Genomic DNA, 113598 nt, shown 5'->3' with positions numbered 1-113598 from the left:
GTTTGCCGTGGGCTTCGCGGGCATCTGGGCGCTGCGCGACCTCAAATCGGCCATGAGCCTCATGGCCTCGGAAAGTTTCACGCTCGCCTCCTCGGCCGAGCTGGTGGTGGTGCCGCTCTTCATCCTGATGGGCAACGTCGCCTCGGTGACGGGGATGAGTGCGCGGCTCTATGATGCCGCCTATGCGATCATCGGACGGTTCCGGGGCGGGCTGGCCTCGGCCACGGTGCTGGGTTGCGCGGGCTTTGCCGCGCTCTCGGGCTCCTCGGTGGCCTCGGCGCTGACCATGGGCAAGGTCTCCATGGCCGAGATGGACCGCTTCAACTACGACAACCGCCTCTCCACCGGGGTGGTGGCCGCGGGCGGCACGCTGGGCATCCTGATCCCGCCCTCCACCGGCTTCGTGATCTACGCGATCCTGACGCAGCAGAGCATCGGGCGGCTGTTCCTTGCGGGCGTCCTGCCGGGGCTTCTGCTGCTGGCGATGTTCATCGCCACCATCGCGGTGCTGTGCTGGCTGCGCCCGGGCTTCGGCCCCGCCGGTCCGCGCACCACGATGAGCGAGAAGAGCCGCAAGCTGGTGGGCGCGCTCCCCGTGCTGGGGGTGGTGATCCTGACCATCGGCGGCATCTACACCGGCATCTTCTCGCCCGTGGAGGCCTCCGCCGTGGGGGCCGGGCTGATCATCGTGATCGGCGCGCTGATGGGCAAGCTGACGTTCGCGAGCTTCTGGGCCGCGGCCAAGGACTCGGTCGTCACCACGGCGACGGTGATGCTGATCCTCATCTCGGCGCATATGCTGAACCCTTTCCTCGCACTGACCCATATCCCCTCGCTGGTGGGTGAATTCCTTGCCGGGCTGGACGTGGGGCCGATGGCGATCCTCGGGCTGATCCTGCTGACCTACCTGATCCTCGGCTGTTTCCTCGAAGGGTTCGCGATGCTGGTCCTGACCATGCCGATCTACTTCCCGGTGATCACCCAGCTGGGCCTCGATCCGATCTGGTTCGGCGTGCTGGTGGTGCTGACGCTGGAAATGGGGCTGATCTCACCGCCGGTGGGGGTGAACGTCTTCATCGTGAAATCGGTGGCCAAGGACGTGCCTCTGGGTCGGATCTTTGCAGGCGTCACGCCCTTCTGGTTCGCGATGCTGGTGACGCTGGTCATCCTCGTGGCCTTCCCGCAGATCTCCCTGCTTTTGCCCAACACCATGATGAACTGAGGAGGCGCATGTCATGACCGATCCCTGTTACGACGTCGCGCATCTCGGCCATGTCGAGATGTACACCAACCGGTTCGAGGAGAGCCTCGACTTCTTCACCCGGGTCTACGGGCTCAAACTCAGCGGGCAGGACGAGACCTCGGCCTACCTGCGGGCCTGGGAGGATTACGAGTTCCACACGCTCAAGCTGACCCGGCACGAGACCACGGGCGTGGGGCACATCGGCTACCGCGTTTCCTCACCTGAGGCGCTGGAGCGCCGGGTCGCCGCGATCGAGGCCAGCGAGTATACCTCGCTGGGTTGGGTTGAGGGCGACATGGGCCACGGGCGGGCCTATCGCTTCGAGGATCCCTTCGGCCACGTGTTCGAGCTTTACTGGGACACCCACCGCTATGTGCCTGACGACGCGGATAAACCCGCGCTCAAGAACATGGCGAGCCGCTACACCGGGCAAGGTGCCGCGCCCCGGCGGCTGGATCACCTGAACCTGCTGTCCTCGGATGTGACCGCCTTCCGCGACTTCATGGTGACCTGCCTCGGCTCCCGCGTGACAGAGCAGATCCTGCTGGACAACGGGCGGCTGGGGGGCTGCTGGTTCACGGTCAACAACAAGACCTACGATCTGGCCTGCACCGAGGAACACGGCGGCGGCGACGCCCGCCTGCACCATGTCACCTATGCCACCGATCAGCGCGAGGACATCCTGCGCGCGGCGGACATCTTCCTTGAGAACGGGGTGCATATCGAGACCGGGCCGCACAAGCACGCCATCCAGGGCACCTTCTTCCTCTATGTCTGGGAGCCTGCGGGCAACCGGGTGGAGCTGGCCAATGCCGGGGCGCGGCTGATCCTCGCCCCCGACTGGGAAACCGTCACCTGGACCGAGGCCGAGCGCAAGCGCGGCCAGGCCTGGGGCCTGAAGACAATCGAGACATTCCATACCCACGGCACGCCGCCCGTTCAGGCGGCCGAGTAATCGCGGGCGGGCCTGCGTGCCTGCCGAAACAAGGAGAGACCTATGTCCAAGACGGCACTGGTGATCAGCGCCCATTCGGCGGATTTCGTCTGGCGCTGCGGCGGCGCGATCGCGCTGCACGAGGAGAAGGGCTATGACGTCACCGTCGTCTGCCTGTCCTATGGCGAGCGGGGCGAGAGCGCCAAGCTCTGGAAGCAGGAGGGCATGACCCTTGATGGCGTGAAGACCGCCCGCCGCAAGGAGGCCGAGAATGCCGCCGCTGCCCTGGGTGTCAGCGACATCCAGTTCCTCGACCTGGGCGATTATCCCCTGATGCTGGAGCGCGAGGACAAGTACAGGCTGGTCGACATCATCCGCAAGGTGCAGCCCAGCTTCATGCTGAGCCATTCGCACTACGACCCCTACAACACCGACCACATGTATGCGACCTCGGTCGCGCTGGAGACGCGGATGATCGCGCAGGCCTGGGGCCACAACCCCGGTGAAAAGGTGCTGGGGGCGCCGCAGCTCTACCTCTTCGAGCCGCACCAGACCGAGCAGATGGGCTGGAAGCCCGACATCTTCCTCGACATCACCCCGGTCTGGGAGAAGAAGCGCGCTGCCATCGAATGCATGGAGGGGCAGCAGCACCTCTGGCACTATTACACCAACGTGGCCGAGAACCGCGGCAACCACTTCCGCCGCAATTCCGGCGGCCAGTCCGGCGGGCGCGACGCGAAATACGCGGAAGGCTTCCAGTCGGTCTTCCCGCGCACGGTGGATGAACTCTGATGGGCGGCGTGGTTGTACAGAACATCGAGCGCGCCGATCCCGAGGTGGTGCGCAAACTGGGCGAAGCGGGCGTGGCCACGGTGCACGAGGCGCAGGGCCGCAAGGGCCTGCTGGCGCCCTACATGACCCCGATCTACGCGGGCGCGATGGTCGGCGCCTCGGCGGTCACGATCTCGGCCCCGCCGGGCGACAACTGGATGGTCCACGTGGCGATCGAGCAGTTGCAGGCGGGCGACATCCTGCTGCTGGCGCCCACGTCGCCCTGCGATGACGGCTATTTCGGCGACCTGCTGGCGACCTCTGCCATGGCGCGGGGCTGCAAGGGGCTGATCATCGACGCGGGCGTGCGCGACGTGCGCGACCTCACGGCGATGGGCTTCCCGGTCTGGTCCAAGGCGGTCCATGCGCAGGGCACGGTCAAGGAGACCGTCGGCTCGGTCAACGTGCCGGTGGCCTGCGCGGGCGCCTACGTCCGGCCCGGCGACGTGATCGTGGCCGATGACGACGGCGTCTGCGTCGTGGCCCGCGAAGAGGCCGAGGCTGTGCTGGCGAAGGCCGAGGCGCGCCTCGCCGCCGAGGAGGACAAGCGCCGGCGGCTGGCTGCGGGCGAGGCGGGCCTCGACATCTACGATATGCGCGGGCGGCTCGAGGCCAAGGGCCTCAAGTACATCTGACGCGGCCCCGGCGGGCGGGGTGTCCGTGCGCCGGGATATCTGAACAGCGCGCGCCCCAAACGGCGCCACCCCCGCGGGCACGCGGGGCACCGGGCGTACTTGCGCCCGGGTGGGAGAGGCTTTGCCAAGGAGGACGACAATGGACGGGATCGACTGTGTCTGGATGCGGGGCGGCACCTCCAAGGGGGGCTATTTCCTCGCCTCCGACCTGCCTGCGGACGCGGCGGCGCGCGATGCCCTGCTGCTTGGCGTCATGGGCTCGCCCGATCCGCGCCAGATCGACGGCATGGGCGGCGCGGACCCGCTGACCTCCAAGGTGGCGGTGGTGCGCCGGTCCGACCGTGCGGAGGCGGATGTGGAGTATCTCTTCCTGCAGGTCTTCGTGGACCGGGCCATCGTCACCGATGCGCAGAACTGCGGCAATATCCTCGCAGGGATCGGCCCCTTTGCCATCGAGCGCGGTCTGGTCCCGGCGCAGGACGGCGAAACGCCCGTACGGATCTGGATGGAAAACACCGGCCAACTGGCCGTGGCGCGGGTCAAGACGCCCGGCGGCCGGGTGACCTATGCGGGCGAGGCGAAGATCGACGGTGTGCCGGGCACCGCGGCGCCGGTGCCGATTGCCTTCCGCGACACGGCGGGCTCCTCCTGCGGGGCGCTCCTGCCGACGGGGCGTGCGGTGGATGTGATCGACGGCTTGGCCTGCACGCTGATCGACAACGGGATGCCCTGTGTCGTCATGCGCGCCGATGCCTTCGGGCTGACCGGGACGGAAAGCCCCGAGGCGCTGGAGGCCAACGCGGGGTTTCGGGCCCGGCTGGAAGCGATCCGCGTCAAGGCCGGGCCGATGATGACCCTCGGCGATGTGAGCGACAAGTCGGTGCCCAAGATGACGCTGGTCAGCGCGCCGGGGCAGGGCGGCGCGATCGCGACCCGCACCTTCATCCCGCACCGCTGCCACAAGGCCATCGGCGTGCTCGGCGCCGTGTCTGTCGCCACCGCCTGCCTGCTGCCGGAGGGCCCGGGCGCAGAGCTTGCCGTGATCCCGGAGGGCGAGGAAAAGCCGCTCTCGGTCGAACATCCGACCGGCGAGATGACGGTGATCGCCACCGTGAAGGACGGCGAGGTGCGTGAGGCCGCGATCCTGCGCACCGCGCGCAAGCTGATGGAGGGCCGGGTGTTTCCCGCGCCCGCCCACGGACCCGGAGGAGACCCGACATGACATCCTATGTGCTGACCCTGCAATGCGCCAACCGCCCCGGCATCGTGGCCGCCGTGGCCAATGTTCTGGCCGCGGCCGAGGGCAATATCACCGAGGCCCGGCAGTTCGACGACAGCACCAGCGGCACCTTCTTCATGCGCGTCGCGGTGGACTACCCCGGCCGTGAGGCCGATCTGCGCCAGCAGATGGAAAGCCTCGCCACCGGCTACGGCATGACGTGGGAGCTGTGGCACACCGGCGCGCGGCCCAAGGTGCTGCTCATGGTGTCGAAGTTCGATCATTGCCTTGGCGATCTGCTCTATCGCAACCGCATCGGCGAACTGACCATGGAGGTGGTCGGCATCGCCTCGAACCACCCGAAGGAGGCGCTGAACCTCTCGCTTCTGGGCGATATTCCCTATCACCACCTGCCGATCACCAAGGAGACGAAGCCGCAGCAGGAGCAGCAGATCAAGGACCTCGTGACCGCCTCGGGGGCCGAACTGGTGGTGCTGGCACGCTACATGCAGATCCTCTCGGACGATCTTTCGGCCTTCCTGTCCGGGCGCTGCATCAATATCCACCATTCCTTCCTGCCCGGGTTCAAGGGGGCCAAACCCTATCATCAGGCCTATGAGCGGGGCGTGAAGATGATCGGGGCCACCTCGCACTACGTGACCGAGGACCTCGACGAGGGCCCGATCATCGCGCAGGACGTGGAGGCGGTGAGCCATGCGGACACGCCCGAGGACCTCGTGCGCAAGGGCCGCGACATCGAGCGCCGCGTTCTGGCCCGCGCGGTGACGCTGCATCTGGAGCGGCGCGTGCTGATGAATGGCGCCAAGACGGTCGTCTTCGAGAAATAGGGCGGATGCGCGGGTGAGGTTGAATACATTTGCGATCTGAAATCGACGGCTATCCCCTGAAATTCTTGCCTGAAGGGCCTTTCATGTATACATTCAATCCAAGTCGTCTTTGGAGGAGGATGCACGACATGATCAGTTTCATTGGCAAGCGCGACAACGGCGGCGCCCCCACCGGGGCCGGTCTGCAGGAGATCGTGCAGGGCTTCTCGATCGAGGTCATGCCGCGCACGGCGGCCAAGGTGGAGGACTTCCGAGCGCTTCTGCCCGAGGGCACCCGGGTCTACATCGCCCATATCGAGGGCACGCCCATCGAGGAGATGGTGGCCACCGCGAAACGGCTGGCAGAGGACGGCTTCCCGGTCATGCCTCACTTCCCGGCCCGGATCATCAAGGACAAGGCGACGCTCGAAGAATGGATCAAGCGCTATCAGGGCGAGGCCGGTGTCGATCAGGCGCTGCTGCTCGCCGGTGGCGTGGCGCAGCCCCATGGCGACTACCACTCCTCCATGCAGCTGATGGAAAGCGGGCTCTTCGACGCCCACGGCTTCAAGCGCCTCCATGTCGCCGGGCATCCGGAGGGCAACCGGGACATCGACGCCGATGGCTCCACCAAGCTGGTGGACGAGGCGATCCGCTGGAAACAGGCCTTCTCGGAGCGGACCGACGCGCAGATGGCCATCGCCACGCAATTCGCTTTCGAGGCAGAGCCCGTGCTGGAGTGGATCGCGGGCCTGCGCGAGGCGGGTGTCGACCTGCCGGTGCACGTGGGCATCGCCGGTCCGGCCAAGCTGCAGACGCTGATCAAGTTCGCCATCGCCTGCGGTGTCGGCCCCTCGCTGAAGGTGCTGCAGAAACGCGCCCTCGACGTGACCAAGCTGATGCTGCCCTACGAGCCGACGGATGTGCTGGCCGATTTCGCCGAGGCGCAGGCCATCGGCACCCGTCCCGGCGTAGCGCAGGTGCATTTCTTCCCCCTCGGCGGGATCACGGCCTGCGCGGAATGGGCCCGGAAACACGGCGCCCAGCCGATGAAGGCCGCGGGCTGACCGCGGAGCGTCGCGAAAGGCAGTTGCCCCGGGGCGCAGGGGTTTGATACCCCGCCCTGAACCAAGGGTGACCCTGCACGCATGACCGCGCCGCCGCTTCCGAACCTCCGGCACCTCGCCGGGATCGTCGCCATCGCCGAGGGCGGCACCATGTCCGCGGCGGCGGAGCGGCTGAACCTGTCGCAGCCTGCGCTCGCGCAGGGGCTAGCGAAGGCCGAGAGTTCGCTGGGGGCCGCGCTTTTCTTGCGCAATGCCAAGGGGATGCAGCCGACCGAGGCGGGGCAGATCTTTGCCGCGCGCCTGCTGCGCGGCTTTGCCTTCCTGCGCATGGCAGGCCCCCTTGCGCAGCGCGATCACCTCGACCGGCTGGTGACGCTGAACCAGATGCAATCGCTCATCGCTGCGGTGGATCACGGGGGGATGCGCGCGGCGGCGGTGCGCATGGGGCGGGCGGCGTCGTCCGTCAGCCGCGCCTGCCGCGAGCTGGAGGCGCAGACCGGCGCGCTCTTCGATCACGGCCGCCCGACCCGGCAGGCCGAGGAGCTGGCGCGGGTCTTCAAACTGGCGCTGAACGAGTTCCGGCAGGGGCAGGAGGACGTGCTGGGCCTGCAAGGCGTGGCCGGTGGCCGGCTGGCCATCGGCTGCCTGCCGCTGGTGCAGGCGATGATCCTGCCCGAGGCGCTGAACCGTTTCGCGCCCGAGTTTCCCGCCGTCGCCCCGCAGGTGGTGGACGGCGATTACGACAGCCTCGTGCGCGGACTCTGGCGTGGCGATCTGGACATGCTCGTGGGGGCGCTGCGGCCCGAGGGGCTGCCCGATCAGCTGGTGCAGATGCGGCTCTTTTCGGATGAACTGCTCGTCGTCGCGCGGCCCGGTCATCCGCTGGCGGGGCTGGCCTCGGTCCGGCTGGTCGATCTGGCGCGCTATCCCTGGATCGCGCCCCGGGTCGGCGCCCCGGCGCGGGGCTATTTCGAGGCGATGCAATCGGTGCTGAAACCGGCGCCCGAGCTGCCCCTGCCGATCGAGACCGGGGCCCATTCGGTGATGCGGGGGCTGCTCATGGGCTCTGACCGGCTGACCGTGACCTCGCGGCTTCAGGTGCAGCGCGACATCGCGCAGGGCCTGATGGTGCCGATCCATTATGCGCTGTCGGGCAGCGGCCGCGACATCGGCGTGACCCATGTGGAGGGCTGGCTGCCCTCGGTCCCGCAGGCGCGGTTTCTCGAGATCCTGCGGCAGGTTGTGGGAGAGCTGACATGACGGCGGATGTGTTGGGCTGCGGGCCTGCGGTGCTCTTCGACCGGGGGCCGTCGGGCGGGGTCGATCTCTTCCGCGCCCCGCGCGAGGTGCTGCGGGCCCAGGTGCTGGACGAGGTGCTGCCCGTGCTCCGTCGGGCCGAGGCGCTGCGCCGCGAGGGCTTCTGGATCGCGGGGCTGGCGGCCTACGAGGCGGGTTTCGCCCTCGACCCCGCGCTGCGGGCCGTAGGGACGGCACTGCCGGAGGGGCCGTTGCTGGAATTTGGCGTCTTCGAGGGCGTCGAGGATGGCCAGCCTCTGCAGGATCGCGCCTGCGCCCTGGCCGAAACGCCCGCGCTTTCCGCCCCCCGGCCGCTCTGGTCGCGGGAGGCCTATCTGGCCGCTTTCGACGCGGTGAAAGCGGGCATCCGCAAGGGCGAATGGTATCAGGCCAACCTCACCATGCCGCTGGAGATGGAGAGCCGCCTGCCGCTGCTGGCGCTCTGGGGCGCATTGGTGCAGGCGCAGCCGGTGCAGCACGGTGCCTTCGTGGCGCTCGGGGACCGCCCGGTGCTGTCACGCTCGCCCGAGAGTTTCTTCCGCATCCATGGCGACGGGCAGATCGTGCTCACGCCCATGAAGGGCACCATGCCGCGCGATCCCGACCCGGAGGCCGACGAGGCCGCCCGGCGCTTCCTCATGGAGGACGAGAAGAACCGCGCCGAGAACGTCATGATCGTGGACCTGATCCGCAACGACGTCAGCCGGATTTCCCGCACGGGTTCGGTGCATGTGCCCGATCTCTGCGTGGTCGAAAGCTTCGCCACCGTGCACCAGATGGTGTCGCGCGTGACGGCGGAGCTGCTGCCCGGCGTGGGCCTGCCCGAGATCTTCGAGGCGCTCTTCCCCTGCGGCTCGATCACCGGCGCGCCCAAGATCGCGGCGATGAAGGCGCTGCGGGCGCTGGAGCATGGGCCGCGCGGGCCCTACTGCGGGGCGATCGGCTGGATGGCGCCGGACGGGCAGGCGGCCTTCAACGTGGCGATCCGCACGCTGGTGGCGCAGCCGGGCGGCGGGCTGCGGCTGGATGTGGGCGGCGGGATCGTGCAGGATTCCCGCGGCGATGACGAATACGAGGAGGCGCTGTGGAAGGCACGTTTCGCGACCTTGCTGAGCCGGGATTGAAGGTGATCGAAACCCTCCGCTGGGAGGGCGAGTTGGTCCGGGTGGAGCGTCACATGGCCCGCGCCGCGCGCACCTGCGCGGGTCTGGGTTATCCCTTCGATGCCACGGCGGCCCGGGCGGCGCTGGAGGCCGCGGTCTGCGCCCCGGTGGCGCGGATGCGCCTGACGATGGACGCGGCGGGCGGCCTGGAGGTGGCCTGCGTGCCCATGGAGGGGCCTGCGCCAGAGGCGATGCGCGTGGCGTTGCACCCGGTGCGGCTGGAGGCCTCCGATCCCTATCTGGCGATCAAGACGACCCACCGGGCGCTCTATGATCAGGCGCTGAGGGCCCGGCCCGAGGGCGTGGACGAATGGCTCTTCGCGAATACGCAGGGCGTGCTCTGCGAGGGGTCTTTCATGAATGTTTTCTGTCGCTTGCGGGTCGAAGGTGATGTTTTGACGTCACCGGTTTCGGCGGGGCTCCTGCCGGGCATCCTGCGTGAGGAGATGCTGGAAATAGGTCGCTGCCGCGAGGCGGAGATCCGTCTCGACGATCTTGCGGGGGCCGAGCTCTGGGTCGGGAATTCCCTGCGCGGGCTGATCCGGGCAGAGCTGATCGAGGCCGCGCCGCTGGTGGTTTGAGCCTGGGGGATTGTCCGCATAGCGCCACGACACGCATGGAACCGAGAGCCTCCAAGACGCGCGTGGAGACAGGAAACGCCGAGACGCGCATGGATGCAGGGAAGGCCGCGCCGCGCAGGGATACGGGCGCGCGGCTTCAAACCATGCCCAAGAGTGCTGTTCTCTCCACCCATGCCCCGCCCGGCCTCGGGCCGGGCTGCGCCTGCCTGCCCCCCGGCAGGCGCATTCGCGCCTCCCCAGACAGGCGCTGCCCTTCGTGGGGGATGGCTGCGGGTGCTGGCCGCTAAGCGCAAGACGTAGCGAGAGTGGATGCAGGCGGGCGACACCGCGTCGCCTGCTGTCAGCGGGGATCATAAGGCGCCACCGGATGCCGTGCGGCTCCGGCAGCGCCGCGACCGATCAGGCCGCGCTCACCGCGTAGCCTTCGCTTTCGATCGCGCCCTTCAGGGCGGCGGCGTCCTGTGCGCTCTCCACGCTGACGATCTTGCTTTCCAGATCGCAGGTCACCTGCGCCGCCGGGTCCAGTTCGGTGATCGCCTTGGTGATTGCCTTGCTGCAATGGCCGCAGCTCATGTCGGGCACCTGAAACTTGGTCATCTCTGCCTCCTGTTTGCGAGGATGTGAGAGGGAGATGCGACCTTCCAGCGGGGCAAGGTCAAGAGGGAGGAAAGAAATTTCCGCAAGCTCTTGACCTTCCAGCGGCTGGAAGCCTCATCTCCTGCACAGACCGTCGTCAAAGGAGGCCCGAGATGAGCATGCAGCACCTGACTATCGCCGTGGAGGGGATGTCCTGCGCGTCCTGCGTGGGGCGCGTGCAACGGGCGCTGGAGGGGATCGAAGGCGCCTCCAACGTCTCGGTCAACCTCGCCAGCGAAAGCGCGGCCCTCGACATCGAGGGCGACGCGTCGCGGGTCTTCGACACGCTGGAGGCGGCGGGCTACCCGGCGCGGGCCCATGAGGTCACGCTGAATGTCGCGGAGATGACCTGCGCCTCATGTGTGGGCCGCGTGGACCGGGCGCTGAAGAAGCAGCCGGGCGTGCTGGACGTGAACGTGAACCTCGCCTCGGAGACGGCGACGGTGCGCTACATGGAGGGCGCGGTGACGCCCTCCGACCTGATGCGCGCCTCAGAGGAGGCGGGCTATCCGGCGGAGATCGCGCAGGCCGATGCCGCCCAGACCCAGGGCGAGCGCAAGGCCGAGGAGGCGCGCCACCTGGCCCGGCGCACCCTGCTGGCGGGCGCATTGGCCCTGCCGGTCTTCGTGCTGGAGATGGGCGGCCATGTGATACCGGGGTTCCATCACTGGATCGGGCAGACCATCGGGCATCAGACCTCGTGGCTGATCCAGTTCGTGCTGACGACGCTGGTGCTGATCGGACCGGGGCGGATGTTCTATGCCAAGGGGATCCCCGCGCTGCTGAAGGGTGCGCCGGACATGAACTCCCTCGTCGCCGTGGGGACGCTGGCGGCGTGGTCCTTCTCCGTCGTGGCGACCTTCCTGCCGGGTCTGCTGCCCGAGACGGCGCGCGCGGTCTACTTCGAGGCCGCCGCAGTGATCGTCGTGCTGATCCTGCTGGGCCGCTTCATGGAGGCCCGCGCCAAGGGCCGCACCGGGGCCGCGATCCAGAAACTGCTGGGGCTTCAGGTGCGCACCGCGCGGGTCGAGCGGGACGGCGCGGCGCAGGATGTGTCCATCGAGCAGATCCGCGCGGGCGACGTGCTGATCGTGCGCCCCGGCGAGCGGATCGCCGTGGATGGCGAGGTGATCTCGGGCGAGAGCCACGTGGACGAGAGCATGATCACCGGCGAGCCGCTGCCCGTGACCAAGGTCGAGGGCGATGCGGTGACCGGCGGCACGGTGAACGGCGCGGGCGGTTTCCGCTTCCGCGCGACGCGGGTGGGCGGCGATACGACGCTGGCCCAGATCATCCGCATGGTGGAACAGGCGCAGGGCGCCAAGCTGCCGATTCAGGGCCTTGTCGACCGGATCACGCTCTACTTCGTGCCTGCGGTCATGGGCGTGGCGCTTCTGACGCTGCTGGTCTGGCTGGTCTTCGGCCCCGCGCCGGTGTTGAGCCATGCGCTCGTCGCCGCCGTATCGGTGCTGATCATCGCCTGTCCCTGCGCCATGGGGCTGGCGACGCCGACCTCGATCATGGTGGGCACCGGGCGGGCGGCCGATCTGGGCGTGCTCTTCCGCAAGGGCGATGCGCTTCAGGCGCTTGCGGATGTGGAAGTCGTGGCGCTGGACAAGACCGGCACGGTGACCGAAGGCCGCCCCGAGCTGACCGAGGTGGAGTTGGCAGACGGGTTCGAGCGGGACGAGGTGCTGGCGCTCGTGGCGGCGGTCGAGGCCGGATCGGAACACCCGGTGGCACAGGCGATCCTGCGCGGCGCCTCGGCGCTGGAGGTGCCTGCGGCCGAGGGCTTCACCTCGATCACCGGCTACGGCGTGCGGGCAGTGGTCGCGGGCCGCGACGTGCTGGTGGGCGCGGACCGGTTGATGGCGCGCGAAGGCGTCGACATGGGGGCTTTGGCCGAGGTCGAGGCCCGTCTGGCGGGCCGGGGGCGCACGGCGCTCTTTGCGGCGGTGGACGGGCAGGTGGCGGCGGTGATCGCGGTGTCCGACCCGGTGAAACGCGCCTCGGCCGAGGCCATCGCGGCGCTGCGCGCGCGCGGGCTGGAGGTGGCGATGATCACCGGCGACAAGCAGGCCACGGCGGAGGCGATCGCGGCCGAGACCGGCATCGACCGGGTGATCGCGGGCGTGCTGCCTGACGGCAAGGTGGCTGCGCTGGAGAGCCTCGCGGAGGGCGGCCGCAAGGTGGCTTTCGTGGGCGACGGCATCAACGACGCACCGGCGCTCGCCCATGCGGATGTGGGCATCGCCATCGGCACCGGCACGGACGTGGCGATCGAGAGCGCGGACGTTGTGCTGATGTCGGGCGATCTGCGCGGCGTCGTGAACGCGGTCGAGGTCTCGTCGCGGACCATGGCGAACATCCGGCAGAACCTGTTCTGGGCCTTCGGCTACAACACGGTGCTGATCCCGGTGGCGGCGGGCGTGTTCTTCCCGGCCTTCGGCTGGCTGCTGTCACCGATGCTGGCGGCGGGGGCGATGGCGCTGTCCTCGGTCTTCGTGCTGTCGAATGCACTGCGGCTGCGGCGGGTGGAACCGGCGCTGCGGGAAGAGCAGGGCGCGCAGGTCGGGGGAGCGGTCGCGGCGGAGTGAGGGGGCGTGTCTTGAGGCCAATTGCGCCCGCCGCGTTGCCGGTCAGCGGCACCATGCCTTACGAGGGTACCCCCGGCCGCTAGGCCGGGCAGCGCCTGCCTGCCCCCCGGCAGGCGCTTGGATACGGCACCTCTCCGGCGTGCGGGTGCGTTTCATCAGCGTCACCTGACCGGCAGCCGAGTGGCACGGCGCCTCCCCAGGCAGGCGCTGCCCTGCGTGGCAGATGGTTGGGATGCACGCCGGGGGCGGCGCAGAGGCGCGGTCTCGCGCTGCGCGTCTGGGGCCGTCGTGAAACCGGGTTCAGCGGAACGGCTCCGGCAAGCGGCAGGCCGTTCGCTTCTCTTCGAAACGCAAAACGCCGCCCCGTGGGGCGGCGTCTTTCCTTCGCAGAGCCTCGTTCAGCACTCAATACGCAAGCGCATAGCCATCGCGGCGCGGATCGGCGCCCGCCATGCGCAGCCCGTTCTCCAGCACCCGGATACAGCCCACGGAACAGGGGCCTTCCAGCGGCGGGCAGGTCGTCATCGGATGGCCGAGCGCGCCGAGCGCCTCGATCACCGCGGGGCCGAAGTCCTCTTCCAGCTTCAGCGAGGAGCCCGCCACATGCGGGTACTTGCTGGTCTGGCGCGGCTGCGACGAGGACCAGCGCGGCGCTTCCACCGCGCTCTGCGGGTCGAGGCCGAAGTCCACCAGCGCCACCATGACCTGCATGTTCACCTGCACCTGATCGTCGGCTCCCGGCGTCCCCAGCACGGCCCAGGGCTTGCCGTTCCGGAACATCATCGGCGCGTTCATTGTGTGGCGCACCCGGCGCCCGGGCACGAGGCGGTTGGCGTGGCCTTCCTCAAGATGCCAGCCGGTCATCCGGTTGTTCAGCAGGATACCCGTGTCGCCCGCCACGATGCCCGATCCATAGGGCGCATAGAGCGACTGGATGCAGGAGACCGCGTTGCCCGCGTCATCCACGACGGCGAAATAGGTCGTGTTGCCCGACCCCTGCGGCAGGGGGATCGGCACCTCCTGCGCGGCGTCGCGCCGGATGCGCTTGGCGATCTCGGCGGTATAGGCCTCCGACAGGATCTCGGGGTCGAAATCGACGAAGTCGGGATCGCCGGAATAGATCTCGCGGTCGAGGAAGGCCTGTTTCTTGGCCTCCACCATCAGGTGGATCAGCTCGGGCGAGCGCGGGCCGTAGTCCGAGAGGTCGAAATGCTCGAGGATCTTCATCTGCTGGAGCAGCGCGAAGCCCATGGAGTTGGTCGGCGTCTGGCGGATTTCATAGCCGCGGTAGGTCGCGGTGATCGGCGCCTGCGCCTGCGGCCGGAAGGCGGCCATGTCGGCCTCGGTCACCAGCACGCCGGCCTCTGCCATGGCCGCGACGAAGCGCTTGGCAAGCGCGCCGCGATAGAAGGTCTCGGCCCCGTCGGTGGCGATTTCCTCCAGCGTGGCGGCCAGTTGTGGCTGCTTCAGCAGGTGGCCAAGCGCGGGCAGGGCACCGCCGTCCAGATAGCTGGCCGAGGCATAGGCATTGCCCGTCAGGCTACCCATGAACTGGTCAGTGAAACGGCGGTAGGTGTGGCTGATCGGCAGGCCGTCGCGGGCCAACGCAATGGCGGGCTGCACCACGGCAGCCCAGTCGAGCCGCCCATGCGCCGCCTGAAGCGCCGCCACGCCGCCCAGCGCACCGGGGGTCGAAACGGCCAGCGGGCCGAGGTCGGGAATGCCCTCGGCATAGGTGCCCTCGGGGATCTCCAGCGGGGCCGCGCCGGTGCCGTTGAAGATCGTGCTCTCGCCCGTCGCTGCATCGTAGAAGTGGTAGAACCCGTCGCCGCCGAGGCCGGACATGAAGGGCTCTGCCACGCCCAGCGCGAGCGAGATCGCGGCAGCGGCATCGGCGGCGGAGCCGCCCGCGCGCAGGATGTCGAACCCGGCCTGCGTGGCGGCAGGGTGGTTCGAGACCACGGCAGCGGTCTGCCCCATGGCGAGGGGACGGTGGGTGCGGGGCAGGCTCATGCGGAGGCCTCCGGTGTCTTGGTGGTGAAGGTGCCGAGGTCCCAGAAGAGCCCGGTCATGAGCGCCACGCCGCTTTCGGCGATCGAGGCGGGCAGGTGTTCGTCGGGCCCGTGCTGGCGGCAACCGGGATAGGAATGCGGCACCCAGATCGTCGGCAGGCCGAGGCCCTCGGTGAAGGCGTCGTTGGGGATCGTGCCACCGATGTTGGGCAGGATCGCGGGGGGCTCTCCCAGCGTTTCGGTGATCGAGCCCTTGGCCCAGACCACCCAGGGGTCGGCGGGATCAAGGCGGGTGGCATTGGTCAGCTTCCGCTGGGTCGCGGTGATCTTGACCTTCTGCCAGCCGTGGGCGTCGAGGTGGCGGCGTAGCCCGTCGAGCGCCTTCTCGGGATCGACACCGGCCACGAAGCGCAGCTGGCAGCGCGCGCGAGCCGAGCCGGGGATCGCGTTTACCGGGGCCTCGGGCTGGCCGGCGATCATGGCGAGGATCGAGAAGGAGGACCAGCCGTAGACCCGTTCGACCGGCGTCAGCGCGGGCTCGCCCCAGTCCGGGTCGATCTCCGGGTCGCCGGGGGCGTTGTCGAGGGTGCAGTCGGCCAGCGCGTCACGGACGGAGTTCGGCAGGCTGTCGGGCATCCATTCCGGCACCCGGATCGCGCCGCGTTCGCTGGTCAGCGTGGACAGAGCCTGCACCAGCTCGATGGCCGGATCGTTCAGCAGGCCGCCCCAGTTGCCGGAGTGATAGCCCTGCGGACGGCTCTCGACCGAGAGGTCGAAGGCCAGCACCTGACGCGAGCCGAGGTAGATCGTGGGCCGGTCCTTCGAGAGGCGCGGCCCGTCGGAGGCGATCAGCACGTCGGCCTTCAGCGCCTCGGCATAATCGGTGCAGATCTCGCGCAGGCCGGGGGAGCCCACTTCCTCGCCCATCTCGACGAGGTACTTGCAGTTGAAGCCCAGCGATCCGCGCGCGGCCAGCACCTGCTCCAGCGCCGAGATGTTCGTCAGCATCTGGCCCTTGTTGTCGGCCGAGCCGCGCCCGTACCATGCGCCGTCCCGCTTGGTCAGGGACCAGGGATCGAGGCCCTCAGCCCATTGCGCGGCCTGTCCGTGGGTCACGTCGCCATGGCCGTAGCAGAGCATCGTGGGCTTCGCCGGATCCTCGATCCGCTCGGCCAGCAGGAAGGGCGTCGCGGCGGCCTCATGCTCCAGCAGGCGGCAGGTGAAGCCCATCTCCTCGAAGGTGGGGATCATCACGTCGGAGAGGAACTGCGCCAGCAGCGGGGCCTTCTCGGGGACCTGGCTTTCGGTGGTCCAGCCGACCCAGTCGGCGAGGCGGTTGAAGAAAGGCCCTTCGGTCACGAGGTCCCGGGCGGCAGCGATGGCCGTAGCGCGCGTCATTCATATCTCCTTTGCCGGCGGTGAGGGGCCGCCGCTCTTGGGGCATCGCGGTCAGAGGGGCGGTCTGCCGGGGGCGCCGGATGCCGGTCGTCAGGCCCTGCCTCGCAAGCTGTCCTATACGGTGCACTTGAGCCGCGGCGGACCTTACGCCGATCCGGGGGGATTGGAAGAGCCGGGAGCGGAATGCGCGGGCATTTTCCGAGGCGCTGCCGGATGTGCAGGCAGGTGGGCGCGGTGTGTCGCCAGGCCCGTCTTGCGGGCAGGGTGAGGCGATGCGTCAGCAATGGGGCGTAATACGCTGATATCACACGATAACCTATGGCTCCGTGTCTGGCGTACCGATCAGATGTCAGGGAAATCTGGAGCGGGTAGCGGGAATCGAACCCGCGCGTTCAGCTTGGGAAGCTGACAGGCTACCATTACATCATACCCGCCGCGTGGCCGATCAGATAGCGCGGGACGGGGACGAGCGCAAGGGGAAGCTGCCGCGCTGCCGCAGGGATTTTCTTGGCCTCTTTGGGTGGTCGTCGCGCAGGGACTTGCCCTGGGCCCCATGCGCGCGAAACTATCCGCTGAGCGGGTCCGCTGTGCCGGGACAACGGGTGGCGGCGGGGCCGGTCGTGGCCTCAGGCGCCGGGCATCGGCCCCCGGTAGCCACGGGTCTGGGAGATGGCCTGACCCAACGTGGTGATCGCGCGGATGTGGTCCTCCGACGGCGGCGTGGTGAGGTACTGGATCGAGCCCACCATGGCCACGGTCGCAATCAGCCGGCCCGCGTGATCGAAGACTGGTGCTGCGATGACGTTGACGCCCAGAAGGGTCTCCTCGGGGGCGAGGCCATAGCCCCGGGCGCGGGTTTCCTCGATCCGGGCGCGGAGCGCCGCCGGATCGGTGATCGTGTGCGGCGTCAGCGCCTTCATCTCGCCCGCGCAGATGTCTTCGAGCAGGGTGGGCTCGCTCCACGCCAGCATGACTTGCCCTTGGGCCGAGGAATGCAGCGAGAGTTGGCTGCCCTGCCGCACGCCTATCTCGATCGCATGGGTGCCGTGGAGCGCCGCGATCACGTTGAGCATCCGCTTGTTCACCGTGCTCATGGTCACGGCGAGGCCGGTCTCACTGCGGGTGTTGCGCATCAGGCTGTCGGCGGAGGCGGCGAGGTCGGCGATATGCGTCGCCCTCTGTCCCACCAGCCACGCCTTGGGGCCCAGCCCGTAGCGCCCGCTGATCGGATCGCGCGCGACCCAGCCGCTTTCCTCCAGCGTGAAGAGGTGCTTGTGCGCCGCGCTCTTCACGATCCCCATCGCCTCGGCGATCTGGGTCTGGCTCATCGGATCCTCGGAAAAGGCGATCGTCTCCAGAATGTGGAGCGCCATGTCCGATGTCTTCACCCGTGCCTTCTGCATATCGCCCCCTTCCGGCGACCGGCCCCCGGTCGCACTCGCGTTCATTTCTCTGTCCTGATCCCGTTCTTGACAAGATCAGAACAATCTGCAAGCCTCAATGCGAGAACAATGGTTCTTATATTGAGAACTCGGAGGAGGTTCAAATGAAATTTCACACCGGTTTTGCCGGGGTGCTGGCTGGCACCCTGATGACCTTGGCCCCGGCGGCCATGGCGCAGGATCTGACGCTGACGCTGGGCCACGCGGTCTTCGAATCCCACCCGCTGCATGATGCGGCGGTCCGCTTTGCGAAGGAAGTGGATGAACGCTCGGACGGGTCGATCAAGATCGACATCTTCCCGGCGCGCCAGATGGGCGACGTGAAGGAGCTGATGGAGGGGGTCCAGCTGGGCACGGTGGACATGACCGTGAACTCCTCCTCGGCGCTTGCCACGCTGACGCCGGCGGTGGATGCCTTCCAGCTGCCCTATGTCATGCGCGGCTACGAGGAGTTCGCCAAGATGGCTGTCTCGCCCGAGGCGGAGGCGATCATGGATGCGCTCGGCGATCACGGGATGATCGGGCTTGGCCTCTACGAGGGCGGGCAGCGGCACTTCCTGTCGACCGGCGACGCGGTCACGTCGATGGAGGGCTTCAAGGGGCTCAAGACCCGCGTGGCGCCCACCAAGCTCTTCCTTGCGGTCTGGAACGCCGTCGGCGTGAACCCGACGCCCATGGCCTACGGGGAGATCTACTCGGGCCTTGAGACCGGCGCCATCGACGCGGTGGAGATCAACCTGACCTCGATCGAGTCCGAGGGGCTCTACGAGGCGGCGCATAACGTCACGCTGACCGGGCATTACTTCTGGCCGGGGATCATGCTGATCAACAAGGACCTTTTCGAGGGACTGACCGAGGAGCAGCAGACCATCCTGCGCGAAAGCGCCCGTGCCTCGGTCGAGCCGCAGGTGATGGCCGTGGCCGCCTATGACGAGGAACTGAAGACGTCGCTGGCCGCCAAGGGCGTGACGATCACCGAAGCCTCTGACGACTTCAAGGCCCAGCTGGAGGAGGCCTGGGCGCCGGTCGTGAAAAGCTATGCCGACAGCGATCCGCTGATCGCCGCCTTCGTGGAGAAGGCGCAGTCTCTGCAGGACTGAGGCATGGCGGGCAGGCGGGCCGGCGCTGACCGGGCCCGCCTGTCGATCGGTGCCGACGGAAGGAACGAAGGGAGGGGACATGCAGGCGCATGACTTGCCGCCGCCGCTGATGCGTTTCGTGCGCGGATACGTGGCGATACTGGAAACTCTGTTGATCTCGGGCGTGGCCGCGGTGGTGGTGATCGCCACGCTGCAGGTCTTCTTCCGCTACGTGGTGGGCGCCTCGCTCTCCTGGTCGGAGGAGGCGCTGCGCTACATCATGATCTGGATCACCTCGCTGGGCCTCGGACTGGCCTATTCGCGCGGCGAGATGATCGGGATGGAGCTGCTGGTGCAGCTGCTGCCGCCCCGTGCCGCCCTCGTGGTGACGCAGGCCGGGCGGCTTCTGGTGCTGGCGATGATGCTGACCATCGCCTGGTACGGCTGGAAGTTCGCCTGGAAGACCCGCGGCGGCACCGCCACGGCGATCCCGGTCTCCATGTTCCTCATTCACATCTCGGTGGCGGTGGGCAGCCTGCTGGTGGCGCTGCACGTGGCGGCGACGCTGGTGCTGACCTTCTGCCGGGGGGCAGAGCCCCGCAGCACCGAGATCCATATCCCGGAGATCGCGGAATGATCTGGCTCGGCTCCATCTTCTTCCTCACCCTCGCCATGGGCGTGCCGATCGCCTTCGTGCTCGGCCTCTCGGCGATGGGATATTTCGTCTTCACCGACAACCTGCGCTTCCTCGTGGCCATTCCGCAGCGGATGTTCGCGGGGCAGGACAGTTTCGTCCTGCTGGCGATCCCGCTCTTCATCCTCGCCGGCAACCTGATGGACGTGGGCGGGCTGACCCAGCGGCTGGTGGGTTTTGCCAATTCGCTCGTCGGCCGGTTCCGGGGCGGGCTGTCCCTGACGGCGGTCTGGGGCTCCTTCCTCTTCGGCGGCGTCAGCGGCTCGGCTGCGGCGGATGCGGCGGCGCTTGGCACCGTGCTGACGCCGGACCTCAAGCGGCAGGGCTACCACGAGGATTACGCCGCAGCCCTGATCGGCGTCTCCTCGATCATGGCGCCGCTGGTGCCGCCCTCCATCGCGATGATCCTCTACGGCGCGCTCTCGGGCACGTCGATCTCCAAGCTCTTCGTGGCGGGGATCGTGCCCGGCGCGCTGCTGGCGGTGATCCTTTCGGCCTATGCGGTCTGGATCGCGGGGCGGCGCGGCTATCCCAAGCTGCCGCCGATGGGCCTGTCCGAGATCGTCCGCGCCGCGGCAAACTGCGCCCCCGTCTTGCTGTTGCCGGTGATCATCATCGGTGGCATCCGCGGCGGCGTCGTGACGCCGACCGAGGCGGCGGCGGTGGCCGTGGTCTATGCGCTGATCGTGGCGGGGTTCTGGTACCGGGCGCTGTCGCTGCCGCGGCTGCGGCGGGTGTTCCTCTCCACCGCGATGATGAGCGCGACGATCTACCTGCTGATCGGCTTCGCCCATGTGCTCTCGCTCATCTTCGCCATGGAGCGGCTGCCCCAGACCGTGGTCACGGCGCTGAACTCAGTCTCCGAGAACAAGTGGGTCATCCTGCTGATGGTGAACCTGATCCTGCTGGTGCTGGGGATGTTCCTCGACACCGTGGGGATCCTGATCCTGACCGTGCCCGCGCTGATGGCGATCGGCCAGCAGCTGGGGATGGACCCGGTGCATCTGGGCGTGATCGTGGTCTTCAACTGCCTGATCGGCTTTGCCACGCCGCCCGTGGGGCTGTGCCTCTACGTGATGTCCGGGGTGACCAAGCGCCCGATCGAGAAGATCTCGCTTCACGCGCTGCCCATGGTGGGGCTGGCACTGGTGGTGCTGGCGGTGATCACCGTCTTCCCGCAGGTGGTGCTCTTCCTGCCGAACCTGCTGGTGCATTGATGGCGGATCTTTCGGTGCAACTGGGCCGTCTGCGGCTCAAGAACCCCGTCATTGCCGCGCCCGCGGAACACCTGATCGCGGAGGGCGGCCTTGCTGCCGCGATCCGGGCCGGGGCCGGGGCGGTGGTGGTGAAATCCACCAACGAAAGCGCGGCGGCCAAGGCGCAGCTGCGGGCGGCGGAATACGTGGCCCTCAACGACCGCTGGGAGGCCGTGGACTGGGGCCCCGAGGCCGATCCCGCCACGATGATCCTCTCGCGCTCAGGCCTGCACCCGCTGGGGTTCGAGGCCTGGCTCGACCAGTGCCGCGCGGCGGACCGGCTGGCGCACGAGGCCGACTGCCTGCTGGTGCCCAGCCTGATCAACGCCGACATCGCCCGCGCCGTCGAGATGGCGCAGGCGGTGGAGCAGGCTGGCTTCCGGGCGCTGGAGTTCAACATCGGCACGCCCTATGCCCGCGAGGCCGCCGCCGGGGCCGTCTCGACCGAAACCGCTGCCGACCGGGTCGGCCTGCTGGCCCGCGCGGTCTGCGAGGCGGTGGACATCCCGGTCTGGATCAAGCTGACGGGCCAATCCTCGGACGTGCCGGATCTCGCGGTTGCGGCCCATGAGGCGGGGGCGGAGAGCGTCATCGTCGCGGGTCGTCTGCTGGGGATGCTGCCCGACCTCGACACGCAGGCGCCGCTGATCGGCACCTCGGGCGGCTACGGCGGGTTCTGGAACCTGCCGCTGACCTGCCACTGGCTGACGCTCTGCCGGGCGGCCTTGGGGCCGGAGAGGGCGCTGATCGGGATCAACGGGGTGACCGGGGGCCTCGACGTGGCGCGCGCGATGCTGGCCGGGGCCTCGGCCGTTGGCATGGCCTCGGCGGTGATGCTGCGCGGTTTCGGCGTGATCGAGGAGAGCCTCGCGGCGCTACGGGCCTACCTCGACGGCAAGGGGCAGGCCGCCTCCGAGATCATCGGGCTGGCCGCCGACCGGCGGAAGACCTTCGCCGAGATGCCCGAGCTTCAGGACCACTGGAAAGACTTCCTGCCGCCCGAAAGCCGCTGACCAACAGGCAAAGCGCCCGGGAGCCGGGCGCTCACGGCTTCGTGCGTCGGAAAAATGAGAATGGTTCTCATTTTCTTTGACTCCTGAGAATGGTTCGCATCTAAACGGGGCAACCGGACTGGGAGTATGCGGTGATGAAGACCTTTCTGACATCGGCCATCGGCGGAACGGCCTTGGCGCTGATCCTCGCGCAGGGTGCTGTCGCGGCCGAGAAGATGAAGGTCGTGACCACCTTCACCGTGCTGGCCGACATGGCCAGCCATGTGGCGGGCGACGCGGCCGAAGTCGTCTCGATCACCAAGCCGGGGGCCGAGATCCACGGCTACCAGCCGACGCCGCGCGACATCGTGCGGGCGCAGGGGGCCGACCTGATCCTCTGGAACGGCATGAACCTTGAGCTTTGGTTCGAGCAGTTTCTGCGGCATCTGAAGGATGTGCCCTCCGCGACGCTGACCGAGGGCATCGACCCGATCCCGATCGCGGCGGGCGCCTACGAGGGCAAGCCCAACCCGCACGCCTGGATGGGGCTGGAGAATGCCCTGATCTACATCGACAACATCGAGGCGGCCCTTGCCGCGCAGGACCCGGAAAACGCCGCGACCTATGCTGCCAACGCGCAGGCCTACAAGGACGAGCTACGCGCCACGCTGGAGCCGCTCCGGGCGCAGGTCGCCGAGATCCCCGAGGCGCAGCGCTGGCTGGTGACCTGCGAAGGCGCCTTCAGCTACCTCGCGCGGGATTTCGGGATGCAGGAGCTCTACCTCTGGCCGATGAACGCCGACCAGATGGGCACGCCGCAACAGGTCCGCAAGGTGATCGACGGGGTGAAGGAGAACACCATCCCCGTCGTCTTCTGCGAGAGCACGGTGAACACTGCCCCGGCAGAGCAGGTCGCCCGCGAGACCGGGGCGGCCTATGGCGGCGTCCTCTACGTCGACAGCCTGTCGGCGGAGGGCGGCCCGGTGCCCAGCTACCTCGACCTGCTGCGGGTGACGGCGCAGACCGTGGTGGACGGGTTGCACGCCGGGACAAAGTGAGCCCGCGCCATCCGCACGACGGCGGCCCGGGACAGGAGAGAGTGGACGATGACACAGACGAGCAGCCAGACCCGTGACACGGGCGATGCGGGGCCCGGCAGCGGCATCACCGCTCGCGATGTCACCGTGACCTACCGCAACGGCCATACCGCGCTGCGCCACGCCAGTTTCCAGATCCCGCGCGGGACGGTGACTGCTCTGGTCGGCGTGAACGGCGCGGGAAAATCCACGCTTTTCAAGGCGATCATGGGCTTTGTTCAGGTGGCGGGTGGAGAGATCACCCTGCTGGGCCTGCCCGTGGCGCAGGCGCTGAAACAGAACCTCGTCGCCTATGTGCCCCAGTCAGAGGAGGTCGATTGGACCTTCCCGGTGCTGGTGGAGGACGTGGTGATGATGGGCCGCTATGGCCACATGGGCTTCTTCCGGCGGCCGTCGAAGGCGGATCACGCGGCGGTGGAGGCTGCGCTTTCGCGGGTGAACATGCTGGACTTCCGGCACCGGCAGATCGGCGAGCTGTCGGGCGGGCAGAAGAAGCGCGTCTTCCTGGCCCGGGCGCTTGCGCAGGACGGGCAGGTGATCCTGCTGGACGAACCCTTCACCGGCGTCGACGTGAAGACCGAGGAGCAGATCATCGCCCTGCTGCGGGAGCTGCGCGACGAGGGCCGCGTGATGCTGGTCTCGACCCACAACCTCGGCACCGTGCCTGAGTTCTGCGACCGCACCGTCCTGGTCAAGGGCACCGTGTTGGCCCATGGCCCGACAGAGGAGATCTTCACCCGTGCCAACCTCGAGAAGGCCTTCGGCGGCGTGCTGCGCCAGTTCACCCTCGGCGGCAGCGCGCTGCACGAGGATGACGACGGGCGCGAGGTTTCGATCCTGACCGACGACGAACGCCCCTTCGTGCAGTACCGCGAACCGGGGACGCGGCGATGAGCCTGCTGCTGGAGCCCTTCACCTACGGCTACATGACGAACGCCATGTGGGTGTCCGCCCTCGTGGGCGGGGTCTGTGCCTTCCTCTCGGCCTACCTGATGCTGAAGGGCTGGTCGCTGATCGGCGACGCGCTGTCCCATGCCGTGGTGCCCGGCGTGGCCGGGGCCTATATGCTGGGTCTGCCCTTCGCGCTTGGCGCCTTCCTGTCGGGCGGGCTGGCGGCGGCGGCGATGCTCTTCCTCTCGGACCGGTCCGGGCTGAAGGTGGACGTGGTCATCGGGCTGATCTTCACGGCGTTCTTCGGCCTCGGGCTCTTCATGGTCTCGCTGAACCCGATGGCGATCTCGCTCGATACGATCACCATGGGCAATATCCTCGCCATCACGCCGGGCGACACGCTGCAACTGGCGATCATCGGCTTCGTCTCGCTGGCGGTGCTGCTGGCGAAGTGGAAGGACCTCATGGTCGTCTTCTTCGATGAAAGCCACGCGCGCTCCATCGGGCTCAGGCCGGGGCTGCTGAAGGCGGTGTTCTTCGTGCTGCTCTCGGCCTGTGTCGTGGCGGCGATGCAGACGGTGGGGGCCTTCCTCGTCATCGCCATGGTGGTGACACCGGGGGCCACCGCCTATCTGCTCTGCGACCGCTTCCCGCGGCTGATCGTGACCGCCGTGGCCATCGGCGCGCTGACCAGCTTCCTGGGCGCCTACATCTCCTACTTCCTCGACGGGGCGACGGGGGGCGTGATCGTGGTGCTGCAGACGCTGATCTTCCTGACGGCCTTCACCTTTGCGCCCAAACACGGCTACCGCGCCGCACGGGCCCGCGCCCGCGCCGCGCTGGAGGAGGAGGCATGAGCGAGACCCTCCTGATGCCGTTCCAGTTCGGCTTCATGCAGACGGCCTTCCTGATCTGCCTGATCGTGGCGGTGCCCACGGCGCTTCTGTCCTGCTTCCTCGTGCTCAAGGGCTGGGCCCTGATGGGCGACGCGATTTCCCACGCGATCCTGCCGGGGGTGGTGCTGGCCTATATCCTCGGGCTGCCGCTGCTGCTGGGGGCCTTCGCGGCGGGGATGGTGACGGCGCTCTCCACCGGGTTCCTCGCCTCCAACAGCCGGGTGCGGCAGGACACGGTGATGGGCGTGGTCTTCTCGGGCATGTTCGGGCTGGGGATCGTGCTCTACACCTCGATCCACACCAATGTGCACCTCGACCATATCCTCTATGGCAACATGCTGGGCGTCGGGCCCGAGGACCTCTGGACCGCGGGCAGTATCGCGCTGATCGTGCTGGTGGTGCTGGGGGCGAAATGGAAGGACTTTGTCCTCCACGCCTTCGACCCGGCGCAGGCGCGGGCCTCGGGGCTGGCGGTGGGCTGGCTGCACTACGGGCTGCTGACGCTGCTCTCCATGACCATCGTCGCCACGCTTTCGGCCACGGGGCTGATCCTTGCCGTGGCGCTGCTGATCGCGCCGGGGGCGGTGGCCTTCCTGCTGGTGCGCCGGTTCGGGACGATGCTCTGGGTGGCGGTGCTGGTCTGTGCCACGGGGATGATCGGGGGCACCTACCTCAGCTTCTTCCTCGACAGCGCGCCGGCGCCCACCATCGTGCTGATCCTGACGGCGATGTTCCTGCTGGCCTTCGTACGGCGGCTGTGGCTGTCGCGGGCCGCGAGCCGGGCGGCCTAGAAGGGCAGCGGCGCGTTCTCCTTCACCTCCTTCATGACGAAGAAGGTGCGGGTCTGGCGCACGCCGGGCAGGGCGATCAGCGTCGTGCCATGGAAGGCGTTGAAATCCGTCATGTCGCGGACCCGGATCTTCAGCAGGTAGTCGAAGTCCCCGGCGACGAGGTTGCAATCCAGCACCTCCTTCATGCCAAGGACCGCGCCTTCGAAGGCGGCGAAGCTTTCGGGGGTGGAGCGGTCCAGCACGACGCCCACCATGACGAGCGCGCCCAGTCCCACCGCCTCGGGCGCGATATGGGCGCGCAGCGTGGTGATATGCCCCTCGTCAAAGAGCCGTTGCGTGCGCCTGTGACAGGTGGCCGGGCTGACGTTCACCATCCGCGCGATTTCGGCATTGGTGAGGCGGCCATCCTTCTGAAGGGCGCGGAGAATGGCCCGGTCGATTCTGTCGATTTCACTCATGGAAGGCTCTTCCACTTTTCTCGGTAATATTTCACCAAAGCGGTATCCCACGGCGAAATCGGGAGATCTAGACCGAAAAATCGCGGTCAAGTTCGAGAGCACCTTTCATATCGGATGCGCTAGTCTCTTGCCCAATCCAACAGAAGGACCTCTCCCATGTCTCTCCTCGACAAATTCGAACGCTACCCGCTGACCTATGGCAAGACGCCGATCGAGCATCTGCCGCGCCTGACCGAAGCCCTCGGCGGCAAGGTCGAAATCTATGCCAAGCGCGATGACTGCAACTCGGGCCTCGCCATGGGCGGCAACAAGCTGCGCAAGCTGGAATACATCGTCCCCGACGCGATCGCCTCGGGCGCGGACACGCTGGTTTCCATCGGCGGCGTGCAGTCGAACCACACTCGCATGGTCGCCGCCACCGCGGCCAAGATCGGCATGAAATGCGTCGTGATCCAGGAGAAGTGGGTGCCGCATTACGACGCCGTCTATGACCGCGTCGGCAACATCCTGATGACCCGCCTGATGGGCGCGGACAGCCGTCTCGTCGAGGACGGCTTCGACATCGGCATCCGCGAGAGCTGGGAAAACGCGATCAAGTCGGTCGAAGACGCGGGCGGCAAGCCCTACGCGATCCCGGCCGGTGCCTCGGTGCACAAATACGGCGGCCTCGGCTACATCGGCTTTGCCGAGGAAGTGGCCGAGCAGGAGAAGGAACTGGGCTTCAAGTTCGATTATATCGTCGTCTGCGTCGTCACCGGCTCGACCCAGGCGGGCATGATCGTGGGCTTTGCCGCGCAGGACCGCGCCGACCGCGTGATCGGCATCGACGCCTCGGGCACCGTGGAGCAGACCCGCGCTCAGGTGCGCCAGATCGTCGATGACACCGCCAAGCTGGTGGAACTGGGCCGCGAGATCCGCGACGACGAGATCGTCATCAACGAAGACTACGCATACCCCGCCTACGGCGTGCCCTCGGAAGAGACCAACGAGGCGATCCGTCTGGCCGCCCGGACCGAGGCCATGATGACGGACCCGGTCTATGAGGGCAAATCCATGCAGGGCCTGATCGACCTGACCAAGAAGGGCTTCTTCCCCGAAGGCTCCAAGGTGCTCTACGCCCACCTCGGCGGTGCGCCCGCGCTGAACGGCTACAGCTACTACTACCGCGAGGGCTGATCGCCCGACGTCTGCGGACGGCTGAAAACGGAACCGCCCGATCGCAAGGCCGGGCGGTTTCGCGTTTGGGGGGCTGAGGTCCGCCGGGGACTGTCCGGGGCGCGTCCGCGAAGGGCTCAGCCCTTGGCGTCCTCGGGCGCGGTCCGCAGGTCGGGATCGTTGTAGTCGGAGGGATCGAAATCCTCGGGGTCGAAGGCCTCTTCCTCCTCCGAGATGCCGGTGACATGGGTCGTGCCGGTCTCTTCGTTGTAGGCCAGCCCGTAGGTGGCGCTGCCCTGCGACTTGAAGCGCAGGTATTCGTGGATCGCCGCGTAGAGGAAAGCCAGCGTGAAGGGCAGCAGGATCAGGAACGCAATCAGGCGCGCGTCCATGGTGAAGCTCCTTTCGGTCTGAACGGCGGGCGGGGCCGGGGCCGCGCCCTGCGGCATCCTGCGCGGCGGATCTGCCTGCGGATGCCGACCGTCTGTCGAACTTGTGGGGCTCTACCGAAAAACCGGCAGTGAGTCCACGGCGCGGCCGGACACCCGGCGGCCGGAATGCGACAGCCGGGGCGAAAGACGGGCCTACTCGGCCGCGCCCGCCAGATAGCGCGGCAGCAGGCGTTCCAGCGTGCGCTCCATCACGTCGACGGTCACCATGGTCTGGTGATCGACCTCGATGTTCACCCGGTCGCCGGGCTGGTAGCGCGGGAAGGTCGTCTGGCGCAGGGTCTCGGGGATCAGGTAGATGGTGAAGACGTCGCCTTCCTGTTCCGCCACGGTCAGCGAGCAGCCGTTCACCGCAAGGAACCCGCGCACGAAGATGTACTTGGCCCACTCCGGCGGCACGCGGAAGGAGATATGGGCGCGGGGCTCTTCGGTTACCATCTCCACCACTTCCGCCGCGCAGGAGACATGGCCCGCCACCACGTGGCCGCCGTTCTCGTCCGTCATCTTGGCAGAGCGTTCGAGGTTGACCATGCCGCCTTCTTCCAGCGCGCCGAGGTTGGTGCGCTCCAGCGTGGCGAGCATGGCGTCGAAGGTCACCTTGCTGCCGCTGATCGAGGTGGCCGACAGGCAGACGCCCTCCACCGCGACCGAGCCGCCGATCTTCAGCTCGTCGGTCAGCCCGGCGGGGAAGTCGATCTCGAAGGTGGTATGGGCGCCCGTGCGGGTCAGCCCGGTGATCGGCGCGGTGGCCTGTACGATGCCGGTGTACATCAGGCCCCTCCGCCGAAGGAATAATTGCAGGTCATGTCGGCACGCTCCCTTGTCCGTTTCGCACATATCCGTGCTACAAGCGCGCTCCAGAGCCACGGGCAGGGCAAAGCCCTGATCCCGCGTCTTCTTGCATCCGGACTGTGACCGTCGGTTCCGGCATCTGACCGGATCTGCTGACCCCGCAACGGCGGGCGCTCGCGGACTTGCATGGGCGGGCCATGCCTACCGCCGGTGGGGAGTTTCACCCCGCCCCGAAGACGGTTCGAAAATAGGGTCTGTGGCCGGAAAGACAATGGCGAAGTGGGCCGCGTGCCCGCAGGGGCTGCCCTGCGCGGGCGCACCCACTCACCAGCGGACGATCAGCTTTTCCAGCAGGACCACCAGCCCGACAAGCGCCAGCGTGGTCAGCGCCGAGACGAAGATCGCGACCCACATCTGCGACAGGTTCAGATAGGTCGTCGCCATCACGATCGCCGCCCCGATCCCGCGCGATGTGCCGGTGAATTCCGAGACGATGGCCCCGACCATGGCCGCGGTGATGCCCAGCTTGGCCCCGGCAAAGACCTGTGGCAGCGCGCCGGGCAGCCGCAGGTGGAGGAAGACCTCCACCGGGCTGGCCGACATGGCGTGGAACACGTCGAGCGCCTCGCGGTCCACCTGGCGCAGGCCGGACATGGCGTTGATCAGCATGGGGAAAAAGGCGGCGAGGGCGGCCACGATGATATGGGGCACGGCGTTGAAGCCGAAGGCCACGATCAGCGCGGGCGAGATCGCCACGATCGGCGTGACGTTCAGCAGCAGGGCCACCGGCAGGATGGCCGCGCGCAGGGAGGCGAAGTAGACCGCCAGAACCGCAAGCAGGATCGCCACCGCGCTGCCGATGGCAAAGCCCGTCAGGGCCGCATGGAGCGTGGCCAGCAGGTTGGTGCCGTAGAACCCGGGGCGGGACAGGAAATCGCCGGTCACATCGCCGAAGGGCGGCAGGATCGAGCGGTAGTTGAAGGCGATCGCCTGCCAGCCGAGGTAGAGCAGCGCGAAGACCGCCAGCGGCGCCAGCCATTGCAGGACGAGACCGGGACGCTTCATTCCTCGCCCTCCCAGCCCGAGCGGAGCACTTGGCGCACCTCGCGCAGCTTGGCGTCGAAGGCGGGGCTTTCCAGCACCTCTTGCGTGCGCGGGCGGGGCAGGTCGATCTGTACCTCGCGATGCACGCGCCCCGGGCGCGGCGTCATCACCAGCACCCGGTCCGACAGCATGACCGCCTCGGCGGCAGAGTGGGTCACGAAGATCACGGTCTTGCGGTGTTTTTCCCAGACCTGCAGCAGGCGCATCCGCACCGCATCGCGGGTCAGCTCGTCTAGGGCCGAGAAAGGCTCGTCCATCAGCATCAGCTCCGCGCCCTGCACGAAGGCACGCGCCATGGCGGCCCGCTGGCGCATCCCGCCCGACAGCTGCGCAGGCCGCGCCCCGGCAAAGTCCGCGAGGCCAAGGTCGCGTAGCACGGCGTCGGCGTCCTCCGGCTGCCGGTGGCTGCCGGGGCGCCGGTCCGCCCGGCGGTTCAGCCGTTCCGATAGCAGCACGTTGTTGCGCAGGCTCAGCCAGGGCAGCAACGCCGGGCTCTGCGGCACCCAGGCGATGTTCTTGAGCTGCGAGGCCGTGGCGGGGGATTGACCGAAGAGGCTGACCTCCCCGCTGCTCTGCGCCTCCAGTCCCGCGATGATCCGCAGGAGAGAGGTCTTGCCGCAGCCGGAGGGGCCGAAGAGGGTGATGAACTCGCCACGCTGGAACGCGGCGTTCACGCCCGTGAGGGCCTGCACCTGCCGACCATCGCGCGTGAAGACCTTGGACAGGTCTTGCAGCAGGATACGGTCGGTGGACATCGCGGGGGCCTCTGGGTTGGTGCGCACAGCCATGGCAGCACATTTCGCAAGATGCCGGGGATGTCCAGACCGGGGAAGGCTCCGGGCCGCCGATGGGGCGGCGCGGAAAGGTCCGGCCCCGAACCGATCCCGATCCCGATCCTAACCCCTCAGGGCCAGATCAGCGCGCCATCGTCGCCTCGGATCGCATCGACGAAGGCGGGCGTCATGGCAGAGGCGATGTCCGGCGTCTCCGTCACGAGGCCGAAACGCTGCAGCATCTCCGCCTCGGGCGTCCATTGCGCAACGCTCTGCCAGCCGATCCCGGTGCCCTCGGGCTGGCTTTCGGTGATCAGCGCCATTTCCTTGCGGAAGCGGCGCTTGCTGCGGGGGATGTCATAGCCTGCGGGCGACAGCGCCGCCGCCCAGTCGAGCGCGGTGTCGAGGTTGGCATCCTCCGCCTCGATCCAGTCGAGCGCATGGAAGGAGGCGCGCAGGAAATCCTCCACCGCCGTCGGGTGATCCGCCGCGAACTGCGCATTGGCGACCTGCGTGTTGAAGGTCGTGTGGATGCCGAAGGCGTCCGGGTCCCATTCCCGGATCGTGTGGCCCTGTTCCTCCAGAACCCGCGGCTCGTTCGACTTGTAGGCGCCCAGCCCCTGCACCTGGCCGCCCGGCAGGATCGAGGGATCATAGCCGACCGACACCCATTCGATCCCCGTGGGTTCGACACCGTTATCAAGGAACATGGCCGAGAACTGCGGCGCGACGGCGCCCTTGTAGCCGACGATCTTGCCGGTGAAATCCGCCAGCGTCTCGATCCCGCTGTCGGCCATGGTGATGATCTCGATGGCGCCCACGTTGCCGTAGGTCGCGATCCCGATGATCTCGGCGCCGTTGTCGCGTGCCACCAGCGTGTCGGAGGCGCCGCCGATCCCGGCGATCTGCGCCCGCCCGGCCGAGACGAGCTGCGTGTTCGTGCTGCCCGGCTGCATCTCCACGTCGAGGCAGAGCGCCTCGAAATAGCCAAGCTCCCGCGCGGCCACCACGTCGAGGATCCCGGGCGAGGCGGCGTAGCCGAAGGAGGTCAGGAAGGTGATCGTGCCCGCGGCCTTGTTCGCGGCGCAGCGCGCCTCGTCGATCTCCTGCGCGACGGCCGGGGAGGCGCTCAGGGCAAGCAGGGCAATCGCGGTGGCCGCGCGGAGCGGCGGAACGGGCAGGGCGGCGGGCATGGGGTACTCCTGTGGCGGGCCGGAGGCGGCCGGCCCCACGGATTTGGCAAACGCTACCGTCACGGTCGCAGATCCGCAATCCGTGCGGGTGTCGGGCGCGATCGGGCGTCTTTCGGCGGTTTGAAGGTGGTTTGCGATCCGATCTAAAGCACACATTGTGCGAATGTATGATTTAGGTGGTTCTGGCGATGCGAAGTACGATACCTGCGGCCTTCAGTGCGCGGACCAGCGGATCGGCAGGCGCGGCATCGGTGATGAGGACGTGGATCTCGGACAGGGGGCAAAGCCGGATCAGCGAGGTCTGGTCGAGCGCATCGGCCGGGCAAAGGAGGATACGCCGCCGCGCCCGGGAGAGATAAAGCTGCTTAAGGGCGCAGTCCTCAAAGCTGGCGTCAAATGCGCCCTCGGCCGTGAGGCCCGCAATTTCGAGCAGGGCGACATCCAGATGCAGGTCCGCGAACTGGGATGCCGCGGCCGGGCCGGAGACAGAGGCGCTCTGCCCGTCGATGCGCCCACCGGGGAGGTAGACCTCGGCCCCGGCGCGGGCAAGTGCATCGGCCGTGCGCAGGGAAGACGTGAAAAAACGGGCCCTTGTGCCGGCGGCGAGCAAGGCGGCCCGACGCGCCAGCAGGCTTCCGTCGAGGGCGACGCTGCGGGCACTGGCCAGTTCTGTCGCCGCCGCGCGGGCCATTTCGGTGGCAGGATCCGTCGCCGGTGCGGCACCTTCGGCAGGTTTGGCCGGGACGGGCACAGCCCCACCATGGACCCGCTTGAGCACGCCCTCCTGTTCCAGCCCGATGAGATCCCGGCGCACGGTCATATCGGACACCCCGAAGGTCTGGGCGATCCACCTGAGGCTGACCGAGCCCTCGCTTTCGAGCCGCGCAACGATGGCGGCCAGCCGCGCCTGCGCGGGATGGTCCCGCTGCCCGGGGCGTGTTGTGCGCGATTTGCTGGCCATGTGCGCTGTCCATTCCTGTCGCTCTGAGAGGGGTCTGGTGATGACTATGTGCGAAATCGGCTGTCGGGTCCATGCTGAATATGTTTGCTTTGGTCGACAATATTCGCCGAAGAGTGTGTTGGGTGTGTGTTTGATTGCTCGGCCTGTGTCGTGGGCGCTTAGCTATTAAGAGCGCTAATATTGAGGTATTTAACGCTTCTTTGTAAATAGGAGAGGGCGCGCGTGGGCGCGACATGTGTTCGCTTTGTAATGTGCGGAATTCCAGTGCCGCTCACTCCCTGCGCCGCGAAGGATGTGCGTTTCGGTCGCGTCCGGTCTCGCGGGCTGAAGCACGCCAGTCGCTCCCGTATGTGGTGGCACCAGCGCTCCTCCCATTTCCTCCACGACACCCTCTTGCAAAGCCCCGAACCCTGTGATCTGAAATGGCGCATCCACAGGGGTGTCCCGTACTGCCGGGGCTGAGATGCGGGTGGCAAGCCCACGGACCCTCAAAGCTGATCTGGATCATGCCAGCGGAGCAAGGAGGACCCATGTTTATTGGCGCCCAAGTCTCATTGTACCCCATGACCGGCGACTTCGTCCCGGTCATCATGGACGCGCTCACCGCGTTCGACCCCTATCGCGAGAAGCTGAGGATCGAGACCGACGACATCTCGACCCTGATCGTCGGCGCACCCGAGGTGGTGTTCCCGGCGCTGCGCGATTTCTATGTCGCGGCGGCGGCCACCCGGCATCACGTCGTCCTGCGGGTGACGCTGTCGCGCGGATGCCCCGGAGAACCGGACGATCCGATGTGCGCGACCGGGGCGCTTGCCAACCCGGACACGCCCGTTGCGCAACGCATCGAGGAGGCCCGCGCGGCCGTTCGGGATGCAGCGCAGACCGGCGAGGAAGCGGCGGCGCAATTCTCGCTCTACGTCATGGGTGAGGGGCAGCACATGGACGAGATCTATGGCTGCATCGACTTCCTGAAGGGCAGCGGCACCTTCGACCGGTCCAAGAACTTCTGCACAAGGATCACCGGGGACGCGGGGCCGGTCTTTGCCACGCTGCGCGAAGGCTTCTGCCGCTTCGGCGCGCCGGAGGGCCATGTGACCATGGACCTGACCGTTTCGGCGAATTCCCCCAGCACGTGCAAAGCCGCCGCCTGATCCGATGGACATCGCGAATGTGACCCGCGCGGCGGCGCGCGGGCTGCGACGGGCTGCGCCTGCGCTCGTCTCGGTCGTCCTGATCCTGCTGGGCTGGGAGGTCTATGTCGACCTCTCGGGCATCTCGGCCACGGCGCTGCCCGCCCCCTCGCGGGTGGCGGCGCAGGGCTGGCAGGCCCGTGCCGTTCTGGCAGAGAACGCGCTTGCCACGCTCACCGCGACGCTCTCGGGCTTCGCGGTCTCGCTGGCCTGTGCCTTCGTCCTCTCGGTGGCGATCGACTTCGTCCCGCTGCTGCGCCGGGCGCTGTTCCCGGTCTTCGTGATCAGCCAGACCCTGCCGCTGGTGGCCATCGCCCCGCTGGTGGTGCTCTGGTTCGGCTTCGGCCTGTTGCCGAAAATCCTGCTGGTGGCGCTGGTGACCTTCTTCCCGATGCTGGTGGCACTGGTGGACGGCTTTGAGGCGACAGACCGCGACATCACCCGGCTGTTGCGCAGCATGGGCGCAGGACGCGGTCAGCTGTTCTGGCGCGCGCGGCTGCCCTCGGCGCTGCCCTTCTTCTTCGCGGGGCTGCGGATCTCGATCACCTATGCCGTGGTGGCGGCGATCTTTGCGGAATACGCGGGCGCGGCGCGGGGCTTGGGGATCTTCATCCTGAACGCCAAGAACAACTTCCGCCCCGACCTCGTGCTGGCGGCGGTCTTCGTCAGCTCGGCCCTGACGCTGGCACTCTTTGCGCTTGCGGTAATGGCGCAGCATTTCGCCCAGCCGTGGAGGCGCGCATGACCCTGCGGCTGGACGACCTGCGCCTGACCCGTGGCGCAACCCATGTGCTGGACGGTGTGACGCTGGAGGCGCGGGAGGGCGAATTCATCTCGATCCTCGGGCCCTCGGGCGCGGGCAAGTCGACGCTGTTCGAACTGCTGCTTGGCAGTCTCGCGGCGGAGGGCGGGCAGATCACCCACAACGGTCAGCCGGTGCAGGGGCGTGATCTCTTTGCCTTCATGCCGCAGCGCGACGCGCTGATGCCGTGGCGGCGGGTGATCGACAATATCGCCCTCGGGCTGGAGGTGCAGGGCCTGCCGCGCCGCGCCGCGCGGGACCGAGTGCGCCCGCTGCTGCCGCGCTTCGGGCTGGACGGGTTCGAGCGCCACTGGCCGCATCAGCTCTCCGGCGGGATGCGGCAGCGCGCGGCGCTCGCCCGGACGCTGGTGCAGGACCGGCCGCTGCTGCTGCTCGACGAACCCTTCGGTGCGCTGGACGCGCTGACCCGCACGCGGATGCAGCGCTGGCTGGAGGCCCGCCTGCAGGAGACCCGCGTGACCACGCTGCTCGTCACCCATGACGTGCGCGAGGCGGTGGCGCTCTCTGACCGCATCTATCTTCTGTCCCCCCGTCCGGCCCGCGTGGTGGAGGTCTTTGACGTCCCCCAGCCGCGGCCCCGGATGGAGACCGGCCCCGGCGAGGAGGCGCTGGCGCTGGAAACACGCATCCTCCGAACACTCCTTGAAGGAGAGAGAGAATGATCCGCCTGACCCTGACCACCCTTGCGGCGAGCCTGCTGGCCGCGCCGCTGATGGCCCAGACCGAGCTGCGCGTCGCGCTCGACTGGACGCCCAACACCAACCACGTCGGCCTCTACGTGGCCGCGGCCGAGGGCTTCTATGACGAGGCTGGCCTCGACGTGGAGATCCTGCCTTATACCGATACCTCCGCCGGCACGCTGATCGCCAATGGCGTGGCGCAGTTCGGTATCCTCTCCAGCCTCAGCCTCTTCACGCAGGGCACTGCGGGCGCAGACCTGAAGGCGACCTATGCCGTGGTCCAGCATGAGACCGGGCGGCTGGTCTTCGACGGGCGGCGCGAGGATATCCAGACGCCCGCCGACCTCGATGGCAAGATCTATGCGGGCTTCGGCACCAACTGGGAGGGGGCGCTGATCTCCTCCATGATCCGCGCCGCAGGTGGCGAGGGCACGTTCGAGACGGTGACGCTTGGCACCTCGGCTTACGAGGCGCTTGCCAACGGGCGGGTGGATTTCACGCTGGAGGTCAGCACCTGGGAGGGCGTGAACTCGGTCCTGCTGGACCGCCCGCAGAAGGCCTTCACCTATGCCGACTACGGCGTGCCGGATCAGCACACGACGCTGATCGGCGGGCAGGGTGCCTGGCTGGCCTCCCACGAGGCGGAAGCGACGGCCTTCATGGAGGCGACCCGGCGCGGCTATGCCTTCGCGGCGGATCACCCCGAGGAGGCCGCGCAGATCCTGATCGACGCGACCGAGGGGATGCTGTCCAACCCGGAGCTGATCCGCGCCTCGATGGCCGAACTGGTGGCGGGGCATTTCCTGCGCGGCGAGGATGGCACCGTCGGCCTGATGGACCCTGCGAAGATGCGGGCGCTTGGCGCCTTCCTCTTCGACCATGGCGTGCTGCGGGATGACGCCGGTCAGCCGCTGGCGCAGGCGCCGGATTACGACACCTTCTACACCAACGCCTATCTCACCGGAGAGTGAGGCATGGGGGCCGTCCGCGCCGCGCGCGCGGCCGGTCCTCTCATGACGAGGAGGAGCCCGGCGGATCCTCCACGCCGGTCTGGGTCGCGATCAGGCCGTAATGCTCGATCCGCCGGTGCCGGGCGAAGTTGAAGATCGTCTGCTTGCCAAAGGCCGTGGCGTCGAGATCGCAGTCATGGACGACCAGCTCGTCCTCCTCGGTCCGGGCTTCGGCGACGATTTCCCCGTTGGGGTTCACGATCAGCGTGCCGCCGATCATGTGGTGCCCGTCCTCGCGGCCCGCCTTGGCGACGGCAACGACCCATGTGGAATTCTGGTAGGCCCCGGCCTGCACGGAAAGCCGGTTGTGGAACCGCCGCTGCTCGGGCCCCTCGGCGGGGCGCAGGCCATTCTGGGACGGGGTGTTGTAGCCGACGAGGATCATCTCGACCCCTTTCAGCCCCATGACGCGGTAGGTTTCGGGCCAGCGGCGGTCATTGCAGATCGCCATGCCGAGACGCCCGCCCAGCATCTGCCAGACCCCGAAGCCGAGGTCGCCCGGGGTGAAATAGCGTTTCTCCAGATGCTGGAAATCGCGGGTCTCGTCATAATCCGCATGGCCGGGCAGATGCACCTTGCGGTACTTGCCCGCCACCGTCCCGTCGGGCGCCACGAGGACGCTGCTGTTGTAGCGTGCGCCCTCCGGCGTCAGTTCGGCATAACCTAGGTAGAGCCCCATGCCCGCCTCCCGCGCCGTAGTGAAGAGCCGGGCGGTGTCGGGGCCGGGCATCTGCGTCTCGTAGAACCGGTCGAAATCGGCCACGTCCTCGCGATACCAGCGGGGGAAGAAGGTGGTCAGCGCCAGTTCGGGAAAGACGATCAGCCCCGCGCCCGCGGCCCGGGCCTGTGCCACGAGGTCCAGCATCCTCTCGATGACACGGACGCGGCTTTCCTCCAGCTGGATGGGGCCCAGCTGTGCCGCGGCAACGCGGATGTTTCTCATGTCCGACCTCTTGGTCTGGTGCGCTTGGGGCTGGGGCCCCTGCCGACGCGGTGCCGGCAGGACCCGTCCGGCCTCAGTGCCGGCAAGACCCGTCGTGGGCGTGCCCGGCGAAGCGGTGCTCGTGGTAGGGGCAGCAGGCGATGCCGACGCAGAACTGCGAGACGTATTGCTCCAGCCCGATGGAGAAATCGCGCAGATCGGCGTTGCGGGCGATGAGGCGTTCGTTCGCAGCCTCGGCCTTGCGGCGCAGGTCGGCGAAGTTCACCCGGGTGAGCTTGCGATCCTTCAGCACCATCTCGCCCCCGATCATGACGTGGTGGACGGCTGTGCTGTCCTCGGCATGGACCAGCTGATTGGCGGCGTTGTTCAGCGGCACCAGACCCACGGCGTTGAGGTCGAGGAAGACGATATCCGCCTGCTTGCCCTCGGCGATCGTGCCGATCTCATCCCCGAAGCCGAGCGCCTTGGCCGATCCCGCGGTGGCGGCATGGAGGACCTCGGGCGTCGACAGCCAGTCGTTCGTGTCGGGGCTCATGATCCGCGAGGCATAGGAGGCCATCCGCATCGCGATGAACATGTTCTGGTCGTCGGCGGAGGTGGACCCATCCGTGCCGATCCCGAGATTAAGACCTGCTTTCAGGATCTTGCGGGCCGGAGCGATGCCATTGCCCAAACGCAGGTTGGAGCCCGCGTTATGCGCGACAGAGGCGCCGTGATCGGCCAGCCGCGCGATGTCCTCGTCATCCAGCCAGACGCCATGGGCAGCGGTGAACCGGTCCGACAGCAGGCCCAGCTTGTCGAGATGCGCCGTCAGCGTCATCCCGTACCGCTCCAGCCCCGTCACCACCTGCGTGCGGCTTTCGGAGAGGTGCATGTGCAGGCCCACGCCGAATTCCTCGGAGAGGTCGCGGCAGCCGGTGAGGAAGGTGTCGGTGCAATGCAGCGGGATCGTGGGGGCCAGGGCGATGCGGGTCTTCTCGCGGTCGAAGCGCCAGTTGCTCAGCGCCGCGCGGGACATGGCCAGCAGCTGTTCCGCCGGGGCAAGGTGGATCGCCTCGAAGCGGGGGCGGTGCTCCTCGGGCATGGCGGCCAGCAGGCCGGGGATCGCCTGGTAGAGCGACAGGTCCGCCATCATTGGCGCGATGACGGAGCGCAGGCCGACGGATTCGTAGCCCTCGGCCACGGCGTTCAGCCCCTCGATGGTGGAGGCCGGGAATTCGAAGTAGAGGTCATAGGCGGCGGTGCAGCCCTTCATCAGCATCTCGGCGGCGTTCAGCTGTGCCGAGAGGGTCATGTCCTCGAAATCGCGGCCCGAGTTCAGCCACGGCCCGGCGTGGAGCAGGTGCTCCAGCGTCCAGCGGTCGCCCATCCCCTTGCCGAGAGAGCCGTGCCCGTGGCTGTGGGCGTTGATCATGCCCGGCATCAGCAGGTGATCGCTGGCATCCACTACCTCGGCGGCCTCGGGGGCCTCCATGCCGGGGGCGCCGATCTCGGCGATGCGGGTGCCCTTCAGCAGGATATCGCGGGGCGCATGGGTGCCGGTAGCGGGGTCCAGCAGCAGCCCGCCGCGAAGGATCTTGTAGGTCTCGGCCATTGTGGCCTCCTTGATTGGATGGTCAGTCGGCCTGTTGCTGCGACGACCAGGGGAAGAGCAGTTTCTCGGCCACGGCGACGATCTGGAACAGCACGATCCCCATGAGGGACAGCACCAGCATCGCCCCGAAGGCAAGCGGCATGCGGAAGAATGCGGTGGAGGTCTGGATCAGGTAGCCAAGCCCCCGGTCCGAGGTGACGAATTCGCCCACGACGGCCCCCACCACGGCGAGCGCCACGGCGGTCTTGAGCCCCGAGAAGATGAAGGGGATCGCATAGGGCATGCGGATCTGCACCATCTGTTGCAGCCGCGTGGCACGGTAGGAGCGGCCCAGTTCGATCAGGTCGCCGGGCACCGACAGCAGGCCGGTGGTGATCGCCACGACCAGCGGGAAGAAGGCCACGAGGAAGGTGATGATGATCCGCGGCAGCTCGTTCGCTCCAAGGGCGATGACGAGGATCGGCGCAAGCGCCACCTTGGGGATCGACTGGGTCAGGATCAGCAGCGGATAGACCGCGTTGGCCACGATCCGGGATGAGGTCAGCGCGAAGGCCAGCGGCAGGCTGATCAGGATCGACAGGCCATAGCCCAGGACGACCGTGCGCAGCGTGGCCAGCGTGTGGCCCCAGACGAGGCCTGCCTGCTCGGCCGTGGCGACCCAGATCGCCGAGGGCGCGGGCAGCAGGAATTCGGGGATGGAGAAGACCTTCACGCAGATTTCCCAGAGCAGCAGCACGAGGAGGAAGGTGATCACGGGCAGCAACGTGCCCTGGCTGCGCATCCAGAAGCGGCGCAGCGGCGAGGGTTTGCGGGTGGCGATGTGGCTCATGTCCTGTCCCTCATTTACCGGTGATGAGCTGGCGGATTTCATCCACCTTGTCCTGGAACCGCGCATCCTTCTGCACGGCAAAGCTGCGCGGGCGCGGTAGCGGGATGTCGAGGATCTGTTTCACCTCGCCGGGGCGCGGCGACATGACGACGACCCGGTCCGAGAGCAGCACCGCCTCGGAAATCGAATGGGTGACGAAGACGATGGTCTTGGGCTGCTCGCGCCAGATGCGCAGCAGTTCGATCGACATGTCCTCGCGGGTCAGCGCGTCGAGCGCGCCGAAGGGTTCGTCCATCAGCAGGATGTCGGGATCATGCATCAGGGCGCGGCAGATGCCCGCCCGCTGCTGCATCCCGCCCGACAGTTCGCCCGGGTACTTGTTCTCGAAGCCGTCGAGCCCGGCCAGGGCCAGCAGCTCACGCGCCTTGTCCCTCGACTTGGCGTCGAGCGAGCCCATGATCTTGAGCGGGAAGAGGACGTTTTCGAGGATCGTCTTCCATTCCAGCAGCGTCGCCTTCTGGAACACGAAGCCCGTCTTGACCTGCGGGCCCTTCACCTCGGTCCCGTCGATCAGGATGCGCCCGCCGTTCAGGGGCAGCAGCCCGCCAATCAGGCGCAGCAGGGTGGACTTGCCGCAGCCGGAGGGGCCGACGAGCGAGATGAATTCGTTCTCGCCGATGTCGAGGGAGACATCGGAGAGCGCAACGACCTCCTCTCCGTCGCGGGAGGAGAAGACCTTGGTGGCCTTGTCGATGGTGATGGCGGTCATGCGCGGTCTTTCCTTAAAGGCCCCCGGCGCGCGCTGCGCCGGGGGAAGTGCCGTCCAACGGGGAGACGAAGAGGACGGATCAGGGGAGGAAGCTTTCGTCGATGGCGGCCATCGGGTCGGCTTCCGGGTCGAGGTCCTGCGCCTTGGCGACCTGCTCGTAGGTGAAGGCGAGGCGTTCGGGATCGAAGTGGCCGAGGCCGAATTCTGCCTGGCTGTCGTTGAAGACGAAGCCCATCATCGCGGTGATCGAGCCCATGCAATCGTCCAGCGCCACTTCAGGCACCTGCGCGACGTGCAGCTCACAGGCTTCTTCCTGATGCTCGTTCGCCCATTCGAAGGACTTCTGCAGCCCTTTGAGGAAGGATTTGGCCAGCTCGGGCTTGGTTTCCAGCGTCTCTTCCGAGGCGATCACCGTGGTGGCGTAGATGGCAAAGCCGGTCTCGACGAAGGGCAGAACCTTGATCTTCTCGCCCTGCTGGCTGGCGGCCTTGTTCTGGTAGTATTCGTGGATCGAGTAGAAGGGCGCGGCATCGACGCGCTTGGCGATCAGCAGCGCGGCCATGGCCGAGGCATCGGCGGTCACCCAGTTGATCGTGCTGTCGTCGATCCCGGCGGCCTCGGCCACGGCGGGGAAGTAGAGACGGTGGCTGTTGCCGGCCGAAACGGCGATCGACTTGCCTTCGAGGTCCTTGAAGGAGGTGATCCCGCTGCTTTCCAGCACGAAGAGCGAGTGCGGCGAGTGGGTGTAAACCGAGGAGATGCCCTTGATCGGCGCATCGGTGTTGGCACGCGCGGTGAAGAGCGCCGAGATGTCGGCGAGGCCGAAGTCACCCACGCCGGCCGCGATCTTGGCGGCAGTGTCGGCCGAGCCGTAGCCGCGGGTGATCGACACGTCGAGGCCTTCTTCCTCGAAGAAGCCCTTGGCCTTGCCGGCGTAGTAGGCGGCCATTTCGCCGGAGGGGATCCAGTCGAGCAGGAAGGAGACCTTGGTCAGGTCCTGCGCCTGTGCGGGGAGTGCGGCGGTGACGAGCGTCGCGGCGGCAAGAGCCGTCGAGCGGAGTTTGCGGGCGATGAGGGTCATAAGACCTCCTGTTGAAAGCGTTTTTCGTTTTGCGGACCCGGAAGGGCGCGGGCCTTGTCGCCAGAAGCCGCGAGGCCGGGGGTGTTTGCGAATTATTTGGACGCGAAGCAGAATAACCGTGGCTTATATCCCCCCTTTTCCGGCCGGTGCGCTGCGTGGGGCCGGAAGGTGGTAAGCGATTGAAAAGGCAAAGGATTTAATTGTACGACGTACAGGAATTGAGCCGGGGTGCATTGCCGGGCCGTAAGGCCCCGATTTTGCGTGAATAATCCCGCTGATCGTTTCTTGTGCGTCTCGACGGGCAGCGATGCCGTCAGCTCAGGTCGAGGGCGTCGATCCGGGGCATCAGGTATTTGTCGATGAAGCTCTGACAGCTGCGCGACAGGGGGCGCTGCCGGGGATGCGACAGCACGATGGAGGTGCTCACGTCGCGGGCAAAGGGCACGGCCACCACGTTGGGGAAGCTGCCGCCGCGCAGGGTGAGCGTGTCGCTGAAGCTGATGCCGGTGCCCGCCTCGACCATGGCACAGGCGGTGGCGCAGAAGCGGATCGCCATGCTGATCTTTTGGTAGACGCCTTCCTCACGGAAAGCCTGATCCACGATCAGCCCGATGGGCAGCGAGCGGGGATAGGAGATCAGGTATTCCCCGGCAAGGTCCGCGGGCGCGATATGATCGCGGGAGGCCAGCCGATGCCCGCGCGGCAGAATGCAGTGGACGGGCAGGCGGCGCAACTCGCGCTGCGTCAGGCCGGGGTGGTCGAGGAAGGTGTTCGTCAGCCCGAAATCCGACCGCTGCGCCAGCAGGTAATCGGTGATCTGTTCGTTCGCCAGCGTGTCGAAGGCCACGGTGATGCCCGGCAGGTCCGAGGCAAAGCCAGCAAGCGCCTGCGCCACGATGGTCTGGCCGAGGCTGGGGCTGGCGAGGAAGTCGATCTGGCCCGCGCTCTGGTCGCGCAGGTTGTCGGCCAGGGCCTGGATCGCCTCGAACTGGTGAAAGAGCGCGGCGGTCTCCTGATAGAGGATATTCGCCTCGCGCGTGGGGCGCAGCCGCCCGCCGGTGCGCAGGAAAAGCGCCATGCCCAGCTGGTCCTACAGCTGGCGCACCATGTTCGACACGGCGGGCTGCGAGACCAGCAGCATCTCCGCCGCGTTCTTGGTGGAGCCGCCCTGGATCACGGCGCGAAAGACTTCGAGTTGGCGGAGGTTCATCTGGGCAGGGCTGTCCGGGTTGTTGACCTCCGTGCTATGGGGCGCGGGCGTCTCGGTATACCGAAACCATGCGCGCCAGTGGTCGCCGCGCGGGCGGCGCCCGGAAATTAAGCTATCTCAATCGCTTCTGCCGCAATAGCGATGTGCGGTGGAAAGCCGGCATCGCGCTGGACATGCAAAAGGCGGACCCGTTGGCCCGCCTTTCGTGTTCAGCTTTGCCTTACGTCCGGCCCTCAATCCGGCCGGACAGCGCGCGGGTCTCAGCCGTGCAGCGCCTTGTTCAGGTTCTCGTCGACCTTCTCGAGGAAGCCCATGGTGGTCAGCCACTTCTGATCCGGGCCCACCAGCAGGGCGAGGTCCTTGGTCATGAAGCCATCCTCGACGGTCTGGACGACGGTCCGCTCCAGCGTGGTGGCAAAGGCCATCAGCGCGGTGTTCTCGTCCAGCTTGGCGCGGTGCTTGAGGCCGCCGGTCCAAGCGTAGATCGAGGCGATCGAGTTGGTCGAGGTCTGCTTGCCCGCCTGATGCTGGCGGTAGTGGCGCGTCACGGTGCCGTGTGCGGCCTCGGCCTCGACGATCTTGCCATCGGGGGTCATCAGCTGCGAGGTCATCAGGCCCAGCGAGCCGAAGCCCTGCGCGACGGTGTCCGACTGCACGTCGCCGTCGTAGTTCTTCAGCGCCCAGACGAACTTGCCGTTCCACTTCAGCGCACAGGCGACCATGTCGTCGATCAGGCGGTGTTCGTACCAGATCTTGGCAGCCTTGAACTTCTCTTCGAACTCTTCCTCGAAGACCTGCTGGAACAGGTCCTTGAAGCGGCCGTCATAGGCCTTGAGGATCGTGTTCTTGGTCGAGAGGTAGACCGGCCAGCCAAGGCTGAGGCCGTAGTTGAAGGAGGCGCGGGCGAAGTCGATGATCGACTGGTCGAGGTTGTACATGCCCATGTAGACCCCGGCGGAGGGCGCGTCATAGACGACCTTCTCGATCTCGGTGCCGTCCTCGCCGACGAACTTCATGGTCAGCTGCCCCTTGCCGGGGAAGGTGAAGTCGGTGGCCTTGTACTGGTCGCCGAAGGCATGGCGGCCTACCACGATGGGCGAGGTCCAGCCGGGCACGAGGCGGGGCACGTTGCGGCAGATGATCGGCTGACGGAAGACCACGCCGCCGAGGATGTTGCGGATTGTCCCGTTGGGCGAGCGCCACATCTTCTTGAGGCCGAATTCCTCGACCCGGGCCTCGTCAGGGGTGATCGTGGCGCATTTCACGCCGACGCCGACTTCCTTGATCTTGTTGGCCGCGTCGATGGTGATCTGGTCCTCGGTGCGATCGCGCTCCTCGATGCCCAGATCGTAGTAGAGCAGGTCGACGTCCAGATAGGGGAGGATCAGCTTTTTCTTGATGAAATCCCAGATGATGCGGGTCATTTCGTCGCCGTCCAGCTCGACGACGGGGTTCTCTACCTTGATCTTGCTCATGGAGCAGCGCCTCTCGGTTTGGGTGAGTCCGACTGCGTGCTGCATAGCGGAAAGACCATCCCGGCGAAAGATCGTATGCAATGGTATACGAGAAAAAGTGACGTCAACTGTCCGGGTCCTTTGGCTCCTGACCGGGGGGCGGAAACGAAACCGCCGCCCGGATGGGGCGGCGGCGTTCGGCTTGGGACGGGTGTGGGGCTCAGCCCTGGGCGCGGGCGGCGTCGGCATCCTTGACCCGTTCGAGGGTCCGCACCTTGCGCATCACTAGCACCGCGAGGATGCAGAGCGCCCAGCAGGCCACTACGAGCGCCAGCGGCGTGCCGTCGTAGAACTGAGCTACCACGGTTGCGATGATCCCGCCGAGGATGGTGGAAATCGCGCTCATCACGCTGGCGGCAAGGCCCGCGATATGGCCCAGAGGCTCCATCGCGAGGGCGTTCAGGTTGCCGAAGACGAGGCCCATCTGGAAATAGATCAGAGTCTGCCACGCGAGGTAGAACCAGAAATGCGCGGCGCCTGCACCGCCTGCCAGCTCAACGGCCAGCATCACCGTGGTGGCTGTCAGGGCGATGTACTGGGTGACCGAGATGATCTTGCGCATCCCCAGCTTCATCACCAGCGCCGCGTTCACCATCGAGGAGGTGGAGCAGAAGAGACCGATGCCGAAGAAGAACCACGGGAAGCTGTCCGCCCGGTCGAAGGTCTGATCGAAGATGGGCTGGATCATGCTGATCGAGGAGAACATCATCGCGAAGGTCAGCACCTGCGCCATGACGCTGAGCCGGACCATGGGAATGCCCGTCATCTCCACTGCCGCGGATTTCAGCGCGCTGAAGGAGAAGCTGCGGCGGCGGGCCTCTGGCAGGGTTTCGGGCAGGCGCAGCATGAGCCAGGCCGAGGAGACCAGTGCGAAGAGCACGAAGGCCAGGAAGATGCCGCGCCAGCCGGTCAGCGCGATGATGCCGGAGCCGACGAGGGGCGAGAGCGCCGGCACAACGGTAAAGACCATCATGACGAAGGACAGCAGCCGCGCCATGTCACGGCCCGAGTAGAGATCGCGCAGCACCGCCAGCGAGACGACCCGCGGGCCGGAGGCCCCCAGACCCTGCAGGAACCGGCCGAGGATCAGCATCTCCAGCGTCGGCGCCTGCCAGGCCACGAAGGCCCCGGCGATGTAGATGGCGGTACAGCCGATGATCACCGGCTTGCGCCCGAACATGTCCGAGATCGGGCCGGTGAAGAGCGTGCCGGCCCCCATGCCGATGATGAAGGCCGAGAGGATGAGCTGTGCGTTGGCGATGTTGTCGGGGGCGAGTTCGGCTGCGATCTCGGGCATCGCGGGGAGCATGGAGTCGATCGAGAAGGCGACCGTGGCAACGAGCATTGCCAACAGCGCGACAAGTTCGACGCGGGAGAGTTTCATATCGGGCATGGGGCGCGGCCTTGGGGGCAGGTCGGAGCAGGTCCGGCGGAAAAAAGATCCGCGCCGGGGGGACCGGCGCGGCAGGAGATGAGGGCGGCCGCCGGGGCGGCCACTGGAGCGGGCGACGTGGAAGCGGGCTCAGCCTTCGGGCTGGTCGGAGAGCGCGCCCGCAAGCAGTTCGTCGATCACCTTCACCCAAAGCTCGGCGGGCTGTGCGCCGGGCACCGCATGGCGCTGCGCGACAATGAAGGTCGGCACCGAGGAGACACCCATCTCGCGCGAGTGGGCATCGCGGGCCGAAATCATCTCGACGTCGGCATCGCTCTGCAGCAGCTTCTGCACCACGGCGGCATCCATGCTGCACTGGTCCGCAATATCGGCCAGCACCTCGGTCTCGCCGATGTCGCGGCCTTCGGCGAAATAGGCGCGGTAGAGCGCGAGGACGACGGGCGTCTGGACGCCTTCCAGCCCGGCCCAGTGGATCAGGCGATGCGCGTTCAGCGTGTTGGGCACCTTGGTCATCGCCGCGGTGTCGAGCGGGATATCGTTTTCCGCCGCATAGGCGTTCAGCCGGGCATCGGCGCTGACAAGCGCCTCGTCACCGCCGAACTTGGCGGCGAGGTAGGGCGCGCGCGGCGCCCCCCCGGCAGGCATGGCGGCGTTCAGCTGGAACGGGTGCCATTCGATCGTGAACGGATGATCCGGGCGCTCTGTCAGGGCGCGGAAAAGCTGCGTGGCGCCGAAGTAGCACCAGGGGCAGATCGGATCGGAGAGGATGTCGAGTTTAACCATTCGGTCCCTTGTTTGCCTTGTCCCAGAGCGGCACCAGCGCCCGGCGCTGGAGCTTGCCGTTGGGGTTGCGGGGCAGGGTGTCGATCCGCAGGAAGGCACGCGGCTGCTTGTAGCGCGCCAGCCTCTCGGCAGCGGCGGCCAGCAGCGCGGCCTCGTCCAGCGGCGCGGCGGAGGTGTAGAAGGCCACGATCAGGCGGGCATCCTGTTTCACCTCCACATCGGTCACCCCGATTTCGGAGATGCCGGGCAGATCGGCCAATGCGTGTTCCACCTCGAGCGGGGAGACGCGGTAGCCACCGGCGTTCATCATGTCGTCGTTGCGGCCCAGATAGGTCACCTGACCGGTCTCGTCCATGGCGCCCATGTCGCCGGTCAGGAACCACGCGCCCCGGAACCGCGCGGCGGTCTCTTCCTCCGCGCCGCGATAGCCCAGCATCAGCCCGGGATCGCGCCGGTCGATGGCGATGACGCCGGGATGGCCGGTCTCGACCGGCGTGCCGTCCTCGTCGACGATGGCGACGCGGCGGCCGACCTGCGGTGCGCCGAGCGCCCCTTCGGCTGCGGGGCGCGTCGGGCTGCCGGAGATGAAGGTGGAGCATTCGGACATGCCGAATGCCTCGTAGACCTCGGTCCCCGTTGCCCGGCGCCAGTCGTCGTGGATCGCCGCGCCCATCTTCTCGCCGGCGGAGAGGCCGTGGCGCAGTTTCGGCAAGGTCAGGCTCTCTCCCTTGCTGAGAATCTTGCGGTAAACCCCCGGGGCGGCTGCGAAAATGCTGGCCTCGTGGCGTTTCATCAGAAGCGGCAGCGCCTCTGGCCCGATGCCCTCTGCCGGGATCAGCGCGGTGGCGCCCACGGACCACGGGTCCATCAGCCCGGTGCCGAGCGTATAGGTCCAGTTGAAGGCGCCCGCATGCATCAGCCGGTCTTCCCCGGTCAGCCCGTACCAGCCCTCGTGCATCATGCGGCGGGCCCAGATGGCGCGGTGCGCATGGCAGACGGCGCGCGGATTGCCCGAGGTGCCGGAGGTATAGACGATATAGGCCAGCCGGTCCGGGTCACCCATGGCATAGGCGGCGGGCGGCAGGTCGCGCATCGCCTCCAGCCGGTCCTGATCGATGACCGTGACGCCGGGCAGGTCGGGGCAGGCGATGCCCTTGCCCTGCAGGACGGCGGCGGGTTGCAGGCCCTCGGCCATCTTGGCGACCTCTCCGGCGGTCAGCTGCGAGGAGGTCGGCACCGGCACGAGGTCCACGGCAATGCAGGCCAGATAGGCGATGGGGAATTCGACGGTATTGCCAAGCCGCATGAGGACGCGGTCCCCCGCGCGCAGCCCCTGTTCCAGCAGCCCCGTGGCCGTGCCGCGCACCGCGGCCTCCAGCTTGCCATAGCTCCAACGTTCCGCCCGGGACAGGCCCAGCACGGCCAGCGCCACCTTGTCGGGCTGCGCAGGGGCATGGGCCAGCACATGGGCGGCCATGTTGAAGGGGGTCGGGCAGGGCGGCGGTGGCCCCTGATCGAAAAGCGACGACATGTAAGTTTGCTATTCGGCGCAGGGCCTCTTGGCAAGTTCCATGCTGTGCGCAGGTATCCGAGACGGGGCTGCGTTTGTGCACGGGGGTGGCGGAGGTGGTCCTCAGCGCGCACGCGCGCGATGACCGCCCCGCGCACCGATCTCAACGTAGGCGTCGCGCTTGCGAGTGGTTGTGCCGTCCCGCCGGGAGGGGGCGGCGCGCGCCCTCACCCCCGTGGCCCCGTCAGGATGCGGTCCCGAAGGCCTCGTCCTCGTCATAGACATCCTCGCCCGGTGCCACGAAGCGGCCCGAGACGCTGATATTCGCATTGTCGAGGTGTTCGTCCATCCGGATGTCCGCGGGCATCGTGCCGCTCTGCCATTCGGCGATTTCCTCCAGCAGCAGGTCCGGCGACTTGCCGGTCACATCGGAGAGGTAGCGAGCCAGCCCGGAGCGCGTTCCGTCCAGCGCCAGCAGGTCGCTCTCGCGGGCCTCGGGCCATTCCTGCAGGGCGGCCTCGACGAAAATTTCCCAGTGCTCCTGAATGTCCTTGTTCCAGCGCATGTCGTGCTTCCTTTCGTTGCGGGCCTTCCGTGTCAGGCCCGTCGCAACAGGCCTGCCGATGGAGGGGCAACGCGTGGAGACGGCGGCTGTTCCGTCACGACTGCGGGACGACTGCGGGACGGGGGCCCGGGTTCCGCCGCGACGGATAACCCGTCAGGGGAACCCGGCCCCGGGTCAGGGCTGCTTGGCGATCCGGTTCAGCGTCGCCTTCAGCTCGCCCGCGTCCATGATCTCGATCCCGTGTTTCAGCAGCGCCGAGGCGCGCCGGTCGAGGGTCGCATAGGCGGCGGCAAAGGCGGCATCATCGCCCGGCGTGGGATCGGGGATGGCCCAATGCGCCCGCACCGGCGCCCCGGGCCAGACCGGGCAGGTCTGGGCGGCGGCATCGCTGCACAGGGTAAGGACGAGGTCCATCTCGGGCGCATCGTCGTCCGCGAATTCCTCCCAGCTCTTCGAGCGCAGGTCGCGGGTGTCGATGTCGTTCTCGGCCAGCAGGGCAAGCGCCTGCGGCTCGATCGCGCCGGTCGGATCGGACCCGGCGGAATAGGCGGTCACGCGCCCGGCGGCGCGGTCGTTCAGGATGGCTTCCAGCAGGATCGAGCGTGCCGAATTGCCGGTGCAGAGGACAAGGATGTTCATGGCGTGGGCCGTAAAGCGAAAGTGTCACAGGTAGATGACGCTATACCCCTGCCTCAGGGCGCCGCACAGATCATTTCTGATCCGACCACCAGACTTCCGGCATGAAGTAGAAACTGTCGCCATAGACCGGCAGCGTCTCCGGGTGATGCAGGTGCTTGCTGTGCGCGATGCGGCCCACGTCGAAGGCGAAGATCGGGATCGCGTAGCGCCCCGTGGTCAGCAGCCGGTCGAGCGCGCGGGTGGCCGCGACGAAGTCCTCGTGGCTGCGGGCGTTCAGCATTTCCTCGATCATCGCGTCCACGGCGGGCGAGGCGATGCCGATCAGGTTGCGCGAGCCGGTCTGCCCTGCCGCGTCCGACCCCCAGTAGAGCCGCTGCTCGTTCCCGGGCGAAAGCGAGAGCTGGCGGCGCATGTAGGTCATGTCGTAGTCGAAATCGTTGATCCGCAGGTTGTACTGGGCGTTGTCCACCGTGGTCACCTGCGGCTGGATACCCAGACGCTGGAGCGCGGGCACGTAGATGTCGATGATCGACTGGTTCTCTGTCGCGCCCTGCGTCAGCAGGATCTCGAAGCGGAAGGGCTGGCCGGCCGCGTTCTTCAGCACGCCGTCCTGCACCGTCCATCCGGCCTCCTGCAACAGCACCATGGCCGCGGCAAGGTTCTTGCGGTTGCGGGCCGTGCCGTCGCCCTGCGGCAGCGCGTAACCGGTGATCGCCTCGCGCGGGATCTCGCTTTCGAACCGCGACAGCAGTTCCAGCACGCGGCCCTGCGCCGGGCCTTCCTGCATCCCCAGTTCGGAGCGCGAGAAATAGGAGGTGATCCGGGGCTGGCGCCCGCCGGTCAGCGTGTCGTTGATGAATTCGAAGTTGAAGGCATGGAGCAGCGCGTCACGCACCCGGATGTCATCGAAGGGCGCGTGGCGGATGTTCATGACGAAACCGGTCATGCCGGTGGGCTTCTCGTCGGGGATTTCGGTCTTCACGATGTCACCGGACTGGACGGCGGGGAAATCGTAGTCGCGGGCCCATTTCTCGGCGTTGAATTCGCGGATGAAGGAGATCTCACCGGCCTTGAAGGCCTCGAAGAGCACCGACTGGTCGCCGAAATGCTCGATCCGGATTTCATCGAAGTTGGCGGTGCCTCGGCGAATGGGCAGGTCCTTGGCCCAGTAGTCCGGGTTCCGCTTGAGCGAGACGTAGCGCCCGGCCTCGAAGCTGTCGATCACGTAGGGGGCAGAGCCGATGGGGATCTCGGTCAGGCCGGACTGGGTGAAATCCTTGTCCTTCCACTGGTCCTTCTTGAGGATCGGACGCAGGCCCGCCAGCAGGGCCAGCTCCCGGTCGGCACGGTTGAAGGTCAGCCGCACGCGTCGCTCGCCGGTCTGTTCGATGCGCGCGATGGCCTGCCACAGGCCGAGGTAGCGCGCGTTGCCTTCCGTCCCCAGCGTCTCGTAAGACCAGATCACGTCGTCCACGGTGACGGGGCTGCCGTCGGAAAAACGGGCCTCCGGACGCAGGGTGAATTCGACCCACCGCCGGTCCGGCGAGGTCTCCACCGATTCGGCCAGAAGGCCGTAGAGCGTGAAAGGTTCGTCCTGAGAGCGGTACATCAACGATTCGTGGGTCAGGAATCGCAGCTGCCAGGGGGGCGTGCCCTTCACGATGAACGGATTGAGGCTGTCGAAACCGCCCGTATTGCCCGTCACCAGGCGCCCGCCCTTGGGTGCATCGGGGTTCACATATGGCAAGGACACAAAATCCGGGGGCAGAGCAGGCTCCCCATACATAGCTATGGCGTGCGAGGGCTCCGCATTGGCCGAATCTCCTTGTCCTGTTGGACCAAGAGCGACTGCCAGTACCCCGGAAACAATGAAGAAAAATGACCGGAATCCTGAAACAATCATGCCTGCCCCTTGTTTTGTTGGCGGCCAAACTAGAGGCGGAATGCAGCCAACACAAACTTTACTCTTGGATGCAGGCGATTGATTGCTTATAAGAAAGTCACTGCTCGATAGGTTTCTTGCCTGTATGAAACCTGCCTCAATAACTTAACGCCGGCCTCGTGCCGGCGTTTTTTTCTTGGGTCGAAGCTCTTCCTGCAACTGCTGCCCTGCGCTCGCGAATCCCTCTCGCAGACGTGTCCGTATCGTCTCGCTTTTCGCATGTGCAGCACTATGATCTGCCGGGACACATGCAGGAGGACGCAAGATGTCTCTTAAAGGTAAGACCGCGATCATCACCGGGTCCAACTCGGGTATCGGGCTCGGCGTTGCGCGCGAGCTGGCGAAGGCAGGCGCGGACGTGGTTTTGAACTCCTTCACCGATTCCGATGAGGATCACAAGCTGGCCGCCGACCTTGGCGCTGAATTCGGCGTGACCGCCCGTTATATCAAGGCCGACATGTCCAAGGCCACGGAGTGCCGCGCGCTTGTGGAGCAGGCCGGGGCCTGTGACATCCTCGTGAACAACGCCGGCATCCAGCATGTCTCGGCGATCGAGGATTTCCCGATCGAGAAGTGGGACGCGATCATCGCGATCAACCTGTCCTCCGCCTTCCACACCACGGCGGCCGCGCTGCCGATGATGCGCAAGGCGGGCTGGGGCCGGGTGGTGAACATCGCCTCCGCACACGGTCTGACCGCCTCGCCCTACAAATCCGCCTATGTGGCGGCCAAGCATGGCATCGTCGGCTTCACCAAGGTGACCGCGCTGGAAACGGCCGAGGATCCGATCACCGCCAACGCGATCTGCCCGGGCTACGTGCACACCCCGCTGGTGGAGGCGCAGATCCCCGACACCATGAAGAAATACGACATGGACCGTGAGACGGTGATCCGCGAGGTGATCCTCGACCGGCAGCCCTCCAAGCAGTTCGCGACCGTCGAACAGCTGGGCGGGACGGCGGTCTTCCTCTGCTCCTCCGCGGCAGAACAGATCACCGGCACCACGATCAGCGTGGACGGCGGCTGGACCGCGCTCTGAGCCACGGCGCCCTTTAGGGGGCCGTCGGCGGGCCGATCTCCCGGCCCGCCGGATCCTCTCCATCCGCAACGGGAGACCGGCCATGATCCGCATCAATCTCGCCCTGCAGGGCGGTGGCGCCCACGGGGCCTATACCTGGGGCGTTCTGGACCGGCTGCTGGAGGAGGAGGAGATCGAGATCGCCGGGATCTCGGGTGCCTCTGCGGGCGCGCTGAACGGCGCCGCGTTGAAGGCAGGCTATGCGGCGGGCGGGCGCGAAGGTGCGCGCGAGGCGCTCGACAGGCTCTGGTCCCGCATGGGGGCGCTCACCGACCTGCGGCTGCCTGCGTGGATGGCGGGGGTCATGCCCATGGCCAGCCCGGGGCACATCGCGGAGGCCGTGGAATATTCGCTGGCCTGGACGGTCGCCGATGCCCTCAGCCACGCGACCTCGCCCTATATCTACGGTCCCTTCTACCGGAACCCGCTGCGCGCCGTGGTGGCGGGCCTCGACTATGAGAAGGTCTGCGGCGAAGCCGGGCCCGAGCTGCACATCTGCGCCACCAACGTCCGCACCGGCAAGATCCGCGTCTTCACCGGGGCCGAGATCGGGACCGATCAGATCCTCGCCTCTGCCTGCCTGCCGAACCTCTTCCAGGCGGTGGAATTCGAGGATCTCAAGACCGGCAAGGTCGAGGCCTTCTGGGATGGCGGCTATACCGGCAACCCGGCGCTGTTTCCGCTCTTCGGCCGGCATCTGCCCGATGACATCGTCATCGTCTCGCTGAACCCGATGGTTCGGGATCACGTGCCGGTCTCGCCGCAGCAAATCCAGAACCGCGTCAACGAGATCAGCTTCAACTCCTCGCTGCTGCGCGAGTTGCGGGCGATTTCCTTCGTGCAGCGCCTGCTGGCGAGCGAGACGCTGGAGCGCGGGATGATGAAGGATGTGAACGTCCACCTGATTTCGGACGACGCGCTGATGTCCGAGCTGTCGGTGGCGACGAAGCTGGTGCCGAACCCCTTCCTGCTGGGGCGGCTGAAGGAGGCCGGGCGGGCCTCGGCGGATGCCTTCCTCGCGGCGCATGGCGAGAAGCTGGGACAGCAGAGCAGCGTCGACCTTGTGGAGATGTTCGGCTGAGGGTGGGCCGTTTGGGTGGTTTAGGGTGCCTGTGTCGGGTTTGACGAGGGTCTGATGGGGGGGGGCTCGGGCTCAGTGCAGTCCCGACAAGTTGGTGCCTTTTCGACAAGCCCGTGCCGTCCCCATAAGGTAGACGCGCGGTTAGGCGCTGCCCGTAGCTAAGCCTCTCTCTGACACCACTGCTGGTGCCACCCGGCGCGGGACAAGGCCGCAGGCCGCCGCGCATCGCCGGCGCGCCCCCACGCGGCGGCGATTTGGTGAGGCTGGATGGTGCCTTGAGAGGGAGCGGCGAGCTTGGCTGCGATAAAGTGGGGGCCAGACGGGTTCGGATCGCCTCCGCGCGCACCGTCGATGCGCGGCTTCGCGTTTTAGGGGAACGGATTGAATTAAAACGGTTTTAGGGGATTGCGCAGCATGCAAACAGGCCGCTGAGAGCACAGCTTACTGACGCCTCCGCCGACCAATCCCCCCGGATCACGCCCGCTTGGCGATCCGGGCTTCCTTCTCGGCCTTGGTTTCCGGGTAGACCAGCCCCGCCGAGATCACCAGTTTCGCCGCATCCTCGACGGTCATGTCCAGCTCGATCACGTCTTCCTCGGGGAAGTAGAGCAGGAAACCCGAGGTCGGGTTCGGCGTCGTGGGGACAAAGACGCTGAGCAGCTTGCTGCCGGTCTCGGCGCGCATCAGCACCTCGCCCTTGGCCTCGGTCGAGATGAAGCCGAGCGCCCAGATCCCCTTGCGGGGATATTGCACCATGCAGGCCTTCTCGAAGCTGCGGTCGGACTGGGCAAAGACCGTCTCGGCGATCTGCTTCACGCCGGAATAGATCGAGCGCACCACCGGCATCCGGTCCACGAGGCTTTCGGCAAAGCGGATCAGCGAGCGCCCGATAAGGCCCTTGGCGATCCAGCCCACGAGGATCGTGAAGACGAGGAAGATGATCACGCCTGCGCCGCGCAGGTTGATCCCGATGTATTGCTCGGGATTGAAGCGGTCGGGGATCAGCGGAAGGACGAATCCGTCGACCCAGCCGGCCAGCGTCCAGAGCAGCCAGATCGTCATGCCGACGGGGGCAATCACGACGATCCCGGTCAGGAAATTCGAGCGGAGACGCGCCAGCAGCCCGGGCCGGCGGTGTTCCAAATGCAAGGGGTCGGTCATCTGCCGGGGAAACTCCTGATCACGCGGCACAATCTATGTGCTTCGCAGGTCCCCGGCAATGCCACATCGTGGTGAATTCGCGGCTTCTGACCTCAGCGCGGCAGCGCGGCAAGCTCTGTCGCGATGGCCGCGCCCAGGCGGGCGTTGTTCAGCACCAGGGCGATATTCGCATCCAGCGACCGGCCCGCCGTCAGCTCGAAGATCCGCTGCAGCAGGAAGGGCGTCACGTCCTTGCCCTTGATGCCCGCGGCTTCGGCGTCGGCCAGGGCCGTGGTGATGATCGGCGTGATCTCGGAGGCGGGGATCTCGTCGCCCTCGGGGATCGGGTTGGCCACCAGCTGGCCGCCGGGCAGGCTGAGGGCCGCGCGCATCCGCAGGGCGCGGGCGATCTCGCCGGCGGTGTCCATGCGCAGGGGCGCCTTCAGGCCCGAGGCGCGCGACCAGAAGGCGGGCAGTTCGTCCTGTCCCACGGCGATCACCGGCACACCGTAGGTTTCCAGCACTTCCAGCGTCTTGGGCAGGTCGAGGATCGCCTTGGCCCCCGCCGCGATGACGGTGACCGGGGTCTCGGACAGCTCACGCAGGTCGGCAGAGATGTCGAAGGTCTCCTCCGCACCACGGTGCACGCCGCCGATGCCGCCGGTGGCAAAGACCTCGATGCCTGCAAGGTTGGCGGCGATCATCGTCGCTGCCACGGTGGTGGCGCCGGTGCCGCCTGCGGCGATGCAGGCGGCCATGTCGGCACGCGACAGCTTGGCCACGTCCTTGGCCTGCGCAAGCGCGCTCAGCTGCGCCTCGGTCAGGCCGGCGTGGAGCGTGCCCTCGATCACGGCAATCGTGGCGGGGACGGCACCGGCGGCGCGGATCGTCTCTTCCACCAGCTTGGCGGTTTCGAGGTTCTGGGGATAGGGCATCCCGTGGGTGATGATCGTACTTTCCAGCGCCACGATGGGCTGGCCGGCGGCCTTGGCGGCGGTGACTTCGGGCGAGAGGACGAGGGGCAGGGGGATCATACGGGGCTTTCTCCGGAAACGTAGCGCGCGGCGGCCCTGAGGGCGGCCTCCAGCGCGGTGGCGCGATCGGCGCCATCGAGTTCTGCGGCCACATGGGCGGCCATGAAGGTGTCGCCTGCGCCGGTGATGCGGGCGACGGTAACGGGCGGCGGGGCGGCGCTGAGGATGCCCTCACGGCGCGCGCAGCCATCGGCGGCGGCGGCGGACCCGTCGGTGACGAGCACCCGGCGCGCGCCGCCCGCGATCAGTGCCGCGGCGGCCTCGGGGGCGGAGGTGAAGAGGCGCCCGCAGAGCAGGCCCGCCTCCTCGAGGTTCACGTAGAGCACCGCGCGGTGGTGGTGCAGGAAGGGCCGCAGCCGTTCGGCCTTGCCGGGCGAGGCGGGGGCCACCCGCAGGTCGGCCTCAGCAAAGGCCGGATGGGCTGCGATCTCTTCCAGCAGCGCCAGCGTCAGGTTGCCGTCGAGGGCGACAGGGCCGGTATAGGGCGCCTCGGGCGATCCCAGCGTGCCGTCCACCAGCGGTGTCAGGATGCGCGCGCCTGCGGCCTCCAGCGAATGGGCGTCGGCGATGGCGGCGATCAACCCGTTCTCGCCCTCGATGGCCATGTAGCGATCGGTCGGATGGCTCTCGGAGCGGTGGACGTGGCCCACCTCCATGCCGAGCGCCTCGCAGGCGGTGACCAGTTCGTCGCCTTCCGGGTCCCGGCCCACGGCGGTCAGCAGCACGGGGCGCAGGCCAAAGGGCTGCGCCGCCATGGCGATGTTCATGGCCACGCCGCCGGGCAGGCGGCTGATCCGGCCGGGCACGTCGGAGCCCACGCGCATGCGGCTGCCCGTGCGGCCGATGATGTCCCACAGGACAGCGCCGATACAAAGAAGGTCTCGTGTCATACTGCTTCTTGCCTCGCACATGGCGACACGGCAAGAAGCGACGCACCGGCATCGGCGGCACTGACCGGACTTTTTGAAAAGTCCGGACCGTTTTCTTCGAAGAAAACGGGCAAGGTTGCGAAACGGGCGCCGGTGGAGGGGAACTGACCGCCATCGGGCCTCGACCAAGATTTTTCGAAAAATCTTGGGAAAATTCTTCGAAAGAATTTTCCGCGCGGGGATCGGACGGGGGGGATAGGCCCTCGGAGCGCGTGAAACGCCCGGAAAAGCCGGTTGGGGCCCATAAAAGCCGGTTGGGGGTTGTGGCCCGGTGAGGGATCGGCTAAAGGGCGCGCACTCAATCCCGCAGGTGGGGTCGGGCCCATGGGGGAGACATCCCCATGCGTCCACCGGTTGACCATAAGGTTCACACCCCCGCCAAGGCGTAAACCGGAAAGGATATAGGACATGGCTCTTCCCGAGTTCACCATGCGCCAGCTGCTTGAAGCAGGCGTGCACTTCGGCCACCAGACGCAGCGTTGGAACCCCCGCATGGGCGAGTTCATCTATGGCGCGCGCAACGGCATCCACATCATGGACCTGACGCAGACCGTTCCCATGCTGGACGCGGCCCTGAACGTCGTTCGTGAAACCGTCGCCAAGGGCGGCCGCGTTCTCTTCGTCGGCACCAAGCGTCAGGCCGCAGCGCCGATCGCCGAAGCCGCAGAGAAATGCGCTCAGTACTACATGAACCACCGTTGGCTGGGCGGCACGCTCACCAACTGGAAAACCGTTTCGCAGTCGATCAACCGCCTGAAGGAAATCGACGAACGTCTCGAGGGCGGCGCCGAAGGCCTGACCAAGAAAGAGCGTCTCGGCATGGAACGCGAGCAGGCCAAACTGCAGGCCTCGCTGGGCGGCATCCGCGAAATGGGCGGCGTGCCTGACCTTCTCTTCGTCATCGACGTGAAGAAAGAAGCCCTCGCCATCCTCGAAGCCAAGAAGCTGGGCATCCCGGTCGTCGCCATCGTCGACACCAACTGCTCGCCCGAAGGCGTGGACTACATCATCCCCGGCAACGATGACGCGGCCCGCGCCATCTCGCTCTACTGCGACCTCGCGGCCCGTGCGGCTCTCGACGGCATGACCGCCCAGCTGGGCGCGGCAGGCGTCGACGTGGGTGAGCTGGAAGCGCCCGAAGAGGAAATCCTCGCCGAGGAAGAAGCAGAGGCCTGATCGGCCCCTGTCACGAAAGTTTCAACGGCTGCGGGCATCACCGCAGCCGGATGTATTCAGACTTTGAGGAGAGCCACCATGGCGATCACTGCTGCACAGGTGAAAGAACTGCGCGAAATGACCGGCGCAGGCATGATGGATGCCAAGAAGGCGCTGACCGAGACCGATGGCGACATGGACGCCGCGGTTGACTGGCTGCGCACCAAGGGCCTGGCGAAAGCCGCCAAGAAATCGGGCCGCACCGCGGCTGAAGGTCTCGTCGCCGTCGCCGTTTCCGGCGGCAAGGGCGTCGCGATCGAAGTGAACTCGGAAACCGACTTCGTCGGCAAGAACGCCGAGTTCCAGGCTATGGTGAAGGGCTTCGCAGATGCCGCCCTGAACGTGGCTGACGTCGACGCGCTGAAAACCGCCGAAATCGGTGGCAAGACCGTCGAAGCGATCCTGACCGACAAGATCGCCACCATCGGCGAGAACATGACCCTGCGCCGGATGGAAACCATCGAAGGCGAAACCGTTGTGTCCTACATCCACAACGCGGCCGCTGACGGCATGGGCAAGATTGGCGTTCTCGTCGCCATGACCGGCGGTGACGAAGCCTTCGGCCGTCAGGTCGCCATGCACGTCGCAGCTGCCAACCCGGCCGCGCTGAACTCGGACGACCTCGACCCGGCCGTCATCGAGAAAGAGCGTCAGATCCAGATCGACATCGCGCGTGAATCGGGCAAGCCCGAAGCCGTGATCGAGAAAATGATCGAAGGCCGCATGAAGAAGTTCCTCGCCGAGGTCACCCTCGTCGGCCAGGCCTTCGTCGTGAACCCCGACCTCACCGTCGAGGCCGCCGCGAAGGAAGTGGGCGCCACCATCACCGGCTTCATCCGGATGGAAGTGGGCGAAGGCATCGAGAAAGTCGAAGAAGACTTCGCAGCAGAAGTGGCGAAAGTCGTCCAGGGCTGAGCCCTGCCGCAGCCCCGCGCTGCAGCTCGTATCTCTTGGAAACGGCGCCGGTCTTCCGGCGCCGTTTTCGTGTCCGGGCCCCCGTGTCTCCGACGGCCCGACGTGCCGTTGCACAGGGCGTGAGCGATTCTCCGGCACCCCGAGATTTGCCCGCGCTGACGTGTGGAAATGCGCTTTGCAGGGGCGGCTCTGCTCTTGGCTTCGGGGGCACGACAAGATATTGGGCAGGGCGCGGGAAACGTGATCGCCAGCAGGGCGGCCCGAAACCCCGCTCTTCCCATGAAAACAATGTCTTGCGCGGTGTTCAGCAAAAGCCACCCATGGCACACCATATGTTGACACTTTTGCAAAATCGGCACAATATGCAGGGGTCTTGGTGCTCTGGGGGTGTGACGCCCCGAGGCAAGAGGGAAGCCGGTGGAATTCCGGTACTACCCCCGTAGCTGTGAGCGGTGAGCCAAGGTCCCGTATCCACTGGTGTCATGCCGGGAAGGGGGGCCGGTGCGATTGGAGCCGCGAGTCAGAAGACCTGCCAGGACAGCAGAAGAACCACACCGGACGGAGGGTCCGGGGATGTGGACCGCGGCGCCTCTCCGGGCGGCGCGCGTCGGCCTCTCCGTCCCTCACGCCACCAGAGGATGTCAGAGCAAGGGACTGCCCGATGACCATCACCGTCTATTCCAAACCCGCCTGCGTGCAATGCACCGCCACCACCCGCGCGCTGGACGCCAAGGGGCTGGATTTCGAACTGGTCGACCTGACCCAGGACGCCGACGCCATGGCCCGCGTGACCGAGCTCGGCTACCGCCAGGCGCCCGTCGTCATGGCCGGTGACGACCACTGGGCCGGCTTCCGTCCCGACAAGATCGCTGCCCTGGCCTGATCGGATGATGGGCGGGCTTGTCTACTATTCCTCCCGGTCGGAGAACACGGCGCGTTTCGTGACCCGGCTGGGCCTGCCTGCCCAGAGAATCCCGATCGACCCGGAGGCGGCGCTGCCTGCGCCTGACGCACCCTTCGTCCTGATCTGCCCGACCTACGCGGACGGGCAGGGCCGGGGCGCGGTGCACAAGCAGGTGATCCGCTTCCTCAACGATGCCCGCAACCGCGGGCTGCTGCGCGGGGTCATCGCCTCGGGCAACCGCAATTTCGGCACCACCTTTGCCATGGCCGGCGACGTCATCGCCGCCAAGTGCAAGGTGCCCGTGCTCTACCGTTTCGAACTGGCGGGAACCGACGGAGATGTCACCCGCGTCTCAGAAGGATTGGACAAGTTTTGGAAGACGCAATTCTCGACCGCGAGCTGACTGACAGCGCCCCCGCAAAAGGCGTCCCGGCCGAGTGGCAGGGGCTGGATTACCATGCGCTCAACGCGATGCTGAATCTCTATGACGAGAACGGCAAGATCCGCTTCGATGCGGACCGCATGGCCGCGCGCCAGTATTTCCTGCAGCACGTCAACCAGAACACCGTCTTCTTCCACTCGCTGGACGAGAAGCTGGATTACCTCGTGGAAGAAGGCTTCTACGAGGACAGCGTGCTGAAGCAGTACGACCGCGCCTTCCTGCGCAAGATCTGGGACGCGGCCTATGCCAAGAAGTTCCGCTTCCCGACCTTCCTCGGCGCGTTCAAATACTACACCAGCTACACGTTGAAGACCTTCGACGGCAAGCGCTACCTCGAACGCTTCGAGGACCGCGTGGTCATGGTCTCGCTCGCGCTTGCGCGCGGGTCCGAGGCCGACGCCATGAAGCTGATGGAAGAGATCATCGGTGGCCGCTTCCAGCCCGCCACGCCGACCTTCCTGAACGCCGGCAAGGCCCAGCGGGGCGAGCTGATCTCCTGCTTCCTGCTGCGTCTGGAAGACAACATGGAAAGCATCGGCCGCGGCATCAACTCGGCCCTGCAACTGTCCAAACGCGGTGGCGGCGTCGCCCTGATGCTGACCAACATCCGTGAGCATGGTGCCCCCATCAAGGGGATCGAGAACCAGTCCTCGGGCGTCATTCCGGTAATGAAACTGCTGGAAGACAGCTTCTCCTACGCGAACCAGCTGGGCGCGCGTCAGGGCGCAGGCGCGGTCTATCTGAACGCCCACCACCCCGACATCCTGCGTTTCCTCGACACCAAGCGCGAGAATGCGGACGAGAAGATCCGCATCAAGACGCTGTCGCTGGGTGTCGTGGTGCCGGACATCACTTTCGAGCTCGCGAAGAAGAACGAGGACATGTACCTCTTCTCGCCGCATGACGTGCAAAAGGTCTATGGCCGCCCGTTCTCGGAAATCTCGGTGACCGAGAAATACCACGAGATGGTGGACAACCCGCGGATCAAGAAGAAGAAGATCAACGCGCGCCAGTTCTTCCAGACGATCGCCGAGATCCAGTTCGAGAGCGGCTATCCCTACATCATGTTCGAGGACACGGTGAACAAGGCGAACCCGATCGCGGGCCGCATCACCATGTCGAACCTCTGCTCGGAAATCCTGCAGGTGAACGAGGCGTCGGAGTTCAACGAGGACCTCGGCTACAAGCACCTGGGCACCGACATCTCCTGCAACCTCGGCTCGATGAACATCGCCAAGGCGATGGACGGCGGCGACCTGGCGGGTACGGTCGAAAGCTCGATCCGCGCGCTGAACGCGGTGTCGGAAATGTCGGCCATCGACTCGGTCCCCTCCGTGCGTCGCGGCAACGATGAAAGCCACGCCATCGGCCTCGGCCAGATGAACCTGCATGGCTTCCTCGCGCGGGAACGCATCCACTACGGCAGCACCGAAGGCGTTGATTTCACCAACATCTACTTCTGCACCGTGCTGTTCCATGCGCTGCGCGCCTCGAACAACCTGGCGAAGGAGCGGGGCGCCGTCTTCAAGGGCTTCGAACAGTCGAAATACGCCGACGGCACCTTCTTCGACAAATACGTTGATCGCGACTGGCTGCCCGAAACCGAGACGGTGAAGGCGCTCTTCGAGAAGTTCGGCGTCGCCGTGCCCACCCGTGAGGACTGGGCCGCGCTGCGCGATGCGGTGGTCAAGGACGGTCTCTTCAACCGCAACCTTCAGGCCGTGCCGCCCACCGGCTCGATCAGCTACATCAACAACTCGACCTCCTCGATCCACCCGATCACGGCCAAGGTCGAGATCCGCAAAGAGGGCAAGATCGGCCGCGTCTATTACCCGGCCGCGTTCATGTCGAACGACAACCTCGAATACTACAAGGACGCCTACGAGATCGGCGCCGAGGCGATCATCGACACCTATGCCGCGGCCACCCAGCACGTGGATCAGGGCCTGTCGCTGACGCTGTTCTTCAAGGACACGGCCACGACGCGCGACATCAACAAGGCGCAGATCTACGCGTGGAAGAAGGGGATCAAGACGATCTACTACATCCGCCTGCGCCAGATGGCCCTTGAAGGCACCGAGGTGCAGGGCTGCGTGTCCTGTTCGCTTTGACGTTCTCCTCCCGGGTCGTGTAGACGGCCCGGGACCCTTCCTTTCCGGGTATGGACGCTGCCAACCAGTCCCGCCCGGCTGCCTGTTTCAGGATGCTGCCCATGAAAGACCTCGCCCAAGCCCGCCCGGTGCCCCGCGCCATCAACTGGAACCGCCTGCAGGACGACAAGGATCTGGAGATCTGGAACCGCCTGACGGTGAACTTCTGGCTGCCCGAGAAGGTGCCGCTGTCGAACGACATCCAGAGCTGGTCGCAGCTGACCGAGGAAGAGCAGCGGCTGACGATCCGCGTCTTCACCGGGCTGACCCTGCTGGACACGATCCAGAATTCCGTCGGCGCGCCCAAGCTGATGGAAGACGCGATCACCCCGCACGAGGAATCCGTGCTGACCAACATCGCCTTCATGGAGGCGGTGCATGCGCGGTCCTATTCCTCGATCTTCTCGACGCTGTGCTCCACTGCCGAGGTGGACGAGGCCTTCCGCTGGTCGGAAGAGAACGCGCAACTGCAACAGAAGTCGCGGCTGATCCTCGATGAATACGACGCCACCTCGAACCCGCTGCGCAAGAAGATCGCCAGCGTGTTCCTGGAAAGCTTCCTGTTCTACTCGGGCTTCTACCTGCCGATGCACTGGTCGTCGCGCGCGCGGCTGACCAACACCGCCGACCTGATCCGCCTGATCATCCGGGACGAGGCGGTGCACGGCTACTACATCGGCTACAAGTTCCAGCGCGGCATGGAGCGCCTTTCCGAGGCCGAGCGGGACGAACTGAAGGACTTCGCCTTCTCGCTGATGTTCGAGCTCTACGAGATCGAAACCCGCTATACCGAGACGCTCTACGATCCGCTGGGGCTGACCGAGGACGTGAAGAACTTCCTGCACTACAACGCCAACAAGGCGCTGCAAAACCTTGGTTTCGAAGCGCTTTTCCCGGAAGAGCTGTGCAAGGTGAACCCCGCGATCATGGCGGCGCTGAGCCCCAACGCGGATGAGAACCACGACTTCTTCTCGGGCTCCGGCTCGTCCTACGTGATCGGCAAGGCGGTCGCGACCGAGGATGACGACTGGGATTTCTGATCCCGCGATGGATGTGGAAAGGGCGGTCTTCGGGCCGCCCTTTTTCGTTTGTGGGGGGATGGTGTTTCGACGCGCGGCCAGTACGCGCGACTCTTGATGCCGTCGACAGCATACCATCGCCTCTGAGACGTCCCGCCCGGCCGACAGGCCGGGCAGCGCCGACCCGCCCCCATGGGGCGGCGCTTGTGCGCCACCCCGCGGGACGGCGCTGCCCTAAGTGACCTGTCGGGAGTTCAGCGGAACCCACCTGCGGGAGTGGTTCAGCGTCTTCTACGACAGATCAAACCCGGCAACTGGACATGCTGAGCGCGATGGACCGGACCTCATTGCCTGAGGCCAGGCAATTCACTCGCCACCGCACCCCACAAACAAAAAGGGCGGCGCCCCCACCGGCACCGCCCAGTTTCGAAGTCGCGTCCCTCAGACCTCGACTTCGACCTTGCCGATCGGGTGCGAGCAACAGGCCAGCACATATCCGTCGGCGATATCGTCGTCGGTGATCCCGCCGTTGTGCACCATGTGTACTTGGCCCGAGACCTTCTTGATCTTGCAGGTCCCGCAGACGCCGAAGGTACAGCCCGAGGGGATGTTGAGCCCGGCATTGCGGGCGGTGGCGAGGATCGTGTCGGTCTCGGTGCACTTCTGGGACACGCCGGAGACGGTGAATTCCACCTCGGCCGAGGTATCCTCGTCGGGCACCACGTCGCCTTCGGTCGCATCGGCGTCCTCGGCGGCCAGCGAGGGCTGGAAGCTCTCTTGGTGGTAGTGGTCCATGTCGAAGCCGAGGCCCGCAAGCGCGTCACGGACCGCCTGCATGAAGGGCTCGGGCCCGCAGCAGAAGACCTCGCGCTCAAGATAGTCGGGCGCCATCAGGCCCAGCATCAGCTGGTTGAACATGCCCTGGTAGCCGGTCCAGGGCTGGTAGCGGTCGCCCTGTTCCACGACCCACCGCAGCTCGATCCCCTCGAAGCGGCTCGACATATGCTCCAGCCGCTCGCGGAAGATGATGTCCGACGGGCGCTTGGCACAGTTCACGAAGACGACGTCGGGGATGCGCCCCTGGTCGTACATGTAGGTCACCATCGACATCATCGGCGTGATGCCGGAGCCCGCCGAGATGAAGAGGTATTTCTCCGCCGGGTGGTGGTGCGAGGTGAAATGCCCCGCCGGACCCATGGCCTTGATCCGCATCCCCGGCACGAGGTTGTCGAGCATCCAGCGCGTGCCGAGCGAACCGGGCTGCGCCTTGACCGTCACGCTGATCGAAAGCGGCCGCGAGGGCGAGGAGGAGATCGTGTAGGTGCGGTAGAGCGGCCCGCCCGGCACCGGCAGTTCCAGCGTCAGGAACTGGCCGGGCAGGTAGGAGAAGAGCGCACCCGAGGGCGCGGCAAAGCAGAAGGTCCGGACGTCCGGCGCCTCGGGGATGACCGAGACGCATTCCAGCGTCTCGTCATCCTGCCAGTAGCGGACCGCGGGGCTGATCTTGTCGGCGCTCATTCCGCCGCCATCCGCTGCGGGGTGAGACGCTCGGCCAGCGTGTCGCAATACCAGTCGACGAACTGGATCACGCCGCTTTCCTGGATCTTGGAGTAGGGGCCGGGGACATAGGCGGGCGAGTTGATGCCCTGCTGGTTGTCCTCGACCACGCGACGGTCCTCGTCGTTGGTGGCGATCCAGACCTCGGTCAGTTCCTTGAGGTCATAGTCCTTGCCCTCGACCGCGTCCTTGTGCACCAGCCAGGTGGTCTGGACCTCGGTCTGCTGCGGCCCGATGGGGGTGACGCGGAAGGTGATCGAGTGATCCGGCAGGAAGTGGTTCCACGTCGTCGGGTAGTGGAACTTCAGCAGGGTGCCGGCGTCGTCCTTCTGGACGTGGCCGAGACGTTTCTGCACCGCCATGCCGCCGTTCATCGTGTAGCTGAGCGCGCCCAGCTTCAGCGGCATCCGTGCGAGGCGGTACTGGCCGTTGTCGGAGATGTGGAACTGCGACGGCGCGCCTGCGGCCTCGCAGCTGTCGAAATGGGCCTGCAGGTGCGCGGGCACGTCGCCGCCTTCACCGATGAAGGTGACGGAGGGATCGTCCGGGTAGGTGCGGCACAGCGCCGGGTGGTTGCCGCCGCAGTGATAGCACTCGCGGTTGTTTTCCCAGACCAGCTTCCAGTTGCCTTCCTCGATGATCGTGGACTGGAAGGCGATCTTGGCATCGCTCAGGTCATGCACGGCGAGGTAGGGCTCGGCCAAGGCGGCGAAGGCGTCGAAGTCGGGCGCCTCGTCGGCAAGGCAGATGTAGACCAGACCGGCCAGCACGCGGCAGTGCACCGGCTTCAGCCCATGCTGCGAGGGGTCGAAATCAGCCCCCATGTCGCGGGCCCAGATCAGCTTGCCGTCCAGGTCGTAGGTCCACTGGTGGTAGGGGCAGACCAGCTTGGCCACGCTGCCCGATGCGCCCTTGCAGATAATCGAGCCGCGGTGACGGCAGGTGTTGTGGAAGGCACGGATGACACCGTCTGCGCCGCGCACGATGGTCACGCTGGCGTTGCCGACCTTGTGGGTCACGTAGCTGCCGGTCTTGGGCAGCGAGGCCATCGGCGTGACGAAGAGCCAGTCGGTCTGCCAGATCAGCTCGAGGTCCGTCTGGTAGACGTCCGCATCGCCGTAGAAGGCCTGTTCGAGGGCATAACCCGGCTTGCGCCGGAGCAGAAGGTCCTGAGTCTTGGCCCGTGCATCCATGGCCTGTCTCCTTCGCGGGGCGCGCGGCCCCCGGGGGTAAAGGGTTCGGGCGACAGGTTCGGTGCGATGTGCCCGCCTGTGGCGGGCCTATGCCCCGACCGCCGCCCGCGGTTCGATGGTCTGTCAGGGCGGACCCGGGGCCTTGTGCCCTGCCATCCGGGGGCTGCGGGCAGCGACCGGCTGGCAGGCGGAGCAGGGGGCGGACGCGGGGCCGGTGCTGTGCCGACGGGCCGGATCGCGCCGCCCGACGGGGCGCTGCTGACATCTGGATTCAGATTACAGGGAGGCGTCATGTCGCAATGCAGCATTTGCGACATGGTGTCGTCCATTCAAGACCTTGAGGGCCTGAGGGGGATGTCCCGCGGCGGGGCCTAGCGGGGCACGTCGGTTTCCGGGGCGGGGTGATCGGTCAGGCATTCGGAATGGTCGCGCAGGACCTCGATGACCCGGCAGGCCCCGGCCTGTCCGCCGTCGCAATCGTGCACCATGCGGGCCAGCTCTTCGCGCAGCTTTTCCAGCCGGGCAATGCGCTGTTCCACCGCGCGGAGTTGCTGCGCCGCGATGCGGTCGGCATCCTCGCAGGGCTGTTCGGGATGATCGGAGAGGTCGAGCAGGTCGCGGATCGCCTCTAGCCCGAAGCCAAGCTGCCGGGCGTGGCGGATGAAGGTCAGCCGGTCGAGCGTGCCTGCATCGTAGCGCCGCTGGCCGCCCGCGCTGCGCTCCGGCTCGGGCAGGAGGCCGATCTGTTCGTAGTAGCGGATGGTCTGAACGCTGGTCCCGGTCCGCCGCGCGAGCGCGCCGATTGCATACATCGGTGACTTCCCTGCTGTGGCCCCGGCGCCGGGGCGCCGCGGGTCGTTATATGTAACGTACGGTCATCTTTGAGAAAAAATCACAGAAAACCTTCGTGTTAGGAGAAGATTTCTTCCTTTTCACCCATTTGGGGTATGCGCGGATCGCCGCCGATTGGCAAATCAATATACATCTTCTTCCACTATGGGAGGTGTTCAGTCCAAGCGCCATTCGCATCGCGAGGCGTGTTGATCGACGACGGGAGACCGGCAGCCAAGGCTGACGGGTCGGCTTCGACAGGCAGGCAGACGGACGGGATATGCCGGGGAGGAGATTTCGCAGGACAGGTTTCACGGTCAATGGGGATTGGACGGGAGGAGCCTGTCCTGCGAACCTGGCGGTTGCGCCGGCGGGGGCCGGTGATACCGCAGGCGTGAGGTCGGATCTGTTGCGGGGTCCGGCCTCACCCACGCCGCCCCAGCCACAGGAGTTCCTCAGCCACGGCGGCGTCGCCTGCGCCCTCCGCCAGACCCGTCACCACTGGTGTTGAACGAGACCTCCGGCAGGGTCACGATCGCGCCCAGATGGGGGAAGGGATCGCTGGCATGGGGCAGGGCATTCGCGGCCACGAAATGCTCCTGGAACTTCGGCGCGATGGCGGTTTCGACCTTGGTGATTGCGCCCACGTCGCGTTCGATCTGCGCCCGGGCCGCCCGGTTGCACAGCGCGATCCGCGCGCCGGTGCCCGCAGCATTGCCGGCACTCGTCACCTTGTCGAGCGGCACATCGGGGATCATCCCCAGTACCATCGCATGTTTGGGCGAGATATGGGCCCCGAAGGCCCCGGCCAGCACCACGCGGTCCACGGTGTTGACCCCTCGTTCATCCATCAGGAGGCGCGCGCCCGCGTAGAGCGCGGCCTTCGCCAGCTGGATCGCCCGGATGTCACCCTGTGTGACGGTGATCCGCGGGCCGCCCTCGGCGCTGCCGTCCCAGATCAGGTAACTGTGGGTACGCCCGTCAGGCTCGCAGCGCGGCGTGCCGGTCTGTTCTGCGCTGCCGACCAGGCCGGAGGCATCCAGCACGCCCGCCATGCGCATCTCGGCCACCGCCTCGATGATGCCGGAGCCGCAGATGCCCGTGATCCCGGTCTGGGCCGTCGCCTCGGCAAAGCCCGCCTCGTCGGACCAGAGATCGCAGCCGATGACGCGGAAGCGTGGCTCGCGGGTCACCGGGTCGATCTCCAGCTTTTCGATGGCCCCGGGCGCGGCCCGCTGCCCCGAGGAGATCTGCGCCCCTTCGAAGGCGGGGCCGGTGGGCGAGGAACAGGCCAGCACGCGGGTCCTGTCGCCCAGCAGGATCTCGGCATTGGTGCCCACGTCGACGATCAGCACGAGATCCTCCGAGGCCTCGGGTGCCTCGGAGAGCGAGACTGCCGCCGCATCAGCCCCCACGTGGCCCGCGATCAGCGGCAGCGTGTAGAGACGGGCGCGGGGATTGATGGTAGAAAGGCCGACCTCACGGGCGCCAAGCGCCTGCGCCGAAGAGGAGACAAGCGCGAAGGGCGCCTGTCCCAGCTCGGTCGGGTCGAGGCCCAGAAAGAGGTGGTGCATCACAGGGTTACAGACCAGAGTTGCCTCAAAGATCAAACCCGGATCAATGCCCGCATCGCCTGCAAGGTCCACCGCCAGCCGCGCCATGGCCTCGCGCACCGCGCGCGTCATCTCGGCATCGCCGCCGGGGTTCATCATCACGTAGGAGACCCGGCTCATCAGGTCCTCGCCGAAGCGGATCTGCGGGTTCATCAGCCCGGCGGAGGCCAGCACCTCGCCGGTGACGAGGTCACACAGGTGCCCGGCGATGGTGGTGGAGCCGAGGTCGATCGCCAGCCCGTAGAGCCCGCCTTCATGCAGGTCCGGCCAGATGTCGAGGATGCGCGGCGCGGCCCCGGTGTGATCCTGAAAGACCGCGACGGAAACCTGCCATTGGCCCTTTCGCAGCACGGGCTGCAGCTTGGCCAGAAGCGACAGGTCCGCCGTGGCCCCGGCAAGGCCCCATTGGGCCTCCAGCGCTGTCGCCACGCGTTCGAGATCCCCGGTGGGGACGTGCATGTCGGGTTCGGCCACGTCGATGAGATAGAGGCGCGTCGCCGGGTCCATGGTGATCGCGCGGGCGGTGGCGGCCTTGCGCACCACCTGCTTGTGAACCTGGCTTTCCGGCGGCACGTCGATCACGACGTCATGCAGGATCTGCGCCTGACAGCCGAGGCGGCGGCCTTCGGGCAGTCCGCGGACGCGGTCATAGCGCTCCTCCACCGCGTTCCAGTCGGAGAGCGCATCCTCGCGCACGGTCACGCCATGCTTGGAGAAGGTGCCATAGCCCGGCGTGATTTGGCACTTGGAGCAGATCCCGCGCCCGCCGCAGACGGAATCGAGGTCGACCCCCAGTTGCCGCGCAGCCTGAAGCACGGGCGTGCCCGCCGCGACGCGGCCGCGTTTGCCCGAGGGGGTGAAGATGACGAGGGGATCGGTCGTGGCGGGGTCTTGGCTCATGGTCGGCACTTTGTGAGGGCGTGAGGCGAGCATAGGGACGGGAGGGGCCCCGTCGCAACCGGGAGCGGCAGATCAGGGCGCGTGGGCGGCATTGCGCGGCAGGGCACAGTGGGCTGCGCGGCCCCGCTCGAAAGGGCGGATGGACATTCTGCGGTGCAGCGGGCAAGGTTGTCCGGATTTTCGCGGCACCTCCCGCGCCCCTCCTGACCCCCGAAGTTCCAGATGACCGATACGCTCACACCGACGTCCCCCCGGGCGCCCTCTGTCCCCGTGCTGGCCATGGTGACGATCCTCGCCGCCTCCTCGCTGACCGTGATGGCCAATGCGACCATCTCGCCCGCGCTGCCGCAGCTGCGCGCGGCCTTTGCCGACACGCCGGGCATCGAAACGCTCAGCGGCCTCGTGGTGACGCTGCCCTCGCTCTTCGTGGTGCTGACCGCCGCCGCGATCGGCGTCATGGCCGACCGGATGGACCGCCGTCCGCTGATGGTGGGGGCGATGCTGCTCTATGCGCTTGGCGGGGCTTCAGGCCTTGTGGCACAGGAGATCTGGCAGCTGCTGATCGGGCGCGCGGTGCTCGGGCTTGGGGTGGCGGGGACGATGACGCTGGTCTCGGCCTATGTCTCCAGCCTCTGGATCGGGCGGGACCGCGAGCGTTTCATGGGGTTGCAGATGGCCGCCATGAACATCGGCGGGATCGTCTTCATGATCGGCGGGGGCGTCATGGCCTCCTTCGGCTGGCGGACGGCCTTCGGTGTCTATCTCGTGGCGCTGCCGCTGGCGCTGCTGGCCTTCGTGACCCTGCGCGGGCTGACCCGGAGCGCACCGCGCCCGGGCCCCGCCGATGCGCCGAAGGGGCCGCAGCCGGCCTTCCCGTGGAAGGCCTATGCCGTGCTGGGGTCGCTGGCGCTGCTGGCCATGGCGACGATGTACATCCTGCCCACGCGGCTGCCCTTCGTGCTGGCCGAACTAGGGGTGACCAACTCCACCCACCTTGGCCTCGCGCTCTCGATGATGACGGTGGCCTCGCTGCCGGGGGCCGTGATGTTCGGCAAGATCCGCCGGATCATCTCGCCCCGGGTGATCATCGTGGTGTCCTTCTCGGGCATGGCGCTGTCGCTGGTGGTGATCAGCCAGGCGACCTCGCCCTGGATGGCGGTGGCGGGCGTGCTGATCATGGGGGCCTCGATGGGGCCGGCGATGCCGAACTTCATGGCCTATTTCATGGAATTTGTACCGCCCATGTACCGGGGCCGGGCGGCGGGCCTGATGACCATGGGCTTCTTCGGCGGGCAGTTCCTCTCGCCGCTGATCTCGGCCCCTCTGGCCCATGCCTTCGGGCAGCAGGGCGGCTTCCTCGCCATGGCGATGCTGCCGCTGGCGGTGGCCATCGTGGCCGCCTGCGTCATGGTGCTGACACCGCGCCCGGTGCCGGCCTATGCCTGAGGTGCAACAGGGCTGAACGGATCGTCGCGACCACGTGTCGCGACCTCGCGTCATACATCTTTTGCGTGTATGGTTCGGAATAAGCGAAGAATTTCGCTTGCGTTTATTCCGTTGCGAGGCCCGTGATGCTCCCTCCCGTAGCCCTCCGCCGGTGGTTGCCGGTTGTCCTGCTTCTCCTGCCGCTGATCTCTGCGCCCCTGAGGGCCGAACGGATCGAGGTCGGGGGGGATCTCTATGTCTCGGACCCGGAAAGCGGGGCCACGCCGGCCACGCAGCGCAGTCTTTTCGCCATTGGGTTTTCCGTGGCCCAGGGGGCGCCGGTGGCCAAGGACGCCCATGTGGCGGGCTTCCGGGTGGACCTGAGCGGCGCGATCGGCGGAGACCTCTATGCCGCGGGCGGCTCGCTCACGCTCGATGCTCCGGTGGCGGGGGATGCCAGCCTCGTGGCGGCGTCCATCGCGACGACCCGGTCGGCCGCCGTCACCGGCAACGCCCGGTTGAGTGCCGGGACGCTGGTGCTGGAGGGCGCGATGAACGGCGCGCTGCTGGCGAGCGGCGGCACGGTGACGCTGAACGCGCCGGTGGCGGGGGATGTGTGGATCGCGGCGGGGCAGGTGGGCTTCGGCCCCGAGGCCCGCATCGGCGGCGTTCTGCATCTTGCCACCTCGGACCGGCCCGAGATCCCGTCCTCCGTCGTTCCGGCGGAGCGAGTCGTTCATGAACAGCTCGACAGCCACGCCCGGCAGGCGCTGGACCATGTCACCGGGGACTGGACGCGCCCGGGCCCATGGACCGCGCTGCTGGGGGCCGTCGTCGGCCTCGGCTTCTTCCTGATCTTCGGCGCGGCCCTGCTCAGCGTGGCCCCCGAACTGACCGAGCGGCTGCGGCTGCGAGCCATGACGCGGACCGGGCAGGTCTTGCTGGCGGGCGTGCTGGGGCTCTCGGCGCTGGTCGGGCTGGTGCCGGTGGCGGCGCTGACCATCGTGGGCATTCCGCTGCTGCCTTTTATCATCGTCCTGATCGTACTGACATGGACCTGCGGCTACATGCTGGGCGTCTACACGATCGCCATGCGGCTCTTCGTGAACTTCGGTCGCCCCGGTGCCACGCCCGAAGACCCGACGCTGGGGCAGAAGCTGCTGGTGCTGGCGGCGGGCATCGTCGTGACATCGCTGGTGAATTTCATCCCCGTCCTGGGCTGGATCGCGAATGTCCTGATCATGCTGCTCGGCACCGGCTCGATCGCGGCGCTGATCCTCGAGAAGCTCTTCTCCTGTCCGCAGACGCGATGACCGCGCCTGCCTGCCGCATGTGCAGGGCGCATGTCCGCTGCCGCGTCTTTGCGGTTCTTTGGGGCTTTCCACTTGTCGGCATCCATGTAATAGGGAAGCGCCAATACGAACATCCCATGGAGTTGACCGATGGAGATTCGTGAGGCGCTGACCTTCGATGACGTTCTGCTTGTACCCGCTGCCTCCAGCGTGCTGCCGTCCACGGCGGATACGCGGACGAAGGTGACGAAGGCGATCTCCCTGAACATCCCGCTGCTGTCCTCTGCCATGGACACGGTGACCGAAAGCCGCATGGCGATCTGCATGGCGCAGGCCGGCGGCATGGGGGTGATCCACCGCAACCTGACCGTGGACCAGCAGGCCGAAGAGGTCCGCCGGGTCAAACGCTTCGAGAGCGGGATCGTCTACAACCCGATCACTCTGCGCGCCGATCAGACGCTGGCCGATGCCAAGGCCCTGCAGCAGCGCTACAACGTCACCGGCTTCCCGGTGGTGGATGAACGCGGGCTTGTCGTCGGCATCGTCACCAACCGGGACATGCGGTTCGCCAGCGATGACGACACGCCGGTGCGGGTCATGATGACCTCCAACAACCTCGCCATCCTGCAGGAACCGGCCGACCGTGAAGAGGCCAAGAGCCTCATGAAGGCCCGCCGGATCGAGAAGCTGCTGGTGACCGACAAGGACGGCAAGCTGACCGGCCTGCTGACCCTGCGCGACACCGAACAGGCCGTGCTGAACCCGACCGCCTGCAAGGACCAGCTGGGCCGTCTGCGGGTCGCCGCGGCCTCCACCGTGGGGGATGCGGGCTTCGAACGGTCGCAGGCGCTGGTGGATGCGGGCGTCGACATGATCGTCATCGACACGGCGCATGGCCACTCCGAGGGCGTCGCCCGGGCGGTGGAACGGGCCAAGGGCCTCTCCAACGAAGTTCAGATCGTCGCGGGCAACGTCGCCACGGGCGAGGCCACCCGCGCGCTGATCGGCGCCGGGGCGGATGCCGTGAAGGTCGGGATCGGCCCGGGCTCGATCTGCACCACGCGGATGGTGGCCGGTGTGGGCGTGCCCCAGCTGACCGCGATCATGGATTGCGCCGCCGCTGCCGGTGACACGCCGATCATCGCCGATGGCGGGATCAAGTTCTCGGGCGACTTCGCCAAGGCGATCGCCGCCGGGGCATCTGTTGCCATGGTCGGCTCGATGATCGCCGGGACGGACGAAAGCCCGGGCGAGGTGATCCTCTACCAGGGCCGGTCGTTCAAATCCTACCGTGGCATGGGCTCGCTCGGGGCCATGGCGCGCGGCTCGGCCGACCGCTACTTCCAGAAGGACGCGGCCTCGGACAAGCTCGTTCCCGAAGGGATCGAGGGGCAGGTTCCCTACAAGGGCGCAGCGGGCGCGGTCCTGCACCAGCTGGTTGGCGGCCTGCGCGCGGCCATGGGTTACACCGGCTGCGCGACCGTGGACGAGATGCGTCAGAACTGCACCTTCGTGAAGATCACCGGTGCGGGCCTCAAGGAGAGTCACGTGCACGACGTTCAGATCACGCGGGAATCGCCGAACTACCGGGTCGGCTGAGCCGCCCTGACGAGATCTGTTGATCGCCTGACGGCCCCGCCCTGTGCGGGGCCGTTCGCGTTTCGGGGGGCGGTGGGAACCGTTCGGGGATCAGGCGGGGCGCCTAGGCGGCATCAGGTGTCGGACTTTGGCCGGGTTGGCCTTCGACGTTCGGGTTGTTCATCGCCGGTCGTGTCAGGCGTCGTCGGGTCCGGTGCAAATGGCTCCTGACGGCGAGGGAGCCAGTGCATCTGTCAGCGCTGGCCGAGACGGTCGTCCAGTGCGGTTCCTTCAATGTCGCCGAGGGCACCTGTCTCAGGCGGCGCCCCACGCACATGCGGGCGCGCCAGAGGACCCTCCTACAGGCGCCAGCCGGGCGCAATAGCGGTGCACGCAGCAAGTGCGGTGCAGAAAACAACTACGTTGCCGCAAAGGGATTTGGTCTGTGCTGCGTTGCGCAGCCAGCGGGCCGCCCCGCGGGGCGGCGACCTGATATCAGTGCCGAATCCGCGTCGAGGTCTCGAGGATCTCGAGCAGTTCCGCGTCGTCGTCGTCCCGGTCGTCGTCCATCATCATGCCGCCTTCCAGCTCATGGATGCGCTCCACGAGGCTGTCGTAGGTGGCGGCCGAGACCAGCACGAAATCGCCGCGCCCGGGGCGATCAATCTGCAGCGGCGCGGAGCCCAGTTCCTCGGCGAGCATGTCGACGCATTGGTTGAGCAGCGTCAGGGTATTCTTGTCGGTCATCTTGCGCTCCCGTCTTCGAACGGGGGTGATAGCGCATGGGGCCGGGAATGACGAGGGGCAAAGGCAGGGACAAAGCCGCGTACGGGGCCGGGGCAAAAGTAGCGGGAGCCGCGGGGGCGAAAGCAGCCCGGATCATCGGCGGTTCCCCGTATCCGGCACCTCTCCCGCCGGGCAGGCGCTCGACATGCAACCTGGCCCTGCGCCATCAAGTCCTCTGTTTCAGCTCATCGCACCTCCCCCAGACCATGGGCCTGCACGACGCGCCGGACGGCCTCGGGCGTGAAATCCCGCTTCGACCAGACCTCGCAGACGTTGGACGCGCGGGCCTTTGCGTAGAGAAAGGGTGAGGGCCAGTCGCTCACGATCACCACGGGCACGCGCTTGAACCGCTCGTCGCGCGCCATCTCCCCGACGAAATCGGCGCCCCAGCCATCGGGCATCGAATTGTCGAGAAAGACCAGCGAGACCTCCACCGCCTTGAGCACCGCCCGCGCCTCAGACAGCGCACCGGCAAAGAGGACCTCCACCGGCAGGCCGGTCGCGTCCATCGCGCGGCGCATCATCTCCTGATCGAGCGACGAATCGTCGATGATGAGGCATGTGGACAATCGCGGCATGGCGGGCAAACCTGCGTTCGGGACATTCAGCGCCGCGCCCGTTTTGGAAGAATGACCGGCCGCGACGGTGGCGAGTGTCGGGTCTCTGTCTTGATACTTGGTAAAGATCGCCCCGGGCCGGATGACTTTTGCGCCGGCGGGCGGGGGCAGGCTGGAAACGCGCGGCGCTCTGTGGCACTAGGCGGGCCGCAACAGGAGAGACAGGACCATGACCCCCGGGGCACGTATCGCGGCGGCCGCAGCGCTGCTGGACGAGATCGCAGGCGGCACCGCTGCCGAGAAGGCGCTGACCGGCTGGGCGCGGCGCAGCCGGTTCGCCGGGTCCGGTGACCGGGCCGCGATCCGGGACCATGTCTTCGACGTGCTGCGGCGGTGGCGCTCCTGCGCTGTGCTCGGCGGCGGGACGTCCGGGCGGGCGCGGATGATCGGCTTGCTGCGCAGTGAAGGGCGCGACCCGTCGGAAGTCTTCACGGGCGAAGGTCACGCCCCGGCGGCGCTGACCGAGGCGGAGATGGCGCCGCCCGCAGAGATGACCGCGGCCGAGGCGCTCGACCTGCCGGACTGGCTGCTGGCGCCGCTTCAGGAGGCGCTCGGCGGACAGGCCGAAGCCGAAGTGGAGATGCTGCGCCACCGGGCCGCCGTGTTCCTGCGGGTAAATCTCGCCAAATCGTCTATGGATCAAGTGGTTGCGGAGCTTTCTTCAGGCGGTATCGAAGCCCGGCCGCATCCGCTCTGTGCCACGGCGCTCGAGGTGATCGAGGGGGCGCGGCGCATCAACCAGAGCGACGCCTATCGCGATGGCCGGGTGGAGCTTCAGGACGTCGCAAGCCAGGCCGTTACGGCTGCCCTGCCGCTGGACGGGGTCGGGACGGTGCTCGACTACTGCGCCGGGGGCGGTGGCAAGACGCTTGCCATGGCCGCGCGGCACAAGGCCCGCTACATCGCCCACGATGCCCATCCGCAGCGTTTGAAAGACCTGCCGGAACGCGCCCGCCGCGCCGGTGTCGCGGTGGAGATCGCCGCCACCACGGCGCTGAAACGGCAGGCGCCCTTCGATCTGGTCCTGACCGATGTGCCCTGTTCCGGCTCCGGCGCCTGGCGGCGCTCGCCCGAGGGGAAATGGGCGCTGACGCCCGAGGCGCTCATGGCGTTGAACCGGACACAGGACGAGATTCTCGACGCGGCCGCCGGGCTCGTGGCCCCGGATGGGGTGCTGGCCTATGCCACCTGTTCGCTGCTCAGGGAAGAGAATCACGACCGTGTCGCGGCCTTCCTCGCGCGGCATCCGGAGTGGCATCTGACCTACGAACGCCAGTTCCTGCTCTCCGAGGGCGGAGACGGCTTCTACGCCGCGCACTTGACCCGGAAGAGCCCCGCCGCCTAGCCTTTTCCCGCGTACCGATCCTGACCTGTCCCGTCTTGCCGGCCTTAAGGTGGAATTAACTCACCGTGCGGCAGAGTGGGGGCAGGCGGCCCGCCGGGCTGTCACGGACGGGTCGGACGATCCGTGAGAGAGGGGGCCGCGGAGGGGCGATGACGCAGGGCGTGGCAGAAACGGACAGTGCGGAGGGGCCCGGCGACACGGGCGCACAGGCATGCGCCCTTACCGAAGGTACGGTTGTGCCGAAAGTTGCGCGCTCTGAGACGGAGGCCTCATCAGGTGGGAAACGGCCTGGCCGGGCGGACGGGTCCACACCGGCCACCACAGGTGCGAGCCCGTCGAAGGCTGCAGACTTCAGTATGTCGGAGATGAGCGGCGGCGCGGTCGCGCGACTCTCTGCCGCGCTCATGCCACGGCGTCGCCTGATCGTAATCCTCGGGATCGCGATGCTTGTCACCGGCCTCGTGATGCGCCAGCAATTGCTGGCGATCGCTCTGATGGGCGCCGGGCTGACCCTGACCTTTTTCGCCCTCCTCGTCACGCTGGTCTGTCAGTTCCACCGCCGCGAGACCGAGGGCGCGGACGAGGCGATCATGGGCTTCGTGCGCGATGACATTGCGCCTGCGGCCATCGCGGACAGCGAGGGGGTGATCCTCGCCCGGAACAGCGCCTGCGATGGTCTCGCCAGCCCGGAGAAGGCGCTGACGGTGGCCGGCCTCATGGCCGAGAGTTTTTCGAACCCCTCTGCCGTACTTTTCCGCCTGCAGGCCCGCGCCGCGCGCAGCGGCACCGCGCGCGAAGATATCGTGACCCGCCGCGGACAGGCCCGGTTGAGCGCCCACCGCCTGCCGCGGGGGCGGTTTCTCTGGCGGATCGAGGAATTCGGCACGCTCGCGCCCGGCGCCGGCGCGCAGGAGCTGCCACTGCTGACCATCGGGCGGTCCAATGCCATTCTGCACATGAATGACGCCGCGCGGGCGTTGATCGGGCACCGGCCCAAGGCGCTGGATGCGATCTTCCCGGTGTTGCCCGTCGTGCCGGGCGCCACGCAGGAGGTCAGCGCGGCCAGCGGCGCCCTGCAGCGGTTGGTGGTGGAAACCGGCGATAGCCTCGGGCGCCGGGAGCTGTTGCTGCTGCCGCCCCCCGGCGACACGGAGGACCGGCCCGTGCCGGGCTGGGATTATTTCGACGAATTGCCGGTGCCGCTGCTGCGGCTCGGGGCCGACGGGCGCATCCAGATGGCCAACCGCTTCGCGCAGGCCTTGCTGGGGCCAGACTGCCGCGTGGATGCGGCGCTCTCCGATGTGGTCGAAGGCCTCGGGCGCTCGATCTCCGACTGGCTCTCCGAGGCGGCAGCGGGCAGGCCGCCGCCGCATTCCGAGTTCCTGCGCCTGAAAGCGCCGGACCGGGAGGCCTATGTCCAGGTCACGCTGAAGCGCGTGGTGGAGGAGGGCGCGCCCGCGCTGATCGCGGTGCTGAGCGATGCCACGGAGCTCAAGACGCTGGAGGCGCAGTTCGTCCAGAGCCAGAAGATGCAGGCGATCGGCCAGCTGGCGGGCGGCGTGGCCCATGATTTCAACAACCTGCTCACCGCGATTTCCGGTCACTGCGACCTGCTCCTCCTGCGCCATGATCCGGGCGATCCTGACTATGGTGACCTCGTGCAGATCAACCAGAACGCCAATCGCGCCGCGGCGCTGGTCGGGCAGTTGCTGGCCTTCTCGCGCAAGCAGACCCTGCGACCTGAGGAACTGGACCTGCGCGATACGCTCTCCGAGCTGACGCATCTCCTCAACCGCCTCGTGGGCGAGAGGATCACGCTGAGCCTCAGCCACGACCCCGTCCTCCGGCCGATCCGGGCCGACAAGCGCCAGCTGGAACAGGTCCTGATGAACCTGGTGGTGAATGCGCGCGACGCGATGCCAGACGGGGGAGAGATCCAGATCGTCACCGAAACCCTCCGCCTGCGGGAGCCGCTGATCCGCGACCGCGCCACCGTGACGCCGGGCGAATATGTGAGCGTGAAGGTGATCGACACGGGCCAGGGGATTCCCGCGGACAAGGTGGGCAAGGTTTTCGAACCCTTCTACACCACCAAGCGGGTCGGCGAGGGCACTGGGCTCGGCCTCTCGACGGCCTATGGCATCGTGAAGCAGACCGGCGGGTTCATCTTTGCCGAGAGCACCCCCGGCGAGGGGAGCTGCTTCACCCTGCTGTTCCCGGTCTACACCGCCCCCGCGATGCCCGCCGCCTCCGAGAAGGAAGGCGATACTGCCGGCCCGGGCCCACGGGCCTATGGCGTCGTCCTTCTGGTCGAGGATGAGGCGCCGGTGCGCGCCTTCGCATCGAGGGCACTTCGATTGCGAGGCTATACCGTGCTTGAGGCCGAAAGCGCGGAGGATGCCCTGCGCACGCTGGAGGACCATCAGTTGCAGGTCGATCTCTTTGTCACCGATGTGGTGATGCCCGGGATGGATGGGCCGAGCTGGGTGCGTGAGGCCCGCAAGAACCGTCCCGACGTCCGGGTGGTCTTCGTGTCCGGCTACGCCGAGGAGAATTTCTCGGCCGGTGACGGGAAGATCCCGAACTCGGTCTTCCTGCCGAAACCCTTCTCGCTCGCGGAACTTACCGAAACAGTCCAGCGTCAGTTGCACTGACCCTTGAGGGGGATCGTGGGCGTAGGGCAGCGCGGTCGTCGGTACATGAGATCCAATTCCTGCCGCAGGCGACGAACGGCGGGACGGGACGACATCATCCCACGGCGCCGAGCCATCCCAACGGCCCGAAGCGACTGCAAATGTCGAGCGTTCCGAAGGGCCCGAAGGGACCGCAAACGTCCAGCGTTCCAAACGCCCGCAGGCAAACGGCGAGCGCTCCGGTCGCCTACAGGCCGGGGAATTGTCCGCGACGTCCGGCGCAAAGCGTGAGGTTTAACCGGTGCGGCGTGCGACGGGCACGTCAGCCGATGCTGTCCCAGAGCGCAAATTCCTCGGCACATTTCCGGCGCAGCTTGTCCTCGACCTCTGCAGAGAGTGCCAGCTCCATCCGGGGCGAGACATTTTCTTGGTCCAGTTCCAGCGTCAGGCCAAGCCGCGCTTCGAGGAAGCGATGGATGGCCGGCTGGTCCTCGTAGCGGAAGAGGTGGGTCACCCGCGTCCCGTTGGGTTGGGGTTCGAGAAACTTGGCCTGGCTGCCCACGTTGGCGAAGGGCGGCTGCTTGCCCTGGCAGTAGGCGAGAACGAAGTCGTCGAAGCTGATCCCATGGGTGGCATTCGCCTTGCCCTCCATGAAGGGCCGCTGGCGGTAGCGATACCAGGAGCCAAGCCAAGAGATCGGCTCCCGCATGACGGCCATGGTTTCGATTCCCGGATCGACGAATTTCTCCAGCATGGGGCGGAAGAAGCGGTTGTAGCGGTAGACCGGCGCATGTTTCAGCTCCGGCGGCTCCTTCACAAGGATATCTGCATGGGGCCCAAGAAAGCTTTCCATGGCCGTGGTGCCCGTCTTGGGGACCGAGAGGATCACAAGTTTAGCCTTTGAAAAGACGAGCATATTCCTGAACTCCCCCCGGACGCCGCGCGCATGTCCGGCGTAAACTACTCCTTAACTCTTCTGCGAAAAAGTGGGGAATGAGAGGAATTTAGTTGAAATGTTCTCTGTTTGGTCTCATGTTGCGAAGAACAAGAGGCGAACATCGGCAGTGATTGCCGCCCCGCACGGGGTGTGAAATAAGGGGGCCAAGAATGGCAACGGCAGATCTTTTGAGCATGGACAGCAAGCGCGACCCCAACAAGCAAAAGGCGCTGGACAGCGCTCTGGCCCAGATCGAACGGCAGTTCGGCAAGGGCTCGATCATGAAGCTCGGCGGCAAGGACGCGATCCAGGAGATCGAGGCCACCTCGACCGGATCGCTGGGCCTCGACATTGCCCTCGGCATCGGCGGCCTGCCCAAGGGCCGGATCATCGAGATTTACGGGCCCGAAAGCTCGGGCAAGACCACGCTCACGCTGCATTGCGTGGCCGAGGAACAGAAGAAGGGCGGCGTCTGCGCCTTCGTCGATGCGGAACATGCGCTTGATCCGGGCTATGCCCGCAAGCTTGGCGTGGACCTTGATGAACTGCTGATCTCTCAGCCCGACACGGGCGAACAGGCGCTGGAGATCACCGATACGCTGGTGCGGTCCGGTGCGGTCTCCATGGTCATCGTCGACTCCGTCGCGGCGCTGACGCCGAAGTCGGAGCTTGAGGGCGACATGGGCGACAGTTCGGTCGGCGTGCATGCCCGCCTGATGAGTCAGGCGATGCGCAAGCTCACCGGTTCGATCGCGAAATCCAACTGCATGGTGATCTTCATCAACCAGATCCGGATGAAGATCGGCGTCATGTTCGGCAGCCCCGAGACGACCACCGGCGGCAACGCGCTGAAGTTCTACTCCTCCGTGCGTCTCGACATCCGCCGCATCGGTTCGATCAAGGATCGGGACGAGGTCGTCGGCAACGCGACCCGCGTGAAAGTGGTGAAGAACAAGGTGGCCCCGCCGTTCAAGCAGGTCGAGTTCGACATCATGTACGGCGAGGGCATCTCCAAGATGGGCGAGTTGCTGGACCTCGGCGTGAAGGCGGGCGTGGTCGAGAAATCGGGCTCGTGGTTCAGCTACGGAGATCAGCGGATCGGGCAGGGGCGTGAGAACGCCAAGACCTTCCTGCGCGAGAACAGCGCCATCGCCATCGAGATCGAGGACAAGATCCGTGCGGCCCATGGGCTGGACTTCGGCGCGTCGGACGAGGACGACGGGGATATCCTCGACGATTGAACGCGGCGGAGACCCCGCGCGATCCTGTGACATGCTAAGGCCGGGCCGGATGCCCGGCCTTTTTCGTGATTGCGGCCTCTGGGGTGGTCACGGGGCTGGGGTCTGCCGATGTGGGCCCTGTAGTTGGATGCAACGAAGAGGCCTCTCGAACCTGCCCTTCAAGCAGCGGCGACACGCCGGCCCGTTCGTTGGCCCGATCATTAGGCCAGATCGCGAGGCCAGATTTCGAGGGGCAGCAGCCCCGGCTTCTGCAAGGACTGGTTGAAAAACGCAGCCTCCGTGCCACAGGGTCTTCTGTGCTTTCAGGGGGATACGAAACATCGCTTTGGAACCGACGCGGCCTCGGCATGATCGGCGGCGGCGCTCGCCACTGCGGCGAGGTCCCAAGACCGAGGTAGAGAATGCATTTCACAAAGACACTGGCCGCGTTGGCCTGCCTGCTGTCCGCAGGCACCGCGCAGGCAGATCCCTTTTCCAATGGACCGGGCCAGGGCGGTTCGATCCCCCGCGGTGCCTTCGAGGCGGGCTGGGAGGCCAACGGCGCCTGGCTTTATTCCTGCGTGACCGAACACAACGGCGGCTGGCACCCGGGCAAGATCCGTCCCGGCTTCAGCGGCTGCAACTTCGGCTACGGTGGCCGCGAGCTGACCGCTTCGCACTACCGGGTGCTGACGGGCACCTACAATTGGCTCAATATGAGCAACACCCCCGGCTCGATCCCCGGCGCTGCCGTGCCGATCGGCTATGAGGCGGACGGGCGCACGCTCTATGTCTGCCGGGGCGAGTACAAGGGCGGCTGGCATCCCGGCAAGATCCGCGCAGGCTTCAGCGGCTGCAGCATCGGCTATGGCGGGCGCGAGATCGAGGTCAAATCCTACGACGTCCTGATTCCGTAAGGCCGCCACCGCATCCCGCGCGCGGAGGGCCTTGCTGCGCGGGATGATACACGCATGGAGGCGGTAGACTTCACCCGCGCTGGTCGTTACATCAGCGGGACGTTAGAGACCCGGAAGGTGCCGCCCGAACATGCAGACGCTGAACGATATCCGCTCCAGCTTCCTCAGCTATTTCAAGCGACAGGGCCACGAAGTCGTGCCCTCGAGCCCGCTGGTTCCCCGCAACGACCCGACCCTGATGTTCGCCAACTCGGGCATGGTCCAGTTCAAGAACCTCTTCACGGGTGTCGAGCACCGCGATTACCAGCGTGCGACGACGGCGCAGAAATGCGTGCGCGCGGGCGGCAAGCACAATGACCTCGACAATGTCGGCTATACTGCGCGGCACCATACCTTCTTTGAAATGATGGGGAATTTCTCCTTCGGCGACTATTTCAAGGAACAGGCGATCCCCTTCGCCTGGGAGATGGTGACCAAGGAGCTTGGCATCAACAAGGACAAGCTGCTGGTCACGGTCTACCACACCGACGACGAGGCGGCGGACCTGTGGAAGAAGGTGGCCGGCCTGCCGGACGAGCGGATCATCCGCATCGCCACCAACGACAACTTCTGGATGATGGGCCCGACCGGCCCCTGCGGCCCGTGCTCCGAGATCTTCTACGACCACGGCGAAAAGTACTGGGGCGGCCCTCCGGGAACCCCGGAAGAGGACGGTGACCGCTTCGTCGAGATCTGGAACCTCGTTTTCATGCAGTACGAGCAGTTCGAGGATGGCACCCGGCGCGAGCTGGAAGCTCAGTCCATCGACACCGGCATGGGGATCGAGCGGGTCGCGGCGCTGCTGCAGGGCACCAATGACAACTACGCCACCGATCTGATCCGCTCGCTGATCGAGGCCTCGGCCAATGCCACCTCGACCGATCCGGACGGGCCGGGCAAGACCCACCACCGTGTGATCGCGGACCACCTGCGCTCGACCTCCTTCCTGCTGGCCGATGGCGTGATGCCCTCGAACGACGGGCGTGGCTATGTGCTGCGCCGGATCATGCGCCGCGCCATGCGCCACGCGCACCTGCTGGGTGCCAAGGATCCGCTGATGTACCGCTTGGTGCCGGAACTGGTGAAGCGGATGGGCGACGCCTATCCCGAGCTGCGACAGGCTCAGCCGCTGATCGAGGAAACGCTGAAGCTGGAGGAAACTCGCTTCCGCCAGACCCTCGACCGGGGCCTCAAGCTGCTGGACGAGGAGCTGACCGGGCTGGAGGAGGGCGCGGCACTGCCCGGTGCGGCGGCCTTCAAGCTCTACGACACCTACGGCTTCCCCCTCGACCTCACGCAGGACGCGCTGCGCGAACAGGGCCGGACCGTGGACACCGACGGCTTCGACGCCGCCATGGCCGAGCAGAAGGCCAAGGCCCGCGCGGCTTGGTCCGGCTCGGGCGAGGCGGCGGATGCGACGATCTGGTTCGACATCGCCGACAAGCACGGCGCGACCGACTTCCTCGGCTATGACACCGAGAAGGCGGAGGGCGTGGTGCTGGCCGTGGTCAAGGACGGCGCCGCCGCCGAGGCCGCGACCGTGGGCGACAGCGTGCAGATCGTGCTGAACCAGACGCCCTTCTACGGGGAATCCGGTGGTCAGGTCGGCGACAGCGGCACGCTGGTCACCGACGAGGCCAAGGTGACGATCACCGACACCAAGAAGGTGAACGGCGTCTTCATCCACTTCGGCGACGTGACCGAGGGCACGGTGAAACCCGGCCAGGCGGCGATCCTCGAGGTCGACCACAGCCGTCGCGGCATGATCCGCGCCAACCACTCGGCCACCCACCTGCTGCACGAGGCCCTGCGCGAGGCGCTTGGCGACCACGTGGCACAGCGCGGTTCGCTCAACGCGCCCGACCGTCTGCGCTTCGACTTCTCCCACAGCGCCGCGCTGTCGGCTGAGGAGATCGCGCAGGTCGAGCGGGACGTGAACGCCTATATCCGGCAGAACACGCCGGTCGAGACCCGCATCATGACGCCCGATGACGCGCGCGCTATTGGGGCTCAGGCGCTCTTCGGCGAGAAATACGGCGACGAGGTCCGCGTGGTCTCCATGGGCCGCGCCGACACCGGCAAGGGCCCGGACGGCAAGACTTATTCGATCGAGCTTTGCGGCGGCACCCATGTGACCCGCACCGGCGACATCGGTGCCTTCGCCCTGACGGGTGAGACCGCGTCCTCCGCCGGCGTCCGCCGGATCGAGGCGCTGACCGGTGCTGCCGCCATGGCCGAGCTGCGCGGTCGCGACCAGTCGCTGAGCGAGATCGAAGGCCTGCTGAAGACCAGCCGCGACGACGTCGTGGCCCGGGTCAAGGCGCTGCTCGACGAACGCAAGGCGCTCTCCAACGAGGTGGCGCAGCTGCGCCGGGATCTCGCCATGTCGGGCGGGGCCGGGCAGGGCGGCGGTGCCGAGGCCAAGGAGATCGGCGGCGTGAAGTTCCTCGCGCAGGTGCTGACCGGCGTCTCCGGCAAGGACCTCCCGCCGCTGATCGACGAGCACAAGTCGCGGCTGGAGAGCGGCGCGGTGCTGCTGATCGCGGACACCGGCGGCAAGGTCGCCGTGGCGGCGGGCGTGACGGCGGACATGACCGACAAGGTCTCGGCGGTGGACCTCGTCCGCGCGGCCGTGGCCGAGCTTGGCGGCAAGGGCGGCGGTGGCCGTCCCGACATGGCGCAGGGCGGCGGTCAGGATGCCTCCAAGGCCGAGGCGGCGATCAAGGCGGCGGAAGCCGTGATCGGGGGCTGATATGGCAGCGCTCTGGATTTCGCAGGTCACCATCACCGACGCGGACCGCTATGCCGAATACGGCAAGCGCGCGGTCCCGGCGATCGAGGCGCAGGGCGGGCGGTTCATCGCCCGGCGCGCGCCCTTCACCCAACTCGAAGGGTTGGAACGTCCGTCCCACACGATCGTGGTCTTCCCCTCGCTGGACGCCGCGGTGGCCTGCTACCGCTCGCCCGAATACCAGGAGGCCGTGGCCTTCGCCGAGGGCGCGTCGGAACGGGACCTCTGCATCGTGGAGAGCGAAGATCATCCGCTGGACCAGCCGGCGGCGCTCTGGATCGGCCACGTGAAGGTCACCGACGAGGAGGCCTACGGCAAATACGCCGTGAAGGCCGGCCCCGCGATCGCGGCCCATGACGGGCAGTTCCTCGCCCGCGCCGGTGGCTACGTCCAGATGGAAGGCAACGACCGGCCGCGCAACGTGGTGGCGCTGTTCCCGACGCGCGACCGCGCGGTGGAATGCTATCACTCCGAGGCCTACCAGGCCGGGCTGGAACATGCCCGCGGCGCGTCGGAACGCGATCTTCTGGTGGTCGAGATCAACAGCTGATCTGGGCCCGGACCTCGTCAGATACATGAGAGCGGCGCTGCAAGTCCTTGCAGTGCCGCTTTTTTCTGACCGAAGGGCAGGGGCGGGCCACGTGCGATAGCGATGCCTTGGGGCGTGCCGGCCTTGCGCATCCGTCAGCCCTCGGACACCCCCCACAAGCAGCCCTCCCGGGGCAGCCTCCCTCTCAACTCATCCAATGTCCCGCTGGCTGCGTACCCCGTCAGACCCCGATGCTGTTCCAGAAGGAGACTGACCATGGCCCTTACCCGATCCCCTGTCCACCGCACTCTGCCCGCCCTTGCCGCCATGTTCCTTCTGGCCGCCGCCACAGCGCCCTCCGTGGCCGCAGCCGGCCCCTATGACGCGCTCGAGCAGCCCGGTGCGCAGGCGATCATGCGTCATGCCAGGGCGCCCGGCACCGGCGACCCGGCTGGCTTCGCGCTTGAAGACTGCAGCACGCAGCGCAACCTCGATGGCACCGGACGGGCCCAGGCCCGGGCCACGGGCGCGGCGCTCGAGGCCGCGGGCATCCGCTTCGACCACGTCTATGCAAGCGCATGGTGCCGGGCCACGGAAACCGCCGAGCTGATGAACCTCGGCCCGGTGTCCAACCTTCCGCTGGTCGACAGCTTCTGGAACGAGCGCGCAGAGAGTGGCCCACGGACCCAGGCCCTGATCGAAGAGATCGGCAGCTGGCCCGAGGGCACACGGTCGCTCATGGTGACCCACCAGGTGAATATCACCGCGCTGACCGATGTCTTTCCGGCCTCAGGCGAAATCGTCGTCTTTCGTGTCACCAAGGGCGGTAAGGTCGAGCTGCTCGACCGGATCAAGCCGCAGGGTTGAGGCGCCCTGCAACGAAAAAGGCCGGGCGCTCAGCCCGGCCTTTCCAATATCACGTCCCTCGGATTACGAGGATTTCGACATCCGCTTACGCTCGTGCGGGTCAAGGTAGCGCTTGCGCAGACGGATCGCGTTCGGCGTCACTTCGACCAGTTCGTCGTCGTTGATGTAGGCGATGGCCTCTTCCAGCGAGAGCGTCACCGGGGTGGTGAGGCGGACCGCGTCATCGGTGCCCGAGGCCCGGACGTTGGTCAGCTTCTTGCCCTTCAGCGGGTTCACTTCGAGGTCGTTGTCGCGCGAATGCTCGCCGATGATCATGCCGGTGTAGACGTCGGCCTGGGCACCCAGGAACATCTTGCCGCGCTCTTCGAGGTTCCACAGCGCATAGGCGACGGTCTGGCCGTTCTCCATCGAGATCAGCACCCCTGCGCGACGGCCCGGGATCGGGCCCTTGTAGGGCGCCCAGGAGTGGAACACGCGGTTCAGCACGCCGGTGCCGCGGGTGTCGGTCAGGAATTCACCGTGATAGCCGATCAGGCCGCGCGAGGGCACGTGGGCGACGATCCGGGTCTTGCCGGCGCCTGCGGCCTTCATCTCGGTCATGTCGCCCTTGCGTGCACCGGTGATCTTCTCGATCACCGCGCCGGAGTATTCGTCATCCACGTCGATGGTGACTTCCTCGATCGGCTCCATACGCTGGCCGTTCTCTTCGCGCATGATCACCTGCGGACGGGAGATCGACAGCTCGAAGCCTTCGCGGCGCATGTTCTCGATCAGAACGCCCATCTGGAGTTCGCCACGGCCCGAGACCTCGAAGGCCTCGCCGCCGGGGGTGTCGGTGACCTTGATCGCAACGTTCGATTCCGCTTCCTTCAGCAGGCGCTCGCGGATCACGCGGGATTGCACCTTCTTGCCGTCACGGCCAGCCAGCGGGCTGTCGTTGATGCCGAAGGTCACGGTGATGGTCGGCGGGTCGATCGGCTGCGCGTCGAGCGGTTCTTCCACGGCGAGGGCGCAGATCGTGTCCGACACGGTCGCCTTGGTCATCCCGGCGAGCGAGACGATATCGCCGGCCACGGCTTCTTCGATGTCCTGCTGGGCGAGGCCACGGAAGGCGCGGATCTTGGTGACGCGGAACTGTTCGATCTTCTGGCCGATGCGCGAGAGGGCCTGCACCGTGGCGCCGACCTTCAGCTTGCCCGATTCCACGCGGCCCGTCAGGATGCGGCCCACGAAGGGGTCCGAGCCGAGGGTGGTGGCCAGCATGCGGAAATCGTCGTCCTGCTTGGCGATCTGCTTGGGCTTCGGCACGTGGTTCACGACCAGCTGGAACAGCGCGTCGAGGTTCTTGCGCGGCCCGTCGAGCTCGTTGTCGGCCCAGCCGGAGCGGCCCGAGGCATAGAGATGCGGGAAGTCGAGCTGGTCTTCGTCGGCACCGAGGCTGGCGAAGAGGTCGAAGCATTCGTCGAGCGCGCGGTCGGGCTCTGCGTCCGGCTTGTCGACCTTGTTCAGCACCACGATCGGGCGCAGGCCCAGGGCAAGTGCCTTGGAGGTCACGAATTTCGTCTGGGGCATCGGGCCTTCGGCCGCGTCCACCAGCAGGACGACGCCGTCGACCATGCTCAGGATCCGCTCCACCTCGCCGCCGAAGTCGGCGTGGCCGGGCGTGTCGACGATGTTGATCCGGTGCCCTTTCCACTCGACCGAGGTCGCCTTGGCGAGGATGGTGATCCCGCGCTCGCGCTCGAGGTCGTTGCTGTCCATCGCGCGTTCGGCCACGGCCTGGTTCTCACGGAAGGCGCCCGACTGCTTCAGGAGCTCGTCAACGAGGGTCGTCTTGCCGTGGTCAACGTGGGCGATAATGGCGATGTTACGCAGGTCCATGGGGCCTCCAATAGCGGTTCGCGGTCCGCCTATACGGCTTCTGCCGAAAATACCAGAGGGAAAGGGGGTCCTGCACGCTGCAGTGCCGCATTGTTCCCGAAACGCGCGTTCTCACGCCGCCCCGGGCCCCACCATATCTTGCCCGGTCCCCCGCAATTTCCGTTTTCCAAATATCCTCGGGGGGAATTGGCCCGTCAGGGCCAAGGGGGGCAGACAGCCCCCAACCCCGCCCGCCGCAGGCGCACCCGTTATTCCTCCCCGTCAAGCAGGTCGTCATCCAGGAAGGTCCCGTCGGCCTCGTCGATGAAGACCTCCTCGCCAGCCTCGCCGGGCTTGCCCGCGTGGCTGCCGCGTTCGCGGTAGGGCGTGGTCTCGTAATGGGCCCGGTAGCATTTCGAGAAATGCGAGGGCGAGGCAAACCCGCAGGCGAGCGCCACGTTGATCACGCTCATGTCGGTCTGCATGAGCAGGTTGCGCGCCTTCTGGAGCCGGAGCTCCATGTAGTACCGCTTGGGCGAGCGGTTGAGGTAGCGCCGGAACAGCCGTTCCAGCTGCCGGGTGGACATGCCCACGTCCTTGGCCAGCAGCGAGGGGCTGATCGGCTCCTCGATGTTGCGCTCCATCATGTGGATGACCTGGCTCAGCTTGGGGTGCCGCACGCCGATCCGGGTCGGCACGGAGAGGCGCTGCGTGTCCTGGTCCGTCCGAATCGACGAGTAGATCAGCTGGTCGGCCACGGCGTTGGCCAGGTCCTCGCCGTTCTGGTCGGCGATCAGCTTCAGCATCAGGTCGATGGAGGAGGTGCCCCCCGCGGAGGTCATGCGCCGCCCATCCACCACGAAGACCGACTTGGTCAGGGCCACTTCCTCGAATTCCTCCGAGAAGCTGTCCTGGTTCTCCCAGTGGATCGTGGCGCGCTTGCCGTCCAGCAGCCCGGCCTTGCCGAGCACATAGGCCGCGGTGCAGAGCCCGCCGATCGCCGGGCCCTTGCGGGCCTCGCGGCGCAGCCAGTTCAGCAGCGGCTTGGAGGTCTCGTCCTGCACGTTGAGGCCGCCGCAGATCAGCACGGTGTCATCGCGGCTGACCTCGCCGAGGGGACCGTCCACGTTGAATTGCGCCCCGGCCGAGCATGTCACCGGTGCCCCGTCGACGCTGGCATAGCGCCAGTCGTAGAGCTTCATGCCGGTCATCCGGTTCGCGATGCGCAGGCAATCGAGGGCGGAGGCAAAGGCGAGGAGAGAGAAGTTGTTCAGCAGGACGAAGACGAAGCGGCGGGTGCGGGTGTCCGTCGGGATGACGGGGGCTTCGATCTGGGTGGTATCGGGCCGGGCAGGCGACATTTGGGCCTCTGAGACTGGGTTCCGGCCGGTTCCTCGGTGTGCGGGAGAGGGTCTCGCAGACTCACCTTAAAATCCGGTGATCCGTAGCAGCGCAGAGAGCGAAAGCGTCGTCAAGGCGTCGCAAATCGCTTGTGGCGTTTTCGGTGGTGCTTCGCTATATGCTGGCCTCCTATTTAGGAAGGGTCCCGGAGGACGAAAGATGAAGACCTGGACGAAGTCGAGCTGGAGAGACAAACCGCGGGTTCAGATGCCCGTCTACGAGGATGCCGCGGCACTGACCGAGGTGGAATCGAAGCTGTCGAAGTATCCGCCGCTCGTCTTTGCGGGCGAGGCGCGCCGGCTCAAGAAAGCCCTCGGTGCCGCGTCCCGTGGTGAGGCGTTCCTGCTGCAGGGGGGAGACTGCGCAGAGAGCTTTGACCAATTCAGCGCCGATGCGATCCGCGACACCTTCAAGGTGATGCTGCAGATGGCCATGGTGCTGACCTTCGGCGCCAAGGTGCCGGTGGTGAAAGTGGGCCGCATGGCGGGCCAGTTCGCCAAGCCGCGCTCGGCCCCGACCGAGGTGGTGGACGGCGTGGAACTGCCCAGCTACCGCGGCGACATCATCAACGATCTCGGCTTCACCGCCGCCTCGCGGATCCCCGATCCCCAGCGGATGCTGCAGGCCTACACGCAGGCCGCGGCCACGCTGAACCTGCTGCGCGCCTTCTCGACCGGTGGTTACGCCGACGTCCACGAGGTGCACCGCTGGACCCTCGGCTTCACCGAGGCGGACGAGGCCTCGCGGTTCCGCGACATGGCGAACCGGATCTCGGACACGCTGGACTTCATCAAGGCCGCGGGCGTGAACTCGGATCGTGAGCACACGCTGCGGATGGTGGATTTCTACACTTCGCACGAGGCGCTGCTGCTGGAATACGAAGAGGCGCTGACCCGCGTCGACTCGACCTCCGGCAAGTGGCTCGCGGGCTCGGGCCACATGGTCTGGATCGGCGACCGCACCCGTCAGCCCGACGGCGCGCACGTGGAATTCTGCCGCGGTGTCCTGAACCCGATTGGCCTCAAGTGCGGCCCCTCGATGGAGGTGGACGACCTCAAGCGCCTGCTGGCCACGCTGAACCCCGAGAACGAACCGGGCCGCCTGACCCTGATCGCGCGTTTCGGCGCCGGCAAGGTGGGCGAGCATCTGCCCAAGCTCATCAAGGCCGTGAAGGAAGAGGGCGCCAACGTGCTCTGGACCTGTGACGCGATGCACGGGAACACGGTCAAGTCGGCCTCGGGCTACAAGACCCGGCCCTTCGACAACGTGCTGCGCGAGGTGAAGGAATTCTTCGCCGTCCACAGCGCCGAGGGCACCGTACCGGGCGGCGTGCACTTCGAGATGACCGGTCTCGACGTGACTGAATGCACCGGCGGCGTCGTGGCCGTGACGGACGAGAACCTCTCGGACCGGTATCACACCGCCTGCGACCCGCGGCTCAACGCTTCGCAGTCGCTGGAGTTGGCCTTCCTCGTGGCCGAGGAGCTGACCAAGCTGCGCGCCGAGCGGGTGGCCGAAGCGGTCTGAGGATCGCCCGGATGACGAATGAGAAACGCGCCCCGAAAGGGCGCGTTTTTTGTTTCATGTCAGGGCTTTGTGCGGGATATGTGAGGCGATGCCTCACTCCTCCACGTCATCCCCGTCGCTGCGCACAAGGCGCAGGTGGGCGACCCGGCGGTCGCCCTGGCGGCGTTCCGGCCCGCGGTAGGTGATCGCCTGTTCCGCCAGCCCGCGCCGATCCGCGCCGTTGCGCTGCTCCGCCTCTGCGGTGAACTCCCCACGCGCCGCCTCGCCATAGCTGCCCGCAGGCAGGTCGCGGGGATCGGGGGCCGGGGCCTCAACGGCTTCCTCCGGCGCAAGGCCAAGGGCGGCATCGCCCAGCAGGGGCCGTGTCTCCACGCCCGTGATCTCGAACCGACGCGGCGCGCGGCCCACGGCGCCCTGGGTGGCGAGGCACCCCAGCACGCGGGTCACGTCGCCAAGGTCGCTCATCAGGGGCAGCAGGATCACCTTGCCCTCCAGCGCGGGCTTGCCGATGCCGCGTTCGGCGGTGAGCGTCAGCGTGGCGATGGCGGGGCTGTCAAAGACCTGTTCCAGCACCTCGCCGACCTGGGCCCGGCTTTCGGGCGTGAAGAAGGTGGAGAGCGGCATCCCGCGCACCTCCATCCCCATCAGGTCGCTCAGATGCGTGCCCGCGATCCGCAGCCGGGCCAGACCAGCGGCGATCCGTTCCAGCACGAAGGCATATTCCAGCGCCCGTTCGATCCCGCGCGGGTCGATGTCGGAGCGGCGGGGTACCAATCGGCCCGCGCGCAGCGCCTGCCAGTAGGCCTCGACCTCGGCAATCGCGCCGAAGCGGGCCTGATCCGCGAATCTCGCCATCTCCACCACCTTCTGTCCCGCTGCCGGATGCCCGTCCCGTTCCATGCTCGCCTCTCTCAGCCCTGCGTCCCCGGGCAGAACGGTCGCGGGCAGGGCAGCGCCCCACCTGATTGTTAACCGTATGTCCGGAGGTGTTACTTCTCCGTTAAGATGCCATGAAACGGCTGGCTTTTGGCGAAAATCGTATCAAATGGTTAACCGTAGGCGGCGCCACGGGGCGCCGTTGGCGGGCTTGACCCGGGCCCTTTCAAGGCATTAGCCACGCCCAACCCGAACTGACACCCATTGCGGAGGGACAGCCATGCTGCATTCGATGACCGGTTTCGCGGCCCGACAGGGCACCTTTGGTCCCCACAGCTGGAGCTGGGAACTGCGCTCGGTCAACGGGCGCGGGCTGGACCTGCGGCTGCGGGTGCCGGACTGGATCCCGGGGCTGGAGACGGCGCTGCGCGCGCAGCTGACCAAGGCGCTTGGCCGGGGCAATGTCACGCTGTCGCTGCGCATCACCCGCGAGGACGGCGAGGGCGCGATGCGCCTCGACACGGTCCGGCTGGAGGCGCTGCTGGACGCGCTGGAGCAGGTGGAGCAGGCGGCGATCGACAAGGGCATCAGCCTTGCGCCCTCGCGCGCGGCCGATCTGCTGATGCAGCGCGGTGTCCTCGACAGTTCGGGGCAGGAGGATGACAACGAGGCGCTCGCCAAGGCGCTGCTGTCGGATTTCACCCCGCTGCTGGCCGCCTTCATCGAGATGCGCACCGCAGAGGGCACCGCGCTGGAGCAGATCCTGCTGGGCCAGATCGACCGTATCGCGGCCCTGACCGAGGAAGCCGCCGCCGAGGTGGAGACCCGCCGCAGCGAGAGCATCGCCGCCTTCCACGCGGCGCTTGCGCGGGTGATGGAGGGCGCGACCGGCGCCGATCCCGACCGGGTGGCGCAGGAACTGGCGCTGCTGGCGGTGAAGGCCGATGTGACCGAGGAACTGGACCGCCTGCGGGCCCATGTGGGCGCGGCGCGTGACCTGATCGGGCAGGGCGAGATGATCGGCCGCAAGCTCGACTTCCTGACACAGGAGTTCAACCGCGAGGCCAACACGCTCTGCTCCAAGTCGCAGAACGCCGGTCTGACCCGGATCGGGCTGGAGCTGAAGGCGGTGATCGACCAGATGCGCGAGCAGGTCCAGAACGTCCAGTAGGCCGCTCAGGCCCCGGTTTTACAAAAGCTTCATGGATATGGCCCCTGCGGAGGGCCGTGCCCAGCCTTGCGCCCCCGCGCGGCTTGGGGCAAACCCTGCGCGAGCCATCGAGACCGCAGAAGACCCCGAGACGGGCAGGAGCCGCGCCGCCATGAGCCACAAGACCCCGACCGCGCCCCGCGAGCTGAACCGCCGCGGCCTGCTGATCATCCTGTCCTCGCCCTCGGGCGCGGGCAAGTCGACCCTGACCAAGCGCCTGCGGGAATGGGACCCGACGCTGAGCTTCTCCGTCTCGGCCACGACCCGCGACCCGCGCAGCGGCGAGGCCCACGGGCGGGAGTACTTCTTCCACACCAAGGAGGAGTTTCAGGCCATGGTGGCGGCGGGCAACATGCTGGAACACGCCCATGTCTTCGGCAACCTCTACGGCACGCCGCGCGCACCGGTGGAAAGCGCCATCACCGCGGGGCATGACGTGCTCTTCGACGTGGACTGGCAGGGCGGCCAGCAGATCCGCAACTCGGCCCTTGGCAAGAACGCGCTGTCGATCTTCATCCTGCCGCCCTCCATCGCGGAGCTGGAACGCCGCCTGATCAGCCGCGGGCAGGACAGCGAGGAGGTCATTGCCAAGCGGATGGAGAAGAGCGCCGACGAGATCTCGCACTGGCCGGAATACGACTACGTGCTGATCAACGACGATCTGGACGTGACTTTCGACCGGCTGCGCACCATCGTGTCCGCCGAGAGGCTGCGCCTGTCGCAGCAGCCCGGCGTGGTGGATTTCACCCGCGCTCTGATCGACGAATTCGAGGAGAGGTCATGACGCTCTACGCCCTTGGCAATTTCCGGCCCCAGCTGCCCGAAGACGGGGATTTCTGGATCGCGCCCGATGCCAATGTGATCGGGCAGGTGATCCTGCGATCCGGCGCCTCGGTCTGGTTCGGCTCCACCCTGCGGGGCGATAACGAGCCCATCGTGATCGGTGAAGGCTCCAACGTGCAGGAAAACACCGTGATGCACACCGACATGGGCTGCCCGCTGACCATCGGCCGGAACTGCACCATCGGCCACAAGGCCATGCTGCATGGCTGCACCATCGGGGACAACTCGCTGGTGGGCATGGGCGCGACGATCCTGAACAACGCGGTCATCGGCAACAACTGCCTGATCGGGGCCGGGGCGCTGGTGACCGAGGGCAAGGTGATCCCCGACAATTCCATGGTGCTGGGAAGCCCCGGCAAGGTGGTCAAGGAACTGGGCCCGGAATGGGCCGAGCGGCTGGCGAAATCGGCGGCGGGCTATCAGGCCAACATGCGCCGCTTCCGCGATCAGCTGGTGGCGCTGGACTGACCGGATGGCGACGGAAATGACCGCCTCGGCGGAGCAGATCGAAGGCCTGCTTGAGGCGATCCCGCTGCCCGCGCTGCTGGTGGGCCGGGACGAGCGGGTGCTGGGCATCAACGCGCGGGGCGCCGCGATCCTCGGCGCCGGCATCACGGGGCGGCATTTCATCACCGCGATCCGCCAGCCCACGGTGCTGGACGCGGTGGAGGCCTGTTTCGCCACCGGCAAGCTGCAGGAGACGCGCTACCTCGCCACGGCGGGCAAGCAGGACGTGACCTACCGGGTGACCTGCGGCCTCGTGACCACGGCGCGGGGCACGGCCGTGCTGGTCTCCTTCGAGGACGTGACCCCGGTGGAGCAGGCCAGCCAGATGCGGCGCGACTTCGTGGCCAACGTGAGCCATGAGCTGCGCACGCCGCTGACTGCGCTTCTGGGCTTCATCGAGACGCTGCGCGGCCCGGCCCGCAACGACGAGGCGGCCCGGGACCGGTTCCTCGACATCATGCACTCGGAAGCGACGCGGATGGAGCGGCTGGTCAAGGACCTGCTGTCGCTGTCGCGCGTGGAGAGCGAGGAGCGGATGCGCCCCACGGAACGGGTGGATCTGCGCGGCCTGCTTGACGGTGTCTGCCGGACACTGGGCCCGCTGGCCGAGGCGCGGGGCGTGGAGCTGATCGAGGTCTTCCCGGAGGAGCCCGTCATCATCGCGGCGGATGCAGATCAGCTGCGGCAGGTCTTCACCAACCTGATCGAGAACGCGGTGAAATACGGCGGCTCGGGTGGCGAGGTGAAGGTGACGATGGAGGCAAAGCCCCATCTCGCGGCGCTGCGCGGCCCCGGCGTGACGGTGACCGTGGCTGACAAGGGACCGGGGATCGAGCTGGTTCACATTCCCCGCCTGACCGAGCGCTTCTACCGAGTCGACAGTCACAGATCGCGGGAAATGGGCGGCACCGGACTGGGCCTCGCCATCGTGAAGCACATCATCAACCGCCACCGCGGGCGCCTCAGGATCGAGAGCGAACCGGGGCAGGGGTCAAGCTTTTCTGTCATCCTGCCGTCTAGCTAAGTCGCTGAGATAAATACGAAAGTTCTGAATGAAGGACGCCGCCCCACCGGGCGGCGTCTGTGTTTTCGCGTCAGGGTTGCGGCAACCAAGTGGCGGGCTTCCGCTACGGAAATCAGGCAACCTGTGCTATGTCATAAAAGCGTTACACAAGTGTCACAAAAGCATAGCGCGCCGTCTTTAGCAGGCGGGTCAGGGTCACCAGGGGGTGGTGACCGCCAAAACTTACATCAGGAGCAATCCGCATGTCCTTCATCAAACTGACCGCCTCGACGCTGGCGATCGCCGCAGTCTCCGCAACCGCTGCAGCCGCCCGTGATCAGGTGCAGGTCGCCGGTTCCTCGACCGTTCTGCCCTACGCCTCGATCGTGGCAGAAGCCTTCGGCGAGAACTTCGACTTCCCGACCCCGGTCGTTGAATCGGGTGGCTCGTCCTCGGGTCTCAAGCGCTTCTGCGAAGGCGTCGGCGAAAACACCATCGACGTGGCGAACGCTTCGCGCGCCATCAAGTCGTCGGAAATCGAAACCTGTGCCGCCAACGGCGTGACCGACATCATCCAGGTCCGCATCGGCTACGACGGGATCGTCTTCGCTTCGCAGCTGAACGGCCCGGAATACACCGCCTTCGAGCCCGCAGACATCTACAACGCCCTGGCCGCCAAAGTGGTCAAGGACGGTGAGCTGGTCGACAACGCCTACACCAAGTGGACCGAGTTCAACGCCGATCTGCCCGACGCCGACATCCTCGGCTTCATCCCCGGCACCAAGCACGGCACCCGCGAAGTCTTCGAAGAGAAGGTCCTCGTGGCCGGCTGTGAAGCCACCGGCGCCTTCGAAGCCTTCATGGGCGCAAACGGCGGCGACAAGAAAGCAGCCGAGAAGTCCTGCATGGAAGTCCGCACCGACGGCAAGTCGGTCGACATCGACGGCGACTACACCGAGACCCTGGCCCGCATCGACTCGAACGCGAACGCGATCGGCGTCTTCGGCCTGGCCTTCTACGAGAACAACACCGACAAGCTGAAAGTGGCGACCATGTCGGGTGTTGAGCCCTCCACCGAGACCATCGCCTCGGGCGACTACCCGGTGTCGCGTCCGCTGTACTTCTACATCAAGAAGGCCCACATCGGCGTGATCCCCGGCCTGAAAGAGTATGCTGAGTTCTTCGTCTCCGACGACATGGCAGGCCCCGATGGCCCGCTCTCGGCCTACGGCCTCGTCTCCGACCCCGAGCTGGCAGACACCCAGTCGATGGTCGAAGAAGAAAAGACCATGGGTTCCTCGTCGTAATCGACGCCTATGAGGGCGGTGCCTCCGGGAAACCGGGGGCACCGCCTTTTTGCTTGGGACCCAGCCGCCGCCAGTGGCCCCAGCCTTTCGAACTTCCTTAGACGTCAGTGAGTTCATTATGCCCGCCCTCTGGATTTTCATCGCCGTGCTGGTGCTGGCCGTGCTGGGGTTCGTCCTCGGCCGTCAACGCGCCCTGGCCATGGTGGACGGCGACAGCCGGCACCTGCATTCCCTCCCCAATTATTACGGGTTCCACGTCGGGATCTGGGCGCTCATGCCCGCGCTGCTGGTTCTGGCGGTCTGGCTGATCGTGCAGCCGATGCTGATCGACACCTCGGTCAAGTCGATGATCCCCGACACCAGCTACACCACCGCCGGTGAGCTGAGCCTGGTGATGTCCGATGTCCGCCGGGTGGCCGATGGCCTCGACCTCGCGGTGGAGCGCGGCGCGCTGACGGCGGATGAAGCCATGTCGCTCGACGCGGGGGCCACCGACGTGCGCGCCCTGCTGGGCGGTGTCGGCGTGGCCATCGGTTCGGACGTGCAGCCCGCTGTCCTTGAGGCCGCGCAGGCCTACCGCGCTTCGACCGCGACGGGCAACATGGTGCGCACCGTCATCGTCCTGCTGCTGGCCCTTGGCGGCCTCGGCTGGGCGCTGAGCCGCACCGCACCGGATTTCCGCGCCCGCAACAGCGTGGAGAAGGCGACGCTGGGCCTGCTGATCGCGGCGGCCTCGATCGCGATCCTGACCACGCTTGGCATCGTGCTCTCGCTGATCTTCAACACGATCGAGTTCTTCAAGCTCTACCCTGCGTCGGAGTTCTTCTTCGGCACCACCTGGGCGCCCTCTTTCGGCGGCGGCTCGGAACTGGGCATCCTGCCGCTCTTCTGGGGCACCTTCTACATCTCGATCATCGCACTTGCCGTGGCGGTGCCGATCGGGCTCTTCGCGGCGGTCTACCTGTCGGAGTACGCAGGCCCCAAGATTCGCGCCGTGGCCAAGCCGATGCTGGAGGTCCTCGCGGGCATCCCGACCATCGTCTACGGTCTCTTCGCGCTCGTCACCGTGGGCCCGATGCTGGTGAATGTCTTCGGCAACGAAGGCGCGCTCGGCCTCGGCTGGATGAGCGGCGGCACCGCCGTCATGACCGCGGGCCTCGTCATGGGCATCATGCTGATCCCCTTCGTGTCCTCGCTGTCCGATGACATCATCAACGCCGTGCCGCAGGCCATGCGCGACGGTTCGCTGGGCCTTGGCGCGACCAAGTCGGAAACCGTCAAGCAGGTGGTCCTGCCGGCGGCGCTGCCGGGGATCGTGGGCGCCGTGCTGCTGGCGGCCTCGCGGGCCATCGGCGAGACGATGATCGTCGTCATGGGGGCAGGGGCCGCGGCCCGGCTCTCGCTCAACCCCTTCGAAGCCATGACCACCGTCACCGCCAAGATCGTCAGCCAGCTGACCGGCGACGCGGACTTCGCCTCGCCCGAGGCACTGGTGGCCTTCGCCCTCGGCATGACGCTCTTCGTCATCACGCTGGGTCTGAACATCTTCGCGCTCTACATCGTGCGCAAGTACCGGGAGCAATACGAATGACCGACGCAACCGTGCAACCCGGTGCCGAGGGCCGTCCCGCCAAGAGTGGGTCCCTGCTGGAGCAGGACGCCCGCACCAAGCGCCGCAACGCCGCCGAGGCCCGCTTCAAGTTCTACGGCATGGCCGCCGTCGGGATAGGCGTGATCTTCCTGATCCTGCTGCTGGTCTCCATCGTGCGCAACGGGGTCCCGGCCTTCACCCAGACCTTCGTCACGGTGCCGATCTACCTACCCGAGGACAAGCTCGACAAATCCGGCGTCCGTGACCCTGACGTGATGCGCAAGGTCACCACCTTCGGCTATGCGCCGCTGCTGGATGACGCGCTGGTCAAGACGCTTGAAGAGAACGGAATCGAGATGCCCTTCGCCAAGCCCGCCAAGCTGCGCGACATGGTCTCCTCCTCGGCGGCGGCACAGGTGCGCGACACCGTGCTGGCGAACCCGGACCTGATCGGCCAGACCGTCGACTTCAAGCTGCTCGCCTCGAGCCGCGTCGACGGTTACATGAAGGGCCGCGTGACCCGCGAAAGCCTCGCCCGCGACAAGAACCTCGATGCGGAACACCTTGATATCGTGGATCAACTCCACGATCTGGGGGCGCTGGAGCGGAGCTTCAACTGGGCCTTCATCTTCGGCTCGGACGCCTCGGAAAGCCGTCCGGAACAGGCCGGCCTGGGTGTCTCGATGGTGGGCTCTCTCTTCATGATGATCGTGGTCCTCGTCCTGTCGCTGCCGATCGGCGTGGCCGCCTCGATCTACCTTGAGGAATTCGCGCCCAAGAACCGCTGGACCGACCTGATCGAGGTGAACATCTCGAACCTCGCGGCCGTGCCTTCCATCGTCTTCGGTATCCTCGGCCTCGCGGTCTTCATCCAGTTCGCCCATCTTCCGATGTCGGCGCCGCTGGTGGGGGGCCTCGTGCTGACGCTGATGACGCTGCCGACGATCATCATCTCGACCCGCGCCTCGCTGAAGGCGGTGCCGCCCTCGATCCGCGATGCGGCCCTCGGCGTCGGCGCCTCCAAGATGCAGTCGGTGTTCCACCACGTGCTGCCGCTGGCCATGCCGGGCATCCTGACCGGGACCATCCTCGGCCTCGCGCAGGCGCTTGGCGAAACCGCGCCGCTGCTGCTGATCGGCATGGTGGGCTTCATCGCCTCCAACATGCCCGACGGCGTGGCCGCCGGCTTCCTCTCGCCGAACTCGGCCATGCCCGCCCAGATCTACGAATGGGCCAAGCGTGCCGACCCTGCCTATTATGAACGCGCCTGGGGCGGGATCATCATCCTGCTGGTCTTCCTGATGACGATGAACATTATCGCCATCCTCCTGCGCCGCCGCTTCGAACGCCGGTGGTAAGATAGGGACATGACAATGTACGATTCTCCGAAAAGCGACTCCACCGTGAAGCACGCCATCAAAATCGCCGCCAACAAGGTTCAGGTCTTCTACGGGGACACCCACGCCATCAAGGATGTGGATGTCCAGATCGAGGACAAGACCGTCACCGCCTTCATCGGCCCGTCGGGCTGCGGCAAATCCACCTTCCTGCGGACCCTCAACCGGATGAACGACACGATCGACATCTGCCGGGTCGAGGGCGAGATCCTGCTGGATGGTGAGAACATCTATGACAAGCGCGTCGACCCCGTGCAGCTGCGCGCCAAGGTCGGCATGGTGTTCCAGAAGCCGAACCCGTTCCCCAAGTCGATCTACGACAACATCGCCTACGGCCCCCGCATCCACGGGCTGGCCAAGACCAAGGCCGACCTCGACGAGATCGTCGAGAAGTCGCTGCGCCGGGGCGCGATCTGGAACGAGGTGAAGGACCGTCTTCATTCCCCGGGCACCGGGCTTTCGGGCGGTCAGCAGCAGCGTCTGTGCATCGCCCGCGCCGTGGCGACGGAACCGGAGGTCCTGCTGATGGACGAACCCTGTTCCGCACTCGACCCGATCGCCACCGGCCAGGTCGAGGAGCTGATCGACGAACTGCGCGAAAGCTACTCGGTCGTCATCGTGACCCACTCGATGCAGCAGGCCGCGCGGGTCAGCCAGAAGACCGCCTTCTTCCACCTCGGCAACCTCGTCGAATTCGGCGAGACCTCGCAGATCTTCACCAATCCGAAGGACCCGCGCACCGAGAGCTACATCACCGGCCGGATCGGCTGATCCGGGTTCTGGGAGACCAACATGACTGAGCAAAAGCAACATATCGCCAGCGCCTTCGACCGCGACCTCGAAGCGATCCAGGCGAAGATCATGAAGATGGGCGGCCTCGTGGAGGCCGCCATCCTCGACGCCTCGCAATCGCTGGACGCGCGCGACGAGGAACTGGCCGACAAGGTCCGCAAGGGCGACGCGGCGATCGACGAGCTGGAAGAGATGATCAACGAGGACGCCGCCCGGCTGATCGCGCTGCGCGCGCCGACCGCCAGCGACCTGCGCGTCGTGCTCTCGGTGATGAAGATCTCCGCGAACCTCGAACGCATCGGCGACTACGCCAAGAACATGGCCAAGCGGACCGGCGTGCTGGTGCAGATGTCGCCGATCCCGGGCTCGCATTCCTCGCTGCGCCGCATGGCCCGCGAAGTGGAGCGTCAGCTGCAGGATGCGCTGGATGCCTACATCCGCCGCGACGTGGCGCTCGCCGAGGACGTGATCCAGCGCGATCTGGAAATCGACCAGATGTACAACGCGCTGTTCCGCGAATTCCTGACCTTCATGATGGAAGACCCGCGCAACATCACGGCCTGCATGCACCTGCATTTCATCGCCAAGAACAACGAGCGCATGGGCGACCACGCGACCTCGATCGCGGAGCAGGTGGTCTACCTCGTCACCGGCGAGACGCCCGATGAGAAGCGGCCGAAACAAGACAAGACCTCCACGGACCTCGGCGTGGCGCCCGAAGGCTCCTACGTGGAAAAAAGCAAGGACGCCTGACGATGAGTGACCAGCCGACAGTTCTGGTGGTCGAGGACGAGGCCGCGCAGCGCGAGGTCCTGTCCTACAACCTGGAGGCCGAGGGCTTCCGGGTGCAGCGCGCCGAGAACGGCGAAGAGGCCCTGCTGCTGGTGGAGGAAGGCGCGCCCGACGTGATCGTCCTCGACTGGATGCTGCCCAATGTTTCGGGGATCGAGGTCTGCCGCCAACTCAAGATGCGGTCCGACACCCGCGGCGTGCCGATCATCATGCTCTCGGCCCGGTCGGAAGAGGTGGACCGCGTGCGCGGCCTCGAAACGGGTGCCGACGACTACGTGGTGAAACCCTATTCGGTGATCGAGCTGATGGCGCGGGTGCGTGCGCAGCTGCGCCGGACGCGGCCTGCCTCGGTCGGTGAACGGCTGGAGTTCGAGGATATCGTGCTCGACGCCGACACCCACCGGGTGACCCGCGCGGACAACCAGCTGAAGCTGGGCCCGACCGAGTTCCGCCTGCTCTCCACCTTCATGGAGAAGCCGGGCCGGGTCTGGTCGCGTGAGCAGCTGCTGGACCGGGTCTGGGGCCGCGACATCTATGTCGACACCCGCACCGTGGACGTGCACATCGGCCGCCTGCGCAAGGCGCTGTGCCAGTTCGGAGGCGCCGATCCGCTGCGCACGGTGCGCGGCGCGGGCTACGCGCTCGGCTGACCTCAAGGGTTTCGGTACAGATCAGGGGAACGGGCAGGGCGCGGCTCTGCCCGTTTTCTTTTCAGAAAACGGTCCGGAAAATTCGAATTTTCCGGGCAGGGCGGTTGGGTCGGTTGACCGTTCGGAGGGCGCGCTGCCAGTGAGCGGCGCGCCCAAGAATTTTCGAAAATTCTTGGCAAAATTCTTCGAAGGATTTTGGGGGCGCTGCCCGACAGGTCGCCTTCGGGGCCGAGGGCGCTGTGCAAGGTCGTGGCAACCAACCCCCGGGGCGTGTGCGGCGCCGGGGGCAGGTGAGTATTTCGGTAAAGATGAAAGCTCAGCGCGGGAGCAGGTAGGCGTCTTGCGGGACGGGATCGTCGAAGGGTTTGGGCGCGGCGCCGAGCGCCTCCTGCACGAGGTGGTCGACCAGTTCCGGGAACAGCAGGTGGTTGCGGCGCGAGGCCTCCCAGAGGAAGAAGCCGTAGGAGCCGGGGATCGGGTTGATCTCGTTGAACCAGATCTCGCCGGTCTTGCTGTCGCACATGAAATCGAGACGGGGCGCGCCGCGCGCGCCGAGCGCGGTGAAGACCGCCTTGGCCTGATCGAGGACCTTGGCCTCCATCTCGGGCGGCATCTCGGGGTTGATGTCGCGGGTGAGCGAGAGCATCCCTTCCGAGGGCAGCGCGCCCTTGGCGCCGCCGTTGGAGGAGAGGTACTTCGTCTTGTAGTCGAGCAGTTCCTCACCGCTCTTGGGCCGCTCGATGGCGGAGCAGATGAGCTCGCCGCCGACCTTGGCCACGGCAACGTTGTATTCCTGCAGGTTCTGCACCTGCGGTTCGATCACCGCGACCGTGTCCTGCCGCAGGACGGAGGCCGTCAGATGGGTCAGCTCCTCGGGCGTCTTGGCAAGGCCCACGCCGATGGAGGAGCCGAGCGAGGCGGGCTTCACGATCGCGGGCAGACCGAAGGAGGCGAGCACCTCGGCGTGCCAGTCGCTGGCCCCCTCGGCCCCGCGCCGCACCACGACCTGATCCACCACGTTCACCCCGGCGGCGGCCACGACGGTCTTGGTCAGGTCCTTGCGCATGGCGACCCCGGAATGGGTAGCCGAGAAGCCGGTGACCGGAATGCCCAGCAGTTCGAAGTGACCCTGGATGCGGCCATCCTCGCCAAAGCCGTGGAAGACGGGCAGGGCGCAGTCGAAGCGGATCGGCGGCTGACCGCCGGTGCCGCGCATCTCGGGCCCGGCGTCGCCCCAGGCGAAGGTCACCTCGCGCAGGCCCGGCGGCAGCGGCCGGTAGCGGCGCACATCGCGCAGGGAGGCCCCGGTGCGGAACACGGTGTCAAAGCCCAGGTGCACGGGGATCACCTCGTATTTCCGGGTGTCCACGGCATCCATCAGCTGCTGCGCGCTGATCACGCTGACGTCGTGTTCGGGGCTGGGGCCGCCGAAGATCACGGCGATGCGGAATTTCTGGTCCATGCTGCGCCTGCTCTGGCTTCTTCTGGGTCGTTCCTGCCGGTCCCGTGGCGCCACGGGCCCGGACCGCGCGGGGCGCGGCGATGGGCAAGCGGCGGCCTGTCCGGCCTTTTTTGCTTCTAGCGCAATTGAGGCTGCCGGACCATACATGATATGGCGGGGTGACAGGCACGGGCCCCAAGGCGCTGTGGCCCGCGCGGGTTTCCGCGTGCGGGGCCAGGCTGCCACACGGGCGAGAAAGAGGGCACAGGCGAAGCCATGCAGATGCATTCTACGACGATCGGAGACGCCGGGTTGCCGGACGTGGTCATGGCCCATGGCTGGGACCGGACCCATGCGGATTTCATCCTCGCCGCCGAGAGCCTTGCCCCCGTGGCACGCTGTCACCTGCTGGACCTGCCGGGCTTCGGCGCCAGCCCGCGCCCCGAGGCCAGCTGGGGCACCGCCGATTATGCCGATTTCGTCGCCGAGGAGATGCAGCAGCGTCTCGGGCGGCCGTTCCTCTGGGTCGGTCACAGCCTTGGCGGACGGATCGGCCTGCGCCTTGGCGTGCACCACGGGCGGGCGCTGACCGGCCTCGTTCTGGTCGCCCCGGCGGGCGTGCCGCGGCGGCGCAGCGAATGGCAGAAGCTGCGCGGCGACCTGCGCGGGGCGAAGTTCCGCTTCCTCAGGAAGCGCGCAAAGGACGAAGCGGAAGTGATTGAACTGGAAAAGAAATACGGCAGCATCGACTATGTGCACAGCCGTGAAACCGGCCTGCGCGACATCTTCCTGAACACGGTGAACGAGGATCAGAGCCTCGACATCGGCCGGATCACCACGCCCACGGCAATGGTCTTCGGGGCCGAAGACAGCGAGACGCCGCCGGAGCTTGGCGCGCGGATGCAGCGGCTGATCCCGGGCGCCAGCCTGACCGTCGTGCCGGGGCTCGATCATATCTCGGTCCTGTTCCGCGGGCGCCACCAGATGGCGGCCATCGTGAAGGACATGCTGCGGGAGACCGGTCAAATGGCGCCGCAAGGCGGGCAGGGAGCGGCACAATGAGCGTCCTCATCCTCCTCTCCAAGATCGTCTTCCTTGCCGGGTTCCTCTACCTGCTCTGGACACGCAGCCGTACGCTGCTGGCCTATTTCCAGCAGGAGGAATACGACGCCACCCGTTTCCCCGACGCGATCCTGAGCGTCCGCCTCTATGACATCCGCGCCTCGCTCGCGATCGTGGCCAGCCTGCTGCTGATCGGCACATGGGCGCCCATCGCGGGCATCCTGCTGGCCGCGGCGCTCATCGCGCTGATCGCCTGGCGCGAGGGGACGTACCGTTTCAAGAAACCGCTGGCGATGACCGAACGCGCACGCCGCATCCTTTGGCTGGCCCGGGGTCTTGCCGGGGTGGCCGCGCTCTCGGTCCTGTGCTCGCCGTGGTGGGCGCTCGTGGTGATCCAGATGCTGCCGCTGGCGCTGGTGCTGGCGAACCTCGTGCTGGCGCCGATGCAGCAGAAGATCAACCAGGGCTTCATCGACGAGGCGACGGCCAAGCTGGCGCGGATGCAGCCGGTGACCATCGGGATCACCGGCTCCTTCGGGAAGACGACGGTGAAGCATATCCTCGCGGAATTGCTGGAGGTTTCGGGCCCGGTCTTCTACAGCCGCGGCTCGATCAACACGGTGCTGGGGCTGACCCGGCACATCCGCCAGCGGCTTCAGTTCAGCCATCGCTACTTCATCGCCGAGATGGGTGCCTATGGCATCGGCTCGATCAAGCGGCTGTGTGATTTCGCGCATCCCGAGTATGGCATCATCACCGCCGTCGGCCACGCCCATGCAGAGCGCTTCGGCAGCCTCGAGAACACCGCCAAGGCCAAGTCCGAGCTGGCGGCCCATGTCTGTGCCCATGGCAAGGGCGTGGTGGTGACCGAGGCGGTGGCGGCGCTGGAGCCCTTCGCCAAGCTGCGCGAGGCGCATCCGGGCAAGTTCACCGTCGTGGGGGAAAGCGAGACCTCGGACGTCCAGATCGTCGAGGCCGTCCTCGTGGGCGCGCTCTGGCGGATCACGCTGCGCTTCAACGCTCAGGACGGGCAGCCCGAGCTGACCTTCGATCTGCCGCTTCTGGGGGCGCACAACATCATGAACGCGGCGCTTGCCGTGGCCATGGTGGCGCTGGTCGATCCCGAGGCCGTCGCGCGTCTGCCGCTTGCCACGCCGGAGGTCTCGCAGATCCCGCATCGGCTGCAGAAGAAGGCTGCGCTTGCGGGGCCGCTGATTCTTGACGATGCCTACAATTCCAACGAAACCGGCTTCGGCAACGCGGTCTCGGTTCTGCGGAATGTCGCCGATGAACAGGGTGGCAAGGCCATTCTGGTGACGCCCGGCGTCGCGGAACTGGGCGATCAACACTCGGTTGTGCACGAACGGTTGGGCAAACTGAGCGGCGAAGCCTGCGATCTCGTTGTCATCGTGAACCCATATCGCATTCCAACTTTCCAGCGTGCGGCAGAAGGTCAGCGCGCAGAGATCGTCACCAAGGCGACGCTGAACGAGGCGCAGGCCTATGTTCGGGGGCTCTCTCTGGGGGCGCAGGACGTGGTTCTCTATGAAAACGACCTGCCAGATGTGCTTGAGGAGAAACGCATTCTCTGATCGGACCGGCCCGGCGGACGATGGTCACGCCGGGCCAGAATGCGAACGAGCGGCGGCAGGACCACGCCCCGCAGTGGTTCAAACGAAGTACGTATAATCGGTATTATGTAAATATCGGATGTGGTCCGGGTGCCTCTGCGGTACGCTCTACTGGGATCACGACGCGATATGACTGCGCCGCTGCAGCGAACCGGCCCCCTTGGGAAACCTGTATCGGGAATGTGACCTCGCGTCTCGACAAGGCCGATCCGCCCGCGATAGAAGATTTCTCGCGAGGAATTTTCGATGCAGTGCTTGTTACATCCGTCAGCGGCATCAGAACGTCTCGCCCATGTTGCGGAGGCAGGCAGATGAAGGATCGGAGAGATTATCTCGAGCGGCTGACGAACGCGCGGTCGATCGAAGAGCTCTGGACGCTGCACACCGAGAAGATGACGGGCTACGGTTTCGACCGGTTGCTCTATGGCTTCACCCGCTACCGCACCACGACCTCGCTCGGCGATCCCGAGGATTTCGTCATCCTGACGAACCACAAGGCGGCTTACACCGATGGGTTCCTTGGCCAGGGTCTCTACTTCCACGCACCGATGGTTCGCTGGGCGCTTGAGAACGAAGGTGCGTGCTCCTGGCGTATCCTGGCAGAGATGATGATGTCCGGCACGCTGACCGACAGCGAGAAGAAGGTCATCGAATTCAACCGCTCCATGGGCGTCAAGGCGGGCTACTCGATCAGCTTCAAGTCGATCTCGCCGCGGACCAAGGGCGCCATCGCGCTGACCGCACGCGAGGACATGACGCAGGATGAGGCCGACGCGGTCTGGACCGAGCATGGCCGCGACATTGTCATCATGAACAACGTGGCGCATCTCAAGATCCTGACCCTGCCCTATACCGGCACCGCGCGCGAGCTGACCAAGCGCCAGCGGGAGGCGCTGCAATGGGTTGGCGACGGCAAGACCACGCAGGATATCGCGCTGCTCATGGGTCTGACCTCCGCCACGGTCGAGAAGCACCTGCGCCTCGCGCGGGAGACGCTGAACGTGGAAACCACGGCCCAGGCGGTGCTCAAGGCGGCCTTCCTGAACCAGATGTTCGTGCTCGAGGCCTGAGACCGGCGCGCGTCGGACAATCCACGCAATTTTGTCGAGGATTTCCCGCGTAAGTGGAAGCGAAACCCCGCTTTTCCAGCGCTTTGCGGAAATATTTGACCGGTGGGTAAGGTTTACCTTACTTTCGGATCCGGGTCAGGAGTGACATTCTGACCGTGTTCCGTGAGTGGTGGCTTTGATGCCATGGGACATCCCGGTCAAAACCCAGAGATAGCTGGGCCCTTTGATTGGAAATTCGTCGGTCGGGGGCGTATTGGTCCGCCTTCGGCCGACATTCGATCCACCTTCTCTCATCCCCAAATCGAGGGGTGGGTCGCTCTCAGCGGCGGTGTCGGTCGACGGATCGGCACCGCTTTTGTCTGCGCTCCTTGCGCGATGACTGCCGGGAAATGCCGCGCAACCGGCCGCGACTGGATTGAAAACGTGGGGTTTCTCCGCCGGTCAATTGACCTTTGCGCTGTAAGGGTGCAGGCGGGCTGCACTGTCCCTGCGCCTAGACGACGGCCCTCCGATGCCCCTGCCCGCCCTGATCCTTCCTGCCGCCTGTACCGTGGTGCACGTCGCGCGTCCTGCGTGTTGCGCATGAGCGCATCGGGCTGGATCTCCGGCTGGCCCAAATGGGCGCAATGGGCGCTCCTCATTGGCACCGCAGCTGTCACCACGACGCTTCTGAGTCGCGCGGGTGTGCCCGCGGCGCTGCTGCTGGGGCCGATGGTCTTTGCCGTCGTCATGGGGCTTGGCGGCGCCACGATCAGCTTCAAGGGGCCTCTGCGCGCTCTGGCTCAGGGCGCGACGGGCGTGCTGATCGCGGGCAACATCCGGCCAGAGACCCTCGGCAACCTCGTGTCAATCTGGCCTGCGGCGGTCGTGGTGCTGGCCGCGACGATGGTGTCTGCCATGGTCGCGGGTGTCGTCGCGGGGCGCATCGGCAAGATCGATCGAGAGGCCGCGATCTGGGGCTTCCTGCCGGGCATGGCGGGCGCAGTCATCGCGATGAGCGATGCGCGCGGGCTCGATGCGCGGCTCGTCGCGATCATCCAGGTTCTGCGGATCATGGTCGTGATCCTCTGCGTGGCCGCGCTGTCTTGGGTCCTTGGATTCACGGGGCGACACGACACCGCCGCGCCGACAGTCACCGCGCCCGAGGAGATGGACCTCCTCCTCGTCGCACTGGCCTTTGCGCTGATGGCGATGGCGCCCTACGTGGGCCGCTATCTGGGACGCATCCCTGCCGGGCCGATGCTGGTGCCGATGGTTCTGGGCGCGGCCTGCAAGCTGGCGGGCTATCCGCCGCAGATCCCGCATCCCGTTCTGATCCTGGCCTATTTCGTCATCGGCTCCTCCGTGGGGCTGCGCTTCGACATGGAGTTGATGCGCCGCGCGGGCCGGGCCTTGCCGGTGATCATCCTCTCTGCGCTCGCGCTCGTCATGACGGGGGGCGCCTTCGGGGCTGCGATCGGGCGGCTGGCGGGGACGGACCTGCTCAGCGGGGTGCTCTCTGCCGTGCCCGGCTCGATCGACGCCGTGGCGGCGATCACCTACAGCGAGGGCGCGGACCTGTCCTTCGTGATGACGCTTCAGGTCATGCGGCTTTTCGTGGTGATCCTGCTGGGGCCGGTCATGGCGCGGCTGGCAGTGCGGCTGACCGCCCGCCGCTAGGCCCGTTCAGATAGGCCCGGTCAGGCCCCCTGCCCGGCCTCCACCTGTTCCAGCGCCGCGCTCCACTCCGCGATCAGCTGCGCCGCCGGCCGCGCCGTGGCGCGGTGCGCGTTGCTGCCGGCCCATTGCGCGGCATAGCCCGTCGCATCGTGGGATTTCGCAGCGGCGGTGAGCTGTTTGAAGATGTCGTAGGCCAGCGGATAGGACGGCACGTCCGCCGGATCGACCCCGGCGGTAAAGCGGGTGAAGGCCGTCTCCAGCGACCGGGCGGGCCGTCCGGAAATCGCCCGCTGCATCCGGGTGCTGCCGGGGCGCGCCTGCGCCAGTGCGGCGCGGTAGGCCGCGTCGCTGGCGCTCTCGGGGCACAGCAGGAAGGCCGTGCCCAGCTGGGCCGCCGTGGCCCCTGCGTCAAGGGCCGCGCGAATGTCCGCGGCATCCATCAGCCCTCCGGCCGCGATCACCGGCAGCGGCAGGGCCTGCGCGATCTCGGCCACGAGGGTCAGGCAGGGTTTGCGCGGATCGGGCCCATCCGGGTCGAGGATGCCGCGATGCCCACCGGCCTCCCAGCCCTGCGCGACAATGCCATCCATGCCGCCTTCGGCCATGATCCGCGCCTCGGGCACCGAGGTCGCGGAGGCGATGAGCGTGATCCCGGCGGATTTCAGCGCCGCGACCTGATCGGCGGGCGGCAGGCCGAAATGGAAGGAGACCACGGCGGGCCGTTCTTCCAGCAGCATCTCGACCATGCCGGGCTGGTCCTGAAACGGGATGTAGGGGCTGGCCATCTGTTCCGGTGCCGCGGCCCCGAACCGCGCCAGCAGCGGCGCGAGGCGCGCGATCCAGGCGGTGTCGCGGGCCACGTCGCGGCGCGGCGGCTGGTGGCAGAAGAAGTTCGCGTTCACCGGCCCGTCGGTCAGGGCCCGGGTCGCGCGCAGCTGCCGCCGGGCGGCCTCCACGTCGCCGCCGCCCAGACCGAGGGAGCCGAGCGCCCCGGCGTTGCTGACGGCCGCGGCCAGCTCCGGCGTCGTGACACCGGCCATGGGGGCCTGGATCACCGGCAGGCTCAGCCCGAGGGCAGAGGGATCGAATGGCATGGCAGCTCCTCCTTCGTCTGCGCGCAGAGTGCCAGCCGCGCCCTCCGCTGACCAGCCCCCTGCCGCAGGGGCAGCGACACAGGCGGAGGCGCGCGAAACGGGCGTCCTGGCTGGGCAAGAGATGGCCGCTGGGGGGACGGGCCGCCTGCCCCGCCTGCCCTCGCGCGCTCCACCGGCACCTTCGAAAATCGCCTTGTGTCGCTATCGGATGCCCCAAGGACAGCTGGGCGACGAGGGTTTAATTTCAACCGAAGCTTGCATGATTGCCTAAAATTGCTCTAGGTTGCTTTAAATTGATCGTTTTGATTGGCTATATCGCCGGGCAACGGTTTTCCTGCCAATAGGCCCCCGCTCCATTTCAGGCGGATTATTTTTCGGGTGATTGGATTTTTCCGGGTACGTCAGGCATTTTTTGGGCTTCTGATTTATGAGCAATTCGACTGAGCAAGACATCCCCTCGACCGCAGACCAATCCGCCACCGAGGAAACGCAATTCCTCTTCGTGGATAAGGTGCCCGTCGAGGAAACCCCGGCGCTGACCTTCGAAACCGATCTTGAGGCGGATAAGGGCACGGGGCCGGACGCGGCCACCGCGAACAGCGCGCGCCCCGTTGAGGACGCAGGCCCCGAAGCGGCGCCCGCCGTCTCGGTCAGGACCACCGCGTCCGACGCCGGGACCGGCGACGCCCGCGCACAGGCGCTGGCGATGTTTGCAACCTCGGACCGGGACGCCCTCACGCTGCGCGAGGCCACGCAGTCCGCGGCCTTGACGCTTCGCGACAGCCTGTCGAACCGGGTCTCGCCCGACGCGCCTGCCTTCGCGCCGCTCTCCGACCAGACCTCCCAGCCGGCCCGGCCCGCTGGGGTGGACTTCTCGCTTGCGGCGGCCCCCATCGGGCGCGTCGCCGAGATGCTCCCCACCGCAGGTGACGGGCCCATCTCGTTCAACATGGCATTGCCGAGCGATCACCTCTTTGCCCAGCAGTGGTACCTGCAGAATTCCAATGCCGCCCTGTTCGACCTGAACGTGACCGAGGTCTGGGACAGCGAGGGGCAGACCTACACCGGCGCGGGTGTCGATGTGGCGATCATCGATGATGCCGTCGATCGGGCCCACGCGGATCTGAACGACAACTACAGCACAACGAAGGACTGGGACTTCGCCGACGATGACAGCTTTCCGGACGGCGTGGACGGAGAGAACCACGGAACCGCTGTCGCCGGGATCATCGCCGCGGAGCGAAACGACGTCGGTACGGTGGGCGTGGCCTATGATGCGACGATTTTCGGTTTTCGGGTGGAGTCATCCGGTGCGACGTCGGGGCCCTATGACGCGTTCCTCACCAACCTTCTCGACGCGGTGCAGGTTGCGAGCGGTGAAGTGCTATTGCTTGGGATCGACCGGACGGCCGACATCGTCAACATGTCTAACGGTACGCAGGTCTTTGGGAATTTCTACAGCCTGCTCGTCCCGACCGCCTCGCTTCCTGATCAGGTGGTCTCGGCCTTCGAATACGGTGCGGAGAACGGGCGTGATGGGCTTGGGACGATCTTCGTAAAGGCTGCCGGTAACGGCCGCGCCGATGGCCTTGACGCCAACGGGTCGGAATGGAACGCGTCGCGATACTCGATCTCCGTCGCGGCGGTGAACCAGGACGGCTACGTCTCGAGCTATTCGACAGAGGGCGCAAACCTCTTCGTTTCGGCCTTCGGAACCGCGGGCGAGATCGTTACCACCGACCGCAGGGGCGCCGAGGGTTATAACTCCAGCACCGACAGCGACTATGTCTTCGACTTCAACGGCACATCGGCGGCAACCCCGATGGTCAGCGGGGTCGTGGCCCTGATGCTCGAGGCCAACCCCGATCTCGGATGGCGCGACGTGCAGGACATCCTCGCCTATTCCGCCCGCCACGTGGGCACGGAGGTCGGCGGAGGTGTCGCGGCGGCGGAAGCAAACCCCTGGTTCTTCAATGGCGCCGAGGGCTGGAACGGTGGCGGGTTGCATTTCTCCCAGGACTACGGCTTTGGCCTGATTGACGCCCATGCCGCGGTGCGACTGGCCGAAACCTGGGGCGGGACCGCGCAGACCAGTGCCAATGACGCGCTCTTCACGACCGATCTGATCAACTCGACGGTGTCGCTGGCAGGCACCTCGACGAGCTATACCTTCACGCCGGGCGACATGCTGGTGGAAACGATCGAGGTGCAGCTGAGTTACTCGCACACCTGGCTCGGCGACATGAACCTGGAGCTGACTTCGCCCACGGGCACCACGATCGACCTGATCAAGGAGAACTACGGCACTTCAGCGGATATCACCAACGACACCTACACCTGGTCGACCAATGCCTTCTGGGGCGAAGAGGCCAGTGGAAGCTGGACGATCACCCTGACCGACGATGCGATTGCCGACAATTGGGTTATCACTGACCTTCAGGTCTTCGTCTGGGGGGATGACAGCTCCTACGACACGGATGCCTCGAATGACCGCAATATCATCACCGAGGAATTCTCCGACTACGCGGGCAATTTCGGGCATTCCACGGCGCTCAGCCCGCTCTACGGGAGCACTGGCACGCTGAACACCGCGGCGCTGACCACGGGATCGGACATCGACATGTCCACCGGCAGCGGCACGATCGACGGCGTGGCGGTGACGCTGAGCGGTTTCACCGAGATCTATGGCGGTGACGGCGACGATACCATCGTCGGGAACGCAAGCAGCGACGTGATCAGCGGGATGCGTGGCGATGACGTGCTGATTGGCGGCACGGGCACTGAACTCCTGCTGGGCGGCGCGGGCGACGACTCGATCACCAGCAAGGGTGGAAGCGATACTCTGACCGGGGGGGACGGCAATGACACCCTGGTCGGGTCCGGCCATGGCGTCGAGTACAGCGGCGGCGGCGGGGATGACCTGTTCCAACTCGATAGCACCGGCAGCTCGACGCTGAGCGGCGGGGACGGCAGCGACACGGTCGACCTCGTCGCCTTCGGGTATGCGGGCATACTCGACAGCCCGGCCCGGATCATCAACCTGGACCTGGGCTACTCCTTCGACGGAGGCGCCTACCAGGGCGATTGGGAGGGGCTCGAAAATCTCCTGAGTTTCGCTAACACGTCGGTCACGTTGATCGGCAACGCGTCCGACAACCTCCTGCAGGGGTCGAGCCGGAACGACACGCTCCTCGGCGAAGACGGCGCGGATACCCTGCTGGGTCTGGACGGCGATGACTCGATCAACGGCGGGTTCGGTGCGGATAGCCTCGTCGGCGGCGCGGGCAACGACTTGATCGACGGTGGGTACGGGAACAATGCGGATACCTTAGTCGGCGGCGCGGGCAACGACACGCTGATCGGGGGGGCTTCCGGCGACTCGTTAGACGGGGGCGACGGCGATGACGTCCTCCAGGTCCGTTACATCGGCAGCAGCACGATCGTCGGCGGCGCAGGCAACGACACCATGGATCTCTGGACAAACGGGCTGAGCGTCACGAGCGGGCCCCTGCGGATTCTCGATGTGGACAAGGGCTATTCCTACAATGGCGGCGCCTTCCAGAGCCTCTGGTCGGAGATCGAGAACATCATGTCCTGGGTCGGCTCATCCGTCACGATGGTCGGCAATGCCTCCGACAACCTGCTGCAGGCCTCGATCGAGGACGACACGCTCTTCGGCGCAGACGGCGCGGATACGCTGCTGGGTATGTCGGGCCATGACACGATCGACGGCGGCGCTGGCGATGACACGATCGACGCCGGCAAGGGCCACGACACGGTCGACGGCGGCGACGGTGCGGATTCCATCGTCGGGGGGACTGGCGATGACGAACTCCATGGCGGCGCCAATGCCGACACCATCAAGGGCGGCGGCGGCAATGACACCGTCTGGGGCGACAACGGTCGGGACGTGATCTACCTCAACAACGGGGCCGATCTCTTCAACGACAACGCTCAGGACGGGACCTACG

Annotated in this window: 98 protein-coding genes, 1 tRNA gene, 1 pseudogene and 3 riboswitches (1 of these 103 only partly in view); of the genes and pseudogenes, 59 read left to right on the top strand and 41 right to left on the bottom strand. The window is 66.7% G+C overall.

The genetic code is table 11. The annotated features are described in order from the left end of the window. The 10 genes from LCM32_RS10580 to LCM32_RS10535 form a co-directional block, all read left to right on the top strand. A protein-coding gene (locus LCM32_RS10580) for a TRAP transporter large permease (RefSeq protein WP_224821035.1) crosses the window boundary here: on the top strand, nucleotides 1–1222 show its 3' portion. The gene continues 83 nt to the left of window position 1, outside the view; the window shows 1222 of its 1305 coding nt (coding positions 84–1305); its start codon lies beyond the left edge, outside the window; the stop codon is at nucleotides 1220–1222. A 13-nt stretch (nucleotides 1223–1235) separates the two neighbouring features. Then, entirely contained in the window at nucleotides 1236–2198 is a 963-nt protein-coding gene (locus tag LCM32_RS10575; RefSeq protein WP_224821034.1) for a VOC family protein, read from the top strand. Between the two features lie 42 nt (nucleotides 2199–2240). Beyond that, nucleotides 2241–2969, top strand: coding sequence for a PIG-L deacetylase family protein (locus LCM32_RS10570; RefSeq protein WP_224821033.1), 729 nt, complete (start codon nucleotides 2241–2243; stop codon nucleotides 2967–2969). Continuing rightward, a complete protein-coding gene (locus tag LCM32_RS10565; protein ID WP_224821032.1) occupies nucleotides 2969–3643 on the top strand; it encodes a 4-carboxy-4-hydroxy-2-oxoadipate aldolase/oxaloacetate decarboxylase in 675 nt (224 codons plus the stop codon). Before LCM32_RS10570 ends, LCM32_RS10565 begins: the two co-directional genes overlap by 1 nt. A 139-nt stretch (nucleotides 3644–3782) precedes the next feature. Continuing rightward, nucleotides 3783–4865, top strand: coding sequence for a 4-oxalomesaconate tautomerase (locus LCM32_RS10560; protein WP_224821031.1), 1083 nt, complete (start codon nucleotides 3783–3785; stop codon nucleotides 4863–4865). Further along, nucleotides 4862–5710 carry a formyltetrahydrofolate deformylase gene (gene purU / locus LCM32_RS10555; protein WP_224821030.1) on the top strand — a complete coding sequence of 283 codons (849 nt, stop codon included), beginning with the start codon at nucleotides 4862–4864 and terminating at the stop codon, nucleotides 5708–5710. The genes LCM32_RS10560 and purU overlap by 4 nt, the downstream gene beginning before the upstream one ends. 128 nt (nucleotides 5711–5838) lie before the next feature. After that, nucleotides 5839–6756, top strand: a complete 918-nt coding sequence (locus LCM32_RS10550) for a methylenetetrahydrofolate reductase (protein WP_224821029.1) — start codon at nucleotides 5839–5841, stop codon at nucleotides 6754–6756. Nucleotides 6757–6837: 81 nt separating this feature from the next. Next, a complete protein-coding gene (locus LCM32_RS10545; RefSeq protein WP_224821028.1) occupies nucleotides 6838–8016 on the top strand; it encodes a LysR family transcriptional regulator in 1179 nt (392 codons plus the stop codon). Then, nucleotides 8013–9176 (top strand): aminodeoxychorismate synthase component I, encoded by a 1164-nt coding sequence (locus tag LCM32_RS10540; protein WP_224821027.1) that lies wholly within the window; start codon nucleotides 8013–8015, stop codon nucleotides 9174–9176. Before LCM32_RS10545 ends, LCM32_RS10540 begins: the two co-directional genes overlap by 4 nt. 2 nt (nucleotides 9177–9178) lie before the next feature. After that, nucleotides 9179–9796, top strand: coding sequence for an aminotransferase class IV (locus LCM32_RS10535; protein WP_224821026.1), 618 nt, complete (start codon nucleotides 9179–9181; stop codon nucleotides 9794–9796). A gap of 399 nt (nucleotides 9797–10195) precedes the next feature. Here LCM32_RS10535 and LCM32_RS10530 read toward each other — a convergent pair whose 3' ends face one another. Continuing rightward, nucleotides 10196–10393: a heavy-metal-associated domain-containing protein gene (locus LCM32_RS10530; protein WP_224821025.1), complete on the bottom strand. Its 198-nt coding sequence runs from the start codon at nucleotides 10391–10393 to the stop codon at nucleotides 10196–10198. A gap of 152 nt (nucleotides 10394–10545) precedes the next feature. Between LCM32_RS10530 and LCM32_RS10525 the strand changes: the two genes are divergently transcribed. Next, nucleotides 10546–13029 carry a heavy metal translocating P-type ATPase gene (locus tag LCM32_RS10525; RefSeq protein WP_224821024.1) on the top strand — a complete coding sequence of 828 codons (2484 nt, stop codon included), beginning with the start codon at nucleotides 10546–10548 and terminating at the stop codon, nucleotides 13027–13029. 405 nt (nucleotides 13030–13434) lie between these two features. Here the strand turns inward: LCM32_RS10525 and ggt are convergent, their stop codons facing one another. From ggt to LCM32_RS10505, 4 genes are all read right to left on the bottom strand, one after another. Continuing rightward, nucleotides 13435–15042, bottom strand: a complete 1608-nt coding sequence (gene ggt / locus LCM32_RS10520) for a gamma-glutamyltransferase (RefSeq protein ID WP_224821023.1) — start codon at nucleotides 15040–15042, stop codon at nucleotides 13435–13437. Next, nucleotides 15039–16439: a M20 family metallopeptidase gene (locus LCM32_RS10515; protein ID WP_224821022.1), complete on the bottom strand. Its 1401-nt coding sequence runs from the start codon at nucleotides 16437–16439 to the stop codon at nucleotides 15039–15041. The genes ggt and LCM32_RS10515 overlap by 4 nt, the downstream gene beginning before the upstream one ends. Nucleotides 16440–16799: 360 nt before the next feature. Then, a tRNA-Gly gene (locus tag LCM32_RS10510) sits at nucleotides 16800–16873 on the bottom strand. 192 nt (nucleotides 16874–17065) lie between these two features. Beyond that, the gene (locus LCM32_RS10505) at nucleotides 17066–17842 is read right to left on the bottom strand and encodes an IclR family transcriptional regulator (protein WP_224821021.1); all 777 of its coding nucleotides are present in this window, start codon (nucleotides 17840–17842) and stop codon (nucleotides 17066–17068) included. A gap of 143 nt (nucleotides 17843–17985) precedes the next feature. Here LCM32_RS10505 and LCM32_RS10500 point away from each other — a divergent pair, with 143 nt between their 5' ends. From LCM32_RS10500 to LCM32_RS10465, 8 genes are all read left to right on the top strand, one after another. Further along, entirely contained in the window at nucleotides 17986–18981 is a 996-nt protein-coding gene (locus tag LCM32_RS10500; protein WP_224821020.1) for a TRAP transporter substrate-binding protein, read from the top strand. A 79-nt stretch (nucleotides 18982–19060) separates the two neighbouring features. Beyond that, a complete protein-coding gene (locus tag LCM32_RS10495; protein ID WP_224821019.1) occupies nucleotides 19061–19597 on the top strand; it encodes a TRAP transporter small permease in 537 nt (178 codons plus the stop codon). Next, nucleotides 19594–20871 (top strand): TRAP transporter large permease, encoded by a 1278-nt coding sequence (locus LCM32_RS10490; protein ID WP_224821018.1) that lies wholly within the window; start codon nucleotides 19594–19596, stop codon nucleotides 20869–20871. Before LCM32_RS10495 ends, LCM32_RS10490 begins: the two co-directional genes overlap by 4 nt. Next, the gene (locus LCM32_RS10485; protein WP_224821017.1) at nucleotides 20871–21923 is read left to right on the top strand and encodes a dihydroorotate dehydrogenase; all 1053 of its coding nucleotides are present in this window, start codon (nucleotides 20871–20873) and stop codon (nucleotides 21921–21923) included. The genes LCM32_RS10490 and LCM32_RS10485 overlap by 1 nt, the downstream gene beginning before the upstream one ends. A 134-nt stretch (nucleotides 21924–22057) precedes the next feature. After that, nucleotides 22058–22960: a metal ABC transporter substrate-binding protein gene (locus tag LCM32_RS10480; protein ID WP_412070678.1), complete on the top strand. Its 903-nt coding sequence runs from the start codon at nucleotides 22058–22060 to the stop codon at nucleotides 22958–22960. Nucleotides 22961–23008: 48 nt separating this feature from the next. After that, on the top strand, nucleotides 23009–23893 hold the full coding sequence (locus LCM32_RS10475; protein WP_224821016.1) for a manganese/iron ABC transporter ATP-binding protein: 885 nt from the start codon (nucleotides 23009–23011) through the stop codon (nucleotides 23891–23893). Continuing rightward, nucleotides 23890–24747 (top strand): metal ABC transporter permease, encoded by an 858-nt coding sequence (locus LCM32_RS10470; protein ID WP_224821015.1) that lies wholly within the window; start codon nucleotides 23890–23892, stop codon nucleotides 24745–24747. The genes LCM32_RS10475 and LCM32_RS10470 overlap by 4 nt, the downstream gene beginning before the upstream one ends. After that, nucleotides 24744–25577, top strand: a complete 834-nt coding sequence (locus LCM32_RS10465) for a metal ABC transporter permease (protein ID WP_224821014.1) — start codon at nucleotides 24744–24746, stop codon at nucleotides 25575–25577. The genes LCM32_RS10470 and LCM32_RS10465 overlap by 4 nt, the downstream gene beginning before the upstream one ends. On the opposite strand, the gene LCM32_RS10460 is transcribed toward LCM32_RS10465, so the two are convergent. Then, a complete protein-coding gene (locus LCM32_RS10460) occupies nucleotides 25574–26035 on the bottom strand; it encodes an Lrp/AsnC family transcriptional regulator (RefSeq protein ID WP_224821013.1) in 462 nt (153 codons plus the stop codon). The genes LCM32_RS10465 and LCM32_RS10460 overlap by 4 nt on opposite strands. A gap of 156 nt (nucleotides 26036–26191) precedes the next feature. Between LCM32_RS10460 and LCM32_RS10455 the strand changes: the two genes are divergently transcribed. Next, on the top strand, nucleotides 26192–27211 hold the full coding sequence (locus LCM32_RS10455) for a 1-aminocyclopropane-1-carboxylate deaminase (protein ID WP_222489905.1): 1020 nt from the start codon (nucleotides 26192–26194) through the stop codon (nucleotides 27209–27211). A 116-nt stretch (nucleotides 27212–27327) separates the two neighbouring features. On the opposite strand, the gene LCM32_RS10450 is transcribed toward LCM32_RS10455, so the two are convergent. The 6 genes from LCM32_RS10450 to LCM32_RS10425 form a co-directional block, all read right to left on the bottom strand. Further along, a complete protein-coding gene (locus LCM32_RS10450; protein WP_224821012.1) occupies nucleotides 27328–27582 on the bottom strand; it encodes a hypothetical protein in 255 nt (84 codons plus the stop codon). 192 nt (nucleotides 27583–27774) lie between these two features. Beyond that, the gene (locus LCM32_RS10445; RefSeq protein WP_224821011.1) at nucleotides 27775–28410 is read right to left on the bottom strand and encodes a riboflavin synthase subunit alpha; all 636 of its coding nucleotides are present in this window, start codon (nucleotides 28408–28410) and stop codon (nucleotides 27775–27777) included. A 117-nt stretch (nucleotides 28411–28527) separates the two neighbouring features. Next, nucleotides 28528–28673: riboswitch (FMN riboswitch) on the bottom strand. Between the two features lie 82 nt (nucleotides 28674–28755). Beyond that, nucleotides 28756–29496 carry an ABC transporter permease gene (locus LCM32_RS10440; protein WP_224821010.1) on the bottom strand — a complete coding sequence of 247 codons (741 nt, stop codon included), beginning with the start codon at nucleotides 29494–29496 and terminating at the stop codon, nucleotides 28756–28758. Continuing rightward, on the bottom strand, nucleotides 29493–30323 hold the full coding sequence (locus LCM32_RS10435) for an ABC transporter ATP-binding protein (RefSeq protein ID WP_224821009.1): 831 nt from the start codon (nucleotides 30321–30323) through the stop codon (nucleotides 29493–29495). The genes LCM32_RS10440 and LCM32_RS10435 overlap by 4 nt, the downstream gene beginning before the upstream one ends. Nucleotides 30324–30439: 116 nt before the next feature. After that, a complete protein-coding gene (locus LCM32_RS10430) occupies nucleotides 30440–31501 on the bottom strand; it encodes an ABC transporter substrate-binding protein (protein WP_224821008.1) in 1062 nt (353 codons plus the stop codon). 172 nt (nucleotides 31502–31673) lie between these two features. Then, nucleotides 31674–32462 carry a DeoR/GlpR family DNA-binding transcription regulator gene (locus tag LCM32_RS10425; RefSeq protein WP_224821007.1) on the bottom strand — a complete coding sequence of 263 codons (789 nt, stop codon included), beginning with the start codon at nucleotides 32460–32462 and terminating at the stop codon, nucleotides 31674–31676. A 425-nt stretch (nucleotides 32463–32887) separates the two neighbouring features. Continuing rightward, nucleotides 32888–33001: riboswitch (TPP riboswitch) on the top strand. On the opposite strand from LCM32_RS10425, the gene LCM32_RS10420 reads away from it, so the two are divergent. From LCM32_RS10420 to LCM32_RS10405, 4 genes are all read left to right on the top strand, one after another. Further along, entirely contained in the window at nucleotides 32969–33613 is a 645-nt protein-coding gene (locus LCM32_RS10420) for a YkoF family thiamine/hydroxymethylpyrimidine-binding protein (RefSeq protein WP_318246188.1), read from the top strand. (Overlaps the previous riboswitch by 33 nt.) 4 nt (nucleotides 33614–33617) lie before the next feature. Next, nucleotides 33618–34397, top strand: a complete 780-nt coding sequence (locus tag LCM32_RS10415; protein ID WP_224821005.1) for an ABC transporter permease — start codon at nucleotides 33618–33620, stop codon at nucleotides 34395–34397. Beyond that, a complete protein-coding gene (locus tag LCM32_RS10410; RefSeq protein WP_224821004.1) occupies nucleotides 34394–35137 on the top strand; it encodes an ABC transporter ATP-binding protein in 744 nt (247 codons plus the stop codon). Before LCM32_RS10415 ends, LCM32_RS10410 begins: the two co-directional genes overlap by 4 nt. Continuing rightward, nucleotides 35134–36126, top strand: a complete 993-nt coding sequence (locus tag LCM32_RS10405; RefSeq protein ID WP_224821003.1) for an ABC transporter substrate-binding protein — start codon at nucleotides 35134–35136, stop codon at nucleotides 36124–36126. The genes LCM32_RS10410 and LCM32_RS10405 overlap by 4 nt, the downstream gene beginning before the upstream one ends. 40 nt (nucleotides 36127–36166) lie before the next feature. Here LCM32_RS10405 and LCM32_RS10400 read toward each other — a convergent pair whose 3' ends face one another. The 14 genes from LCM32_RS10400 to LCM32_RS10335 all read right to left on the bottom strand — a co-directional run bounded on the left by LCM32_RS10400 (nucleotide 36167) and on the right by LCM32_RS10335 (nucleotide 50898). Next, the gene (locus LCM32_RS10400) at nucleotides 36167–37108 is read right to left on the bottom strand and encodes an N-carbamoyl-D-amino-acid hydrolase (RefSeq protein WP_224821002.1); all 942 of its coding nucleotides are present in this window, start codon (nucleotides 37106–37108) and stop codon (nucleotides 36167–36169) included. A gap of 73 nt (nucleotides 37109–37181) precedes the next feature. Beyond that, nucleotides 37182–38702, bottom strand: a complete 1521-nt coding sequence (locus LCM32_RS10395) for an amidohydrolase family protein (protein ID WP_224821001.1) — start codon at nucleotides 38700–38702, stop codon at nucleotides 37182–37184. 22 nt (nucleotides 38703–38724) lie between these two features. Next, complete coding sequence (locus tag LCM32_RS10390) at nucleotides 38725–39531, bottom strand: ABC transporter permease (RefSeq protein WP_224821000.1); 807 nt, start codon at nucleotides 39529–39531, stop codon at nucleotides 38725–38727. 10 nt (nucleotides 39532–39541) lie between these two features. Then, nucleotides 39542–40300, bottom strand: coding sequence for an ABC transporter ATP-binding protein (locus LCM32_RS10385; RefSeq protein ID WP_224820999.1), 759 nt, complete (start codon nucleotides 40298–40300; stop codon nucleotides 39542–39544). Between the two features lie 79 nt (nucleotides 40301–40379). Further along, nucleotides 40380–41381 carry an ABC transporter substrate-binding protein gene (locus LCM32_RS10380; RefSeq protein ID WP_224820998.1) on the bottom strand — a complete coding sequence of 334 codons (1002 nt, stop codon included), beginning with the start codon at nucleotides 41379–41381 and terminating at the stop codon, nucleotides 40380–40382. 313 nt (nucleotides 41382–41694) lie between these two features. Continuing rightward, complete coding sequence (locus tag LCM32_RS10375; protein WP_224820997.1) at nucleotides 41695–42459, bottom strand: LysR substrate-binding domain-containing protein; 765 nt, start codon at nucleotides 42457–42459, stop codon at nucleotides 41695–41697. A gap of 12 nt (nucleotides 42460–42471) precedes the next feature. Further along, nucleotides 42472–42591 (bottom strand): LysR family transcriptional regulator, encoded by a 120-nt coding sequence (locus tag LCM32_RS10370; protein WP_224820996.1) that lies wholly within the window; start codon nucleotides 42589–42591, stop codon nucleotides 42472–42474. Nucleotides 42592–42851: 260 nt separating this feature from the next. Then, entirely contained in the window at nucleotides 42852–44066 is a 1215-nt protein-coding gene (locus tag LCM32_RS10365; protein WP_224820995.1) for an NADP-dependent isocitrate dehydrogenase, read from the bottom strand. A gap of 199 nt (nucleotides 44067–44265) precedes the next feature. Continuing rightward, the gene (locus tag LCM32_RS10360) at nucleotides 44266–45498 is read right to left on the bottom strand and encodes a multidrug effflux MFS transporter (RefSeq protein ID WP_224820994.1); all 1233 of its coding nucleotides are present in this window, start codon (nucleotides 45496–45498) and stop codon (nucleotides 44266–44268) included. A gap of 129 nt (nucleotides 45499–45627) precedes the next feature. Continuing rightward, a complete protein-coding gene (locus LCM32_RS10355) occupies nucleotides 45628–46281 on the bottom strand; it encodes a DsbA family oxidoreductase (RefSeq protein WP_224820993.1) in 654 nt (217 codons plus the stop codon). Next, the gene (locus LCM32_RS10350) at nucleotides 46274–47812 is read right to left on the bottom strand and encodes a class I adenylate-forming enzyme family protein (protein ID WP_224820992.1); all 1539 of its coding nucleotides are present in this window, start codon (nucleotides 47810–47812) and stop codon (nucleotides 46274–46276) included. The genes LCM32_RS10355 and LCM32_RS10350 overlap by 8 nt, the downstream gene beginning before the upstream one ends. Nucleotides 47813–48035: 223 nt before the next feature. After that, complete coding sequence (locus LCM32_RS10345; protein WP_224820991.1) at nucleotides 48036–48356, bottom strand: hypothetical protein; 321 nt, start codon at nucleotides 48354–48356, stop codon at nucleotides 48036–48038. A gap of 174 nt (nucleotides 48357–48530) precedes the next feature. Continuing rightward, entirely contained in the window at nucleotides 48531–48995 is a 465-nt protein-coding gene (locus LCM32_RS10340) for an arsenate reductase ArsC (RefSeq protein ID WP_224820990.1), read from the bottom strand. A 70-nt stretch (nucleotides 48996–49065) separates the two neighbouring features. Then, a complete protein-coding gene (locus LCM32_RS10335) occupies nucleotides 49066–50898 on the bottom strand; it encodes an extracellular solute-binding protein (RefSeq protein WP_412070677.1) in 1833 nt (610 codons plus the stop codon). Between the two features lie 304 nt (nucleotides 50899–51202). Here LCM32_RS10335 and LCM32_RS10330 point away from each other — a divergent pair, with 304 nt between their 5' ends. Both LCM32_RS10330 and LCM32_RS10325 read left to right on the top strand, forming a co-directional pair. Then, the gene (locus LCM32_RS10330; RefSeq protein WP_224820988.1) at nucleotides 51203–51976 is read left to right on the top strand and encodes a 3-hydroxybutyrate dehydrogenase; all 774 of its coding nucleotides are present in this window, start codon (nucleotides 51203–51205) and stop codon (nucleotides 51974–51976) included. A gap of 82 nt (nucleotides 51977–52058) precedes the next feature. After that, nucleotides 52059–53096 (top strand): patatin-like phospholipase family protein, encoded by a 1038-nt coding sequence (locus LCM32_RS10325; RefSeq protein WP_224820987.1) that lies wholly within the window; start codon nucleotides 52059–52061, stop codon nucleotides 53094–53096. A gap of 474 nt (nucleotides 53097–53570) precedes the next feature. Here LCM32_RS10325 and LCM32_RS10320 read toward each other — a convergent pair whose 3' ends face one another. The 3 genes from LCM32_RS10320 to LCM32_RS10310 all read right to left on the bottom strand — a co-directional run bounded on the left by LCM32_RS10320 (nucleotide 53571) and on the right by LCM32_RS10310 (nucleotide 56181). Further along, a complete protein-coding gene (locus LCM32_RS10320; RefSeq protein ID WP_224820986.1) occupies nucleotides 53571–54257 on the bottom strand; it encodes a DUF502 domain-containing protein in 687 nt (228 codons plus the stop codon). 92 nt (nucleotides 54258–54349) lie between these two features. After that, complete coding sequence (locus LCM32_RS10315; RefSeq protein WP_224820985.1) at nucleotides 54350–55270, bottom strand: pseudouridine-5'-phosphate glycosidase; 921 nt, start codon at nucleotides 55268–55270, stop codon at nucleotides 54350–54352. Beyond that, entirely contained in the window at nucleotides 55267–56181 is a 915-nt protein-coding gene (locus LCM32_RS10310) for a PfkB family carbohydrate kinase (RefSeq protein WP_412070676.1), read from the bottom strand. Before LCM32_RS10310 ends, LCM32_RS10315 begins: the two co-directional genes overlap by 4 nt. A gap of 426 nt (nucleotides 56182–56607) precedes the next feature. Here LCM32_RS10310 and rpsB point away from each other — a divergent pair, with 426 nt between their 5' ends. The 6 genes from rpsB to nrdF all read left to right on the top strand — a co-directional run bounded on the left by rpsB (nucleotide 56608) and on the right by nrdF (nucleotide 62865). After that, the gene (rpsB, locus tag LCM32_RS10305; RefSeq protein ID WP_224820983.1) at nucleotides 56608–57375 is read left to right on the top strand and encodes a 30S ribosomal protein S2; all 768 of its coding nucleotides are present in this window, start codon (nucleotides 56608–56610) and stop codon (nucleotides 57373–57375) included. A 78-nt stretch (nucleotides 57376–57453) separates the two neighbouring features. Continuing rightward, entirely contained in the window at nucleotides 57454–58329 is an 876-nt protein-coding gene (gene tsf / locus LCM32_RS10300) for a translation elongation factor Ts (protein ID WP_224820982.1), read from the top strand. A gap of 357 nt (nucleotides 58330–58686) precedes the next feature. Next, a riboswitch (cobalamin riboswitch) is annotated at nucleotides 58687–58881 on the top strand. 109 nt (nucleotides 58882–58990) lie between these two features. Then, entirely contained in the window at nucleotides 58991–59212 is a 222-nt protein-coding gene (nrdH, locus tag LCM32_RS10295; RefSeq protein ID WP_224820981.1) for a glutaredoxin-like protein NrdH, read from the top strand. A 7-nt stretch (nucleotides 59213–59219) separates the two neighbouring features. Continuing rightward, entirely contained in the window at nucleotides 59220–59636 is a 417-nt protein-coding gene (gene nrdI, locus LCM32_RS10290) for a class Ib ribonucleoside-diphosphate reductase assembly flavoprotein NrdI (RefSeq protein WP_224821389.1), read from the top strand. Next, nucleotides 59633–61786, top strand: a complete 2154-nt coding sequence (gene nrdE / locus LCM32_RS10285; protein ID WP_412070681.1) for a class 1b ribonucleoside-diphosphate reductase subunit alpha — start codon at nucleotides 59633–59635, stop codon at nucleotides 61784–61786. Before nrdI ends, nrdE begins: the two co-directional genes overlap by 4 nt. Before the next feature lie 101 nt (nucleotides 61787–61887). Further along, nucleotides 61888–62865 carry a class 1b ribonucleoside-diphosphate reductase subunit beta gene (nrdF, locus tag LCM32_RS10280; RefSeq protein WP_224820979.1) on the top strand — a complete coding sequence of 326 codons (978 nt, stop codon included), beginning with the start codon at nucleotides 61888–61890 and terminating at the stop codon, nucleotides 62863–62865. Nucleotides 62866–63285: 420 nt separating this feature from the next. On the opposite strand, the gene LCM32_RS10275 is transcribed toward nrdF, so the two are convergent. From LCM32_RS10275 to LCM32_RS10260, 4 genes are all read right to left on the bottom strand, one after another. Further along, a complete protein-coding gene (locus LCM32_RS10275) occupies nucleotides 63286–64362 on the bottom strand; it encodes a hybrid-cluster NAD(P)-dependent oxidoreductase (RefSeq protein WP_224820978.1) in 1077 nt (358 codons plus the stop codon). After that, nucleotides 64359–65594, bottom strand: coding sequence for an aromatic ring-hydroxylating oxygenase subunit alpha (locus LCM32_RS10270; protein ID WP_224820977.1), 1236 nt, complete (start codon nucleotides 65592–65594; stop codon nucleotides 64359–64361). Before LCM32_RS10270 ends, LCM32_RS10275 begins: the two co-directional genes overlap by 4 nt. 371 nt (nucleotides 65595–65965) lie before the next feature. Next, nucleotides 65966–66406: a MerR family transcriptional regulator gene (locus LCM32_RS10265; protein ID WP_224820976.1), complete on the bottom strand. Its 441-nt coding sequence runs from the start codon at nucleotides 66404–66406 to the stop codon at nucleotides 65966–65968. Nucleotides 66407–66880: 474 nt separating this feature from the next. Next, nucleotides 66881–68938 carry an ASKHA domain-containing protein gene (locus LCM32_RS10260; protein ID WP_224820975.1) on the bottom strand — a complete coding sequence of 686 codons (2058 nt, stop codon included), beginning with the start codon at nucleotides 68936–68938 and terminating at the stop codon, nucleotides 66881–66883. 222 nt (nucleotides 68939–69160) lie between these two features. On the opposite strand from LCM32_RS10260, the gene LCM32_RS10255 reads away from it, so the two are divergent. From LCM32_RS10255 to guaB, 3 genes are all read left to right on the top strand, one after another. Further along, complete coding sequence (locus tag LCM32_RS10255; RefSeq protein ID WP_224820974.1) at nucleotides 69161–70384, top strand: MFS transporter; 1224 nt, start codon at nucleotides 69161–69163, stop codon at nucleotides 70382–70384. Between the two features lie 125 nt (nucleotides 70385–70509). Beyond that, on the top strand, nucleotides 70510–71676 hold the full coding sequence (locus LCM32_RS10250) for a hypothetical protein (RefSeq protein ID WP_224820973.1): 1167 nt from the start codon (nucleotides 70510–70512) through the stop codon (nucleotides 71674–71676). Between the two features lie 129 nt (nucleotides 71677–71805). Further along, a complete protein-coding gene (gene guaB / locus LCM32_RS10245) occupies nucleotides 71806–73254 on the top strand; it encodes an IMP dehydrogenase (RefSeq protein WP_224820972.1) in 1449 nt (482 codons plus the stop codon). Between the two features lie 474 nt (nucleotides 73255–73728). Here guaB and LCM32_RS10240 read toward each other — a convergent pair whose 3' ends face one another. Both LCM32_RS10240 and LCM32_RS10235 read right to left on the bottom strand, forming a co-directional pair. Then, nucleotides 73729–73980, bottom strand: coding sequence for a hypothetical protein (locus LCM32_RS10240; RefSeq protein WP_224820971.1), 252 nt, complete (start codon nucleotides 73978–73980; stop codon nucleotides 73729–73731). 224 nt (nucleotides 73981–74204) lie between these two features. Beyond that, entirely contained in the window at nucleotides 74205–74588 is a 384-nt protein-coding gene (locus LCM32_RS10235) for a response regulator (protein ID WP_224820970.1), read from the bottom strand. Nucleotides 74589–74805: 217 nt separating this feature from the next. Here LCM32_RS10235 and LCM32_RS10230 point away from each other — a divergent pair, with 217 nt between their 5' ends. Then, nucleotides 74806–75981 carry an RsmB/NOP family class I SAM-dependent RNA methyltransferase gene (locus LCM32_RS10230; RefSeq protein ID WP_224820969.1) on the top strand — a complete coding sequence of 392 codons (1176 nt, stop codon included), beginning with the start codon at nucleotides 74806–74808 and terminating at the stop codon, nucleotides 75979–75981. Nucleotides 75982–76337: 356 nt separating this feature from the next. Further along, complete coding sequence (locus LCM32_RS10225; protein WP_224820968.1) at nucleotides 76338–78635, top strand: ATP-binding protein; 2298 nt, start codon at nucleotides 76338–76340, stop codon at nucleotides 78633–78635. 301 nt (nucleotides 78636–78936) lie between these two features. Here LCM32_RS10225 and LCM32_RS10220 read toward each other — a convergent pair whose 3' ends face one another. Then, entirely contained in the window at nucleotides 78937–79530 is a 594-nt protein-coding gene (locus tag LCM32_RS10220; RefSeq protein WP_224820967.1) for a gamma-glutamyl kinase, read from the bottom strand. Between the two features lie 191 nt (nucleotides 79531–79721). On the opposite strand from LCM32_RS10220, the gene recA reads away from it, so the two are divergent. The 6 genes and pseudogenes from recA (at nucleotide 79722) to LCM32_RS10190 (ending at nucleotide 85914) form a co-directional block, all read left to right on the top strand. Next, nucleotides 79722–80792 (top strand): recombinase RecA, encoded by a 1071-nt coding sequence (gene recA / locus LCM32_RS10215; RefSeq protein WP_224820966.1) that lies wholly within the window; start codon nucleotides 79722–79724, stop codon nucleotides 80790–80792. 401 nt (nucleotides 80793–81193) lie between these two features. Next, nucleotides 81194–81688 (top strand): DUF3421 domain-containing protein, encoded by a 495-nt coding sequence (locus LCM32_RS10210; protein WP_224820965.1) that lies wholly within the window; start codon nucleotides 81194–81196, stop codon nucleotides 81686–81688. A gap of 130 nt (nucleotides 81689–81818) precedes the next feature. After that, nucleotides 81819–84479, top strand: a complete 2661-nt coding sequence (gene alaS / locus LCM32_RS10205) for an alanine--tRNA ligase (RefSeq protein ID WP_224820964.1) — start codon at nucleotides 81819–81821, stop codon at nucleotides 84477–84479. A 1-nt stretch (nucleotide 84480) separates the two neighbouring features. Further along, nucleotides 84481–84744: pseudogene (locus tag LCM32_RS10200) on the top strand (DUF1330 domain-containing protein); the annotation flags it as partial. A gap of 27 nt (nucleotides 84745–84771) precedes the next feature. Next, a complete protein-coding gene (locus tag LCM32_RS10195) occupies nucleotides 84772–85068 on the top strand; it encodes a DUF1330 domain-containing protein (protein ID WP_224821388.1) in 297 nt (98 codons plus the stop codon). Nucleotides 85069–85323: 255 nt separating this feature from the next. Then, complete coding sequence (locus LCM32_RS10190) at nucleotides 85324–85914, top strand: histidine phosphatase family protein (RefSeq protein WP_224820963.1); 591 nt, start codon at nucleotides 85324–85326, stop codon at nucleotides 85912–85914. Between the two features lie 63 nt (nucleotides 85915–85977). Here the strand turns inward: LCM32_RS10190 and typA are convergent, their stop codons facing one another. Beyond that, nucleotides 85978–87795: a translational GTPase TypA gene (gene typA, locus LCM32_RS10185; protein WP_224820962.1), complete on the bottom strand. Its 1818-nt coding sequence runs from the start codon at nucleotides 87793–87795 to the stop codon at nucleotides 85978–85980. 248 nt (nucleotides 87796–88043) lie between these two features. Then, nucleotides 88044–89135 carry a GlxA family transcriptional regulator gene (locus LCM32_RS10180; RefSeq protein WP_224820961.1) on the bottom strand — a complete coding sequence of 364 codons (1092 nt, stop codon included), beginning with the start codon at nucleotides 89133–89135 and terminating at the stop codon, nucleotides 88044–88046. A 199-nt stretch (nucleotides 89136–89334) separates the two neighbouring features. Between LCM32_RS10180 and LCM32_RS10175 the strand changes: the two genes are divergently transcribed. Next, a complete protein-coding gene (locus tag LCM32_RS10175) occupies nucleotides 89335–90702 on the top strand; it encodes a class II 3-deoxy-7-phosphoheptulonate synthase (RefSeq protein WP_224820960.1) in 1368 nt (455 codons plus the stop codon). Nucleotides 90703–90795: 93 nt separating this feature from the next. Here LCM32_RS10175 and LCM32_RS10170 read toward each other — a convergent pair whose 3' ends face one another. Then, nucleotides 90796–91557 carry a PAS domain-containing protein gene (locus tag LCM32_RS10170; protein WP_224820959.1) on the bottom strand — a complete coding sequence of 254 codons (762 nt, stop codon included), beginning with the start codon at nucleotides 91555–91557 and terminating at the stop codon, nucleotides 90796–90798. 301 nt (nucleotides 91558–91858) lie between these two features. Here LCM32_RS10170 and LCM32_RS10165 point away from each other — a divergent pair, with 301 nt between their 5' ends. The 10 genes from LCM32_RS10165 to phoB all read left to right on the top strand — a co-directional run bounded on the left by LCM32_RS10165 (nucleotide 91859) and on the right by phoB (nucleotide 101670). Further along, complete coding sequence (locus LCM32_RS10165) at nucleotides 91859–92749, top strand: YicC/YloC family endoribonuclease (RefSeq protein WP_224820958.1); 891 nt, start codon at nucleotides 91859–91861, stop codon at nucleotides 92747–92749. Between the two features lie 184 nt (nucleotides 92750–92933). Further along, complete coding sequence (gmk, locus tag LCM32_RS10160) at nucleotides 92934–93572, top strand: guanylate kinase (RefSeq protein ID WP_224821387.1); 639 nt, start codon at nucleotides 92934–92936, stop codon at nucleotides 93570–93572. Further along, entirely contained in the window at nucleotides 93569–94099 is a 531-nt protein-coding gene (locus tag LCM32_RS10155) for a gamma carbonic anhydrase family protein (RefSeq protein ID WP_224820957.1), read from the top strand. Before gmk ends, LCM32_RS10155 begins: the two co-directional genes overlap by 4 nt. 4 nt (nucleotides 94100–94103) lie before the next feature. Next, on the top strand, nucleotides 94104–95162 hold the full coding sequence (locus LCM32_RS10150; protein ID WP_224820956.1) for an ATP-binding protein: 1059 nt from the start codon (nucleotides 94104–94106) through the stop codon (nucleotides 95160–95162). A gap of 242 nt (nucleotides 95163–95404) precedes the next feature. Beyond that, complete coding sequence (locus LCM32_RS10145; protein ID WP_224820955.1) at nucleotides 95405–96448, top strand: substrate-binding domain-containing protein; 1044 nt, start codon at nucleotides 95405–95407, stop codon at nucleotides 96446–96448. 118 nt (nucleotides 96449–96566) lie between these two features. After that, nucleotides 96567–98039, top strand: coding sequence for a phosphate ABC transporter permease subunit PstC (gene pstC, locus LCM32_RS10140; RefSeq protein ID WP_224820954.1), 1473 nt, complete (start codon nucleotides 96567–96569; stop codon nucleotides 98037–98039). Continuing rightward, nucleotides 98036–99397 (top strand): phosphate ABC transporter permease PstA, encoded by a 1362-nt coding sequence (gene pstA / locus LCM32_RS10135; protein WP_224820953.1) that lies wholly within the window; start codon nucleotides 98036–98038, stop codon nucleotides 99395–99397. The genes pstC and pstA overlap by 4 nt, the downstream gene beginning before the upstream one ends. A gap of 15 nt (nucleotides 99398–99412) precedes the next feature. Further along, nucleotides 99413–100207, top strand: a complete 795-nt coding sequence (gene pstB, locus LCM32_RS10130) for a phosphate ABC transporter ATP-binding protein PstB (protein ID WP_224820952.1) — start codon at nucleotides 99413–99415, stop codon at nucleotides 100205–100207. Between the two features lie 21 nt (nucleotides 100208–100228). Further along, nucleotides 100229–100981 carry a phosphate signaling complex protein PhoU gene (phoU, locus tag LCM32_RS10125; RefSeq protein ID WP_224820951.1) on the top strand — a complete coding sequence of 251 codons (753 nt, stop codon included), beginning with the start codon at nucleotides 100229–100231 and terminating at the stop codon, nucleotides 100979–100981. A gap of 2 nt (nucleotides 100982–100983) precedes the next feature. Continuing rightward, the gene (gene phoB, locus LCM32_RS10120; RefSeq protein ID WP_224820950.1) at nucleotides 100984–101670 is read left to right on the top strand and encodes a phosphate regulon transcriptional regulator PhoB; all 687 of its coding nucleotides are present in this window, start codon (nucleotides 100984–100986) and stop codon (nucleotides 101668–101670) included. Nucleotides 101671–101986: 316 nt separating this feature from the next. On the opposite strand, the gene LCM32_RS10115 is transcribed toward phoB, so the two are convergent. Then, nucleotides 101987–103132: a hypothetical protein gene (locus LCM32_RS10115; RefSeq protein WP_224820949.1), complete on the bottom strand. Its 1146-nt coding sequence runs from the start codon at nucleotides 103130–103132 to the stop codon at nucleotides 101987–101989. Nucleotides 103133–103387: 255 nt separating this feature from the next. On the opposite strand from LCM32_RS10115, the gene LCM32_RS10110 reads away from it, so the two are divergent. The 4 genes from LCM32_RS10110 to LCM32_RS10095 all read left to right on the top strand — a co-directional run bounded on the left by LCM32_RS10110 (nucleotide 103388) and on the right by LCM32_RS10095 (nucleotide 108533). Continuing rightward, nucleotides 103388–104173 (top strand): alpha/beta fold hydrolase, encoded by a 786-nt coding sequence (locus tag LCM32_RS10110; protein WP_224820948.1) that lies wholly within the window; start codon nucleotides 103388–103390, stop codon nucleotides 104171–104173. After that, entirely contained in the window at nucleotides 104170–105765 is a 1596-nt protein-coding gene (locus LCM32_RS10105) for a Mur ligase family protein (RefSeq protein ID WP_224820947.1), read from the top strand. Before LCM32_RS10110 ends, LCM32_RS10105 begins: the two co-directional genes overlap by 4 nt. 350 nt (nucleotides 105766–106115) lie before the next feature. Continuing rightward, nucleotides 106116–106874, top strand: a complete 759-nt coding sequence (locus LCM32_RS10100) for a helix-turn-helix transcriptional regulator (protein WP_224820946.1) — start codon at nucleotides 106116–106118, stop codon at nucleotides 106872–106874. A 582-nt stretch (nucleotides 106875–107456) separates the two neighbouring features. Beyond that, a complete protein-coding gene (locus LCM32_RS10095; RefSeq protein WP_224820945.1) occupies nucleotides 107457–108533 on the top strand; it encodes an AbrB family transcriptional regulator in 1077 nt (358 codons plus the stop codon). A 20-nt stretch (nucleotides 108534–108553) separates the two neighbouring features. Here the strand turns inward: LCM32_RS10095 and LCM32_RS10090 are convergent, their stop codons facing one another. Next, nucleotides 108554–109627 carry an NAD(P)H-dependent flavin oxidoreductase gene (locus tag LCM32_RS10090; protein WP_224820944.1) on the bottom strand — a complete coding sequence of 358 codons (1074 nt, stop codon included), beginning with the start codon at nucleotides 109625–109627 and terminating at the stop codon, nucleotides 108554–108556. Between the two features lie 427 nt (nucleotides 109628–110054). On the opposite strand from LCM32_RS10090, the gene LCM32_RS10085 reads away from it, so the two are divergent. Continuing rightward, nucleotides 110055–113598 (top strand): S8 family serine peptidase (locus tag LCM32_RS10085; protein WP_224820943.1); only part of this gene is annotated, 3544 nt, incomplete at its 3' end.

It is taken from the genome of Pseudooceanicola nanhaiensis (assembly GCF_020171315.1).
Lineage (GTDB): Bacteria > Pseudomonadota > Alphaproteobacteria > Rhodobacterales > Rhodobacteraceae > Pseudooceanicola > Pseudooceanicola nanhaiensis_A.
The sequence above is the reverse complement of the archived record's forward strand: the minus strand, read 5'-3'. Positions and strand labels throughout refer to the sequence as shown.

Excerpts from the sequence above, each read along its gene's own strand:
- LCM32_RS10095 (WP_224820945.1), top strand. The coding sequence starts at position 107,457 with ATGAGCGCATCGGGCTGGATCTCCGGCTGGCCCAAATGGGCGCAATGG.
- LCM32_RS10220 (WP_224820967.1), bottom strand. The coding sequence starts at position 79,530 with ATGCTCGTCTTTTCAAAGGCTAAACTTGTGATCCTCTCGGTCCCCAAG.
- LCM32_RS10190 (WP_224820963.1), top strand. The coding sequence starts at position 85,324 with ATGGCCCTTACCCGATCCCCTGTCCACCGCACTCTGCCCGCCCTTGCC.
- LCM32_RS10550 (WP_224821029.1), top strand. The coding sequence starts at position 5,839 with ATGATCAGTTTCATTGGCAAGCGCGACAACGGCGGCGCCCCCACCGGG.
- LCM32_RS10460 (WP_224821013.1), bottom strand. The coding sequence starts at position 26,035 with ATGAGTGAAATCGACAGAATCGACCGGGCCATTCTCCGCGCCCTTCAG.
- LCM32_RS10390 (WP_224821000.1), bottom strand. The coding sequence starts at position 39,531 with ATGAGCCACATCGCCACCCGCAAACCCTCGCCGCTGCGCCGCTTCTGG.
- LCM32_RS10455 (WP_222489905.1), top strand. The coding sequence starts at position 26,192 with ATGTCTCTCCTCGACAAATTCGAACGCTACCCGCTGACCTATGGCAAG.
- LCM32_RS10355 (WP_224820993.1), bottom strand. The coding sequence starts at position 46,281 with ATGGTTAAACTCGACATCCTCTCCGATCCGATCTGCCCCTGGTGCTAC.
- LCM32_RS10250 (WP_224820973.1), top strand. The coding sequence starts at position 70,510 with ATGCTCCCTCCCGTAGCCCTCCGCCGGTGGTTGCCGGTTGTCCTGCTT.
- LCM32_RS10570 (WP_224821033.1), top strand. The coding sequence starts at position 2,241 with ATGTCCAAGACGGCACTGGTGATCAGCGCCCATTCGGCGGATTTCGTC.
- LCM32_RS10485 (WP_224821017.1), top strand. The coding sequence starts at position 20,871 with ATGGCGGATCTTTCGGTGCAACTGGGCCGTCTGCGGCTCAAGAACCCC.
- LCM32_RS10110 (WP_224820948.1), top strand. The coding sequence starts at position 103,388 with ATGCAGATGCATTCTACGACGATCGGAGACGCCGGGTTGCCGGACGTG.
- LCM32_RS10100 (WP_224820946.1), top strand. The coding sequence starts at position 106,116 with ATGAAGGATCGGAGAGATTATCTCGAGCGGCTGACGAACGCGCGGTCG.
- LCM32_RS10430 (WP_224821008.1), bottom strand. The coding sequence starts at position 31,501 with ATGCCCGCCGCCCTGCCCGTTCCGCCGCTCCGCGCGGCCACCGCGATT.
- LCM32_RS10360 (WP_224820994.1), bottom strand. The coding sequence starts at position 45,498 with ATGCCCGATATGAAACTCTCCCGCGTCGAACTTGTCGCGCTGTTGGCA.
- LCM32_RS10445 (WP_224821011.1), bottom strand. The coding sequence starts at position 28,410 with ATGTACACCGGCATCGTACAGGCCACCGCGCCGATCACCGGGCTGACC.
- LCM32_RS10315 (WP_224820985.1), bottom strand. The coding sequence starts at position 55,270 with ATGATCCCCCTGCCCCTCGTCCTCTCGCCCGAAGTCACCGCCGCCAAG.
- LCM32_RS10380 (WP_224820998.1), bottom strand. The coding sequence starts at position 41,381 with ATGACCCTCATCGCCCGCAAACTCCGCTCGACGGCTCTTGCCGCCGCG.
- phoU (WP_224820951.1), top strand. The coding sequence starts at position 100,229 with ATGACTGAGCAAAAGCAACATATCGCCAGCGCCTTCGACCGCGACCTC.
- LCM32_RS10470 (WP_224821015.1), top strand. The coding sequence starts at position 23,890 with ATGAGCCTGCTGCTGGAGCCCTTCACCTACGGCTACATGACGAACGCC.
- LCM32_RS10405 (WP_224821003.1), top strand. The coding sequence starts at position 35,134 with ATGATCCGCCTGACCCTGACCACCCTTGCGGCGAGCCTGCTGGCCGCG.
- rpsB (WP_224820983.1), top strand. The coding sequence starts at position 56,608 with ATGGCTCTTCCCGAGTTCACCATGCGCCAGCTGCTTGAAGCAGGCGTG.
- phoB (WP_224820950.1), top strand. The coding sequence starts at position 100,984 with ATGAGTGACCAGCCGACAGTTCTGGTGGTCGAGGACGAGGCCGCGCAG.
- LCM32_RS10505 (WP_224821021.1), bottom strand. The coding sequence starts at position 17,842 with ATGCAGAAGGCACGGGTGAAGACATCGGACATGGCGCTCCACATTCTG.
- LCM32_RS10540 (WP_224821027.1), top strand. The coding sequence starts at position 8,013 with ATGACGGCGGATGTGTTGGGCTGCGGGCCTGCGGTGCTCTTCGACCGG.
- LCM32_RS10545 (WP_224821028.1), top strand. The coding sequence starts at position 6,838 with ATGACCGCGCCGCCGCTTCCGAACCTCCGGCACCTCGCCGGGATCGTC.
- tsf (WP_224820982.1), top strand. The coding sequence starts at position 57,454 with ATGGCGATCACTGCTGCACAGGTGAAAGAACTGCGCGAAATGACCGGC.
- LCM32_RS10420 (WP_318246188.1), top strand. The coding sequence starts at position 32,969 with ATGCCAGCGGAGCAAGGAGGACCCATGTTTATTGGCGCCCAAGTCTCA.
- LCM32_RS10105 (WP_224820947.1), top strand. The coding sequence starts at position 104,170 with ATGAGCGTCCTCATCCTCCTCTCCAAGATCGTCTTCCTTGCCGGGTTC.
- LCM32_RS10575 (WP_224821034.1), top strand. The coding sequence starts at position 1,236 with ATGACCGATCCCTGTTACGACGTCGCGCATCTCGGCCATGTCGAGATG.
- LCM32_RS10210 (WP_224820965.1), top strand. The coding sequence starts at position 81,194 with ATGCATTTCACAAAGACACTGGCCGCGTTGGCCTGCCTGCTGTCCGCA.
- LCM32_RS10385 (WP_224820999.1), bottom strand. The coding sequence starts at position 40,300 with ATGACCGCCATCACCATCGACAAGGCCACCAAGGTCTTCTCCTCCCGC.
- nrdH (WP_224820981.1), top strand. The coding sequence starts at position 58,991 with ATGACCATCACCGTCTATTCCAAACCCGCCTGCGTGCAATGCACCGCC.
- LCM32_RS10155 (WP_224820957.1), top strand. The coding sequence starts at position 93,569 with ATGACGCTCTACGCCCTTGGCAATTTCCGGCCCCAGCTGCCCGAAGAC.
- LCM32_RS10480 (WP_412070678.1), top strand. The coding sequence starts at position 22,058 with ATGAAGACCTTTCTGACATCGGCCATCGGCGGAACGGCCTTGGCGCTG.
- LCM32_RS10255 (WP_224820974.1), top strand. The coding sequence starts at position 69,161 with ATGACCGATACGCTCACACCGACGTCCCCCCGGGCGCCCTCTGTCCCC.
- pstB (WP_224820952.1), top strand. The coding sequence starts at position 99,413 with ATGTACGATTCTCCGAAAAGCGACTCCACCGTGAAGCACGCCATCAAA.
- LCM32_RS10090 (WP_224820944.1), bottom strand. The coding sequence starts at position 109,627 with ATGCCATTCGATCCCTCTGCCCTCGGGCTGAGCCTGCCGGTGATCCAG.
- LCM32_RS10450 (WP_224821012.1), bottom strand. The coding sequence starts at position 27,582 with ATGGACGCGCGCCTGATTGCGTTCCTGATCCTGCTGCCCTTCACGCTG.
- LCM32_RS10500 (WP_224821020.1), top strand. The coding sequence starts at position 17,986 with ATGAAATTTCACACCGGTTTTGCCGGGGTGCTGGCTGGCACCCTGATG.
- LCM32_RS10475 (WP_224821016.1), top strand. The coding sequence starts at position 23,009 with ATGACACAGACGAGCAGCCAGACCCGTGACACGGGCGATGCGGGGCCC.
- LCM32_RS10340 (WP_224820990.1), bottom strand. The coding sequence starts at position 48,995 with ATGAACATCCTTGTCCTCTGCACCGGCAATTCGGCACGCTCGATCCTG.
- nrdI (WP_224821389.1), top strand. The coding sequence starts at position 59,220 with ATGGGCGGGCTTGTCTACTATTCCTCCCGGTCGGAGAACACGGCGCGT.
- ggt (WP_224821023.1), bottom strand. The coding sequence starts at position 15,042 with ATGAGCCTGCCCCGCACCCACCGTCCCCTCGCCATGGGGCAGACCGCT.
- LCM32_RS10275 (WP_224820978.1), bottom strand. The coding sequence starts at position 64,362 with ATGAGCGCCGACAAGATCAGCCCCGCGGTCCGCTACTGGCAGGATGAC.
- LCM32_RS10465 (WP_224821014.1), top strand. The coding sequence starts at position 24,744 with ATGAGCGAGACCCTCCTGATGCCGTTCCAGTTCGGCTTCATGCAGACG.
- LCM32_RS10170 (WP_224820959.1), bottom strand. The coding sequence starts at position 91,557 with ATGGCGAGATTCGCGGATCAGGCCCGCTTCGGCGCGATTGCCGAGGTC.
- LCM32_RS10350 (WP_224820992.1), bottom strand. The coding sequence starts at position 47,812 with ATGTCGTCGCTTTTCGATCAGGGGCCACCGCCGCCCTGCCCGACCCCC.
- LCM32_RS10150 (WP_224820956.1), top strand. The coding sequence starts at position 94,104 with ATGGCGACGGAAATGACCGCCTCGGCGGAGCAGATCGAAGGCCTGCTT.
- LCM32_RS10310 (WP_412070676.1), bottom strand. The coding sequence starts at position 56,181 with ATGTGCGAGGCAAGAAGCAGTATGACACGAGACCTTCTTTGTATCGGC.
- LCM32_RS10495 (WP_224821019.1), top strand. The coding sequence starts at position 19,061 with ATGCAGGCGCATGACTTGCCGCCGCCGCTGATGCGTTTCGTGCGCGGA.
- LCM32_RS10330 (WP_224820988.1), top strand. The coding sequence starts at position 51,203 with ATGTCTCTTAAAGGTAAGACCGCGATCATCACCGGGTCCAACTCGGGT.
- LCM32_RS10165 (WP_224820958.1), top strand. The coding sequence starts at position 91,859 with ATGCTGCATTCGATGACCGGTTTCGCGGCCCGACAGGGCACCTTTGGT.
- LCM32_RS10395 (WP_224821001.1), bottom strand. The coding sequence starts at position 38,702 with ATGGCCGAGACCTACAAGATCCTTCGCGGCGGGCTGCTGCTGGACCCC.
- typA (WP_224820962.1), bottom strand. The coding sequence starts at position 87,795 with ATGGACCTGCGTAACATCGCCATTATCGCCCACGTTGACCACGGCAAG.
- LCM32_RS10375 (WP_224820997.1), bottom strand. The coding sequence starts at position 42,459 with ATGGCGCTTTTCCTGCGCACCGGCGGGCGGCTGCGCCCCACGCGCGAG.
- pstA (WP_224820953.1), top strand. The coding sequence starts at position 98,036 with ATGACCGACGCAACCGTGCAACCCGGTGCCGAGGGCCGTCCCGCCAAG.
- LCM32_RS10180 (WP_224820961.1), bottom strand. The coding sequence starts at position 89,135 with ATGTCGCCTGCCCGGCCCGATACCACCCAGATCGAAGCCCCCGTCATC.
- LCM32_RS10370 (WP_224820996.1), bottom strand. The coding sequence starts at position 42,591 with ATGAACCTCCGCCAACTCGAAGTCTTTCGCGCCGTGATCCAGGGCGGC.
- purU (WP_224821030.1), top strand. The coding sequence starts at position 4,862 with ATGACATCCTATGTGCTGACCCTGCAATGCGCCAACCGCCCCGGCATC.
- recA (WP_224820966.1), top strand. The coding sequence starts at position 79,722 with ATGGCAACGGCAGATCTTTTGAGCATGGACAGCAAGCGCGACCCCAAC.
- pstC (WP_224820954.1), top strand. The coding sequence starts at position 96,567 with ATGCCCGCCCTCTGGATTTTCATCGCCGTGCTGGTGCTGGCCGTGCTG.
- LCM32_RS10145 (WP_224820955.1), top strand. The coding sequence starts at position 95,405 with ATGTCCTTCATCAAACTGACCGCCTCGACGCTGGCGATCGCCGCAGTC.
- alaS (WP_224820964.1), top strand. The coding sequence starts at position 81,819 with ATGCAGACGCTGAACGATATCCGCTCCAGCTTCCTCAGCTATTTCAAG.
- LCM32_RS10365 (WP_224820995.1), bottom strand. The coding sequence starts at position 44,066 with ATGAGCAAGATCAAGGTAGAGAACCCCGTCGTCGAGCTGGACGGCGAC.
- LCM32_RS10115 (WP_224820949.1), bottom strand. The coding sequence starts at position 103,132 with ATGGACCAGAAATTCCGCATCGCCGTGATCTTCGGCGGCCCCAGCCCC.
- LCM32_RS10440 (WP_224821010.1), bottom strand. The coding sequence starts at position 29,496 with ATGAAGCGTCCCGGTCTCGTCCTGCAATGGCTGGCGCCGCTGGCGGTC.
- LCM32_RS10230 (WP_224820969.1), top strand. The coding sequence starts at position 74,806 with ATGACCCCCGGGGCACGTATCGCGGCGGCCGCAGCGCTGCTGGACGAG.
- guaB (WP_224820972.1), top strand. The coding sequence starts at position 71,806 with ATGGAGATTCGTGAGGCGCTGACCTTCGATGACGTTCTGCTTGTACCC.
- LCM32_RS10400 (WP_224821002.1), bottom strand. The coding sequence starts at position 37,108 with ATGAGAAACATCCGCGTTGCCGCGGCACAGCTGGGCCCCATCCAGCTG.
- LCM32_RS10490 (WP_224821018.1), top strand. The coding sequence starts at position 19,594 with ATGATCTGGCTCGGCTCCATCTTCTTCCTCACCCTCGCCATGGGCGTG.
- LCM32_RS10435 (WP_224821009.1), bottom strand. The coding sequence starts at position 30,323 with ATGGCTGTGCGCACCAACCCAGAGGCCCCCGCGATGTCCACCGACCGT.
- nrdF (WP_224820979.1), top strand. The coding sequence starts at position 61,888 with ATGAAAGACCTCGCCCAAGCCCGCCCGGTGCCCCGCGCCATCAACTGG.
- LCM32_RS10515 (WP_224821022.1), bottom strand. The coding sequence starts at position 16,439 with ATGACGCGCGCTACGGCCATCGCTGCCGCCCGGGACCTCGTGACCGAA.
- LCM32_RS10240 (WP_224820971.1), bottom strand. The coding sequence starts at position 73,980 with ATGACCGACAAGAATACCCTGACGCTGCTCAACCAATGCGTCGACATG.
- LCM32_RS10225 (WP_224820968.1), top strand. The coding sequence starts at position 76,338 with ATGTCGGAGATGAGCGGCGGCGCGGTCGCGCGACTCTCTGCCGCGCTC.
- LCM32_RS10530 (WP_224821025.1), bottom strand. The coding sequence starts at position 10,393 with ATGACCAAGTTTCAGGTGCCCGACATGAGCTGCGGCCATTGCAGCAAG.
- LCM32_RS10260 (WP_224820975.1), bottom strand. The coding sequence starts at position 68,938 with ATGAGCCAAGACCCCGCCACGACCGATCCCCTCGTCATCTTCACCCCC.
- LCM32_RS10335 (WP_412070677.1), bottom strand. The coding sequence starts at position 50,898 with ATGATTGTTTCAGGATTCCGGTCATTTTTCTTCATTGTTTCCGGGGTA.
- LCM32_RS10410 (WP_224821004.1), top strand. The coding sequence starts at position 34,394 with ATGACCCTGCGGCTGGACGACCTGCGCCTGACCCGTGGCGCAACCCAT.
- LCM32_RS10425 (WP_224821007.1), bottom strand. The coding sequence starts at position 32,462 with ATGGCCAGCAAATCGCGCACAACACGCCCCGGGCAGCGGGACCATCCC.
- LCM32_RS10270 (WP_224820977.1), bottom strand. The coding sequence starts at position 65,594 with ATGGATGCACGGGCCAAGACTCAGGACCTTCTGCTCCGGCGCAAGCCG.
- LCM32_RS10345 (WP_224820991.1), bottom strand. The coding sequence starts at position 48,356 with ATGCGCTGGAACAAGGACATTCAGGAGCACTGGGAAATTTTCGTCGAG.
- LCM32_RS10175 (WP_224820960.1), top strand. The coding sequence starts at position 89,335 with ATGAAGACCTGGACGAAGTCGAGCTGGAGAGACAAACCGCGGGTTCAG.
- LCM32_RS10325 (WP_224820987.1), top strand. The coding sequence starts at position 52,059 with ATGATCCGCATCAATCTCGCCCTGCAGGGCGGTGGCGCCCACGGGGCC.
- LCM32_RS10560 (WP_224821031.1), top strand. The coding sequence starts at position 3,783 with ATGGACGGGATCGACTGTGTCTGGATGCGGGGCGGCACCTCCAAGGGG.
- LCM32_RS10415 (WP_224821005.1), top strand. The coding sequence starts at position 33,618 with ATGGACATCGCGAATGTGACCCGCGCGGCGGCGCGCGGGCTGCGACGG.
- LCM32_RS10265 (WP_224820976.1), bottom strand. The coding sequence starts at position 66,406 with ATGTATGCAATCGGCGCGCTCGCGCGGCGGACCGGGACCAGCGTTCAG.
- LCM32_RS10525 (WP_224821024.1), top strand. The coding sequence starts at position 10,546 with ATGAGCATGCAGCACCTGACTATCGCCGTGGAGGGGATGTCCTGCGCG.
- LCM32_RS10565 (WP_224821032.1), top strand. The coding sequence starts at position 2,969 with ATGGGCGGCGTGGTTGTACAGAACATCGAGCGCGCCGATCCCGAGGTG.
- LCM32_RS10320 (WP_224820986.1), bottom strand. The coding sequence starts at position 54,257 with ATGACCGACCCCTTGCATTTGGAACACCGCCGGCCCGGGCTGCTGGCG.